The sequence below is a fragment of the Echinicola salinicaeni genome (assembly GCF_014280965.1).
In the GTDB taxonomy this organism is placed as follows: Bacteria; Bacteroidota; Bacteroidia; order Cytophagales; family Cyclobacteriaceae; genus Echinicola; species Echinicola salinicaeni.
The window spans coordinates 288,358-403,700 of record NZ_JACODZ010000001.1; the positions used below are offsets into that span (position 1 = coordinate 288,358).

At 39.7% G+C, this 115,343-nt stretch carries 81 protein-coding genes and 4 tRNA genes (2 of these 85 only partly in view); 47 read left to right on the forward strand and 38 right to left on the reverse strand.

The window, feature by feature from the left end; all coding sequences use genetic code 11:
• From H7U17_RS01205 to rocD, 4 genes are all read right to left on the reverse strand, one after another.
• Positions 1-948 carry the 5' portion of a porin gene (locus tag H7U17_RS01205; RefSeq protein WP_186753959.1) on the reverse strand. 237 nt of this gene lie to the left of the window's left edge, so only the first 948 of its 1,185 coding nucleotides appear in the window; the start codon lies at positions 946-948; its stop codon lies beyond the left edge, outside the window.
• Between the two features lie 124 nt (positions 949-1,072).
• Positions 1,073-2,383, reverse strand: coding sequence for an ammonium transporter (locus tag H7U17_RS01210; RefSeq protein ID WP_186753961.1), 1,311 nt, complete (start codon positions 2,381-2,383; stop codon positions 1,073-1,075).
• A 521-nt stretch (positions 2,384-2,904) separates the two neighbouring features.
• On the reverse strand, positions 2,905-3,873 hold the full coding sequence (gene hemB / locus H7U17_RS01215) for a porphobilinogen synthase (protein WP_186753962.1): 969 nt from the start codon (positions 3,871-3,873) through the stop codon (positions 2,905-2,907).
• Between the two features lie 153 nt (positions 3,874-4,026).
• Positions 4,027-5,268 carry an ornithine--oxo-acid transaminase gene (gene rocD / locus H7U17_RS01220; RefSeq protein WP_186753964.1) on the reverse strand — a complete coding sequence of 414 codons (1,242 nt, stop codon included), beginning with the start codon at positions 5,266-5,268 and terminating at the stop codon, positions 4,027-4,029.
• Positions 5,269-5,527: 259 nt separating this feature from the next.
• Here rocD and rpmB point away from each other — a divergent pair, with 259 nt between their 5' ends.
• The 12 genes from rpmB (at position 5,528) to H7U17_RS01280 (ending at position 17,618) form a co-directional block, all read left to right on the forward strand.
• Positions 5,528-5,770 (forward strand): 50S ribosomal protein L28, encoded by a 243-nt coding sequence (rpmB, locus tag H7U17_RS01225; RefSeq protein ID WP_186753966.1) that lies wholly within the window; start codon positions 5,528-5,530, stop codon positions 5,768-5,770.
• 30 nt (positions 5,771-5,800) lie between these two features.
• Complete coding sequence (gene rpmG, locus H7U17_RS01230) at positions 5,801-5,983, forward strand: 50S ribosomal protein L33 (protein WP_141613234.1); 183 nt, start codon at positions 5,801-5,803, stop codon at positions 5,981-5,983.
• A gap of 49 nt (positions 5,984-6,032) precedes the next feature.
• Positions 6,033-6,185 carry a DUF4295 domain-containing protein gene (locus tag H7U17_RS01235; RefSeq protein ID WP_186753968.1) on the forward strand — a complete coding sequence of 51 codons (153 nt, stop codon included), beginning with the start codon at positions 6,033-6,035 and terminating at the stop codon, positions 6,183-6,185.
• A gap of 99 nt (positions 6,186-6,284) precedes the next feature.
• Positions 6,285-7,250 carry a signal recognition particle-docking protein FtsY gene (gene ftsY, locus H7U17_RS01240; RefSeq protein ID WP_186754882.1) on the forward strand — a complete coding sequence of 322 codons (966 nt, stop codon included), beginning with the start codon at positions 6,285-6,287 and terminating at the stop codon, positions 7,248-7,250.
• Positions 7,251-7,477: 227 nt separating this feature from the next.
• Positions 7,478-8,536, forward strand: a complete 1,059-nt coding sequence (locus tag H7U17_RS01245; protein ID WP_186753970.1) for a hypothetical protein — start codon at positions 7,478-7,480, stop codon at positions 8,534-8,536.
• Positions 8,533-9,711, forward strand: coding sequence for an NHL repeat-containing protein (locus tag H7U17_RS01250; protein WP_186753973.1), 1,179 nt, complete (start codon positions 8,533-8,535; stop codon positions 9,709-9,711). Before H7U17_RS01245 ends, H7U17_RS01250 begins: the two co-directional genes overlap by 4 nt.
• A gap of 11 nt (positions 9,712-9,722) precedes the next feature.
• Positions 9,723-10,856 carry a hypothetical protein gene (locus tag H7U17_RS01255; protein WP_186753975.1) on the forward strand — a complete coding sequence of 378 codons (1,134 nt, stop codon included), beginning with the start codon at positions 9,723-9,725 and terminating at the stop codon, positions 10,854-10,856.
• Positions 10,857-11,509: 653 nt separating this feature from the next.
• Complete coding sequence (locus H7U17_RS01260) at positions 11,510-12,976, forward strand: Gfo/Idh/MocA family protein (RefSeq protein WP_186753976.1); 1,467 nt, start codon at positions 11,510-11,512, stop codon at positions 12,974-12,976.
• Positions 12,977-13,551: 575 nt separating this feature from the next.
• Positions 13,552-14,865, forward strand: a complete 1,314-nt coding sequence (gene rimO / locus H7U17_RS01265; RefSeq protein ID WP_186753978.1) for a 30S ribosomal protein S12 methylthiotransferase RimO — start codon at positions 13,552-13,554, stop codon at positions 14,863-14,865.
• 216 nt (positions 14,866-15,081) lie between these two features.
• Entirely contained in the window at positions 15,082-15,330 is a 249-nt protein-coding gene (locus H7U17_RS01270) for a hypothetical protein (RefSeq protein ID WP_186753980.1), read from the forward strand.
• Between the two features lie 87 nt (positions 15,331-15,417).
• Positions 15,418-16,581 (forward strand): hypothetical protein, encoded by a 1,164-nt coding sequence (locus H7U17_RS01275; protein WP_186753982.1) that lies wholly within the window; start codon positions 15,418-15,420, stop codon positions 16,579-16,581.
• Positions 16,582-16,613: 32 nt separating this feature from the next.
• A complete protein-coding gene (locus H7U17_RS01280) occupies positions 16,614-17,618 on the forward strand; it encodes an adenosine kinase (RefSeq protein WP_186753984.1) in 1,005 nt (334 codons plus the stop codon).
• A 35-nt stretch (positions 17,619-17,653) separates the two neighbouring features.
• Here the strand turns inward: H7U17_RS01280 and H7U17_RS01285 are convergent, their stop codons facing one another.
• Positions 17,654-18,322, reverse strand: coding sequence for a response regulator transcription factor (locus H7U17_RS01285; protein ID WP_186753986.1), 669 nt, complete (start codon positions 18,320-18,322; stop codon positions 17,654-17,656).
• 197 nt (positions 18,323-18,519) lie between these two features.
• Here H7U17_RS01285 and H7U17_RS01290 point away from each other — a divergent pair, with 197 nt between their 5' ends.
• From H7U17_RS01290 to H7U17_RS01330, 9 genes are all read left to right on the forward strand, one after another.
• A complete protein-coding gene (locus tag H7U17_RS01290) occupies positions 18,520-20,298 on the forward strand; it encodes a class I mannose-6-phosphate isomerase (protein ID WP_186753988.1) in 1,779 nt (592 codons plus the stop codon).
• Positions 20,299-20,327: 29 nt separating this feature from the next.
• Positions 20,328-22,733, forward strand: coding sequence for a GH92 family glycosyl hydrolase (locus H7U17_RS01295; RefSeq protein ID WP_186753989.1), 2,406 nt, complete (start codon positions 20,328-20,330; stop codon positions 22,731-22,733).
• A 13-nt stretch (positions 22,734-22,746) separates the two neighbouring features.
• On the forward strand, positions 22,747-24,036 hold the full coding sequence (locus H7U17_RS01300) for a GH36-type glycosyl hydrolase domain-containing protein (RefSeq protein WP_186753991.1): 1,290 nt from the start codon (positions 22,747-22,749) through the stop codon (positions 24,034-24,036).
• Between the two features lie 182 nt (positions 24,037-24,218).
• Positions 24,219-24,956, forward strand: a complete 738-nt coding sequence (locus H7U17_RS01305; protein ID WP_186753993.1) for a GntR family transcriptional regulator — start codon at positions 24,219-24,221, stop codon at positions 24,954-24,956.
• A gap of 43 nt (positions 24,957-24,999) precedes the next feature.
• Entirely contained in the window at positions 25,000-26,166 is a 1,167-nt protein-coding gene (locus tag H7U17_RS01310; protein WP_186753995.1) for an MFS transporter, read from the forward strand.
• A gap of 222 nt (positions 26,167-26,388) precedes the next feature.
• Entirely contained in the window at positions 26,389-26,817 is a 429-nt protein-coding gene (locus tag H7U17_RS01315) for a hypothetical protein (protein WP_186753997.1), read from the forward strand.
• A 162-nt stretch (positions 26,818-26,979) separates the two neighbouring features.
• Positions 26,980-28,065, forward strand: coding sequence for an efflux RND transporter periplasmic adaptor subunit (locus H7U17_RS01320; protein WP_186753999.1), 1,086 nt, complete (start codon positions 26,980-26,982; stop codon positions 28,063-28,065).
• A gap of 25 nt (positions 28,066-28,090) precedes the next feature.
• The gene (locus H7U17_RS01325; RefSeq protein ID WP_186754001.1) at positions 28,091-31,258 is read left to right on the forward strand and encodes an efflux RND transporter permease subunit; all 3,168 of its coding nucleotides are present in this window, start codon (positions 28,091-28,093) and stop codon (positions 31,256-31,258) included.
• Entirely contained in the window at positions 31,251-32,684 is a 1,434-nt protein-coding gene (locus H7U17_RS01330; RefSeq protein ID WP_186754884.1) for a TolC family protein, read from the forward strand. Before H7U17_RS01325 ends, H7U17_RS01330 begins: the two co-directional genes overlap by 8 nt.
• A 164-nt stretch (positions 32,685-32,848) precedes the next feature.
• On the opposite strand, the gene H7U17_RS01335 is transcribed toward H7U17_RS01330, so the two are convergent.
• The 3 genes from H7U17_RS01335 to H7U17_RS01345 form a co-directional block, all read right to left on the reverse strand.
• Positions 32,849-34,693, reverse strand: a complete 1,845-nt coding sequence (locus tag H7U17_RS01335; protein ID WP_186754002.1) for a MutS-related protein — start codon at positions 34,691-34,693, stop codon at positions 32,849-32,851.
• Between the two features lie 119 nt (positions 34,694-34,812).
• Positions 34,813-36,177, reverse strand: a complete 1,365-nt coding sequence (locus H7U17_RS01340) for a sensor histidine kinase (protein ID WP_186754004.1) — start codon at positions 36,175-36,177, stop codon at positions 34,813-34,815.
• Between the two features lie 35 nt (positions 36,178-36,212).
• Complete coding sequence (locus H7U17_RS01345) at positions 36,213-37,583, reverse strand: sigma-54-dependent transcriptional regulator (protein WP_394353709.1); 1,371 nt, start codon at positions 37,581-37,583, stop codon at positions 36,213-36,215.
• Between the two features lie 324 nt (positions 37,584-37,907).
• Between H7U17_RS01345 and H7U17_RS01350 the strand changes: the two genes are divergently transcribed.
• The 15 genes from H7U17_RS01350 (at position 37,908) to H7U17_RS01420 (ending at position 64,773) form a co-directional block, all read left to right on the forward strand.
• Positions 37,908-39,158: an efflux RND transporter periplasmic adaptor subunit gene (locus H7U17_RS01350; RefSeq protein WP_186754007.1), complete on the forward strand. Its 1,251-nt coding sequence runs from the start codon at positions 37,908-37,910 to the stop codon at positions 39,156-39,158.
• Between the two features lie 107 nt (positions 39,159-39,265).
• Entirely contained in the window at positions 39,266-39,541 is a 276-nt protein-coding gene (locus H7U17_RS01355; protein ID WP_222439104.1) for a four helix bundle protein, read from the forward strand.
• A 496-nt stretch (positions 39,542-40,037) separates the two neighbouring features.
• Positions 40,038-40,727, forward strand: coding sequence for an ABC transporter ATP-binding protein (locus H7U17_RS01360; RefSeq protein ID WP_186754009.1), 690 nt, complete (start codon positions 40,038-40,040; stop codon positions 40,725-40,727).
• Complete coding sequence (locus tag H7U17_RS01365; protein WP_186754011.1) at positions 40,724-43,111, forward strand: ABC transporter permease; 2,388 nt, start codon at positions 40,724-40,726, stop codon at positions 43,109-43,111. Before H7U17_RS01360 ends, H7U17_RS01365 begins: the two co-directional genes overlap by 4 nt.
• A gap of 22 nt (positions 43,112-43,133) precedes the next feature.
• Positions 43,134-45,515, forward strand: a complete 2,382-nt coding sequence (locus H7U17_RS01370) for an ABC transporter permease (RefSeq protein WP_186754013.1) — start codon at positions 43,134-43,136, stop codon at positions 45,513-45,515.
• Positions 45,516-45,664: 149 nt separating this feature from the next.
• A complete protein-coding gene (locus H7U17_RS01375) occupies positions 45,665-48,094 on the forward strand; it encodes an ABC transporter permease (protein ID WP_186754015.1) in 2,430 nt (809 codons plus the stop codon).
• A 576-nt stretch (positions 48,095-48,670) separates the two neighbouring features.
• A complete protein-coding gene (locus tag H7U17_RS01380) occupies positions 48,671-49,309 on the forward strand; it encodes an RNA polymerase sigma factor (RefSeq protein WP_186754017.1) in 639 nt (212 codons plus the stop codon).
• Positions 49,310-49,687: 378 nt separating this feature from the next.
• Positions 49,688-50,737, forward strand: a complete 1,050-nt coding sequence (locus tag H7U17_RS01385) for a FecR family protein (RefSeq protein ID WP_186754019.1) — start codon at positions 49,688-49,690, stop codon at positions 50,735-50,737.
• 166 nt (positions 50,738-50,903) lie between these two features.
• The gene (locus H7U17_RS01390) at positions 50,904-54,305 is read left to right on the forward strand and encodes a SusC/RagA family TonB-linked outer membrane protein (RefSeq protein ID WP_186754021.1); all 3,402 of its coding nucleotides are present in this window, start codon (positions 50,904-50,906) and stop codon (positions 54,303-54,305) included.
• A 29-nt stretch (positions 54,306-54,334) separates the two neighbouring features.
• The gene (locus tag H7U17_RS01395; protein WP_186754023.1) at positions 54,335-55,756 is read left to right on the forward strand and encodes a RagB/SusD family nutrient uptake outer membrane protein; all 1,422 of its coding nucleotides are present in this window, start codon (positions 54,335-54,337) and stop codon (positions 55,754-55,756) included.
• 209 nt (positions 55,757-55,965) lie between these two features.
• Positions 55,966-57,330: a sulfatase family protein gene (locus tag H7U17_RS01400; protein ID WP_186754025.1), complete on the forward strand. Its 1,365-nt coding sequence runs from the start codon at positions 55,966-55,968 to the stop codon at positions 57,328-57,330.
• Between the two features lie 224 nt (positions 57,331-57,554).
• Positions 57,555-59,150 carry a sulfatase family protein gene (locus tag H7U17_RS01405; protein ID WP_186754027.1) on the forward strand — a complete coding sequence of 532 codons (1,596 nt, stop codon included), beginning with the start codon at positions 57,555-57,557 and terminating at the stop codon, positions 59,148-59,150.
• 63 nt (positions 59,151-59,213) lie between these two features.
• Positions 59,214-60,656, forward strand: a complete 1,443-nt coding sequence (locus H7U17_RS01410) for an arylsulfatase B (protein ID WP_186754029.1) — start codon at positions 59,214-59,216, stop codon at positions 60,654-60,656.
• A 296-nt stretch (positions 60,657-60,952) separates the two neighbouring features.
• Complete coding sequence (locus H7U17_RS01415; protein ID WP_186754031.1) at positions 60,953-61,948, forward strand: glycoside hydrolase family 43 protein; 996 nt, start codon at positions 60,953-60,955, stop codon at positions 61,946-61,948.
• 305 nt (positions 61,949-62,253) lie between these two features.
• A complete protein-coding gene (locus H7U17_RS01420) occupies positions 62,254-64,773 on the forward strand; it encodes a Kelch repeat-containing protein (RefSeq protein ID WP_186754033.1) in 2,520 nt (839 codons plus the stop codon).
• Positions 64,774-64,792: 19 nt separating this feature from the next.
• Here the strand turns inward: H7U17_RS01420 and H7U17_RS01425 are convergent, their stop codons facing one another.
• From H7U17_RS01425 to H7U17_RS01450, 6 genes are all read right to left on the reverse strand, one after another.
• On the reverse strand, positions 64,793-66,997 hold the full coding sequence (locus H7U17_RS01425; RefSeq protein WP_186754034.1) for a hypothetical protein: 2,205 nt from the start codon (positions 66,995-66,997) through the stop codon (positions 64,793-64,795).
• Positions 66,998-67,101: 104 nt separating this feature from the next.
• Positions 67,102-67,914, reverse strand: a complete 813-nt coding sequence (locus H7U17_RS01430) for a DUF3823 domain-containing protein (protein WP_186754036.1) — start codon at positions 67,912-67,914, stop codon at positions 67,102-67,104.
• A gap of 30 nt (positions 67,915-67,944) precedes the next feature.
• Positions 67,945-70,002: a RagB/SusD family nutrient uptake outer membrane protein gene (locus H7U17_RS01435; protein WP_186754039.1), complete on the reverse strand. Its 2,058-nt coding sequence runs from the start codon at positions 70,000-70,002 to the stop codon at positions 67,945-67,947.
• Positions 70,003-70,044: 42 nt separating this feature from the next.
• Positions 70,045-73,272 (reverse strand): SusC/RagA family TonB-linked outer membrane protein, encoded by a 3,228-nt coding sequence (locus H7U17_RS01440; protein ID WP_186754041.1) that lies wholly within the window; start codon positions 73,270-73,272, stop codon positions 70,045-70,047.
• Positions 73,273-73,368: 96 nt separating this feature from the next.
• Positions 73,369-74,799, reverse strand: a complete 1,431-nt coding sequence (locus H7U17_RS01445; protein ID WP_230981224.1) for a glycoside hydrolase family 76 protein — start codon at positions 74,797-74,799, stop codon at positions 73,369-73,371.
• A 30-nt stretch (positions 74,800-74,829) separates the two neighbouring features.
• On the reverse strand, positions 74,830-76,641 hold the full coding sequence (locus H7U17_RS01450; protein ID WP_186754045.1) for an MSCRAMM family protein: 1,812 nt from the start codon (positions 76,639-76,641) through the stop codon (positions 74,830-74,832).
• A 317-nt stretch (positions 76,642-76,958) separates the two neighbouring features.
• On the opposite strand from H7U17_RS01450, the gene H7U17_RS01455 reads away from it, so the two are divergent.
• Positions 76,959-77,105 (forward strand): hypothetical protein, encoded by a 147-nt coding sequence (locus H7U17_RS01455; RefSeq protein ID WP_186754047.1) that lies wholly within the window; start codon positions 76,959-76,961, stop codon positions 77,103-77,105.
• A 420-nt stretch (positions 77,106-77,525) separates the two neighbouring features.
• Here H7U17_RS01455 and H7U17_RS01460 read toward each other — a convergent pair whose 3' ends face one another.
• The 19 genes from H7U17_RS01460 to H7U17_RS01550 form a co-directional block, all read right to left on the reverse strand.
• On the reverse strand, positions 77,526-78,644 hold the full coding sequence (locus H7U17_RS01460; protein WP_186754049.1) for a DUF3137 domain-containing protein: 1,119 nt from the start codon (positions 78,642-78,644) through the stop codon (positions 77,526-77,528).
• Positions 78,604-79,410, reverse strand: a complete 807-nt coding sequence (locus tag H7U17_RS01465) for a DUF1266 domain-containing protein (RefSeq protein ID WP_186754051.1) — start codon at positions 79,408-79,410, stop codon at positions 78,604-78,606. Before H7U17_RS01465 ends, H7U17_RS01460 begins: the two co-directional genes overlap by 41 nt.
• A gap of 3 nt (positions 79,411-79,413) precedes the next feature.
• Entirely contained in the window at positions 79,414-79,980 is a 567-nt protein-coding gene (locus H7U17_RS01470) for a LemA family protein (protein ID WP_186754053.1), read from the reverse strand.
• Between the two features lie 19 nt (positions 79,981-79,999).
• Entirely contained in the window at positions 80,000-80,725 is a 726-nt protein-coding gene (locus tag H7U17_RS01475; RefSeq protein WP_186754055.1) for a hypothetical protein, read from the reverse strand.
• Positions 80,722-82,593, reverse strand: a complete 1,872-nt coding sequence (locus tag H7U17_RS01480) for a PA3715 family protein (RefSeq protein ID WP_186754057.1) — start codon at positions 82,591-82,593, stop codon at positions 80,722-80,724. The genes H7U17_RS01475 and H7U17_RS01480 overlap by 4 nt, the downstream gene beginning before the upstream one ends.
• A 161-nt stretch (positions 82,594-82,754) precedes the next feature.
• A complete protein-coding gene (locus H7U17_RS01485; RefSeq protein WP_186754059.1) occupies positions 82,755-84,086 on the reverse strand; it encodes a hypothetical protein in 1,332 nt (443 codons plus the stop codon).
• A 10-nt stretch (positions 84,087-84,096) separates the two neighbouring features.
• The gene (locus tag H7U17_RS01490) at positions 84,097-84,438 is read right to left on the reverse strand and encodes a hypothetical protein (RefSeq protein WP_186754061.1); all 342 of its coding nucleotides are present in this window, start codon (positions 84,436-84,438) and stop codon (positions 84,097-84,099) included.
• A gap of 10 nt (positions 84,439-84,448) precedes the next feature.
• The gene (locus H7U17_RS01495) at positions 84,449-85,633 is read right to left on the reverse strand and encodes a hypothetical protein (RefSeq protein ID WP_186754062.1); all 1,185 of its coding nucleotides are present in this window, start codon (positions 85,631-85,633) and stop codon (positions 84,449-84,451) included.
• 11 nt (positions 85,634-85,644) lie between these two features.
• Complete coding sequence (locus tag H7U17_RS01500) at positions 85,645-86,958, reverse strand: hypothetical protein (RefSeq protein ID WP_186754064.1); 1,314 nt, start codon at positions 86,956-86,958, stop codon at positions 85,645-85,647.
• Positions 86,959-87,172: 214 nt separating this feature from the next.
• The gene (locus H7U17_RS01505) at positions 87,173-88,228 is read right to left on the reverse strand and encodes a hypothetical protein (protein WP_186754066.1); all 1,056 of its coding nucleotides are present in this window, start codon (positions 88,226-88,228) and stop codon (positions 87,173-87,175) included.
• On the reverse strand, positions 88,218-89,303 hold the full coding sequence (locus tag H7U17_RS01510; protein ID WP_186754068.1) for a trypsin-like peptidase domain-containing protein: 1,086 nt from the start codon (positions 89,301-89,303) through the stop codon (positions 88,218-88,220). Before H7U17_RS01510 ends, H7U17_RS01505 begins: the two co-directional genes overlap by 11 nt.
• Before the next feature lie 2 nt (positions 89,304-89,305).
• Positions 89,306-90,511 (reverse strand): type III secretion system chaperone family protein, encoded by a 1,206-nt coding sequence (locus H7U17_RS01515; RefSeq protein ID WP_186754070.1) that lies wholly within the window; start codon positions 90,509-90,511, stop codon positions 89,306-89,308.
• A 116-nt stretch (positions 90,512-90,627) separates the two neighbouring features.
• Complete coding sequence (locus H7U17_RS01520) at positions 90,628-91,194, reverse strand: hypothetical protein (RefSeq protein ID WP_186754072.1); 567 nt, start codon at positions 91,192-91,194, stop codon at positions 90,628-90,630.
• Positions 91,195-91,211: 17 nt separating this feature from the next.
• On the reverse strand, positions 91,212-91,433 hold the full coding sequence (locus H7U17_RS01525; RefSeq protein ID WP_186754074.1) for a hypothetical protein: 222 nt from the start codon (positions 91,431-91,433) through the stop codon (positions 91,212-91,214).
• A 212-nt stretch (positions 91,434-91,645) separates the two neighbouring features.
• The gene (locus H7U17_RS01530; protein ID WP_186754076.1) at positions 91,646-92,383 is read right to left on the reverse strand and encodes a LytR/AlgR family response regulator transcription factor; all 738 of its coding nucleotides are present in this window, start codon (positions 92,381-92,383) and stop codon (positions 91,646-91,648) included.
• A complete protein-coding gene (locus tag H7U17_RS01535; RefSeq protein ID WP_222439105.1) occupies positions 92,380-94,368 on the reverse strand; it encodes a tetratricopeptide repeat protein in 1,989 nt (662 codons plus the stop codon). The genes H7U17_RS01530 and H7U17_RS01535 overlap by 4 nt, the downstream gene beginning before the upstream one ends.
• Positions 94,369-95,503: 1,135 nt before the next feature.
• Positions 95,504-95,659, reverse strand: coding sequence for a GIY-YIG nuclease family protein (locus tag H7U17_RS01540; RefSeq protein WP_317172668.1), 156 nt, complete (start codon positions 95,657-95,659; stop codon positions 95,504-95,506).
• Positions 95,660-95,675: 16 nt separating this feature from the next.
• Positions 95,676-95,749: transfer RNA gene (locus tag H7U17_RS01545), tRNA-Asn, on the reverse strand.
• 125 nt (positions 95,750-95,874) lie between these two features.
• Positions 95,875-98,388, reverse strand: coding sequence for a mechanosensitive ion channel family protein (locus H7U17_RS01550; RefSeq protein ID WP_186754081.1), 2,514 nt, complete (start codon positions 98,386-98,388; stop codon positions 95,875-95,877).
• A 234-nt stretch (positions 98,389-98,622) separates the two neighbouring features.
• Between H7U17_RS01550 and H7U17_RS01555 the strand changes: the two genes are divergently transcribed.
• The 4 genes from H7U17_RS01555 to amaB all read left to right on the forward strand — a co-directional run bounded on the left by H7U17_RS01555 (position 98,623) and on the right by amaB (position 104,003).
• Entirely contained in the window at positions 98,623-99,954 is a 1,332-nt protein-coding gene (locus tag H7U17_RS01555) for an alpha-L-fucosidase (protein ID WP_186754083.1), read from the forward strand.
• Positions 99,955-100,205: 251 nt separating this feature from the next.
• Positions 100,206-100,634, forward strand: coding sequence for an Hsp20/alpha crystallin family protein (locus H7U17_RS01560; RefSeq protein WP_186754085.1), 429 nt, complete (start codon positions 100,206-100,208; stop codon positions 100,632-100,634).
• Between the two features lie 222 nt (positions 100,635-100,856).
• Positions 100,857-102,353 carry a Do family serine endopeptidase gene (locus H7U17_RS01565; protein ID WP_186754087.1) on the forward strand — a complete coding sequence of 499 codons (1,497 nt, stop codon included), beginning with the start codon at positions 100,857-100,859 and terminating at the stop codon, positions 102,351-102,353.
• 105 nt (positions 102,354-102,458) lie between these two features.
• Entirely contained in the window at positions 102,459-104,003 is a 1,545-nt protein-coding gene (gene amaB, locus H7U17_RS01570; RefSeq protein WP_186754089.1) for an L-piperidine-6-carboxylate dehydrogenase, read from the forward strand.
• A 123-nt stretch (positions 104,004-104,126) separates the two neighbouring features.
• On the opposite strand, the gene H7U17_RS01575 is transcribed toward amaB, so the two are convergent.
• The 5 genes from H7U17_RS01575 to H7U17_RS01595 all read right to left on the reverse strand — a co-directional run bounded on the left by H7U17_RS01575 (position 104,127) and on the right by H7U17_RS01595 (position 105,140).
• Complete coding sequence (locus H7U17_RS01575; RefSeq protein ID WP_186754091.1) at positions 104,127-104,387, reverse strand: GIY-YIG nuclease family protein; 261 nt, start codon at positions 104,385-104,387, stop codon at positions 104,127-104,129.
• Between the two features lie 88 nt (positions 104,388-104,475).
• Positions 104,476-104,551 (reverse strand) — tRNA-Leu (locus tag H7U17_RS01580).
• A gap of 57 nt (positions 104,552-104,608) precedes the next feature.
• Positions 104,609-104,854: a GIY-YIG nuclease family protein gene (locus H7U17_RS01585; protein WP_186754093.1), complete on the reverse strand. Its 246-nt coding sequence runs from the start codon at positions 104,852-104,854 to the stop codon at positions 104,609-104,611.
• An 86-nt stretch (positions 104,855-104,940) separates the two neighbouring features.
• Positions 104,941-105,015, reverse strand: a tRNA-Val gene (locus H7U17_RS01590).
• Between the two features lie 50 nt (positions 105,016-105,065).
• Positions 105,066-105,140 (reverse strand) — tRNA-Val (locus H7U17_RS01595).
• 275 nt (positions 105,141-105,415) lie between these two features.
• On the opposite strand from H7U17_RS01595, the gene H7U17_RS01600 reads away from it, so the two are divergent.
• From H7U17_RS01600 to H7U17_RS01625, 6 genes are all read left to right on the forward strand, one after another.
• On the forward strand, positions 105,416-107,368 hold the full coding sequence (locus H7U17_RS01600; RefSeq protein WP_186754095.1) for a M1 family metallopeptidase: 1,953 nt from the start codon (positions 105,416-105,418) through the stop codon (positions 107,366-107,368).
• A 613-nt stretch (positions 107,369-107,981) separates the two neighbouring features.
• On the forward strand, positions 107,982-108,965 hold the full coding sequence (locus H7U17_RS01605) for an arabinan endo-1,5-alpha-L-arabinosidase (RefSeq protein ID WP_186754097.1): 984 nt from the start codon (positions 107,982-107,984) through the stop codon (positions 108,963-108,965).
• A gap of 153 nt (positions 108,966-109,118) precedes the next feature.
• Positions 109,119-111,488, forward strand: coding sequence for a glycoside hydrolase family 127 protein (locus H7U17_RS01610; protein WP_186754098.1), 2,370 nt, complete (start codon positions 109,119-109,121; stop codon positions 111,486-111,488).
• 29 nt (positions 111,489-111,517) lie between these two features.
• Positions 111,518-113,452 (forward strand): glycoside hydrolase family 97 protein, encoded by a 1,935-nt coding sequence (locus H7U17_RS01615; protein WP_230981226.1) that lies wholly within the window; start codon positions 111,518-111,520, stop codon positions 113,450-113,452.
• Positions 113,453-113,497: 45 nt separating this feature from the next.
• Positions 113,498-115,045: an alpha-N-arabinofuranosidase gene (locus H7U17_RS01620; protein WP_186754100.1), complete on the forward strand. Its 1,548-nt coding sequence runs from the start codon at positions 113,498-113,500 to the stop codon at positions 115,043-115,045.
• A 60-nt stretch (positions 115,046-115,105) separates the two neighbouring features.
• Positions 115,106-115,343 carry the 5' end (the start) of a ribulokinase gene (locus H7U17_RS01625; protein WP_186754102.1) on the forward strand. The gene runs 1,448 nt beyond the window's last position, so 238 of the gene's 1,686 nt are visible here — the first part of the coding sequence; the start codon lies at positions 115,106-115,108; its stop codon lies beyond the right edge, outside the window.

A 115,343-nucleotide genomic window follows, 5' to 3' on the forward strand; every position in this document is an offset into this window, starting at 1 on the left:
ACCTCTAAGTCCCAAAGAGAATTTTTCAGAAGTAGCTGCTTGTACATAACCTGCAACTCCGTAAAATCCTGCTCCATCGCCATCTACATCAGAAATGCTTGAACCATTGTAAGTTTCACCTGCTGCTGTAGTATTATAAGTGGCATTTAGTCCTAAGTAAATTATGTCAGAAACATCATACCCAGTAGTTAAGTCGACTTGGAAGGTGCTTCCCATTGATGATTGGCCAGCCGTCATCATATTTTTGTCGTCTAGCTTTCCGTCTTGGTCACCATAAAGGAAGTTTAACCAAGTTCCTCCGTTGTCATTTTCATATCCTAATTGTAAACCAGCGGTATAAGTCCCTGCTGGATTGAATTCTGTCATGTCTGTAGGGTTCATCACGGATGCCATTAAAGACCAATTGTCAGAAAGTGCTATATCTGCTTTAAGTCCAGTATGTGAAAATGGTCCGTAAGAGAACATGTAAGAGGTAGAGTAGTTGAAGTTTCCTGTTGGGGAGATCACTTCGTATCCTAGGTAGGTGTTGAAGTTTCCTACGGTTAGGGTAACTGCGTCACTTACAGTCCAGTACATATAAAGTTGGTTAACGATTTGAGAAGATCCTGCTACCCCACCTCCGTAAAGAGGAGAGCCAAAAACCGCATCTTCACCTCTCGGACCAAATACAAGGTCAGCTACAAATCCGACTTTTTCACCTTCATAAGCGGCAATGATATTGGCCATACCAAGAGAAAAGCCTGGAAGGTTGGCAAAAGAGGTTGCTGGGGCTTGGATGCCCATGGATTGTCCTTCTGCATCGGTCATATCTTTATTAGGAGCAGAAAGGTTTGCTCTGTAGTAAGCATCTACTGATCCAGATAAAGAGAATTTTGATTCATCTTGGGCATTTACTACTGTTAATGAACCCAAAAATAGTAATACAATTAGTAGTTGAAGTTTTTTCATTTTACTTTTAATTATTAGTTGATTTGTTAGGATTGGCTGATAATTTAACCCTGCCCAAACTGAAGAGATTGGCGTTTTTTCGAATGGGCAGGGTCTTTTTGGTTGTATAGTGGTTGTGGTTTTTTTATTCGTCGTATACGATGGTATAACCTCTGATTCCATGTTCGTGAGAATCCAGACCAGTTTTTTCGTGTTCTTCGGAAACTCTTATGCCAACAGTTACTTTAAGGAGATAGAAGATGACGAATGCACAAACAAATGCAGTGATTCCGCATATGACTACTCCGGTAAGTTGAGTGATGAATGAATGATCAGGGTTGGTGGAGAAGATGCCAACGGCTAGTGTTCCCCAGATACCGCATGTTAAGTGAACAGATACTGCACCTACTACATCATCAAGCTTTAGGCTATCAAGAAGTACTGCAGAAAGCACAACTAGTATACCGGCAATGAAACCTACGATTATCGCGGGTCCTGGATTGATGACATCAGCGCCAGCTGTAATACCTACTAGTCCTGCAAGGATACCGTTCAATACCATACCTAAGTCTAGTCTTTTGAAAACAAAGTATCCAGCAAGGAAGCCTCCAAGTCCACCGGCACAAGCAGCAAGAGATGTAGTTACCAGTACAAATGATACCAATGCTGGGTCGGCAGAAAGTACAGATCCACCGTTGAAACCGAACCATCCTAACCAAAGTAAGAATACACCGATTACTGCTAAAGGTACACTGGCACCTGGTTTGTCTACGGTTTTACCGTTTACATATTTCCCAATACGAGGACCTACTAAGATGACACCTGCTAAAGCTCCCCATCCACCAACAGAGTGTACTAGTGTGGAACCTGCAAAGTCATAGAATCCCCAATCGTCAAGGACTCCTCCGCCCCATTTCCAACTACCGATGATTGGGTATACAATACCTACATAGATAACAGTAAAAAGTAGGTAAGCCCATAATTTTACCCTTTCGGCGATAGCTCCTGATACAATTGTTGCGGCAGTTGCGGCAAACATGGCTTGGAATAAAAAGTCGGTCCAGTAAGTGTAGCCTGCATCAGCATAGCCCGCAGAAACATCTGCGTTTTCAGGTGCAAACCAGAACATGCTCCATCCTGCTCCGTCAAATCCGAACCATCCTGGTACGTCAAATCCTGGGTACATTAGGAAGAATCCGCAGACTGCGTAGGAAACTATCCCTATGATAGGGGTTACAGTATTCTTAAAAAGAATGTTTACTGTGTTTTTTGCTTGGCCAAAACCTGCTTCTACGCCGGCAAAGCCTAAGTGCATGATAAATACTAGGGCTGTGGAAAGCATCATCCACACATTGTTAGTTGTTAGTAAGTTTTGGGTAATGTCGGCAGATAAATCTGCTCCCTGTGCAAGGGCTTCGCTACTTACTTGAGCGAGCTCGTTAAAACTCCAGTTCATACAGTTGAATGTTTAGATAGACTTATTTTTCGAAATTTTTTATGGGTTAGCGTTTAAATGTTGTGTTAAAGGTAGATATTTTTTGTGTAAAAAAACAAGCCTATAATTAATAAAAATTCATAAAAAGTATATTTCAAGGGTGTTAAAATGGTCTAAAAATGTAAAAAACTTGTTAAAAATGAAATTTGAGGTGTTTTTTAAAACTGAAATGTATTTAAATATTTTCTCTTAAATATTGTTTGTTGGCAGGCTATATGATGTGTATGTATGTTTTTGTCTTATGAAAAATTCTATTTTTTATTGATTTACCAATATTTGTGATTTGACTATTTGAAAATTTTGTTGGTTTACCTTTTAACCTATGGTTTTGTTGGTTTCGGAGGATTTGGATAGTCGGTTTAAAAATGAGCCGTTATTGCAGTTTTTTACAAAAAATATAAAATAATAGGGTTGGGAGGAGTGGTGTTGCAAAAAAAAAGCCGATCAGATTATTTGATCGGCTTTAGTATGGAGACGTTTTTTTATTTTTGAAGCAATGCGAATTCTTTCGCAAAATAGCTTAGGATAATATTGGCTCCTGCCCTTTTGATGCTTAACAGAGATTCCAGCATTACTCTTTCACTGTCTAGCCATCCTTTTTCTCCTGCTGCTTTTATCATGGAGTATTCTCCGCTTACATTATAGGCTGCGATAGGGAGGTGTGTGTTCTCCTTAAGGAGTCGGATGACGTCAAGGTAAGCTAAGGCAGGTTTTACCATCATGAAATCTGCTCCCTCTGCTTCATCGAGCTCTGCTTCTATGAGGGCCTCCTGCAGATTGGCAGGGTCCATTTGATAGGTTTTTTTATCGCCTGCTTTAGGGGCTGAGTCCAAGGCGTCTCTAAATGGGTTGTAAAATCCGCTTGCGTATTTGGCGGTATAGGACATGATGGAGACTTCTTTATGCCCGTTGGTATCCAGTGCATTTCTTAGAAAAGCTACACGTCCATCCATCATATCTGAAGGGCCTATGATATCGGCTCCAGCCTGTGCTTGTGCAACGGCCATTTTGCCTAATATTTCTAAGGTCTGATCATTAAGGATTTTGCCATCTTCGACTATTCCGTCATGTCCATCGCTGCTATAAGGGTCCATGGCTACATCGGTCATGATGCATGCTTCAGGAAAGGTGGATTTGACTTTGTGTATGGCTTGTAAGTAAAATGTTTCTGGCTTGTATGATTCAGTGGCGTATTTGTCCTTTTTGTCCTCAGGGTAGGCAGGGAAAATATCGAATGCCTTAATGCCAAGATTCATGCATTCATCAATTTCCTTTAATAAAAGATCTAAGGAGTATCTATATATCCCAGGCATGGAAGCAACTTCTTCTTTTTTGTTGGTTCCTTCGATTACGAATATGGGGAAGATGAAGTCTTTGACCGAAAGTCTGGTTTCTTCTATCATTCCTCTGATAACAGCGGACTTTCGGTTTCTTCTTGGTCTTTTATTCATTGAAAACATATTTTACAGATTTTGTCCTTGCAAAGGTAAGAAAAACCCTGTGTTATACTGTTTGCTTTGTGGATGGACTTTGGGGGAAATTGAAGTGTTATACACCTTATAATATAAAGGCTCTTTTCTTGTGGAAAAGAGCCTTTATATTGCTTATTGTGGAAATGCAGTGATAGTGCTTTCGATGATATCACAACATTCATGAATTTGTTCTTCTGTGATGACCAAAGGAGGGGCGAACCTAATGATGTTTCCATGTGTGGGTTTGGCCAGAAGCCCGTTTTCTTTTAGTGCCAAACAAATATTCCATGCTGTGTCACTGTCTTCACTGTCGTTGACGACAATGGCGTTTAGGAGGCCTTTTCCTCTAACTAAATTGATCAGGTTTGATTTTTCACATAGCTTTTGCATTCTGTTTCTGAATACTTCGCCCATGTTTTTAGCGTTTTCAGCAAGATTTTCTTCCGTGATAATGTTGAGTGCAGTCATTGCTACTCGAGCTCCCAAGGGGTTTCCTCCAAATGTAGAGCCATGTTGTCCTGGTTTTATTACTTCCATGATATGGTCGTTGGCTAAAACAGCAGATACTGGATAGAAGCCTCCTGAGATGGCTTTGCCTAGGATAAGCATGTCTGGTTTTACCTCTTCATGATCGCATGCCAGTAATTTTCCTGTTCGGCCAATCCCTGTTTGGATTTCATCCGCTATAAATAGGGCATTGTGTTTTTTGCAAAGTTCAGCAGCTTCCTGTAGATATCCTTCTTTTGGTACATAGACTCCTGCTTCACCTTGTATGGGTTCTACTAGGAATCCTATAATATTATTGTGGGATTCCAAGGTTTTTTTCAATGCTTCGGTATCATCGTATGGGATTGAGGTAAATCCTGGGGTATATGGGCCGAAATCTTTTCTTGCGGTTTCATCATTGGAAAAGGAGATGATGGTCGTTGTTCTACCATGAAAATTGTTTTCGGCTACAATAATGGTTCCCTGGTTTTCGGGAATGCCTTTTTGTTCATAGCCCCATTTTCTGGCAATTTTGATGGCGGTTTCCACTCCTTCTGCTCCAGTGTTCATTGGGAGTACCTTATCAAAGCCAAAATATTCGCACACGAATTTCTCAAAGGTTCCTAAAATGTCATTGTGAAAAGCCCTGGAGGTAAGGGTAAGTGTTCCTGCCTGCTCAATCAGAGTCTCTTTGATTCTGGGATGGCAGTGTCCTTGGTTGACGGCTGAATAGGAAGATAAAAAATCAAAATATTTTTTGCCTTCTACGTCCCACATAAAAACACCGTCGCCCTTTGAAAGGACCACTGGCAGGGGGTGGTAGTTATGAGCTCCATATTTTTCTTCTAATTGAATGGCTTGTTGACTTGATGTGATATGTTCCAACATAAGTATTTGATTTTTTTATTTGTATATTTGGGTTCTGTAGTTAAACAAATATAAGAAATGCACTATGTACTATCATAGGTAGTGCAAAAAAGTTGCCATAAAGTGAACGGGAAAGATTTTCTCGGAGGAGAATAACTAAGCCGGATGAATTACAATCATTTAGCTAATTATTTTTGTCTGCTCTTTTGGTTATTCACGAAAACTTCCGATATTTGCAAACTCAATTAGAAAAACGTCTTAAAAATTACGATCATATATCATGGCAAAAGTTTGTGACATCACCGGTAAAAGACCTCGAGTAGGTAATAATGTATCGCACGCGAACAACAAGACCAAGCGTAAGTTTTATCCTAACTTGCACAAGAAAAGCTTCTATGTGCCAGAAGAGGATGCTTGGATCACGTTGAAAGTTTCTACAAAAGCATTGAGAACTATCAATAAAAAAGGTATCAGTGCCGTTTTGAAAGAGGCTCAGGCTGAAGGACACATTATCATTAAATAATCATTTCCAAATCGATAAATAGATAGAGCGATGGCTAAGAAAGGAAACAGAGTTCAAGTGATTTTGGAATGTACAGAGCACAAAAACAGTGGTGTTCCAGGCACTTCAAGATATATCACAACGAAAAACCGTAAGAATACTACTGAGAGATTGGAGCTTAAGAAGTACAACCCAATCCTTAAGAAAGTAACGGTTCATAAAGAAATTAAATAATTTTAAGGAGATGATAGCTCGGGAGAGTTGTCAATAAAACCTAAAAGATATGGCTAAGAAAGTAGTAGCAACCCTGAAGAAAAAGGATGGTGTAACATACGCAAAGGTGATCAAGGCTGTTAGATCTGAGAAAACCGGTGCATACACTTTCAGAGAAGAGATGGTACCTACCACAGAGGTAAAGGATACCCTTGCAAAATAATTGCCTTGCTTTAATCGTAATGCAAAAAGGATAATCCCTCTCGATTGAATTCGGGAGGGATTTTATGATTATATTCAAGTCTAATTTATTAAAGTGACTATGGGAATTTTTGGTTTTTTTTCTAAGGATAAAAAGGAAAGCCTTGATAAGGGCCTTCAGAAATCCAGTGAAAACTTATTTTCTAAACTTGGGAAAGCTGTAATAGGCAAGTCTAAGGTAGATGATGAGGTCTTGGATGAATTGGAAGAAGTGTTGATTACTTCCGATGTAGGAGTGGATACCACTATTAAGGTTATTCAAAGAATCGAAGAACGTGTGGCCAGGGACAAATATGTCAATGCTGCGGAGTTGGATAAGATCCTTAGGGAAGAAATTGTTGGATTGCTCGAAGAGAGCAATGTGGAGGATTTGAGTAATTTTGAATTGCCAAAGGATAAGAAACCTTATGTCATTATGGTCGTGGGGGTGAACGGTGTAGGTAAAACGACTACTATCGGTAAGTTGGCCCACCAATTCAAGTCTGCGGGAAAATCAGTGGTTTTGGGAGCTGCGGATACTTTTAGGGCTGCAGCGGTAGACCAGTTGATCCTATGGGGAGAAAGAGTGGGAGTTCCAGTGATTTCCCATGGTATGAATGCAGACCCTGCTTCAGTAGCTTTTGATACGGTGAAAAAAGCAGTGGATATGGAAGCGGATGTCGTGATTGTAGATACTGCAGGTAGATTGCATACAAAGGTCAACTTGATGAATGAATTGAGTAAGATCAAGCGCGTGATGCAAAAATTCATTGATGATGCTCCGCATGAGATCTTATTGGTATTGGATGGTTCTACTGGTCAAAATGCTTTTATCCAGGCCAAGGAATTTACCAAAGCTACTGAGATTAATGCTTTGGCCATTACAAAATTGGATGGAACAGCCAAAGGAGGGGTGGTAATAGGTATATCTGATCAGTTTAAAATTCCTGTGAAGTACATTGGTGTTGGAGAGAAAATGACCGACCTTCAGGTGTTTAACAGAACGGAATTTGTGGATTCCTTATTTAAGCAAGGCTTAAAGGAATAGACAGCGAATATAACATAATTAGATTTTATGATCCCCAAAGCCAAGATTTGGGGATTTTTTTGTGCCATTTTTTTGATGTTTTTAAGGCTTTTTATAGATTGGTTGTCTCACTAAGTTTTTCGTTTATGCTAGGTAGGTGCTTTCTTTTTGTGTTGTCAATCTTATGTTTCTTTGCTTGTAATAAAAATAACGCTTCGGATTCCGGGCCTGAATTGCACAATTACTCTGTGGAAATATTGGATTCTTTGGTTTTGGACTATATGGGGCAGGTGTATCTTCAGGATATTTCTCCTGATGGCAGCAAATTCTTGGCTTATGATCAGCCTACTAAAACCTTTTTGGTATTTGGCAATAATGGGGAAATAATTAGTGAGTTGACATTGAATGGTGAAGGGCCGGGAAAATATGGAGATTATCATATAAGTAAACCTGTATTTCTCGATGAGGAAAGTTTTTTAGTACTCTCGGACAATGGACACTTTAGATATGATCTAGAAGGTAGGCTGATAAAACATTATGGACCGGATTTTCATGGGGGAAGTCGTTTTATTGTTTCTTCAGGTAGAAATACGGTGAAGATTGAAGGAGAGAAGGTGGTTTCTTGGTTTCAAGGACGGTCTAATGATCTTGGTTTTTCTATTCAGCGGCAAATAGAGTCAAGGCAGTTGGAAATGCTGAATTTAGGTACTGGAGAATATGAGCCCATTGTTCCTTTTCCAAAGGAAAGTATGTTTTCAAGTAAAAGCCACCTTTTTCACGATGTACATACTCGTCCTATTTTAGCGAGTTCAAAGGAAGCGCTCTATGTTTCATTCAGTAGTGAGCCCAAGATATTTACCTATTCAGGAGCTGGTTTTGGAGCGCCCAAAAGTATCGTTTCTCTTCCATTTGAGGTGTTTCATCAAGCGGAAGGAGTAGAGCAGGATATGGGAGATGGAGCATTTGATATTACTGATTTTTATTATGGGCAGATCAGGACCTTGGACTATATTGCTGATAATCGTTTTCTCATTGCTTATGCAGAGGGGCTACCTATTGAGGAAGTGAAAAGTTTACATGAGCAATACAAGGATGATATGAGGAAGTTTTTTGAAGAGATACGGAAAATTAATAAGGAACATTTGAGGGTATGGGATGGGCAGCAGCTGAGCAAAGACCTAGAAGTGCCGGAGTATTTTGGCTTACTGGCCAAGGTAGATGGAGAGGAACTTTGGTATGATTTAGATTATCAGAAAAGGGAGAATGATTATACGGTTTTTTATAAGGTTAAATTGATTCAAGAATGAGGACCAGCTTATTGTTTTTAGGTGTTTTTTTGATCTTGTGTTCCTGTACGAAGAAGAAAGAAATTGAAAGAAAGGACCTGCCTGTTAAAGTATCTGTGACAGACTCTTTAAGTTTCAAAGGGATCATTGCGGTACAGCCATTATTTCAGGCTGTTTCTGAAGATTATGTCTTTTTTCGAGATGTAGGAAGTCCAAGGGTGATGGTGTTTGAGAAGTCTGGGCAATTAATGTATGATTGGGCAAAGAAAGGAGATGATCCAGGTGCATTTATGATAGTGACAGACAATTTGGTTTGTACGCCAATGGGGGAGCTTGTAACCCATGATGCCATGAAGGGTATTAAGTCTTTTAGCCCGAGTGGTGAGTTGGTGTTTTCAAAAAAGTCTATGGTTCCGCCTGATAGCTTTCATGAGTTGGTGAACCTTTTTAGGACAAGTCAGGTGATCAAAAAGGATGGAGAATTATATCTTTTGCACCATAGAGATCATATGATGAGGGATCAAGTTTGGGATCCTGGTTTTTTTAGAAATCGAAAAAATTTACTGATGACCAACCTTGAGAGTGGAGATCAAGTTCAGCTTCTTCCTTTTCCAGAGGAGAGTAAATTTTTAAATGGAAAAGCCTTTGTGTTCGAAGATTTTCGTCCGGTATTCTTTTTTGATGATAAAGAACAATTACTTTATCTGATATTTCAGAATGAGGCTATTTTGTATCAATATGATTTTTCTGGGGAGCAGCCCGAATTGATAAATCGTTTTCCTTTAGACATTCCTGGTTTTGTTGGAAGTGTGGGAGAAGAGTTTGAAAATTTGAGGTATGGAAGGTTGAAAGGGGAAGAATTTGCTGCAAGGGTTTTGGGAATGGAGAAAGTAGGCGATAATATTCTAGTCAGCTATACACGGTCTGCCACTTCGGAGGAACTAAGGGAGTTGGAAGGCGTGGAGGATAGGTCGGAACGGCGAAAAAAGGTTAATGCGCTTCGGGGAAAATTGAATCCTGAAGTGCTTATATTCAGAGGTGGAGAGGTGCTGACCTATCATGTGGATATGCCAGAGATGGCTTTTGATAGTTTTAGGGTTTTTGATGATGAGTTTTGGTTTATGAAACCCGGTACAAAAGAAGAGGAGCAAGAGGATTTTACTGTTTATCGAGGGAAATTGATTTTTGAGGATTAAAAATTATAACTATGAAATTGATTAATGTTTGTACAGTTCTTTTTGGAATGTCGGTAATCTTTTTGTCCTGCGGACCTCGATCTGCTGAACAAGTTGATGAAGGGAGGCAGGAACAATCCTTTCATTTGGAGATCGTGGATTCTATTCGTTTAGATTATTTAGGGATGTTGAGAGTCACGGATGTTCATGATAAAACTGGAGAAATAGTAGGTTTTAATTTTAAGACTAATGAATTAGTCATTTTTGAAAAAAGTGGGAAGATTCATCAATTATACTCCAAGGGAGGGGATCAGCCGCATCCCATAAGCAGTGTAGTTTCTTTGGGATTTTATAAAGAAGATAAGTTGTTGGCTGCAAGTAATTATGGCGATTTGGCAGTGTTTGAGAAAGACGGCAGACATGTGGGAGATATTCCACTGCCCTTTAAAATAGAGTTTTATAATTGGACGCAGAGAAAGAAGATTTATAGCGTTTCTGACGATATGCTTTTGGGACAGATTTCCGGAGGTCGAAGCGAAGCGTATAGGGAGTATTATTTGGATTTTATTGACCTAAAAAATGGGAGTTTAAGTCCTACACTTCCGATTCCTGAGAAAAGCAAGTATAAAAATGGCCAATACTATGGCTCTGTTTATCCGTTTATTACGATGGAGGGAGATTTTATTTATATGTTATTGAGAAATGAGCCTTTATTACATGTATATAAAAGAGAAGGAATGAATATCAGGTATCTTAAATCCATAGACTTTGGAGGGGAGGATTTTACAGAGGTTCTTCCATCAGAGGATCAAGAATCTTTTCAGTGGGAGGAAAATTACGATAAAATGAGACCCGGTGAGGTTAGATCGGTTTTTGATGTAGGGGAAAACCTGATTGTATCTTATAAAAATGGAGTAAATGCTAGCCTGTATTCTGAAGAAATAAAGAGTGATCCTTTGCGCCAAGATGAGGTAGATCCTCTTTATATTGCGGTTTTTGATACGGACCAAAAACTGCTCAGCAGAAGGGTAAGGGTGCCTTCCAAAGTGGACTTTATTCAAGAGGTGATGCCAGATGGAGCGATTTTGGCTTCAAAGAACAAGGAAATGTTTGATAAAGAGGATGACTTTGAGACTTTTTATCTATTGGAATTGGTGGAAGACTGAATTTTAAATATGAATTAGGGGATTTCAAATCCCCTTTTATTTTTAGATCTGGATTGGAAATCCAGATCAGTATGTGGCTAATGTAGATGAAAGAAGGAGAGGTTCGGGCCGGTTATATAAACCGATCCCTTAGCTCAAGACCCAATACTTAGGGCTTATAACTATAAGATTATAAAGACAGCAAATAAAAAGGCACTGATTTTCACCAGCGCCTCTTTGAAAAAGTAAAGCAAGGAGTTGAAAAAATATCGTTTGCTGTACGAGTATCAAAAGTATAGATTTATTTGTCCGCCAAGGAATATGTGTCGTTATGAATAGTTTAAATCCGGATTTTTCTGTTAATGATTATTTAACATAAAGAGAGCTGTTTTCCTGCTTTTGTTTTTTTTGGTTGTGTAGGGAGTTTCAGTTGTACCCGTTTTGTTAGCTTTCGTTTTTGTCGATGAATTTTTTGGGATGATTCTATGGTTGATAGGTGCGGTATTCTTGTAGGCGTTGGATTGTTTTATTTTATGCCAAATGAAATTTTTTGGGTCAAGATATTTCCGAAACTTGATTGAATATTATGTTCAATTAATGGTGCTTGGGAAATAAAAATGCCTAAATTAGGCTGTTAATTCGATTAAGCACATAACCCAACCGTTTTATAACCAATGGAAGAATCAAAAAAAACAACAACCAACAATTCACGCAGAGACTTTATCAAGAATGCGGCTTTGGCTTCTTCAGTACTTATTGTTCCGAGACATGTACTGGGCGGAGTTGGCTATACTGCACCCAGTGACCAGTTGAATATAGCGGCGATTGGAGCAGGAGGTAAAGGCATCAGCGATATCAAGAATGCTTCAGTTAATGGCCGTGAAAGAGTAGTGGCTCTTTGTGATGTGGATTTTTCAGGATCAGCTTCACAATCGGTTAAGAATTTCCCTAATGCCAAATTATATGCGGATTACAGGGAAATGCTGGACAATGAAAAGGATATTGATGCGGTAACTATCTCTACCCCTGATCATGTACATGGTCCTGCAGCGAAATATGCGATGGAAAGGGGAGTACATTGTTATGTTCAAAAGCCCATGACGCATAATATCCGTGAGGCCAGGATGCTTACTCAAATGGCCAGGGATGAAAAAATCGTTACCCAAATGGGGAACCAAGGTGGTTCTAATCCTTATTTACAGATCGTACAAGATTGGATAGATTCAGGAAAGATAGGTTCAGTATCCAAGGTACAGATATGGACTAACCGTCCGGTATGGCCACAAGGTAATGCTTTTCCTGAACCTGCTCCTAGTAAAAAACCAGATGACCTAGCTTGGGATCTTTGGTTAGGCCCCTCTAAGAAGATACCTTATACACCTAATATCCATCCGTTCAACTGGAGAGGTTGGTGGGAATATGGAACAGGTGCCCTTGGGGATGTAGGATGTCACCTGGTGGATATTCCTTTCCGTACATTGGGATTACATTATCCAAAAGACGCTGAGTGTAGTGTGGGGGCGGTTTACAGCCAAATGTGGACGCCGGATTATCATCCTGAAGGTTGTCCTGCTTCGTCTTTCATTACTCTTCACTTTGATGCTACAGAAAAGAGCAAGTCGCCAATTGAGATGACTTGGAGTGATGGCGGTATCCGTCCAGCTCACCCTGATATTATCCCGGCTGATCATGATATCGGAGGGGCTGAAAGTGCAAACGGAGTTCTGATCATAGGAGACAAAGGAATTATTTCTACGAATATCAATGACAGCTCTCCATTAATGCCGAAGCTGTATTATAACGATGGTACTACTGAATTTGGTCCACAGACCGAGGACTTCCCAGAACCGGAATATGGTCATCAACGCAAGTGGGTGGATGCCTGTAAAGCAGGTTTTGGAAGTAAGGAGCACAGAGAACTTACCTCATCATTTGATTATGCCGGCCCAATGACGGAGACGGTATTGATGGGTAACTTGGCTATCCGTAGCTATATGCTGAGAAAAGAAAATGCTAAAGGCAGAACGGAATATTATGGAAGGAAGAAGTTACTTTGGGATGGTGAAAAAATGAGAATCACCAATTTGGAGGAGGCCAACCAGTTTGTAGGTAGAGAATACCGTCAAGGCTGGGAGGTTTAATTAACCATAGTACAAAAACTATAGATAATTAGGTCATGGCTTATTAGTCATGACCTAATTTTTTGGTTCTATATGTAAAGTGTGGCTAAATATTTATAAGGAAAACGGTCTTAGCTAGCCTTTAGCAGGGGACTTCAAGTGTATTTGCTAATCCACCTTACAGATATTGAGCGTCAAGAAATTAAAGAATTGGGCAAGCAAAAAGGCGGGCTTGCTTGACGAAATGCTGGACAAAGAGTTCGCAGGCAGCTATGCAGGAGGAGATTGCCTGCATGAGGGCTGGCTTTAATTTTAGCACAATAGATGTACCGCGGCGGGGTTTCCTCCTTAGGCGGACAGGTTTTGGTTACTTTTTTCACCTGTAGGAAAAAAGTAACAATTGGGTTGAGGTGAAAGTCATTCTGAAATTTGACAAACAAAGTAAAAGTTACCTAGAGTAAATCATATAGAATCAATTCCTTTTAGGAAGTTTATGTGAGGAGCATTTTTGAAATAGCGGCTTCGCATTACTTAAATGGTCAGACATCATGTCTATTGTTTAAGTTTTTGTACTTTTGCAGCAAAGCAGAAAAGATTTGAAGGCGAGAACATTAAAAAAAGATAAGGTGAATATCATCACCATGGGATGCTCCAAAAACTTGGTGGATTCAGAAGTGATGCTTACACAGTTGAAGGGGAATGGGATCGATGTATCTCATGAATCTCAGCAAGAAGATAATAATATTGTTATCATCAATACCTGCGGCTTTATAGATAATGCCAAGCAGGAATCTGTAGATACGATATTGCAATATGTGGATGCCAAGGAGCAGGGATTGGTAGAGAAAGTTTATGTTACTGGATGTCTTTCCCAAAGGTATAAGGATGATTTGGAAAAGGAGATTCCTCAAGTAGATGCCTTCTTTGGTACTAGAGATCTTCCTGCGCTATTAAAAAAGTTCAAGGCAGATTATAAACATGAATTGGTAGGGGAGCGTTTGCTCACCCATCCCTCTCATTATGCTTATATGAAAATTTCTGAAGGTTGTGACAGGCCATGTTCATTCTGCGCGATTCCCTTGATGCGTGGAGGTCATGTTTCTAAACCTATTGAGGAGTTGGTCAAAGAAGCTGAGCATAAGGCTGCAAATGGTACCAGGGAATTACTGTTGATTGCACAAGACTCCACTTATTATGGTCTTGATCTTTATAAAAAACGAAGATTAGCTGATCTGATGACGTCCTTAGCTGATGTCAATGGGATTGATTGGGTAAGATTACACTATGCTTATCCTACTGGTTTCCCAATGGATGTAATTGACGTAATGGCCGAGCATCCTAATATTTGTAATTATTTGGATATTCCTCTCCAGCATGGATCAAGTGATGTGTTGAAGATCATGAGGAGAGGTACCAGTCGTGAGAAACAAGAGGATCTGATTCATTCCATTAGAGAAAAGATTCCAGGAATAGCCATCAGGACCACTTTGATTGCTGGGCACCCTGGTGAAGGCGAAAAGGAATATCAGGAAATGGTGGATTTTGTGGAGAGAATGAAGTTTGAAAGATTAGGTGTGTTTACTTATTCCCACGAGGAGGATACCCACGCTTTTTCTATGGAGGATAATATTCCGGAAGAAGAAAAACAGGCCAGAGCCAATAACCTAATGGAAGTACAGGAACAGATTTCTTTTGACCTGAATCAAGAGAAGGTGGGTAAGACTTTTAAGGTATTGGTAGACAAGAAGGAAAATGGATATTTTGTAGGCCGTACCGAATTTGACTCTGTGGAGGTAGACAATGAGGTGCTTATAGACGCTTCTAAGCATTATTGTAGAATTGGGGATTTTGTAGATGTTAAGGTCAATGATGCTACAGAATTTGATCTTTATGGAGATGTAATTTCCTGATCTTAATACAAAGTATATAGAAATTTATAAAGGGCTGTCCGTTGGGCAGCCCTTTAGTTTTTTAAGGTAAAGCCCACTTTTAAGCATCTTTTTGCCTATATTATATGAGAATAGCGCTTCTTGTGGTGTGTAATATGTTGGATTGGTTGGAAAAGAAGCCTTTTTATACCCAAAATAGTTTTCTCAATTACCTGGGAAATAGTAAAGCCCAAAGCAATGAAGAAGCTAATAACCTATCATATTGTGACACTTCTACCCATGATGTTGGTGATGCAGCTTTATGTATTCAGGTATATCAGTTTTGTGAATTTTTTGGAATGCTTTGTCATCTATTTTGTGGTTTATCGCCCAATCATTGATTATAGAAGGTTAAAATCAAAAGGTCTCGTCAGTCGCAAGGAATTTATAAAAAGTTGGGGGTTTGTCCGATTAAAGTATTACCAGGAATTGATGTTTAAGAAATAATTGTATTAAGCTGAAGCTTGTCAAAGGGCTTCTTTTTCTTTCCCCACAAACTCCCTATTTTTAGGTTTTCAAAAAACAGGGAGAAAGATGAACATACTGGAAGTCACCAGTGCTAAAGATGCAAGAGAATTTCTGGATATGGCAGTGCGCCTTTATAAGAATGAGAAAAACTGGATTCGTCCATTGGATGATGATATAGAAGGTTTGTTTCATCCTGAAACCAACAAGCTGTTCAGAAAGGGAGCAAAAGCAAAAAGATGGTTGTTAAAAGATGATCAGGGAGAAACCATTGGAAGGATTGCGGCCTTTATCAACCCGAAGTGGAAAGATAAGCAGCCAACTGGTGGAGCGGGTTTTTTTGAGTGTGTAAAGGACCAAAAAGCAGCTTTTTTATTGTTTGATACTGCTAAGTCATGGTTGGAAGAACAGGGCATGGAGGCCATGGATGGTCCGGTCAATTTTGGAGAGAGAGATAAGTGGTGGGGGCTTTTGGTGGATGGTTTTAGCCCTGCCAATTATAATATGCCATGGAACTTCCCCTATTATCAGCAGTTCTTTGAAGCATATGGCTTTCAGGTATATTTTAAGCAATATACTTATATGCGCCAGGTTCAAGGTGTAGATTTTGATCCCAAGTTTCATAAGAGGGCGGCCATTACCATAGATGATCCAGATTATAGTTATCGGTACCTGAAAGGTAAGGAGCTTACGGAGAAGTTTCCAGAGTACTTTATTACCGTTTATAATAAGGCATGGGCGAGGCATATGGGCAAAACCATGAATATTAAGGAAGCTCAGATGATGTTGAAGAAATTAAAACCTGTGCTGGACGAGAAGTTGATATTTTTTGGTTTCTATAAAAATGAGCCTATCAGTTTCTTTATCTCCATTCCAGAATTGAATATGATATTCAAACATGTCAATGGAAAGCTGGATTGGAAGGGGAAATTGAAGTTTTTGTATCATAAAATTTTCAACCCACCCAATAAGATGCTGGGCTTGGTCTTTGGCGTAGTTCCTGACCATCAGGGCAAGGGGGTAGAAAGTGCCATGGTTAAGAAATACAATGATATGAGTGACCAGCGATCTTTTCCTTATAAAACTATTGAAATGAACTGGATTGGGGATTTTAGTCCTAAAATGATGCGAGTATGTGAGCAGTTAAATGCCAAAATCTATAAAACGCATCACACCTACAGGTATCTATTTGATAGGGAAAAGCCATTTGAAAGACATAAGATTTTTGAATAAATAAACATAAGGGGCCTTAGAAGCCAGATATAATGAAAAAGAAATATGATGTAGTGGGCATGGGAAATGCCCTAGTGGATATGGAGTTTAAGGTAAGTGATCAATTTCTTGCCGAAAACGGCGTTGAGAAAGGATTGATGACTTTAGTGGATGAGGATCGTCAAAACGAATTGATGAAGGTTATTGATGCTGCTGAAGCTAAAAAGCAGTGTGGCGGATCTGCTGCCAATTCTGTGATTGCGGTGAGCCAATTTGGAGGGAAATCCTATTATAACTGCAGGGTGGCCAATGATACTCTGGGAAAGTTTTTTGTGGAAGATCTCAAAGCTTCTGGAGTCGATCATAACCTGAATATAGATCAGCTGGAGGATGGAATTACTGGGAAGTGTCTGGTCATGGTCACGGATGATGCGGAAAGGACCATGAATACCTTTTTGGGTATTACCCAGGATTTTTCTACTAATGATATTAATGAGTCCATTATCAATGATGGTGAATTTTTATACATTGAAGGTTATCTGATTACCTCTCCTAATGGAAAAGCTGCCATGCAAGCGGCCAAGAAATTAGCTGAGCAAAACGGAACAAAGGTGGCCTTGACCTTTTCGGATCCTGCCATGGTAAAGTATTTTAAGGAGGGTTTTGTAGATGTGATCGGTGCGAGTGTTGATCTGCTTTTCTGTAATGAAGAAGAGGCCTTGCTTTATACTGGTAAAGATGATATCATGGAAGCTCGTGAAGAATTGAAAAAGGTAGCGAAGCATTTTGTGATTACTCAGGGTAAAAATGGAGCGATGATTTTCGATGGGGATACATTTATCGATATCGAACCATATGCCACGGAAGCCATTGACAGTAATGGGGCAGGAGACATGTTTGCAGGAGCTTTTCTTTATGGTATTACCAATGGGCATAGCTATGCTTCTAGTGGTAAGTTGGCCAGTTTGGCATCTTCCAAAATTGTAAGTCAGTTTGGGCCAAGGCTAGCGTGGCATGAAGCCAAGGAGATTTTAGAAAGGTTAAATCCTGAATTATAATTTAAAAGGGCCGATTATCTTAATGGATGATCGGCCTAATATTTAAAACCAAGTTCAAAAGCCATTTTCACCAACTCGCTGGTTTTATTACACTGTAGTTTTTTATAGATATTCTGCTTGTGTTTCTTAACGGTTTCCTCAGATATAAAAAGATCTTGAGCAATTTCGCTAGTTTTTTTGCTTTCCGATATCAGCAAAAAGATCTCCATTTCCCTTTTAGTCAGGTTTTCGAGTAATAACATTGGAGCTGTTTGAGTAGGGTGATGATCCTTTTCAGGAACTAGTAAGGATATGGCATTAAGAGGTTTTCCATCAACCGATCTGGTTACGGTTTTAGTAGTCCCAATCATGATGTCCCAGTTTCCATCAGCATTTTTTAATTTGTAAGTTAAGTCCAGAAATTCCTCTTGGTCTTCATTAAAGAAAGTGAGTGATTTGAAAAGGGTAGGATAATAACTTGGATGAATAGTCTTGATATAATAGATATAGTCCATCCCCTTTAGAAAGTTGTTTTTAAAGCCATAGAACTCCTTGCAAGCATCATTGATATGAATTGGGCGATAATTGGCTATATCATGAAGGGTGATCATTGCTGGGACCTCTTTGGTCATCTCATCGTAAGTTCTAAGGTCAATTTTATCCTGATGAAGGATTTTTTTTTCTTTTAGTTCTTCTACTAAAAGGTCAAGCTTTTTACGAATCATAGTGGTTAAATATGGTCAAAAATACTTTAAAGTAGTTTAAAAACTAAAATTTTACAGTTCTATTTAGGCTAAAAGTCCCATTAAGAGCAACCATTTGTGTATATAATGTCCCATTGTAGATAAAAATGATAATATGTTTAAACATACTGTTAAGAGATTTGTATATTTGTTAAGTACTAAAGTGGCTAGGATGGAAAATGAAAAGGGCAACTGATCAATATTTAATTCCTGAGACAAAGGCAGGAGAGCATTCTTCTTATGATATTTATCCTTCGTTCCCATTAATTGATGGGGAGATATATGCGGGATATGAAGCTCTAGTGGAAATGATTCTTACTCATAAAACGGTGATTTTAGATGGTTATGTGGGGGTGGACTGGAATGAAATAAGTGTAGAAATACAGAAACGAGCTGACAGGAAATCATTGAATATTTTATTGTTCCCCGTAAAGAATTGTTATAAAGGAGAAAAGCAGATAGAGGAGTTGGTGGCTCCATTTTTAGGGGGGGCAGATCCCATTTTTGGACGAAAGGGCAATATAGACCTTATTGATTTTTTTGATCAAGAGAAATTAACACAATTAAAGAAGAAGGATTTAAATACCACAACCATTATTTATGGCTGTGGTGCTCAGCTAACTGGAATTGAGGGGTATTTGGTGTATTTTGATTTGCCTAAAAATGAGCTCCAGTTTAGGATGAGAGCAGGGGCGATTACCAATCTTGGGCTTAATAGGCCAAAAAGTAATAAGCAGGCATACAAACATTTTTATTTTGTCGATTGGGAAGTGCTGAATAAGGCCAAAAAAGAAATTTTGCCCCAGGTGGATCTTTTTGTGGACCAGCAAAGACCTGGTTTGCCAGTTTTTGCTTCAGGACAAGCTATCAGGAGCTCTTTGGATGCAATGTCCCGAAGTTATTTTAGGGTAAGGCCATGGTTCGAGCCGGGGGTTTGGGGAGGGCAATGGATTAAGGAGCAGATAAAAGGGTTAAATCCAAATGTCCCGAATTATGCATGGTCCTTTGAGATGATTGTACCAGAAAATGGACTATTGTTTGAGCAGGGAGGGAGGTTAATGGAAGTTTCTTTTGATATGTTGATGTATCAGTCTTCCAAGAATGTATTGGGCAAGGCAGCCAAAAGATTTGGGGATGAATTCCCTATAAGGTTTGATTTTTTGGATACCTACAGTGGAGGAAATCTTTCCGTTCAGTGCCATCCAAAACTCGAATATATAAAAGAACATTTTGGTGAGCATTTTACCCAAGATGAAACCTATTATATTTTGGATGCAGAAGAGGATGCTGAGGTTTATTTAGGTTTTCAGGAAAATATTGAGGCTGAAAAATTTAGACAGGCATTGCAGGAAAGTTTTGAGACCAAGGAGAAATTGGATGTAGAAAAGTACGTTCAGAAATTTCCGTCCAAAAAGCATGATTTGTTTTTGATTCCTAATGGAACTGTCCATTGTTCAGGAATCAATAACCTCGTTTTGGAGATCAGCGCAACACCCTATATCTATACTTTTAAAATGTATGATTGGCAACGACTAGATCTGGATGGAAATCCAAGGCCATTGAATATAGATAGAGCAATGGAGAATTTAGATTTTTCCAGAAAGGGTGAGGAAGTAAAGAGAAGCCTGATTTCTCAGCCAGAAGTGCTGGCCAAAGCAGCCGATTGGAAGAAAGTACACTTGCCAACTCATGAGGCACATTTCTATGATGTCTTCCGTTATGAATTTGATAATGAGGTAATTATTCATACTGATGGGCAGTGTCATTTATTGATGTTGGTGGAAGGGAGTAGTATCCAATTGGAAATTGAAAACGGAAAGACTGTTACTTTCCAATTTGCAGAAACCTTTGCCATTCCTGCAGCTAGTAGGCAATATAAATTAATACATCAGGGAGAAAAAAGAGCTAAGGTGGTTGTTTCCTTTGTCAAAGAGGAAGCTTGTAATGTGGAGGAATAAATTGATATAAAAGATCAAAACAGATTATTATGCAGAGTAAATATCCCGTGTTGTCTTGGTTATTGTGGACGCTTCTATTGCCATTGATCACCTTTTGTCAACCAAAAGATAATGACAAGAATGCTATTGTAGATGATTTCACAGCATTTGTGGACCCCCAAATTGGATCGGTGCATGGCCGCTGGTTTTTTTATACACCTGCAGCCCTGCCCTTTGGGATGGCCAAACTAGCTCCACATACCAATGCCTATAATAGTGCTGGAGGATGGGGGCCAACAGGCTATGATGACCGTCATAGCTCCATAGAAGGTTTTGGACATTTTCATGAATTTCAGATCGGAGGGTTGGTCTTTATGCCGACAGTAGGTGAAATAAAGACGGTGCCTGGAACTTTGGAAAATCCTGAAATGGGGTATCGATCAGGATTTGATAAATCCTCGGAAAATGCAAGCCCGGGATATTATGAGGTGCATCTGGAGGATTATGGGATTCATGCTGAGCTTACTGCTACTGAGCGAGTAGGTTATCACCGTTATACTTTTCCAAAGACTGAACAAGCAAACTTGATTATAGATATTGGACATAAACAGGGAGAAAGCGGTGATGTTACTGCTGCAGAGGCAAAATTGGTTGATGAGGATGAAATAGCAGGTTTTGTAGAAACCTATCCTGAATATGCTAAATTTTGCGATCCTGGAAAAAGGGTTCGTATGTACTTTGTTGCCAAGTTGAGTAAGTCTCCAAAAAGCTTTGGGAGCTTTATAAATGAAAAGCAAGTCAATGGGGAAAGAGTTACTTCTGGAATCGATAATGGACTATTCCTAAGCTTTGATATGGAGGAAAATGAAATCCTCGAAATCCAAACAGGACTCAGCTATACCTCTATCGATAATGCCAGACTCAATTTAGAAACGGAAAGCACAGGGCAGAGCTTCGATGATGTCAGAAAGAATGCCAAAATCAAATGGAATGAGCAACTGAGTAAAATCAAAGTGAAAGGTGGTGAGCAGGAGGATATACTAAAATTTTATACGGGCTTGTACCATGTTCTTCTAGGTCGAGGTATTTCAAATGATGTCAACGGTCAGTATCCTAAGGTAGATAATCAAATAGGACAAATTCCCCTTGACCAAGAAGGGAATCCAAAATACCATCATATCAATACGGATGGTATGTGGGGAGGTTTTTGGAACCTAAGCCAGGTTTGGGCACTGGCCTACCCTGGGTATTTCAGCGAATATGTGCAGTCTAATATTGATTTCTACAAGGAGCGAGGTTGGTTGCATGACGGTGAAGCCAATGGGGTTTATACCAATGGTGTTCAAACCAATTTCCAAGGCCTATTATTGGCCTCTGCCTATCATTCAGGAATTAGAGATTTTGATGTTGAAACTGGATATGAGGCAGCATTGAAAAATGAATTGGAATATCATGGAAGGGATCTGGGAAATGGAAAATATGATTTAAGTTATTTTGTTAAAGACCACTATGTTCCTTATAAGGATACTACCATTTCCAATGGTTGGGTATTCAATTTTGGAGGTTCGCATACAATGGAGTATAGCTATAGCTCTTTTGCTGTCGCCCAGATGAGCAAGGCCCTTAATGATCAGGAAAATTATGAAAAGCTCATGGAGCAGGCTGCTTACTATAAAAACCTCTATGATAAGGAAACCAATTTTATCAGGCCAAAATTAGAAACTGGAGAGTTTATTGAAGACTTTGATGCTTACCGTGGATGGGATGGGTTTCAGGAAGGAAATGCATTCCAATACACTTGGTATATTCCCCATGATCCTGCAGGTTTGATCGCATTGATGGGAAAAGACCTATTTAATCAGCGTTTGGAGAATATGTTCGAAGATGCCAAGAAGGGGGAATTTGGAGGGGCAAGTGAGGAAATAGATAGCTTTTCAGGCATTGAACAAGGATATAATCATGGGAACCAGCCTTCTCTTCATAATGCTTGGTTGTTCAATTATTCTGGTCAACCTTGGAGGACCCAAAAATGGGTACGAGAGATATGCAATGGGTTTTATGGTACTACGCCATTACATGGGTATGGTGTGGGGCAAGATGAGGACCAAGGTCAATTAGGCGCTTGGTATGTATTGGCATCTATGGGCTTGTTTGATGTTCAGGGACATACAGCCTTGGAGCCAACTTTCCAATTGGCCAGTCCTCTTTTTGAAAGTATTATAGTGGAGTTGGATCCTGAATACTATGCTGGAGATCAGCTGAAAATAGAAGTTAATGGGCAAGGAGTCAAAAACCAATATATTCAGTCAGCGTCCTGGAATGGGCAAGGAGTGGAAAATAATTGGGTAAAGAGAAGTGAATTGATGAAAGGGGGGATCCTAGAATTTAATTTAGGACCAGAACCAAACAAAGAATGGGGAGTTAAATCCTTGCCGCCTTCCATGTCAGATAAATAAAACCAACAATAAAATGCGAAAATTATTAGCAATAGGAATAATCCTAGCGGTTTTTTCCTGTAATTCTAAATCGGGTTCCCAAAATGAACTGGCAGAGGAAATCCTTCATAACAAGGATTTCGATATTGTAATGGACAAAGCATTAGCCATCGTAAATACTGGCTTTAATGCAGGTGATGGTTACAGAGAAGTTTGGATAAGGGATTACAATACTTTTATTGAGCTTTCGGCTGAAGTTTTTCCAGCAAGTGAGTTAAAAGAAAATTTATTGGTGTTTTTCCGTATGCAGGGGGAAGATGGGAATATCATAGATGGATTTACCCCGGCAGAGCAGATAGGGGAAGGAGAGACTGACTTTAGTTATTCAGATCTGGAACCTAGGTATGCGGGGCACAAAAACACGGTTGAAACCGATCAGGAAACATCCCTGGTGCAGACGGTTTATAAGTATATAAAGGTGACTGGTGATCGGTCTATTTTAGAAGAAGAAATAGGAGGCATGAAGCTGTCTGAACGGTTGGAATGGGCAATGGATTTTTTGATGGAAAACCGTTATTCTAATGAGTATGGTTTGATTTGGGGAGCGACAACGGCCGATTGGGGGGATGTACAGCCCGAACATGGGTGGGGAGTAGATCTAGATGAAAATACCCATAGGGCAATTGACGTATATGATAATGCCATGTTGCTGATTGCATTGGATAATATGATGGAGATGATGCCTGATACCAAAAGCAAATGGGGAACAATCAGGGAGCAAATAGCAAGAAATACCAGAAAGCACCTTTGGGATGAAGAAAACAAAAAGTTTATTCCCCATATCTATTTGGAGGGATCACCGTTTCCTGAGGAATTTAATGAAAATGAAATCTATTATTTTGGGGGGACAGCAATTGCCATTGAAGCGGGTTTACTATCCAAGGAAGAGGTGAAAATTTCCATTGATGAAATGGTCTCGAGGGTAAAAGAAGCAGGAGCACCTTCCATTGGTCTAACCTTATATCCTCCCTATCCAGAGGGGTACTTTGAAAACCAAATAATGAATCCAGAATATAGTTATCAAAACGGCGGGGATTGGACCTGGTTTGGAGGAAGAATGATTGTACAATTGGTGAAATATGGATTAGTTGAAGAAGCCTATGAGCAGATTTTGCCAATGACTTCAAGGGTGGTAGAAAATGATGGTTTCTATGAATGGTATACGATAGATAATAGACCAGAAGGTTCTGGTACATTTAGAGGTTCTGCAGGAGTGCTCTTTTTGGCCATCAATGAGTTGAGAAATTGGGCTAATAGTCAATAAGAAGCAATGAATTATATTTTCTAAATAAGGTTTTCGCTATATTGGACTTTTATTGATCAATATTTAACTGTATTATATACAATTGATGGGTTGTGCAGATAATAGTGGATTGAACCTATTACTTTTGTCGTAAATGAACAGGGGATTAGAAATCTTTGGAGGAAAAATACACAAGTAGAAATATGGATTTTAAGTTGGATCATGACAGTCCTGTGCCTTTTCATGCGCAGATAGAGAAATACCTTAGAGATTTGATTCAGAGGGAGGAGTATATTAACGGTGATCAGTTTTTGCCAAAGGAGACTGCTATGTCCAAAAGCTTGGGAGTGTCCAGGAATACCATTAGACAAGCCATCAATAAACTGGTGAATGAGGGGATAGTGGAAAGAAAAAAAGGGGTTGGCTCAAAGGTGGTCCAAAAGAAAATTTCTACCCGGTTGGATAACTGGATCAGCTTTACCAAGGAGATGAAAAATAAAGGCATCGAGGTGGTGGATTATATGATGAAGGTCTCATTTGAAAAAGTTGACCAGGAAGTGGCCAAGGCACTAGGGCTGGAGGAAGGAAGAGAAGTTTGGGTGTTGGAGAAAGTTAGAGGTGATAAGGATGCTAAATATCTCTATTCGATTTCCTATTTTCATCCAAGAGTTGGGATTACGGGGAAGGAAAACTTCAAAAGGCTATTATATGAATTACTGGAGGAGGAGCATGATGTGGTGGTAGCTGTTTCTAAGGAAAAGCTGAAGGCAATCCTGCCTGATAAGAAAATAGCCGATTTGCTGGACTTGGAAGAAAACTTTCCTGTATTGAAAAGGGAGAGGTTGGTTTGTGATCTAGGAGATAGGCCAGTAGAGTATAATATGGTCTATTATCATACCGGCTACTTCTCTTATGATATTGATATAAAGCGAGAACTTTAAGACGAAAAGTTAAGCCTTACAGCAGCCCAAATATCCAAGTTTTATGCTTACATCACAGCTGAGCAAGATCTCGCCCGTATTATTTACTTTTATCATTATGGGCTTTGTAGATGTGGTAGGGGTATCTACAGGGTTTGTGAAACAGGATTTTGGCCTTTCGGATACGCTGGCCCAGTTTTTGCCTTCCATGGTATTTATTTGGTTTTTTGTTTTTTCAATTCCATTTGGGGTATGGCAAGATAAAATTGGCAAGAAAAATATGATGAGTTTGGGTATCCTGGTAACCTTTGTGGGATTATTGGTACCCTTTGTTCTTTATTCCTATTTTTCCATCGTTATTGCATTCATTCTTTTGGGTATAGGCAATACCATTATTCAGGTGGCAGCTAATCCCTTACTTCAAGAGGTAAGTTCCAGTCAAAGATTGCCCAGTTATTTGAGCTTTGCCCAATTTATAAAATCCATCACTGCTTTATTTGGTCCAATCATAGCGACAGGTATGGCCATGTATTTTGGAGACTGGAAGCTGGTGTTTTTGGTGTATGCAGTGGGCGCTTATCTATCTTTAATCTGGCTTAGAAACACAGAAATCATCGAGAGCAAATCAGATTCAGTGGTGGCCACATTTAGTTCCTGTTTCGACTTACTGAGTAGCCCTTTTATTATGCTGGTAGTATTGGCTATTTTTTTGATAGTGGGAGCGGATGTGGGTATGTATTCCAATATTCAGGTTTTTTTGATCAAATTACATCAGGTCAGTCTTGAAAATGCCTCCTATGGGATCAGTGTTTATTTTACTGCCCAAATGATCGGTAGGTTATCTGGTGCTGTCTTACTAAGTTTTATCAAAACTTATTCATTCTTGATCTTGGCGACTCTTTTTTCAGCCTTGGGGGTGATCGTACTGTATTTTTCGAGCACTGTCTTTATGGCCTACCTTTCCATTTTTTTTATTGGTCTTGGGGCTGCGAACCTTTTTCCTTTGGTATTTTCCATTGCCATTAATGCCCTTCCAGAACGCTCAAATGAAATATCCGGGCTTTTGGTTATGGCTATCGTCGGTGGGGCTGTAGTTCCTCCTTTTATAGGATTTGTCACTGCCATTTGGACAGTCTCAGTAAGTATATTGGCATTGCTGGGGGTGTTTGTCGGAATATTGGTTGCTTCATTGTTTTTGTTGAAAATCAAAAAAATACGTTTCATTAAATAGGTTTTTAGCTAAATAAATGATTTAAGTCGGTAGGGAATAAAAAACAAAAATAGGTACTGAATGGCCTTGAGGAAGGTTTTATTTTTCTTTTTTAGAATATGGTATCTCTTAATATTAAGCTTCTTTTTTGCGGAAAGTCCTGATAATAATAGCTTTTTGTTAAGAATATTTAATAATAATCTTCTTGACTGAATAAAAATCTTTGTATAGGTTTGCGGTCCGATGATAAAGTTTTTTGTAAGAATTCTTTTATCCTTATGTGTTGTCCTTTCTAGTGGATACAGTCAACTGTATGCCCATAAGCATCTGGAAGTAAACACCTATGCCCCCTCCAGTATACTTGAGGTATCTGGACAAGTTAACCATGGTATAAGAAATTCTCATGACTTTTTCCTAAAGTCTTTATCATCAATTTCCGAAAGAGATGGATTCCAACTCGATACCTCTGATTTTGAAGAAGAGGATGATGAAATAAGATCATTTAAGAAGTATGTGGAAAATAGCAATTATTTTGCTGCGCTGTTTTTTGCAGAGGTTTTTAAGGAACTGTTTCGTTATATTAATCCTGATCCAGGCTTACACTATGGTAAGCACTATATCAATACCTTATCCAATTGCCTATACCTTAAAATAGAGGTATTCAGGATATGATACTTTTTTAGTTGGGCTATATCTCATAGTTCCCGCTTATTAATGCCTTTTAATTATCACCTATTCTAAGCACTGTGTGCTTAGAGAACAGTGTCGGAGTGTTTGGTTAATCACTCTCGAAAATTTCATCATTTATTCCATTATCCAAAAAAGAAAATTATCATGAAGAGAATTCTCATGCTTATGAGCTTGGGTGCCCTTTTGTGGCATACAAGCTGTACCACCCAGGGAGAAGAAAAACACGAGGAGGAAGTAGAGTTCCTGGTTACCAGTCCAGCTAGAATGGACACAACCATCACTGAAGAGTACGTTTGTCAAATTCATTCCATTAACCACATTGAGCTTCGAGCACAGGAAAGGGGGTACTTGGAAAAAATATTTGTGGATGAGGGACAATATGTGAGAAAGGGACAGCTTTTGTTCCAGATCATGCCAAAGCTCTATGAGGCGGAACTTCAAAAAGCCAAAGCTGAAGTGAGCTTTGCTGAAATAGAATATCAAAACACCAAGTCCTTAGCTGACAGGGATGTGGTAGCTCCTAATGAGCTTGCCATGGCCAAGGCAAAACTGGATAAGGCCAAAGCGGAAGAAGCACTGGCAGAAGTGCACTTGCAGTTTACCGAAATCAGAGCTCCTTTTGATGGAATCATCGACCGATTTCATGTGAGGTTAGGGAGTCTTGTAGAGGAAGGCGAATTGCTATCCAATCTTTCCGACAATAGTAAAATGTGGGTTTATTATAACGTTCCAGAGGCAGAGTACCTGGATTATAAATCCAATGTTCAAAGGGACAGCCTGATGAAGGTTGGTTTATTAATGGCCAACAATAAAATGTTTGAATTCCCTGGAGTGGTAGAGACCATCGAGGCAGACTTTAACCACGAGACAGGAAATATCCCATTCAGAGCTACTTTTCCAAACCCTAAAGGACTTTTGAGACATGGAGAGACCGGCAATATCATTATGGGAGTACCATTGGATAATGCCCTGATCATACCTCAAAAAGCCACTTTTGAGGTATTGGACAAAAAGTATGTTTATGTGCTAGGAGAGGACAATATCATTAGATCAAAACCTATTACCATAGCTGCTGAATTACCACATATCTATGCCGTCCAGGAGGGTATTGATGTAAATGATAAAATTCTGCTTGAAGGATTGCGCTTAGTTAGAGAGAATGAAGAGATCAAAAGCAAGTTCGTAGAGCCCGCAAAGGCTTTGTCTGAGCTGGATCTGTACGCGGAATAATTGAGTGACCTAAAAAGCGAAAACAATGTTTCAAAAATTTATACACAGGCCCGTATTTGCGATAGTCATTTCGGTCCTAATCGTTTTTGTGGGATCCTTGTCGATAAAGCAGCTGCCTATATCCCAGTTCCCGCAAATTGCGCCAACCTCGGTTAATATCTTTATAGCCTATCCAGGGTCCAGTGCCGATGTTTTGGTGAAGTCTACTTTGATTACCCTGGAAAACTCCATCAATGGTGTTCAGGGGATGCGTTATATGGCCACTGATGCCACCAGTGCTGGTGAGGCCACTTTAAGGGTGATATTTGAACCAGGAACTGACCCCAATCAGGCCGTGATCAGGGTGAAGACCAGGGTGGATCAGGTCATGCCTTTGCTGCCCGAGTTGGTGCAGCGGGAAGGGGTAGTTATTACGCCTATTCAGCCGAGTATGTTGATGTATGTCAACCTCTATTCCAAGGATAAAAGTTTGGATGAGAAATTCCTATACAATTATGCCAATGTGAAAATGATCCCGGAGATCAACAGGATCAAGGGGGTTGCAAAGGCGCAAATTTTGGGTAGCCGGAGATACGCCATGCGTGTTTGGTTAAATCCGGACCGTATGCGTGCATATGATATTTCAGTTGATGAAGTGATGGAAGCTTTGCAGGAGCAGAGTATCGTTGGGCGGCCAGGTAGGCTGGGTAGAAGTTCGGGTATGAAAGCCCAGTCCCTAGAGTATGTATTGACTTATAAGGGCCGGTATAATGAGCCCGAGCAATATGAAAATGTCATCATCAGGGCCAATACTGAAGGTGAAAGTATCCACTTAAAGGATATCGGTAAGGTAGAGCTAGGTAGTGAGTTCTTCGATATTTACTCCAATTTGGATGGGAAACCATCAGCAGCCATCGTCCTGAAACAAAACTATGGTAGTAATGCCAGTGATGTGATCGAGGAAGTGAAAAATAAGGTGGAAGAGATGAAAGCCTCTTTCCCTCCTGGAATGGATTATAATATCAGTTATGATGTATCCAAATTCCTGGATGCTTCTATTGAACAGGTGATCCATACCTTGCGGGATGCCTTTATCCTAGTGGCTTTGGTTGTATTTATCTTCCTTGGCGATTGGAGATCGACCTTGATTCCAATTCTGGCTGTACCGGTATCCTTGATTGGGGCATTCTTTGTGATTCAGTTCTTTGGACTTTCGATTAACCTGGTGACTCTCTTTGCATTGGTTCTGGCCATTGGTATCGTGGTTGATGATGCCATTGTGGTAGTGGAGGCTGTTCATGCCAAAATGGAGGAAATGCCTCAGCTGACTCCTTACCAGGCGGTGAAAAGGGTGCTCGGGGAAATCTCAGGTGCAATTATTGCGATTACCATGGTGATGGTTTCCGTGTTCCTGCCAATTTCATTTATGTCAGGTCCGGTAGGTACCTTCTACAGGCAGTTCTCTATTACCATGGCCAGTGCCATTGTGATTTCAGCCTTGATTGCCCTGACCCTTACTCCTGTGCTATGTGCCATGTTGCTCAAAAACCATCATGGACATGAGAAAAAGGGGAATTTCCTTACCAAGGCCTTGGACAGTTTTAACAGTGGATTTGATAAATTGACTGGAAGGTATGTGGCCTTGTTGAAAAGGATTGTTAACAGGAGGTGGTTGACTTTCGCTATTCTATTGGCCTTTGGTGCAGGTATAGTTTACGAAAACCATATTCTCCCATCAGGATTTATCCCAAGTGAAGATCAAGGAACCATTTATGCCATTATCCAGACACCTCCAGGTGCAACACTTGAAAGAACCAACCAAGTAGCCCATAGGCTGATGGAAGTTTGTGAGGAAATCGATGGCGTGGAGTCCGTGTCTTCCTTGGCAGGTTATGAGATCATGACAGAAGGTAGAGGATCCAATGCAGGTACCTGTTTGATCAACCTTAAACCGTGGTCCGAAAGAGAACATTCGGTGAAAGAGATCATGGAAAAACTGGAGGAGGAGTCCAAAGGTCTTGGGGCCATCGTGGAATTCTTTGAACCACCGGCTATTCCAGGTTTCGGTTCCTCTGGTGGTTTCTCCATGCGATTGTTGGATCAGACCACGGAGACCGATTATCAGGAATTTGATAAGATCAATAAGCAGTTTATGGATGATCTAGGTAAGCGTCCAGAATTGACCGGTTTGTTTACCTTCTTTGCTGCTAACTATCCTCAGTATGAACTGGAAATTGATAATGAGCTGGCCATGCAAAAGGGCGTTTCCATTGGTGATGCCATGGAAAACCTGAATATACTGATTGGTAGTACCTATGAACAGGGTTTCATTAAGTTTGGTCGATTCTTCAAGGTTTATGTGCAGTCTGATCCAAAGTTTAGAAGATTACCATCGGATGTACTTAACCTATATGTCAAAAATGATCATGGTGAAATGGTGCCTTACTCTGCCTTTATGAAGTTGAAGAAGACTCAAGGGCCTAACGAGGTTACCCGTTTTAACATGTATAATTCAGCAGCTATTAGAGGGCTTCCTGCTAAGGGCTATACCACTGCTGACGCCATTCAGGCTATTCGGGAAGTGGCAGAACAAACCTTGCCCAAGGATTATGACATTGCTTGGGAAGGACTTTCCTATGATGAGTCCAACAGGGGCAATGAGGCCTTGTATGTGTTTCTTGTGGTATTGGTCTTTGTTTATTTTGTATTGGCGGCACAATATGAGAGTTTCATCATACCGCTGGCGGTGGTTACCTCCTTGCCAGTTGGGGTATTTGGTTCCTTCCTGCTGCTGAAGCTGATGGGGCTGGACAATGATATTTATGCCCAGATTGGTTTGATCATGTTGATTGGACTTTTGGGCAAAAATGCCGTGCTGATCGTAGAATTTGCTGTGCAGAAAAGACAGGAAGGTGCTACCATACTAAATTCCGCCATCGAAGGGGCCAAGGTACGTTTCCGCCCGATTTTAATGACTTCTTTCGCGTTTATTGCAGGTTTGATTCCATTGATACTTGCTACCGGAGCTGGTGCCATAGGTAACCGAACTATTGGTGCTTCAGCCATGGGGGGAATGTTGTTTGGGACCGTTTTTGGGGTAATTATTGTCCCCGGTCTGTACTATATTTTTGCCAAGCTTGCCGATGGCAGACAGCTGATCCAAGATGAAGACGAAGTTCCATTAACAGAAGAATATGATCATGAAAATGTTTGATAGAATCATAAAAATAAGCCTGGGAGTGGTTTGCTTGGTACTGATGGTGTCAGCATGTAAGACCCCTTCTCTTGTCGAAAGAAAAGTCAATAAAAATATTCCTGTGAGCTTTAATGACTCGCAGGATACCACCAATACTGCTGAAATAAGCTGGGAGGACTATTTTACAGATCCTTATCTGAATGCCCTAATAGATACTGCACTGAAAAACAATCAGGAGTTAAATATCATCTTACAGGAGATAGAGGTGGCCAAGAATGAAGTTAAGGCCAGAAAAGGGGAATATTTGCCTTTTGTGGATATCAAAGCAGGGGCCGGGACTGAAAAAGTAGGGAGATATACCAGTCAGGGAGCCAATGATGCCAATACTGAGATCAAGCCTGGAAAGGAAATGCCAGATCCTTTATCTGATTATCTGATAGGGGCTTTTGCAACTTGGGAAGTGGATATTTGGCATAAACTTAGAAATGCCAAGAAGTCTGCCTTATCAAGGTATTTGGCCACTGTGGAAGGAAGAAACTTCATGGTAACTAACCTGATTTCAGAACTGGCCAATTCCTATTATGAATTATTGGCCTTGGATAAGCAGTTGGAAATTGTCAATCAGAATATTGAGATCCAAAGCAATGCATTGGAGATCGTAAGGTTGCAAAAAACAGCAGCAAAGGTAACAGAATTGGCTGTCCGTAAATTTGAGGCAGAGGTTTACCATACTAGAAGCTTGAAATTTGACATTCAGCAAAAGATTATCGAAACGGAGAATGAAATCAATTTCTTGGTGGGTAGATATCCTCAGCCAGTAAAAAGAAGCAGTAAAGAGTTGGGTACTTTGGTGCCTGATAATGTTTATGCAGGAGTGCCGGCTCAGTTGTTGGAAAATCGACCTGATATCAAACAGGCTGAACTGGAATTAGCTGCAGCTGATTTGGACGTAAAGGTGGCCAAGGCCAGGTTCTATCCTTCCTTGGGGATTTCGGCAGGAGTAGGTTTTCAGGCCTTCAATCCTTCCCATTTGATCACCACGCCAGAATCCCTTATATATTCTATTGTAGGAGATCTATCTTCTCCATTGATCAACAGAAATGCGATCAAGGCAGATTATAAAAGCGCCAACGCAAAACAGATTCAGGCTGTCTTCGAATACGAGCAAACCGTTTTGAAGGCCTATATAGAGGTGGCAAATCAGTTGTCCAAAATAGGCAATCTTGAGAAGAGCTATGGTTTGAAGGCGAAGGAAGTAGAGGCGCTTACGCAATCAATTGATATTTCCAATGATCTCTTCAGGTCAGCAAGAGCTGATTATATGGAGGTGTTATTGACCCAAAGAGATGCTTTGGAGTCCAGATTTGATTTGGTAGAAACACAAATGCAGCAATTGAACGCTTTTGTGAAAATGTACCAAGCCTTAGGTGGTGGCTGGAATTAATTCATTTGATTCCAGCAAATAAAAGAGCAATGTAAAAGGTTAATAATTATAGACTTACTAAATAAGGTGAAATCCTCAAGGCCTTTGGCTTTGAGGATTTTTTTTGATAGGGAAAGGAAAACAAACGACTATGAAATCTATATGAAAGATTTTAAAAATAAGGTCTAAAATTGTTCTATAATTTCAATTCCTGCATTTTTCATTAATTCACTTGCATTAAAATCTTTACATATTCCTTCCTCTAATTTATAAGTAAAAGACAATTCTTCATTGCACAAAGAACTATTAAAACTATAATTACTTATCATATTATGCGAAGAAACCAATTGAGCTAATTCTAAATCATGGGTAGAAATCAATCCAGTTGCCCCAAGCCTTTTAAGTTGCTTAATTAAAGAATAACCGCCTTTGTTGCGGTCCTTGGAATTAGTGCCCTTGAACAATTCATCTAGCAAGAAGAATACGGGCTCATCGGATTTTATTTTATCCAGTAAGGTGGTGATTCTTTGTAATTCAGCATAAAAAGAAGATACTCCTTCTTCTAAGTCATCTTTTATTCTCATACTGGAAAATAGCCTAAATGGATAAATTTCAGCACTGCTTGCGCAGCAGGGGGCACCCATTAGCCCTAATATTAAGTTAGTGCCAATTGCACGAAGGAAGGTACTTTTTCCAGCCATATTAGAACCTGTTATCATGGCGATTTGACCTTCTTCTAAATTAAAATTATTATTAACTCTTTTACTTTCTTTTAATAAAGGGTGTCCCAGATTTTTAAATTTTAAGGTGGTTAGACTTTTGTTGATTATTGGAAAATTAAAATTTGGATTGGCGTACGAAAATCCAGCTAAGCTACTAATTGCCTCTACTTGAGCTATTGACTCTTCCCATTGTTTTATATGGTTTTTGTTTTTCTTCCTCCATGCTTCAATTTGAAGCAGAAAGTATACATCCAAAAAGAAGATGTAGTTGAATAAGATATACATATAATTGGCTCCAATAGATTGGCCTTTTGCACCTCTCAATCTAAACTTCGTTAATAAGTTGATGAGAATCTTTATTTCCTTATTGGCATTATAGTCTTTATCTTTCAAGGAAAGCGTATAAGATTTCATCAGAGAAGATGAAAATGTTTTTTGATTAATGACTGATATAAGCCTATGATAGGAGGCTAACAGATTGACAATTGTAAAACTATGAGAAACATTTTTTTCAGCTGTAGGTCTAAGCCTATTAAGAAATAAAGTATTGATGAATAATATACCTGAAGTCAGCCAAAGGCCTTTTATTTCTCCAAGTGAAACGAGATGATAAAAGAAATATCCCAGGGAAAAAACAGTTATAATTGAAAGAATAAGGGCAAGACCAATTAGGAACATTTTCTTTGAAAGGAGATGATTATCAATGTTTATCCAATCAGTAAGATGTTTCTTTTCCGGAACTTCTTCATTGGGCTCCATCCCCGAAGCGTTTAAAGACTGACGCCAGTCAATTTCAATCAACATTTCTTGTATCAGTTTTTGCCTCTCCTGAATCTCATTGGGTGATGCAGGAGTCAACATCCAATGTATAAGTATTTCTTTTCCTCTCTCAGTTGTGGTTCGGTTCAATAATTTGAATAAGGAATGTGTACCGAATAAGTCCATATCTTGACTGTAATCATGACTTGAAGACACGTTAGTATTTGGTGCTTTTATTTGATTGAGTTTGTTTTCGCATCTTAAAATTTCTTCCTCATTGATCTTAATAAGGTTGGTTTTAAAAGTGCAGTTCTTTTCTTGGTTTTGAAAGTGCTTTAAGGTGAAAATATAAAGAGCCGTAAACACTGCAAGGACAATAACTAATGAGATAATCATTCTTTCATTAGCAAGATACAGTGAAGAAATAAGTCCCATTATAAACACAATTAACCTAATGAGACTTATTCTTTTTAATTGCACTGCTATTTCATTAGAGGCTTGTTTATATATGGATAATTTGTTCTGGAATTCATCTTTTGGAAAAGTCATAAAAAATGTTTGAAGAGTTTGATTTTAACCTTTTTGAAAACTGAAAACAAAATACATTATTCAAGCGATTGGAAAAAATATTGATAAGGGTAGATTTAATAGCCCTTTTAAATTATCGCCTACCCTAATCCCCGCTGGAAATGCAGTGAAAAAACCGTTTTAACCTGTGGTTTGGATTTGATCTCTATATTACCATGATGCAGCTTCATGATATGCTTCGATAGGCTCAGCCCAATACCTGATCCGTCTTTTTTGGTGGTGTAAAAGGGTACAAAGATTTTTTGGAGCATACTTGGGGAAATCCCGGGGCCATTATCAGTGACCCTCAGTGCGACCCGGCCTGACTCATCCTTCTCTCCTGATAATTCAATCTGCCCATTGTCCTGATCAGCCAGTGAATGAATGGCGTTTTTGATCAAGTTGAGCAGGACTAGGCTGATTAACTTTTCATCTGCATAGACCTCTAATTCCTTAGGGGTAATGGCCGTTTTGAAGGAAATCTTCTCTACGCCATCTTCTTGGCTGACCAGTATCCTTACCGTTTCGAATAGTGTTTGAACATTTAGGAGTTTTTTATCAGGCTCAGGGATTTTGGTCAAGGTCCTGTAAGAATTGGTGAATTTAATGAGGTTGTTCCCTTGGTAATTGATGGTGTCCAAAGCTTTAACCGTTTGCTTTACTTTTTCTTGGGTGATTGATGCAGGTTTGACCAATTCACCATTTTTATTGAAATATCGCAAAAGGGTTTCAGATAAAGAGGTGATTGGGGCTACGGAGTTCATGATTTCATGGGTCAAGACCCTGATCAAGCGTTGCCAAGATTCTACTTCCTGGTTGTCCAATTCTTTGTGGATATTCTGAATGACTACGATAAGCATCTTTTTCCCTTTTATGATCAGTTCATTGGCTTTGACGGTTAGGTGGATGCTTTCCCGTTCATTGGGTATTTGGATCAATTTCTGGTCGAAACTTTGTTGCTTTTCAAGGGAATGAAAAAGGTTTTCGCTGATAGGTTGGAGTTGCTGGATATGGCTAAGGTGCTGATGATTCAGCAATTGTTTGGCTTTTCTGTTTGAATCAATGATATGCCCAGTTTCATTCAAAACGAGAATGCCCGTTTCTGCCTCTTCTAGAATGGTTTGATAATATTGCTCCTGTTCTTGGATGTTGATTTTGGCTTCTTGCAGCAGGTTGTTTACCCTGTTTAAGCTGGTGTTAAGCTCCCGGATGGAGGGTGTTTTAATGTTATAAGGAAAGTTGATGGTTGAGTCATTATTTTCCATTGCATCGAAAAAATAAGCTATTTTTCGGTTGGTTTTGTTCAAAAACCGGATCAGCCAAATCGTTTGAAAAAGAATGATGGCAGCAATGTATATGCTCAAGGTATATTCGCCTTTAAGATAAAGATGGGCAAATAAAAGTGAGGAGAATAGGAGTAGGAGCACCCTAAGGCAGATTTGAAAGTAGAGGTGTTTACTGGCCATGATCAGTGTAGCTTGCAGTTTAAATTAATGAAAAATCAAAGACCATAGCGTTTGGTCTTGTTATAGAGGGTCTGTCTGCTGACTCCCAACTGTTCGGCCGCAGCAGTGTAATTCCCTTGGTGTCGGGACAGTGCATTGGCAATCATATCCCGTTCCATCTCTTCCAAGGTCATTTCCAGTTCATTCAGTGCGGGATGTGACCGTTGTTTTAGTAGAATATCTTCCCCCTGGAGGATGTCGCCTTCACATAAAATCACACTTCGTTCGATGGTATGCTGGAGCTCTCGAATATTTCCCGGCCAGCTATATTCCATGAGCTTTTTCTGGGCATTTTTATGTATGCTTAGCTGACCTTTCCCATACTTGGAGCTGTATTTTTGGGTAAAAAAGTCTGCTAATAATAAGATGTCCTCTCCCCGCTCTCGAAGTGGTGGTACTTCGATATGAATGGTATTGATACGGTAAAGTAAATCTTCCCTAAAGTCTCCGGTGTTCACCATTTCGTCCAGATGACTATTGGTAGCACAGATCAAGCGGATATCTATGGGGATAGGCTTATTGCTGCCTACTTTCACGACTTCCCTGTTTTGAAGGGTGCTGAGCAATTTAGATTGTAAGGGGTAGGAAAGATTGCCAATCTCATCCAAAAATAAAGTACCTCTATTGGCCGCCTCGAATTTGCCGGTTCTGTCTTCTTTGGCATCGGTAAAAGATCCTTTTGCATGGCCAAAGAGCTCACTTTCAAAAAGGTTTTCCTGAATAGACCCCATGTCCACACCCACAAATACTTCACTGGCCCTTGGTGAGTTTCTGTGAATTTCTTGGGCAATTAATTCTTTTCCGGTGCCATTTTCACCAGTGATCAGGACATTGGCGGTGGTTTGGGCCACTTTTCTTACGACGGAGAGCATACGCTCCACGGCAGGTGATTTTCCTATAATGCTTTGTTCATTTTTGTTGATCAGGCTTCTTAAGTTGGCCTGATCTTTTTTTAGGTTGTCCACTTCCTTTCGGGATTGTCCCAATTGGCAGGCGGAACGCAAGGTGGCCAGCAGCTTTTGGTTGTCCCAAGGTTTGAGGACAAAATCTACTGCACCTTCTTTTAGTGACTTGATCGCCAGGTCCATGTCTCCATAGGCGGTGATCATGATCACAGGAAGTTCAGGAGCTTTGGCCTTGATTTGTCTCAACCAGAAAAGCCCTTCATTGCCTGTGTTGATTTCTGCAGAAAAGTTCATGTCCAATAAAACCGCATCATAGCTGGGAAGGTCCACCAATCCTGTGATTTTGTTGGGGTTGGATATGGTGGTGATGCTTGCATATTCTCCCTCCAGAAGAAGCTCCAAAGCATTCAATACCGACTTATTATCATCTACGATTAAGATTTTTCCTTCCATGGTATCCATCTATTTAAGCAATATCCAAAACTAGGAATAATGCGCAATCGATAAGATCAGGTGTCAAATATTTTGACACTATTTTGTCAATAAATTTTACATAAAACCAATTTTTGATAAAGGGAAGGCTTGTTAGTTGGTTGATCGTTAGTTGTTTATGTTTTTTGGCATGCCGATGGAATATAGGGCGGTAAGATTTGGTGAGGGCAATGATAATAAAGCATCAACTGACTATTTTTTTGAGTTCATCCAGAAAGCGGTTTTACAGTAGAGTTTGCCGTTTTCTTGGGTGAATATATTTAGAAAAGGAGTTTAATTGGAAACCAATGCATAATGGACAGGAAGATTGAGAAGAAGAAAGGACTAAGGCCCAAGCATATTTTTGTGGGACTGGGTAGTTTGTTGTTTCTGGGCATGCTGCTGATGCTGTTATTTGGCAGTTCCGCATCGACCTATCGCGCCAATAAGGCGAATATGAGCATTGCCACTGTGGTTTCGGGTGATTTTGATGATTATATCAATATTTCCGGTCAGGTGAAGCCTATTAGTACCTATTATTTACATGCATATGAAGGAGGGAGGATTGTAGAAAAATACTTGGAAGAAGGGGCTTTGGTGAAGGAAGGCGATACGATCATGAAATTGGAAAACAGGAATCTTCATATGGAAATTCTCAATGTGGAGGCTGATTTTGTTTCCAAGCAAAATGATTTAAGGCAAACTAAATTTAATTTTGAATCTGATATGGTCATCAGTGAGACCAATAAAATAGAGGCGCAATACCATTTGAGAAAGGCGAAGAGGAATTACGAACAAGAGCAATATATGTTTGACCGCAATCTTATTTCAAAGGAAGAGTATATCGAAGCAAAGGAGAATTATGAATTGGCCCTAAAAAAGATGGAGGTGAGCAGAATAAAATCCCAACAAGATTCGCTGGCCAAGCTGAATACTATTAAAGATTTAGATGCTGATTTAGCTCGGATGAAAAGAACCTTGGATATGGTTTACGAACGGTTGGATAACCTTCATGTAAAAGCGCCTGTAGCGGGGCAGTTGGCCATGCTTCAAGGTGAAAATGGACAGCAAGTTGCTGCTGGAAATCCTATTGCGCAAATTCACGATCTTTCTGATTATAAAGTAGAATCATGGATAGATGAACATTATATCGATCGTATCACGGCTTTTTTGAAAGGTCGGATTCGCAAAAATGACAGTACTTATGCATTGCAGATCAAAAAGATCTATCCCGAAGTAAAAGAAGGGAAGTTCAAGGTGGATATGCATTTTTCCGGTGATAAACCTGCTCTTATCAGGAATGGACAAAGTTATTATATCAATTTGGAATTGGGGGATCCCGAAAAGGCATTGCTATTGCCAAAGGGAGCCTTTTTTCAAAGTTCCGGTGGGCAATGGGTCTATGTGCTGGATCCTTCTGGAGAATTCGCCTATAAGAGAAATATTAAAATCGGTAAGCAAAATCCCAAGTACTATGAGGTGTTAGAAGGTTTAGCAATTGGAGAAAAAGTGATTATTTCGGGCTATGAAGCCTTTGGGGACAATGAGCGATTGGTGTTGGAGTGAGGATCAGGGGGAGGGAAGACGGAGGACTGGAGACGGAAGTTTGAAGAAACAGGTTTTAATATCTATAGGGGACTAAACCTTGTTCTTAACTTTTAAAACAGAATAGTATGAAATTCAAGTTTGAAAATCTAATTATTTGGCAGAAAGCCATGGAATTGGGTGAAGAGGTAAACGAGATAAGTTCTAAGTTTCCGAAGAAGGAAATGTTCAATCTTGCATCCCAGCTATTGAGGGCGGTAGATTCCGTGGCTTTGAATATTTCAGAAGGCTCGATTTTACAGTCAAATCCTGAGCAGAAGAAATTTATGGGTTATGCAATTCGATCACTTGCCGAAGTGGTGACCTGCCTCCATAAGGCCAGAAGAAGAGATTATATTACATAAGAGGAATTTGAAGGGTTCTATCAAAAGTCTTTTGATTTGATGAACATGATGATAGCCTTCAGAAACGGGATTAAATGAGGATGAGGGTAAGGGATGGGAGACGGGGAATTAGTGGCTGAGTTTGCCGAAAGAGGCCTTAATAGGAAATAAAGAATGATTAATCTGATTATCCGCTATGATGCCAGTAACCATAAATCCTTTGCTCAAGTGGTCGGAAGGCTGAAGTCTGAAGACCGAAGCAGCTGATACTTTAAACATAAGAGTTGTTTCGATTCGCTTTTAATCTTTACTGGTAAAATTGCGGATATACCTAATAATTAATATCGAATGTAGCATGAAGGGCATTGCAAATGACAAATGTATTTAAGGCCCGCATTACAAAAGCGGATCAGTATAAAGCGAGTCCTGCGGCGCAGCCGACGGGACAACGGGGTGCTTCTGTCTCCCGTCTTCCGTCTCCAAGCAAAATAAAAAAACAGTACAAAACCATAAAACAATGATAAAAGCAAACAACTTATCCAAAGTTTTTAGGACCGAGGAAATTGAGACCACGGCACTGAACAATATTAACCTGCATGTTAAGAAGGGAGAATTCCTTGCCATTATGGGCCCCTCAGGCTGTGGCAAGTCTACCTTGCTCAATATTATCGGGCTTTTGGATAATCCCAGTTCAGGGGTTTATCTATTTGATGGAGAAGAGGTGGGCAGTCTTAAGGAAAACAGCCGGACCAAGCATAGAAAAGGCAATATCGGCTTTGTGTTCCAGAGCTTTAACCTGATCGATGAGCTCAATGTATATGAGAATGTAGAACTGCCTTTGATCTATCTGAAACTGGGAGCAGCAGAGCGGAAAAAACGCATCCATGAGGTACTCAAAAGAATGGAAATGGGCCATCGCATGAAGCATTTTCCCAAGCAGCTTTCTGGTGGTCAGCAGCAAAGGGTGGCAATTGCCCGGGCCTTGGTGGCCAAACCAAAACTGATCCTGGCCGATGAACCTACCGGTAACCTGGATTCCAAAAACGGGCAGGAAGTCATGAACCTTTTGACTGAGCTGAATAAGGAAGGAACGACCATCGTGATGGTGACCCACTCCCATCATGATGCCAGTTTTGCCCATCGGGTGATCAATCTTTTTGATGGTAAAATCGTGACCGAAAACCAACAAACACCAGCCACTGTATGATCCTGCATTATATCAAATATGCTTTTCGTAATTTTAGGAGCAAACTGTCTGTTTCCATAGGTAGTCTTTTGACATTACTGTTAGGGACAGTCTGTATTTCCTTACTTTTTACTTATGTCTATAATGAGTTGTCCATGGATAAATTTCACAGCAGAGGGAAGGATATCTATGCCATGGTCATCCGGACCAATGAAGGAAGTGAATGGCAGCCTATCGATGGCAGTTCATTCTTTGACTTTGATTATCGCGATTATCCCTCTTTGGAAAAAGCCACTGTCATTAGAAAGTATAGGAAGGACGAGATAAAGTTAACCTATGAAGGAAGAACCTACCTGCCCGAAGGCATTGTTTCGGACAGTTTGTTTTTTGATGTTTTTGATTTTGAGGTAAAGCGTGGTAATGGAAAGGAGGCCATGCGTTCGGAGGATGGTATTTTGATTACAGAAAAGTTGGCACAGCAAATATTTGGAAATCAAGACCCAATGGGTGAGGTGATTACAGTAGATGTTCGTGGAGAAATAGCATATACGGTAAAAGGTATCCTAGCCAACCCTCCTTCCAATAGCTCCATCATATTTGACTTTGTATTGCCTGAACACAAGGATCCAAATGTGTTTTCTAGGTCTGGTACAGATTATATTCTTACCAAACCCGGTTTTTATGAAGATTCTTTTAAGGCAAAAATAAAGGATATTGGACATGAACATCCTCAGTTTAAACTAAGTGAGAGCAGTATCAAGCCTTTTTTTGGATTGTATTATTCTACTGAGATTTCCAATAAGAGGATTACAGGCGTGTCCAAAACCGGGGATAAGTCTCAGGTTTATATACTGCTGCTGATGATAGGAGGAATTTTATTGATTTCAGTATTGAATTTTTCCAACCTTCAGGTAATAGCAAGTAATGTATCCATAAAACAATCTGCCATCAACCTGATTTATGGAGCAGCAGGTAGGCATTTGATTTTACAAAAGCTGGCGGGTATTTTGATATTGATTTTCATGGCCTTTGTACTGGCCTTTGGTGCTTATCATTTGCTGCTGCCAATGTTTAATGAGTTGACAGGCGTGGTGCTAATGCCTTCAGTGGGGCAAATTATGTTGATCAACGGAATAGTGCTGCTATTGATGGGTGGATTGGCAATGGTATATCCAACGATCATTCTTTTACAAATGTCCCTTAGTAAAAGCCTAAAGGAGCAATTTGATGGGGAGAGATTATTATTGAGTAAAAGGGTGGTGATCGTCGTACAGTTCTCGCTGACTTTTGTCTTATTGATCTCTTCTTTTATCGTGTCCAAGCAATTGAATTTTATGCTGGACAAGGATTTGGGATTTGAGACTGAAGATATACTTCGGACTAAGCTTTTACATAGCTTGCCTTTAATTAGAAACAAGGAGGAGAGAATTCAAAAATATCAAGAGCTTCAAGATAATTTCCAGTATGCCAAAAATGAAATTGGATCACATGCCTCTGTTGCTACTTTTTCACAAGGAGAGACTATTATTGCGGAGTCGTGGGCGATGGACTGGAAAGTGGAAAAAGAAGGGAGTGAGTTTTCAACGGCAAATATGCTTGTGGTGGGCCCTGGTTACGAAGATGTTTTTGGATTGGAAATATCTGAAGGGCGATTTTTTGAAAAGGAAAAAGATAGGTCACGTTCAAATAAAATAGTGATCAATGAGGCGGCTAAAAAATACTGGCAGATTGATGATATAAAGTCAACAAAGCTTAATAATAAAAGCTGGGGGAGGGAGTATGAGATTCTTGGGGTGGTCGAGGATTTTAATTATCAGCATCTCTCTACGAAGACTAAGCCATTAATCCTCGTCTATTTTGAGGACTTTGAAAGAGATTTTATGATCAAGTTTCATAAGGGCGCTGAGCAGGAAGGGCTGGCTTTTATTAAAGGACTGTATGAAGAATTAAATCCTGGACAAACTTTTCAATACAGTTTTTTGGAGGATGAAGTTCAGGACTTATACCAAAAGGAAAAGCAGTTAAGCACCATTTTCATCCTGTTTACGCTAGTGGCCCTTTTGATTTCAGGAATCGGCCTGTTTGCCATCGCCTTGGACGATACCCAGAAGCGGGTAAAGGAAATCGGCGTGCGCAAAGTCAATGGCGCTACTATAAGGGAAATTATGGTCTTGCTGAATGGGGATTTTGTACGCTGGATTTTGCTGGCCTTTCTTATCTCCTGTCCGGTAGCTTATTATTTTATGAACAAATGGCTGGAAAACTTTGCCTATAAAACCACACTGGACTGGTGGATATTTGGTTTGGCGGGTTTGCTAACATTGACTGTGGCTTTATTGACGGTGAGTGGGCTGAGTTATCGGGCGGCGACACAGAATCCTGTGTTGGCACTGAAAGACGAATAGTAACCTTAGAGACTGACAGAAAATGCTTTTTTATATCAAAACCGCTTACCGGAATTTTATTAACCAGCGCCCCTATAGCTTTATCAACCTGATAGGATTGAGTTTGGGTTTATGGATCGTATTGCTCAGCCTTTTGATGGTCACGCATCATACGGGCTTTGATACTTTTCATAAAAACTATAAAAATATTTATAGGGTATTGACCATTCCTTCAGCTGATAAGCAGCAGGTTAGTGCGATAACCAATCCGTTGGAGATTGAGGAGATGGCAGAGGAGTTTCCGGAAATTAAAGGATACGTAAGACTACAGCCTAGTCAATTAAAGATCAATGATGCTGTGGATTATAATGGCTGTTATTATGCTGATTCATCAGTGGTAGATGTTTTTTCTTTTGAGTTGTTGTTTGGAGCATTTGATCGGTTTAAGAAAGATCCTAACACTGTTATTGTCTCTGAATCCTTTGCCAGTAAGTATTTTGTTAAGGAAAAAGATGTTGTGGGCAAGCAACTGGAAATAAGTTCATTATATGGAGAGCAGGAAGGGAAGAAAATGACGATTGTGGCGGTATTTGAAGATTTACCTATTAAATCAACTTTTCGACCCAATATCTTATTGCCTATTAGCAATTCTGATGATTTTCAGCTCTATAGATCTCCTGAACAAAGAGGGGCTAGGTTTTTAACTTCATATTTGACTTTAAGAGAAGGGAGTGATTGGGAAGGACTGGAGAAAAAGATGAATGAAGGTGAGCAGGAATGGTATAAGTCTACCTATAAACTTCAGCCTTTGGAAAAAGTGCATTTGTACTCAGAAGGTATAGCAGGATCACAGTCCACCAAATCCATAAAAGGAGTTTTGCTTTATTCGGGAATAGGAATGCTGGCTTTGCTGGTCTCTTTGCTCAATTTTATGTTGCTTTATTCTGCGATTTCTGAGCGAAGTATTAAAAACATGGCTTTAAGGAAAGTGATGGGGATGGAAAACAGAGATACTTTGAAGATGATATTTGCAGAGTCGCTTTTAATGTGCTTTATGGCAGCGGCTTTTGGTTTTTTGATTCTTAAATCCACACTTCCTTATTTTAATGGGCATTTACAAGATCAGTTGGTACTTTCCATGAAAGAAAATTGGAGCTTTTTTGTTGGGTCAATTATACTGGTGTTTATGATTGCGGCGCTTAGCAGCCTCTATTTTTACCGATATGTAAGCCGCCATCAAGTGGTTGAGGTATTGGAAAAACAGGCTTCCCAACGGCATAATCTGTTCTTTGGGAATGGGGTGATCTTGGCCCAATTGGTGATAGTTACAGCTATGCTGGTGTTTTCATTTGCCTATTATAAGCAGTTGGGCTTTATGATGAACCAAGGTAAGGGCTTTAATACGGATAATTTATTAACTGTTTATAAGTATAACCAATCTCTCGATGAGGTTCAGAAAGGCCTTTTTAATCTGCCAGAAGTGCTGGCAGTAAGCGCTAGTCAGGTACTGCCTATCCATGGTTCTAGCCAGAAAAGTATCATTAAACTAAAAGATCAGCCTTCCAAAGAGTATGCTTTGGAATATATGAATGTGGATGAATCCTTTATATCCTTATATGATATTGAATTGAAGAAAGGTCGGAATTTTTCTAAGGAATTCTCGACGGATTTAAAAGAGTCTTTAATTATTAATGAGGCAGCTGCCAAGTTTATGGAGTTGGATGATCCCATAGGGGTTGAAACAAACATCGGAAGGGTAATTGGTGTCGTGGATGATTTTAAGTTTGAGACCTTTAAAAAGGAGCTTAGACCATTGTTTTTGAGAATGGAGGATATATCGAAGGCAAATGGTTCCATTACAATAAAGTATAAGGAAGGAAGAAAAACCGTGACTGCAGAACAGGTAAAGCATTATTTGGAGAGCAATCAGATTTTTGTGGCATCAACAATAAGTGACTTTAAAGATCATCCCAAAGGCGTACTTATCAACTCAAACTATGTGAATGATATTATGGAGAGGATGTATGGAGATGAAAAAACGCTTCAGAAAGTGGTAAGCTTTTTTACGCTAATGGCCATACTTATCAGTTTGATGGGAATTGTGGGCATGTTTTTATATAAGACCGAAAGACGCGCCAAGGAAATAGGTATCAGAAAAGTAAATGGGGCTTCGGTCAAGGAAATCCTGCTGATGCTGAATGGGGACTTTGCAAAATGGATTGTTTTGGCTTTTGTGATTGCCTGTCCAGTGGCCTATTATGTGACACAAAAATGGCTGGAAAACTTTGCTTATAAAACCACACTGGACTGGTGGATATTTGGTTTGGCAGGGCTGTTGACACTGATTGTGGCTTTATTGACGGTGAGTGGACTGAGTTATCGCGCAGCGATTACCAATCCGGTGAATGTATTGAAGGATGAGTAATGAGGTTGGAAGACGGAAGATGGAAGATGGAAGACAGAAGACCGAAGGGGAAGACTGGAGACGGAAGGTAACTTGAGTTTAGAAACGGACGTCCCTTTCACATTTTAGTCATTGCTGGGAAAATAGCAGATATACATAATTATTGAAATATGTTTTTTAGAATATTAAAAGAATATATCCGTCGGATGATCAGGTCCTATAAGGTTTACTTGATCACTATTTTGGGCATGAGCATTGCCATCATGGCTTTTTTTCATGCTTATCTGTTTGTGTATAAGGAGCTGAGTGTGGATGCTTTTCACGCTAAGGGAAAGGATATCTATAGGGTGGTAAGAAATGATCCTCATTCGGCCTATAGGAGTACAAGGACTTATGCTCCTTTTGGGGAATTGTTAAAGGACAAACTGCCCGAAGTGGAAGAGGTGGTCCGTCTAGAGAAGACTGGATATCTCATGGAGCGGCATGGGGAGCAAGTGCTGGAAGAGTATTTAATGGTTGATCCTACTTTTTTTACTGTTTTTGACTTTAAGTTGGTGTTGGGCAGTCTGGACAAATTTGCAGATACACCAAATGCGATAGTGCTTTCCGAGAAGATGGCTCAATTATATTTTCCAAATGAAAGCGCATTGGGTAAGGTGATTGAAGCAAAGGAAGATGGAGAAGTGAATACCGAATTTATAGTGGTGGGGGTCATGGAAAATATTCCTGCTGAATCCAGTATACAGACAGATTTTGTGACCAATATAGTATATTCAAGCTTTTTGAGTTCTAAAGATTACGGTTCTGAAAACAAATGGTGGTTGCCGTACAATGATCTATATGTGTATGCGCCGAATGTTACTGATCGGGAGGCCTTATCGACGAAATTGACCACCGAGCTTATTAATAAAATCAAGCCACTTTTTAGTCGTACCAATGGAAGTTTTGATGAAAACCAATACCAACTTGATCTACAAAGCTTAGACGAGATTTACCTGCACTCTGATGATATCAGCCAGTCTAGAAAAGGTTCGCTTAGGTATATACAGGTAATTTCTTTGGTTGGCATCATCACGCTTTTATTGGCACTTACCAACTATATTATCATGAACCTTGGTTTGAATTTAAACCGTGCCAAAGAGTTTGTAACCCGTCGGGTGCTAGGGGCTAGTAAGGGGGATATTCTTTCACTGTTTGTGCTAGAGTCAATGATCAATGCCTTAGTCTGCTTTGGACTGACCATGATCAGTTATCCATTGATAGGTGAGTTGATTGGAGACATCATTGGCTCGGAATACGAATTATCTATCGTTACAGATTATAAAATTATCCTTTCCTTTTTGTGCATTGTGATTGGTCTAGGAGGCATTATTGGGCTAATGGAGTACATTTTGTCCTATAATTCCATATTTGTCAAAGAACATGGAAAAGTCATTTCAGCATCTGTAGGGAGCAAGAAGCTGATGATTGGCTTTCAGCTTTTTCTGTTTATTGGCTTGATGAGCTGTATCCTCATTGTAAGGAAGCAACTGGATTTTGTGCATGAGCTTGATAAGGGTTTCGATATCGAGGCGATAGTAGGAGTGAGAGTTCTAGATGATTCTAACGAGATTAGAAATTTGCTTAGCGCCAATAGTCATGTAGAAAGTATTTCCAGAGGCCAGCGGCTTTTTAGGAACAAGCCATCCAGCTTATGGAACCTTGAGGTACCTGCAACTGATCGAAATATAGAAACTCAATGGATTGATGGTGATGATCAGTATTTGGCGGTGCATGATATTCAGTTGAAAAGTGGACGGAATCTTTCCCCGACCAAGGCTGCGGATTATGAGAAAAGAGGAGGAACACTTCGCCGGAAAGACAGGAAGGGCATTTTTGAAGTGATGGTGAATGAAGAGTTTGTCAGACAGGCAGGATTGGTTGATCCGATCGGTGCTAGAATTACCAAGAAAAACAGTCCTGACATGACCATTGTAGGGGTTTTTGAAAACCTGTATAATTTACCGCTTTATTATCCCATGAAGCCGATGATTTTGGGAACGGATTTTACAGGTTTTCCAATAGGGCTGTTTCAGGTGAGGTGTTCGAAAGGCTTTCATGAAAGCATCTTTGCCGATGTGGCCAATTACCTGGAGAACCTGGGGTATCCTGGACACCTCGCCGATAAACTGGTGCAGACTTTTGATTATGCAGAAGTGTACCATGAAGAATATAGGCTTAAAAAATTGTTGGATGCCTTTACGGCCATTGTGTTGGTGATTTCCATGTTGGGACTGGTCGCTATCTCGCTTTTTGTAACTGGAAGCAAATCCAAGGAAATCGGCATTCGGAAAGTGAATGGGGCAAGTGCTAGAGAAATTCTTTTGCTGCTGAACAAAGATTTCGTGCTGTGGATAGCGATTGCTTTTTTACTGGCCTGTCCAGTAGCTTATTATGCCATGAGTAAGTGGCTGGAGAGCTTTGCCTATAAGACCGCCTTGAGCTGGTGGGTGTTTGGTTTGGCAGGATTGATCGTATTGATCATCGCTTTAGTCACCGTTAGCTGGCAAACCTACAAGGCGGCCATTACCAATCCGGTGAATGTGCTGAAAGACGAGTAGTTTTTTAAACCATTAAGGCATTAAGTTCATTAAGGGTTTATTTATTTTCTTAGAGCTAATATACAGCTTATTACCAACCGGTTGTATGTGTTGATGGACGAGTTGGATTTTTTAAACCATTAAGTTCATGATGGGTTTATTAAATGTTTAAAGCAGAAGGGATGGAATCTGGTATGGGTGATTGGTCCAAGTCAGGTGGTTTGAACTATAATTAGGGCTTTGCAGTGCATTTGACTCGCAAAGTTATAACGGAGTCAGATACTCAAGTTTAGTCGTCTCGCAGCTCAGCTGTCGAAACAGCGGAGAATCATTATCTCCCTTTTACCAATTGATTGGATGTGAAAGCAATTTAATGTGTAGAATTCAATTTTGATATAAGGTGTTTGCTTAAACCATTGATTAATTGATACACTATTTATAAGGGTGTTTGCCAAATAATATATCGAATTGATTATTTTCTAATAAGCTAGATTAAGGCTTTGCTAAATCTTTTTAGTATGCAATTAAAGTTTGTTTATTTTTGAAATTTGGATTAAAATTATTTACTTTAAAATTGCAAAAGCCCGAAATAATATCATGATAGCTAAAAATTATAAGGTAGAGTATGTTGAAGGTAGCCGTGTAGGAAAACCAAATGATGGAGAGCATACTGATATTGATTTGTGGAAAGCCTTTAAAAAGGGCAGTAATTCCGCTTTCTTGAAAATTTATGAAAATTATTTCGATAGTTTATATAGGTTTGGTTCAAGGATCACTACCAGGGAAGAATTGGTTAAGGATGCCATCCATGATGTGTTTTTGGATTTAAGGAAGTATAGTGAGACCATAGGTGATACCCATCATATCAAGTTTTATCTGTTTAAGTGTTTAAAAAGAAGAATCATTAAGGAATTGAACAAATGGTCTAGCCGTCAATCTAATTTGAATGAGCATACGCCCTTTGAAGTTACCATCTCCCATGAACAATTCTTGATAAATTCTCAGCTAGATCAAGAACAATTTAATAATATTCAATCTGCTCTGGATGGTTTATCACCAAGAAAGAGAGAAGCAATTTATTATTTGTTTTATGAAGGGATGAGTTATGAGGAAATCAGTGAAATGATGTCATTGTCCAATCCTAAATCAGCCCGTGATTTGGTCTATAAAGCCTTGCGTTCCCTAAGGAATTCCCTTGGTTTTATTCCATTATTTTTTCAATTAACTAATGCTTGATTGAAATATGGCTTAGCCTGATACTAGGTTTTAGTTTTTTCAATTTAACTTCAGACAGTTATAAAATTAGTTTAACCCGGATTATGCATTAGCAATCGTAGTGAGGGCTGACAATGCAAGAAAATCAGGCTGTTTGGAGACTGAGCCATAGCACCGCTATGGTGAACCTGTCTACCACCAGGTAGAGTCGAAAACAGCAGCAAAGCGTCTGATTTTAAAGCATTTTCAGTCCGTAATAGATAAGCTAATGCATATTTCGGGTTTAATAAGGGAGAAAAAGGCCTTTTCTAATTTTTTTGAAAAAAAAATCGAAACAGAAGGCGTTGTTTGGGAATTGTACTGCTATACCATAAAAGAGCAGCAATAAAACCCAAAAACATGCCGCAAATTAAAGATCTTTTAGAAGACGTAGAATTTATCCGATGGGTAAAGCAGCCCGATGCTGACCTCAATCGGTATTGGCAGCACTGGTTGGAGGCCAATCCCGATAGGTTTGCTGATGTCAAGCTTGCCAAGGAAATACTTTTAAATCTAAATTTCCCGTCCAAACCTTCCAATGAGGAAGCCAAAAAGGAGGTGTTGAACCGCTTACTTTCTAATAAGCGTATCGCTACATCCGAAAAAACTAAATCTATAACACCTTATTCATATCATCCTGTTTTTTGGGACAGGATGAGCCAATGGGCAAAGGTGGCAGCCATACTTGTTTTTTCTCTTCTGATTTCTTTCTTTTCTACAAGGTTTTTGGATAGTGATGTAGAAGGTGAGCAAGTAGCTGGGCTAGAGTGGATCACGAAATCTACAGCTATGGGAGAGAAGTTGAGTTTTAGGCTTTCAGATGGATCAGTGGTTTGGCTTAATGCAGGTAGTAGCCTACAGTATCCTGTTAGCTTTGATTCAACAGTACGTTTGGTGAAATTGTCTGGAGAGGGTTTCTTTGAGGTGGCCAAGGACAGCATTAAACCGTTTAAAGTGCTTTCCGGTAATCTAACGACTACAGCCTTGGGAACCTCCTTTAATATTCGCAGCCAAGCCACAAAAGACGTTAAGGTTTCTCTGGTTACAGGCAAGGTAATGATTGATGAAGCTTTTTCCGGTAATGCATATTTTTTAAGCCCCGGACAGGAATTGGATTTTGATCTTGGGAAGGAGAAAATAGATATTCATCCATTTGATGATGAATTGGTTCAAAGCTGGCGGAATGGCGTTTTGATCTTTAAGAAAGCACAGTTTAAGCAGGTAAAAGAAAAGCTGGAAAGCTGGTATGGGGTTTCCATTGAAGTGAAAGGTGTGATTCCAAAGACATGGCGCTTTTCTGGAAAATTTGAGCAACAAATGTTGGAAACGATTCTTAACAGTATGTCTAATATTGAAAACTTCGATTATAAAATCAACGGAAAGAAAGTAAATATATCATTTAAACAATAACCCAAAAAACATGAAAACGAAGCACTATAACAGTTCATAAAAAAGGCCAACTGGCATTTAGTCAGTTGGCTCCTTAAGGGTGGTTTCAGGAAAGTCAAAACATTGGGGAATGTGGATACTCCTGAGAACCAGGTCTAATGAATTAATCAGTAAACCAAACAAAATTATGAAATTAAATCTACAAAAGACAATTTATATGTTGTCCAAGTATTTCCTATACGGGTTTATAGTACAAATGTTGGTGTTCAACTTTGTATTGGCCACTAATGTCAAGGGGCAGTATAAATCCATTGATGAAGTTCAAGTAAGGATAGATAAGAAAACGGATTCCCTAATCGAATTTTTTAGGGCAGTGGAAGCCCAAACTTCATTTAATTTTTTATACGACCACGATGAGGTGAATGAAAGGGCCCGTATTAAGCTGAGTGAAAGGACAGGAAGTGTGGAAAGCTATCTCAGAGAGCTTTCTGAACAGACAGACCTTAGATTCAGGCAGGTCAATAACGGGATAGATGTGAAGAGAAAAGAGGTTTTCCAAGAAACTAATATGATCCTTCAAGAAAGGGTTGTCAGCGGGCTTGTAGTTGACAAGTCTGGAGAAAGCTTGCCTGGAGTGAATATTATTATCAAGGGGAGTACCAAAGGGACGATTACAGATCTGGATGGTAAATTTAGTATCGAGGTTTCCAATGATGATATACTCGTATTTTCCTTTTTGGGTTTTACCTCAAAAGAAGTGCAGGTAGGCAATCAGGATTTCCTAAATATCACCTTGGAAGAGGATCTTTCCGATCTGGATGAAGTGGTCGTGGTAGGTTATGGTACCGTCAAGAAAAGTGACCTTACGGGTGCGGTGGCTTCTGTCAAGCCTGACGAGCTGAATTTGGGCTCACTTCAAAATATTGACCAGATGCTGACTGGTAGGATGCCAGGTGTTCAAATCAACCAGAACAGTGCTGAGCCGGGAGGATCTGTGAATGTAAGAATCAGAGGGGTAGGGTCTATCAATGCTGGTAATGAACCACTTTACGTGATAGATGGAATGCCCATAGATAATAGCCCTTCCATTTCAGGCTCCGGCTCAGGAATCAGCGATAATAGGAATCCGAAAAATCCACTTAATCTAATCAATCCCAATGATATTGCATCCATTGAGGTGCTAAAAGATGCTTCGGCTACGGCAATTTATGGTTCAAGAGGAGCCAATGGGGTGATCATGATCACTACTAAAAGAGGAAGTAATAAGGGTACTCAGGTAACTTATGATTTTTCAGGAAGTCTCCAGCGCATGGCCAATAAAGTAGACTTGTTGAGTTCAACTGAATTTGCGCAGGTGGTTAATGATATTCAGGAAGACAGCGGACTAGATCCATTGTATGATTTATCCCAAGTCTCAGAACAATCTGATTGGTTGGATGAGATTACCAGAACAGGGTATATACAAAATCATAACTTGGCCGTCAGTGGCGGGAATGACAAGAGCTCCTTTTATTCTTCAGTAAGCTATTATGACCAAGAAGGCATCGTGGTAAGTTCTGGTATGGAGCGTCTCTCAGCCAGGTTAAATGCCGAATTTAAAGCCAGTGATAAATTTCGCTATGGGGTCAACTTGACCAATTCCTATGTCAAGAATGATAATGTACCTTTTGGAACCGGTTTCAATGCCAGTGCAGGGGTGGTCAATTCGGCCATGGAAATCGATCCTACTATAGACAAGTTCAACCCTGACGGGACCCCGTATCAGGATTTTAGTATCGATATGGACAATCCTTTGATCATTGCGGATGTCTTTACAGAAGAGGAGAATACCAGGCTTTTGGGAAATGTCTTTGGAGAGTATACCATTATCCCAGACCTAAATGCCAAGCTGACCTTGGGATTTGACAGGCTGAATGCTAGAAAAGATACCTATGTGCAGTCCACCACCAAGACAGGGATTGCCAATGGCAGTGGTATAGGTACGATCATCACGGGGGATAAATCCAATAAAATGCTCGAGGCCACGGTCAACTATAAGAAGAATTGGTCTGTCCATAATTTCAACTTTTTGGCTGGTTATACCTATCAGGACTTTATCAATAAAGGTTTTAGCGGCACCATTGATGGATTTCCTTCCGATGCGCTGTTGACCAATAATTTTGGATTGGGAAATACAGAAAGAGATGAAGTAAACAGCTATAAAAACTCCAATAAGCTGATCTCTTATCTTTCTAGGGTCAATTATGACTATAAAAGTAAATACTATGTTACTTTTTCCATGAGAGCTGATGGTTCATCCAAGTTTGGGGAAAATAATAAGTTTGGTTACTTCCCAAGTATGGCACTGTCATGGAGGGTTTCACAAGAATCTTTTCTTTCCAATTCAGAAGTGGTTACCAATCTGAAATTAAGAACCAGCTGGGGGAAAACAGGTAACCAAAGCATCGGGAATTTCATGTCCCTTTCCACTTTAGGAGCTGGGGGATTGGCTTTGATCAATGGACTACAGCAACAAGGAATTACGGCAACGAGGATTCCTAATCCGAATTTGAAATGGGAAACGACCACACAGTTTGATATAGGAGTGGACTTGGAACTTTGGGCAGGACGTTTAAATTTCGTTGCAGATTATTTTATCCGAAATACGGATGATCTATTGCTCAATCTTCCCCTACCAAAATCCTCTGGTTTTAATTCCATCTTGGACAATGTGGGGTCTGTGGAAAACAAGGGATTTGAGTTGGCCATTGAATCTTATAATATAGACAGACAAAAGTTTGCTTGGACAACAAGCTTTAACCTTACCAAGGTGAATAATACTGTGACTGATTTGGCCGGAAGTGACCAGATTCTTCAAGGAGGTCTGCCATTTACTTCTGACATTACGATAGTAACCGAAGGCCAGCCGTTGAATAGTTACTATGGACATATTGTAGATGGTATATGGCAAGAAGGTGAAGATATCGCCAATTCGGCACAGCCTAATGCCCAGCCAGGTTATCCGAAATTTAGGGATATCAGCGGACCTGAAGGGGTGCCTGATGGAGCGATCAGTGATGCTGATAAAACGGTTATTGGAAGTCCGTTCCCTGATTTCTCTTTGGGATTACGTAATAATTTCCAATATGGCAGGTTGAATTTGGATGTGTTCTTTGCAGGAGATTTTGGCCAAAGTCTACTTAACCAAAACTTGCTGAACTCCCTTTATCCAATTGATCCAGGAAGAAACCGTTTGGCGGAGCCCTTGTTAAACAGATGGACACCTCAAAATCCAAGCAATAAATGGCCATCCGGTGTAAACCCAACCTCTTACGGCGGAAGTACGGTGAACAGCCTTTCTGTGGAAGATGCCACTTTCATCCGTTTAAGAAACTTGAGGCTGAGCTATGACTTCAATGTGGCCAATCATAAATTCCTAAGAGGGGTGAACTTTTACCTTCAGGGAAGTAATCTATTGTTGATCACTGACTATATGGGCTTTGATCCCGAAGTCAATTCCCTTAACAATGGAGCGAATTCAGCTAGGGCTGACTATAACGCCTATCCCAATGCAAGGACTTATAGCCTGGGATGTAGACTTTCCTTCTAATTGACTCTGTGAATTAAAATTGAAAACAAATGAAAAAATATAGTTTATATATCGCTGGATTGTTGCTGATGACCACCTTTACCGCTTGTGAAGAGCAGCTGGTAGAAGAACCTTATGACCAGCTTAGCCCCAGCAATATCCTGAATAATGAGGTGGGATTGGAATCTTTGTTAACATCTGCCTATGGGTTTATGCAAGTCCATCGATTTGGACTTATCCAATGGCACTATCTAGAAGAAGGTCCTTCTGATCTGTTTTTCGAATCAGGAGGAGGGCAAGCACGGGATGCAGCTTTTATACAGGATTTTACCTTTAATTCTGAGCATCCCTGGATAGGTGGTGTTTATAATGGCAGATGGAATGCCATTAGGGATGTCAATTTGTTTTTGGACAATGTGGAAGCGGTGAATTATACCCAAGCAGATAAAAACGAAAGAATTGCAGAAGCCCGGTTTATACGTGCCTTTAGTTATTACTTATTGACCAAGTGGTTTGGGGAAGTGCCATTGACACTGAGCAGCACGCCAGAGCTTTATCCGGCAAAGACTCCTGCAAGTGAGATGAACCAGTTTATTGAGTCCGAGCTAAGGGCTGCAGCTGATGGACTACCTACTGTACAAGTAGAAGCTAACAGGATCACAAAGGGAGCAGCTTTGGGCTTATTGACCAAGTTTTTCCTCAACACCAAACAATGGCAAAAATGTGTGGATACTGCAGATGAATTGATGGACTTAGGTGTTTATGATTTATATCCTGATTATGAAGCCATGTTTGCACCAGAGAATGAGGTCAATTCAGAATTTATCTTTGTGATGCCTCAGACCCGTGATGCTGGTGGTATGGGGACAGAATGGTTGTCACTTTCCCTTCCTCCTGCCTACCCAATTGATGGGCCAAACTTTGCCGCTCAATTCAGGTATTACGATGCCTTTGTCAATTCCTTTGCCCCTGAGGATACAAGACAGAACCTTATACTGACCAGTTATGTGAGAAATGACGGACAGCCGGTGCAACTATTGGGTAATGACAATTCCAGAAGTTTCAAGTTTTTGGACCCTAATCGAATAGGGGTAGATCAGGAAAATGATTTTCCTATGGTACGATATGCGGATATTTTACTCGCAAAGGCGGAGGCCCTGAATGAGGTTCAAGGGCCTAACCAGGAAAGCATAGACTTGATTAACCTTGTCAGGGCAAGGGCTGGTGAAGATATGGAAATGCTACAGTTGGCCAACTATGATCAAGGTAGTTTGAGGGATCATATTCTGCAGGAAAGGGCTTGGGAGTTTTATTCCGAGACTAAAAGGAGAAGTGACCTCCTGAGGCATGGGAAGTTCATTGAAAGGGCATTGGAAAGAGGGAAAGATGCGAAGCCTTACAATGTATTGTATCCTATACCCCAAGGTGAAATCAATGCCAATGAAAATCTCGTTCAAAACGATGGATATTGAGGGTTAAGGTCAGTCAGTTAATGCTTTTTGTTTCATTTGGGATAAGGGCATTGACTGATCTTTTTGTTTTATTTTCTGGGTATTATAGGCAAGAACAAAACAAAAGATCATGACTAATTATAAAATAGCTTAGTGAAATTACTTAAGAGATCTCATGCATTATTTAATACATGAGATCTTTATTTTCCAAATATTGAATACACCTATTTATGAAAAGAATTTTTAGCTTATTGTTGCTTGCCCTATTGGCATCATGTGCCAGTAAGGAAAGTATGAATTCAGTCAAGAAACCAAATATTATAGTTATTTATACTGATGATATGGGGATGGGTGATTTATCCTGTTATAATAGCGGATGGGTAAAAACCCCAAATATAGATCAACTTGCAGCCAATGGTATAAAGTTCAATCATTATTATACCGCTTCTCCGGTTTGCTCCCCTTCAAGGGTATCCATTACAACAGGAATGTTTCCTACGGAGTGGGGAATTAATACTTATTTGCATCATCGTAAAGGGAATGCTCAATGTGAACAGTTGGATTATCTTGATGTTTCTGCCCCGTCCATGGCCAGGGTCCTCAAGCAAGTGGGGTACAAGACAAGCCATGTTGGAAAATGGCATATGGGAGGCGGGAGAGATGTAGATGATGCTCCCCAGATTACCGAATATGGTTTTGATGAATATACTACAACTTATGAAGGTCCTGATCCTGATAAGTTGATTACTGCTTCAAACTGGATTTGGAGTGAAAAGGATAGTATTGAAAGGTGGGAAAGAACGGGGTATTTTGTGGACAAGACCCTAGATTTTTTATCCAGAAATGAGGGTGAGCCCTGTTTTGTCAACTTGTGGCCAGATGATATGCATGACCCTTGGGTTCCTAGTGAGGAGTTTTATGGTAAAAGGAAAACTTGGCCTAGTAAACCAAATTTTATCCCTGTTTTGGAAGAGTATGACCGTCAGATTGGGAGGTTAATGGCTGGGCTTGAAGAAATGGGTATCCTAGAGAATACTTTGATCATCTTTACCAGTGATAACGGAGCTTATCCAACTTATGAACAGATCAGAACCAACAGTCAGCGAGGTGCAAAGTGTAGCTTGTATGAGGGAGGAATCCGTATGCCTTTCATTGTAAGTTGGCCAGAAGTGATTACTCCAGGAAAGACTGATAATGAAAGTGTGATTAGTTCTGTGGATATTTTGCCGACTTTATGCGCTATTACCGGTGCAAAGCTTCCTGAAGGATTCGACTTGGCTGGAGAGGATATGAGTGATGCTCTTTTGGGAGAAAAAACTCAGCAGAGACAAAAAGATATCATGTGGGATTTTGGCAGGAATCGATTTTTTGGAAGACCACGTCAGCCTTATCACCAAAGTCCTCATTTAGCTATTAGAAGAGATGATTGGAAATTGCTGGTAAATTCGGACAGCAGTAGATTAGAGCTGTATGATATAAAAAAAGACCCAAACGAAACGACCAATATAGCTGAGCAATACAGGGACTTGGCAGGGGAACTGAGCCATGAAGTGATCAATTGGTATCTCACAAAAAGGGTAGTTAGGGAAGAGTAAGTTAATGTGAGGAATCATGAAGGCTATCTATAATATGACCATGTAAGGTTAGAAACAATGGCCTTCAAATGTTCAAATGGGGCGATTTTAGCGTTTAACTTCAGTTTTGGGAGTATGATGGATCAGTATTGCCGTTCTTTCAGGGAAGGAAATTGCAGTGTTGAATTCGTTGTTCTATTGTTTCGAAGGATTGTTATCTTGGAAAGGTATTTAAAATCAATTGCATGAAACCTATATACTTTTATCTAGTGCTACTATCCTTATCAGTTTGCCTAAGTTGCACAGAAAAAAAACAAGACTTTCAATCCCCCAATATTTTATTTGTGATTAGTGATGATCAGTCATTTTCCCATACGAGTTTTGCCGGAAGCAGTTTTGTTAGTACACCGGCTTTTGATAGGGTAGCCAGGGAAGGAGTTTATTTTGCCAATTGCATTGCGGGATCTCCGGGCTGTGCTCCATCAAGGAGCTCGATAGTGACAGGAAGGTATCCTTGGCAAAATGAGCAGTCGGGCCAACATGCTTCGGCTTGGTTAAAGAAATATGTGCCCTTTATTGATGTGTTGGATGAAAACGGATATGTAACCGGACGAACAGGAAAGGGAGTAGCGCCATTTCGATATGCCAAAAATCCTCAGGATTCACTTTGGAGAAAGACAGATGCCGGAGGCCTTGCTCATTCAGAAATTCACTATACAGAAGATAAATCAGGCATGGAGGGATATGCGAAGGGAGTAAGTGGGCTAGATTATTTTGAGAATTTTAAATATTTCATCGAACATAAAAGGGGGGATCGACCTTTCTTTTTTTGGTTTGGGGCTAAAGAACCCCATAGGGCCTATGAAAAAGGTTCTTGGAAAAGAATGGGAAAGAAACTAGAAGATGTGGAAGTGCCGGCTTTTCTTCCTGATAATGATGAAATACGAGGAGATTTATTGGATTATGCAGTTGAAATTGAGTGGTTTGACAGTCATCTAGGGAAAATGTTAAATTATTTGGAAGACATTGGAGAACTGGAAAATACCATTGTGATTGTCACTTCTGATAATGGAAAGCCCTTCCCTCGGGCCAAGGCCAATACCTATGAGTATGGTATCCATGTGCCCATGGCAGTGCGGTATCCTAAAGCCTTCCAGGGAGGGAGGGTCATTGATGCTCCTTTATCCTTTGTAGACTTAGCGCCAACCATTTTGGAAATCGCAGGCGCATCTCCTGAGGGAATGATGCCTATTACAGGTGAAAGCTTTTTGAAACTTCTTATAGCAGATAAAAATCAAGATTCAAGGAGCTATGCCTTTTCAGGGCGTGAGCGCCATTCTTCTTCAAGGTATAAAAATTGGGGTTATCCACAACGGGCGGTTCGCAGCAAAGATTACCTGTATATTTGGAATATGAGACCAGAAAGATGGCCAGCAGGAGCCCCTCAAAAATATGATACTAATGATAATGCAAGGTTATTGCCGATGAATGGCATTGATGATAATGGAATATATATCCCACAGAGTGCTTATACGGATATCGATGATTGTCCTACTAAGACTTATTTATTGGAGCATAGTGGTGATACAGATATAAAGCCATATCTCGATTTGGCTGTAGCAAAAAGGCCAGCGTTTGAATTGTATGATATTCGTAAAGATCCCGATTGTCTAAATAATTTGGCCGGAAAGGCTGAATTTATGGAGGTGGAGAGAAATTTAAACAAAGTCTTAGAAGAAGAGCTAAAAAAGACCAAAGACCCTAGAGTAGTGGGGCCTAATAAGGAAGTTTTTGATAGTTACAAACGATATTCCCATATGAGGAGCTTTCCAGAACCCTAAATATAGAATACTGATTTTCGGGCTTCAACCTATAAAAATATTTCAATATCAAATAGATTTTAAATGATTGCAAAAAACAAACTATTCCAAAATCCCATGAACATGATGTTTGCAGTGGCATCATTTATAGTGTTGGCTTTATGGCCCGTTGTGGGCTATGGTCAAGAACGTCCTAATATTATCCTGATATTGGTAGATGATTTGGGCTATGGCGATGTAGGGTTTAATGGTGGTGAATTTCCGACCCCCCGAATCAATGATTTGGCCTCAAAGGGCATTATCATGGATAGATATTATGTAGCTCCGGTATGTTCACCTACCAGGGCAGGATTGATGACGGGCAGGTACCCTGATAGGTTTGGATTACGGGAGACGGTGATTCCTCCATGGCGAGATTTTGGAGTGGATACTTCTGAAGTTTTTTTGCCTGAAATTTTGGAGAAAGCAGGATATAAGCATCGTGCAATGATTGGAAAGTGGCACTTGGGACATTCAAGACTAGATTATCATCCCATGAATAGGGGATTTACCCATTTTTATGGACATTATAATGGCGCCATTGACTATTTTTCCCATAAACGTGAAGGAGAACTTGATTGGCACGATGATTTTGCTCCTTCTTATGATAAAGGATATGCCACAGATTTATTGGCAGAAGAAGCGGTGTCCTGTATCAAGGAATACAATGATGATGCAGCTCCTTTCTTTATGTATGTAGCCTTCAATGCACCCCATTGGCCATTGCAGGCAAAAGAAGAAGATTTACTAGCCAGTGGATTTGATAAAAGCTTACCTAGGTTTTCAACCGATAAAGGTTATGGAGAAGAGGGGAGAGGCAATACCAGAAAGCAGACCTATGAGGCTATGGTAAGGGCATTGGATAGGGGGATAGGAGAGATTATAGATGCCTTGGAAGAGGAGGGGATTATGGAAAATACCATTTTGATCTTTCATAGTGATAATGGCCCCGCACCAGGAGAGGGAGGCAGTGCTGGAAATCTCAAAGGTCATAAATTCCAAGAGTGGGAAGGAGGCGTCCGCGTACCCGCTGTAATCTACTGGAAGGATAAATTTGAAGGAGGAGAAAGAATCGATCAGGTGATGGGCTTTGTGGATATGTTTCCCACTTTAGTTGAATTGGCAGGCTACAAGGGGGAAATGAATATTGAATTTGATGGGATAAGTATGGCTCCGGTATTATTTGGAAAGAAAGAAAACATCGAAAGGACTTTTTATCTTGGCTATGGAGCTATGGTCAATCAAAACTGGAAGTTGATGATGAAAAAGGGGAGCAAGCCAAGCATGGATATTAAAGAAGATATATTGTTCAATATGAAAGAGGATCCCTACGAAACTATAAATGTGAAAAAAGCCCATGAAGAAAGCTTTTTGAAAATGAAATCATGGCTCCAAAAGTATGAGGACATTCAGGCGGAAGTAAGTGTGCCTGCCTATCATGTGGGCAGAGAAGGATTTAAAGCACCAAAAGAATGGAAGATTCATTAGTGGGAAGCCATAGTAATAGGATCCTCCCTTGTCTTTGAAAGGGATTGCTTTAAAAATCAATTCACTTGTCATGTATAGGTGGCAAGTGAATTTAGTTTGTCCAATTTTATAATTAATATTCGGTGAGGCTGTATGGATAAATATAATTGTAGGAATAATTCTTTTATCCCTGCTGTTTTTTGCTTTTTTCGTAATCTCCGGGCATGGGAACAAGCCAACTGATAGACGTTTGCTTGGCGGTATACAATTGATAGAAGAAATTCCAGGCCTTCATAAAAAGTAAATTATCTTTGAATATGATAAAGCAAGACATAAGTAATTTTGGCGGAACGCTCAGAAAGCTCATATTGGGCGCATTGTTTTATTTGAAATTATCGGTGCTGCTTGCGCAAGGGGAGAATGGTAAAATCCTTCAAATGGCAGACCCAAGCATTTTTTATCATGAAAGCACTTATTATTTATATGGTACTGGAAGGGCTGATGAAGGCTTTCAAGTTTACACCTCCAAGGATGCCAAGACATGGTCTGGACCAGCAGGAAAGTTAGAAGAGGGTTTTTGTCTCCATGAGGAGGACGTTTATGGCGATCGCGGTTTCTGGGCACCACAAGTATTTTTTGAAAAAGGAAAGTTTTATATGGCCTATACGGCCAATGAACATATTGCTTTGGCAGAAAGTGATAGTCCATTAGGTCCTTTTCGTCAGACTGCAAAGCAGGCTATTGAAGGTAATGGCAAGATGATCGACCCTTTTTTTTACAGGGATAAAAAAGGTAAGGCTTATCTGTACTTTGTAAAAGTAGCCAACGGAGGCAATAGGATATATGTAGCCGAAATGAAGAAAGACTTGAGTGGTATAAAGACCGAAACGGTGAAGCTTTGCATTGAGGCTACTGAGCCTTGGGAGAACAGGGAAAATGCAAACTGGATAGTGACAGAAGGCCCCTCTGTTTTATTTCATAATGGACATTATTATTTGATATACAGTGCAAATGATTTTAGAAGTAAGGACTATGCAGTAGGGGTTGCTGTTAGCAAACAGCCTTTGGGGCCCTGGAAAAAGATGGGTAGGCAACCTGCTCTCAGTCAAGGATTATTGGGTGTGGCCGGAACGGGTCATGGGGACTTTTTCTCAGTTGGCGATGATTGGTATTATGTCTTTCATACCCATCATTCAGCGGATAGGGTTGGACCGAGGAAGACTGCTTTAATTAAAGCCCGTTTTAATGCGTCTGATTTGGGACCTGCCGATTTAATCTTTTTACCCAATAATTGGGATTATCTGTATGAATAAAATTTTTTCGAAAACTGATAGAAATGGATTATAGCATAAGAAAAGCAAGCAATAATTTGAGTTCGTACTAAGACGTTTTTGAATGAATTGGTGTTGACTGTTTTAGTATATTTGTCCGTTTGTATAAATGAGGAGGGGAGATAAATAAAAGTAGAAACATTATTCAGAAAGCATTTGTATCCAGATTTCGAAAATTCTACTTTTGAAAGATAAATGTGACTGCCAAATAATTGCATTGTGCCAAGTAACATTTACACCGATCTTAATATTTTTCCCCCTGTAAGAGTTTGACATAAATATCTCCGATGCTTGCGTTTACTAAAATTCACTTCCTGGTTTCATTGATTTTAGGTTTAAGTGTCTTACAATCTTCCTTTACAGGAGGCTTGAAATTTCATGGAAGCGAAAAAGCTATAGACTTACGAACCTCTTATGATGTTTTTGGGGAGCATGAGGTCACATTTTCTGATCATTTTGATATAGCCTTTAGCTTGTCCCTGGATCCTGTTGAAGAAATAGGCTATATCCTTAGGATCAAAACTGGGGTAAACAAACGGATTTTTAATTTATTCTATGACAGTCAGGGAGATGATCTGGTTTTTAAATTCAATGAAGAGGGAAAGACTAATTTGATTGTTGCCAGAATGGACAGGAATCAACTGTTTAATCGGCAATGGTTTGATATGAAAGTCTCTTTCGACTTGGAGGGAGATTCGATCACACTTGTCATTGATGATCAAGAATTTTCAAGCCAAAATCAGCATCTTGCAGATACCTATCATCCAGCTATTCTTTTTGGAAAAAGTGACCATATCATTGATGTGCCCACTTTTTCGATCAAAAACTTATCCGTCATTGGAAATGAAACTTATAACTTTCCCTTGAATGAAAATGAGGGTAATGTAGTCCATGATAGAGATGGAAATCTTTTCGGCAAGGTGATCAATCCAGATTGGTTGAAGAATTATGCCTATTATTGGAATCATCAAGCTTCCTTTAGCTCAGCTTCAGTGGCTGGGGCGAACTATAATCCCCAAAAAAGAGAAATATATTACTATAACCAAGATTCACTTTGGAGGTATAATGTCCAAACTGATGAATCTCAAATTACTGTGTTCAATAAGAAAAGCCCTGTAGAACTTGTTTTGGGGACCAATTTTTTTGATTCAGTGGAGAATAAATTATATACCTATGAGGTGTATTATGATAGTCAATATGAAGGTCCAACTGTAGCCAGTCTTGACCTTGATAGTAATCAATGGACAGCAGAAAGCTATGATCAACTTCCAACCCAGCTCCACCATCATGGGGCCTATATAAACCAATCCACTTCCAAGTACACAATCTTCGGTGGTTTTGGTAATATGAAATATAGCAAGAACTTCTTTTCTTACGATTTGGAACAAAATAAATGGAAGCTGGAAGAGGGATTTACAGGTGATATAATTACCCCCCGTTATTTTTCCTCAGTAGGCTACCAGCCACACAACAATAGCTTATATATCTTGGGTGGAATGGGCAATGAGTCGGGTGATCAATCCGTCGGAAGGAAATATTATTATGACCTCTATCAGGTTGATATGGGCTCTAGACATATCACCAAACTGTGGGAGATTCCTTGGGAAGATGAAAATGTCGTTCCTGTGCGGGGGATGGTCCTATTGAATGATTCTACTTTATATACGCTTTGTTATCCTGAGCATTTTTCAGCGTCCTTTCTTCATCTTTATCGGTTCTCACTGAAAGATGGTAGTTATGAAATATTAGGGGATTCCATTCCAATTCGTTCTGATAAGATAACCACCAATGCTAATATTTATTTTGACAAAGGGCTGAATAAACTGTATGCAGTGGTACAGGAATTTGAGGATGATATTTCCTCAGACCTGAAAATCTATTCTCTTGCATTTCCAGCTATTACCAAAGAAGAATTGTTTGATTTTCCAACTAAACAAAATGGTCAAGGAAGCCTCATTGCTTTGCTATTGGGGGCTGGAGCTATAGTATTGGGATTCTTTTTGTACAAAAAATTGAAGGCTAAATCACCTGCAGAAGATAAGGAGGATAGGGAAGCGGAGGAATATATTCCGATTCCCAAGAAGGATCAACGTTTACGGCCCAACTCCATTTACCTATTTGGCAATTTTATGGTCCGTGACTCAAAGGGCAGGGATATAACCTATATGTTCAGTGCACAACTGAAGCAGGTTTTTTGTCTTATTTTGCATTATAGCATATCGGAAGGTGGTGTCACCTCACAACATCTCAGCCATTTGCTATGGCCGGATAAGCCTGCGGACAAAGTTAAAAATTCACGCGGGGTTACGATTAACAATCTTCGCAAGACTTTAAATGAGCTGGAGGGGATAGAGCTGGTCCATGAGAAAGGACACTATAAAATTATTCTTAACGAGGAGGTCTATTGCGATTATGTGAGATGTCTGCAGATTATAGGGGGGCAAGAAATGGATCATGCACGGGATGAATTTGCAGGGATCGTTTCTAGAGGTAAATTCCTTTATCTTTCTGATGATCCTTTGTTTGATTTGTTAAAGGAAGAGGAGGAAACCCGGCTTGAACCTGTTTTAATATTGGAGGTGGAAAAAAGCTTTGCCAGCGAAACGTATCCTACTACAATCTCGCTGGCAGAAGCCTTGTTTAATATAGATCCTTTAAGTGAAACAGCATTGGTATATCAAATCAAAGCCATGCTTAAGCTCAATATGATTGAGGAATCCAAAATAGCTTATAGAGCTTTTGTGATAGAGTACAAAAGGGTCTTCGACAAGGATTTTCATCGTCCATATTCAGCGATCAGTTCTTAAAGAATTGCGTCTATATAGCTTACCAGTCAAGTTTTATATGAACACCTTTTGGCTTATTTTCAAAGCTTAGGAAACAAGTTTTGCTGTTTTCGTCCCAACTACTCTCAAACTGCATATCCGTTCCGGTGGAATCCATGATTTCAATGCTTTCAGGTTTTTTAGGCAAAAGAATCCTCATTACATTAGTCGTATTCAGTGGACTTTTGGCGACCAATGAATACATGTCTTTGGCTACTTTTTCCTCATAAACCCTAGCGGCTGTTGCCAGCACCTGAGGACTGTTTGGGTTTTTGACACTTTCGATATTGTATAAAAATGCTTGTTCACCAGGATGAACTTGTTTTTCGTTCAGCACTGGAATCTCAGGATCAAATAAATCAATAAGTTTCCCCTTAAGGGTATAAGGAGTCTGATCCTCATTTTCATTGACAACAGAAATTATTTCATAAGGACCTCTGCTCAGAGAAAAGTGGTTTTTGAATTCCAACTTACCAGAAATTTGATCTGTATCGTAAAGCTTTTTGATGGCATTCACGAAATTCATGTCATTGTTTTTCTCCAAAACAAACTCCTTAGGATCTTGGCGTAGAATGACTACTTTTCCCTTGCCAAAACTGAACTCTCCGCTCTCAAACGGTGCTTTTAAACCAAGCTTCTGGAACAGGTCTTCAGATGGCGCTTTAAACTTGTTGCCATCCATATTCCACCACTCTTGAACTCCTTGAAAGACATCTTCATCTCTGCCGCAGTATACCAAGACTCCACCGTTTTTGACCCAGTCTGCAATATGTCCATGAGCTTCTTCTTTCATGGGCTTCATATTAGCATAGGACATGATAAGTATTTTTAAGTTGTCCCAAGTTTTGGGGAAAGTGACATTTTCTATATGGACAGTTTTGACTGGAATCCCTCGCTTGAGCAGTGGCAATGCCTGTCCGTAAAAGTTGGACAACTGTGGGTCATCATAGCCCTGATGAGTAGGGAAACGCTGGAACATTAGGGAATTGGACATTAATACCCCAATGCCTTGTGAGCCACTGACTTTATTGTCGGATAAAGGCATGTCATTCAAGGTATTGATCATTACCTGCATTTGAGTTGAGTAAAAACGAGGGATTTTCGCTTTCTCTTCGCTGTCTGCACTGGTTCTGTAGAGTCCTTCATAAATTCGATCAGGCCAAGGCATCACCTCGTAATTGGCTACCATGGGATACAGCAGTTGGGCCGCAAAAGTAGCTTGGTAGTTTTTCTTATAATCAGCCCAATCTCTTGGCCAATCTTCTATAGGATCAGTTAGAAAGTACATTTTCCTACCTGTGGGAGCGGTCATGGATTCCATAGAACCATATTCCAGAAAAGCAGTTTCAAATACTCTTTCCTTTGCTTGGCCATTATAGTAGTTGGGTTCGCGGGAAGTCCCTGTCCATACCTGGGCAATATAACCATCCACACTTGGTAGAGATGCCAGGCTAGCCTCAGGGCTCACGATCATCCACTGGGAGTAATTCACAAGTGAATGAGTAGGGACATAACAGCGGACATCCATTCCTTTTGTTTTGCCGTATTCCTTGGCAAAGGAAAAACATTCCTCTACAGCTCGGTAGTAAAGGTGATATTTTAGCTTATTGGACAAATAGGTGTTTTCAGCAGATTCATGCTGCGGTCTCCAGTCAAAGCCATAATATTCCTTCCATTCTCTCTTGAAGGCTTCACTATAGCCTGACCTGGCCCAGAACTCAGGCTCTTCAAGATAGATGGCGTCGATTCCGGCATCAATAACCCTCTTGATTACTTTTTCTTTCATGTATTGAATAAAATTCATAGAGGGTACGATATAGGGGACCATATGTCCGTGCCAAAGGGTATCACCTTTTTGGGTGACCTGGCCTTCATCCAAGTGCCATTCTCCATCCCATTCACCTGTGAAATAGTCCTGGTATTCTCCCCAGGCAATTCCGCTCATAAAGTGGGTGGTGTAGCCTTTGTCTCTCCAAGTTTGGACCCGCTCTTCAAAAGTCATATCGGCCTTTCCATGATGATCCTTCACACTATAGACAATTGCTACATCAGCCCTCACGTCTGTTACTGGCTTCCAAGGATTGGATGTTTGAAAAGCCGTTTTTTCACTCTTGGTACTTTTTGCGTTTTCTTCTTGTCTGCCAGGTTGTGAGCAGGCATGAATCAATAGAATTGGAATAAGATATAATAAAGCAGTTTTTCGCATGCGTATAAAAATTATTTGGAATTAATGAAATGTGGTAGTTCTCCATTTAAAATTCAAATAAAAAGCCATCCGTCTAGACGGATGGCTTTTTATTATTTATCAAATCAATATATCAAGACTTGACGTGGCTCATTATAGTTCCAACGTCTGGTGCCACTACCTCTAGGCGTATCAAAATTTATTCTGGCCGCAGCCCGGACAAAGACCATTCTACCTTCAGGGATCGTTCCGTTGGATTCAATGGTGATGGTCTCGCCCAGCATGTCATTAAAGGAAGAACCTGAAAACTCCAATTGGCTGGACCAGCGCTCATCCCTAGCGCGGTAGCCCACGGTAGAAGAATAACTGACGAAGAACTGGATGTCTGTTATATTCTGAAAACTGTCACTATATCCTCCCATAGGTTCGATTTTGGAACGGAATTCCTCTTCGGATACACCTCGGGTTACTCTGATTTGTGCCCTGACTTTGCCGTTGATTACTTCTGGATCTTTGACCCATTCGACCTTTAAAAAAGGTTGTACTTCAAAAGTTAGCTCGGTAACTCCCTTGATATCTACAGTCTGGGTGTCATCAGCAAGCGGAACTCCACGATCATCCTCACGAATTAGAGGGATAAAAGGTCCATCTAAACGTACGTTGTAAGTTCCCCCAAATAGTTTGGTATTTTGGAAAGTACCGTCAGGCATGCAGAAGAAGTCAGGATTTGGGGTGACATTGTCTCCCCAGCTTAATTCTGTCAAGCGAACGCGTATGCCTTCGCTTCCTTGATCAGTAAGTATGGGCTCACCGGTTTCTTTGTCAACGACCTGTCCCTTGAGCGTTTCCGCAGGCAGATCATAATTGTCCAATTCAAACAAATTACATGAACTGAACGCTATCAATGCAGATAAAACGAGGTATGTTATATTCTTCATTTTTTTAATTTCTAGGTTATTGATCTTGCCTTATCGATTGGGTTGTTGATCGATTACAGGGCTCTTGGATACTTCTCCACCAGGTATGGCGAAATAGTAATCGATGATATTGTATTCAAAGGTTTTCAAGCTTACCCATTGAAAACGGGCATCGAAGAAATACTGACCACTCTCCGTAGACAAAAATGGATAGAGTCCTCTGAAACGATAGCGTGAGTTCATGCTATAGTCTTCTTTGTCCCTGGTTTCACCCCAAAATCCATCTCTAGCTTCATAGTGCTGCACTCTCCATCTGCGCAGGTCCCACTTGGATTTATGCTCCAATGCAAGCTCTTTTCTACGCTCCTTACGGACGATATTACGGCTTTCAATATCAGATGTAAGCATTCCGGAAAGCAAGGTCGCTCCAGCGCGTTCACGGATATCATTGATGCCTGAAGTGGCAACTTGAAGCATATCAGAACCATCAGGAGATGTCACTCCAGCAAGAGATAGTTCTATTGCTGCTTCTGCAGCATTAAGCAGAACATCAGCATATCTCATCAAAACAAAATGTTGTGCAGATTTACCTTCACCTGCTTCAAAAGAAGGATCAGGATTCAACCATTTACGGCCGTAAAGTCCTGTAAGGGTGCTTTCTGCATTATTATAGAATGGGCCATTGGCACCAGCTGCTGTGATTTGCTCTCCCTGGAAGGCAACCAATTCTTGGCTTCCGCCATCTCTGGCACTAAGAAACAGTTCTTTTGGAGATTGAGTATAAATCGGCAATTGTTGATAGCGGGTATCAGCGGTTGCATAAGAATAATCATTAAACAGAGGCTGGATAGGTTCCGCACCGGTATAAACCCCAGCACGTATTTCGATTTCTTGGCCTTTGAAAATATCTCCTGGGAATATCACATAAGCACGAAGACGTGGTTCGGCATCTTTGAAGAAATCCATTGGCGTATCATACATCAGGTAATCTCCTTCGGTATTGTTTGACCCTGTAGTCACTTTGATGGTTCCGTCAGGATACCGGTCAAATCCTTCAAACAGTTCCATGAAATCCAAGGTTGGGCAGGTACCGGAGGCCAAAGGTGCCTTGAAAATAAAGGGAGCGCTATAGGCATCATATCCATGTGTAGCCACAGGAAAATCGTATTCTTTTACATAGATATTCTCTGGGCTATTAGCATCACTGAACATGTCTACCATGTTCTGATATTGGGCTTGAGGGTTATCTGCTGCCCATTTCTTTTTGTAAAGGGAGTATTGACCGCTCTTAATGACTTCATTGGCAGCAGTGTATGCTTCTTTAAAATACCTTTTTGAGGCTGCTTGAGCGGTTTCTTCAGAAAAACCGATCACCCTTACACCTGTCTTTAGTCCAGTGCCTGTAAGTCTTCCGGGAACCGTTTCATTGTATTTCGCAACACTACCCGCATAAAGCATGTCTTGAGCCTTGAAAGAAAGTGCAACATATTTATTGGAGTACCCTGACTTAGGACTGGTAGGTTGAAGTAAGTTTATGGCGCGATCATAGTCAGCCAATATTTGGTCCCAGGTTTCCTCTTCAGAGGAACGAGGGATTTCCAGACTGCCCTCTTTAGATGGATAACTTAGTACACTGGTCACCAAAGGTATTCCACCAAAACGTTTGGCCATGGCAGAAAATACAAAGGCCCGAACAAAATAAGCTTCTCCCAAATAGTGGTTATAGGTTATCTCAGGGAATGAACTGGCGTGTTCTGGTAGGTTTTCCAAGAGGTAATTTGCTTCTCTCAATAGGCGAAAGGCCCTTCCCCAATAAGGGGTTCTTTCTCCAGTAAATGCGGAGGTGATTCCATCCCGGTTCACTGCTTCTCCGGTGCCCTCAATTCCAAGGGAACCAAGCCAAGAATTGTATTCCACCCCCCATCGGGCCATGTATTTGAAGTCCTCAAAGGGCATTTTGCTGTACATGCCTGCGATATATACGTCCATGCCTGATTCACTGGTCATGAGTGTCTCGTCACCGATTACATTGGGAGGAGGCACATCCAGATTTGTACAACTGGAAATATACAATAAGCTGAATATCAATAATATGATTTTTGTTTTCATAATTTCGTTCAATTTAATTTTCCAAGGTCTCTCTAGCTTCCATTAAAATGAGGCCGTAACACCCAGGGTGTAGGTTTTTGTCAACGGATACATTCTTCCCAATTCATCACCAGGATGTTCTGGGTCCACAAATTTCACCCCTGTAAATGTCAGGAGGTTATAGGCATTGGCAAAGACCCTGATGTTGGTAGAGGGACTATTTCTTGGTTTCAGGCTGTAGCCCACTTCAATACTTTTCAGACGTAGATAATCTGTACTAACCCGGTTGAATTCAGAATTGCCAAAAGGATAATGGCCTGTATAGCCATAGTATCCACTGATCCATTCTGTTTCTGGGTCATAAGGATCAGCCAAAGGGTCAACTGGATGCCAGCGGTCAAGGTATTGCTCCAATGCACCACCGCCATTGCTGCCCCAAATGGAATATAGTGGCTCCTGGTATTGCATAGAACCCAAAGCAGAACCTTGGAATAAGATACTTGCATCAAAATTTTTGTATTCGGCATCAAGAGCCATACTGAAGTTTAACCATGGAGTTTGGTCATAGGCAAATGGATGTTGGTCTAGACCATTGATCTCTCCGTCACCATTCCAATCTTCATATTTATAATCTCCTGGTAATATGCCCCTGTCTTTATAGATGTCATAAGACCAGATATCCTCCCAGTCTGTATATCTTCCTGCGGACACATAGCCAAATTGGACTCCCTGATAACGATTTGTCAGGTTGTCATTTCGCCAGCGATCGTAGGAATTGCCATAGGGTCCCTTTTCAGCTGCGATAAGATGCTTTCTACGGGTAATGGTAGCTATTCCTTTCACTCCATAAGAAAGCTCACCAATCCGGTTTCTGTGGGAAAGTTCAAGGTCTATACCGAACTGTCTGTCGCTGTTGGTATTTTCCCTAGGTGCCCCGGTTCCTACCACAGTAGGCACATCGCCTGAACGAGTAGAGAACAGTCCTTCTCTACGTCTGTCAAAATAATCTAGAGAGAAACCAAATTTGCCCATCCAAGCTTCGAAGTCAACCCCTATATTGAATGTTTTTGCTGTCCACCAAGAAAGGTTTTCGTTGGGTATGACGAGCGAAGCTCCATAAACGAATTCACCATTTAGCATATATCCAGGAGCATATTGATTGTAATAACCATTTTGGGCATTACCACTGGTAGCAGGATAGATGTAGCCAGGGTACCAATCGTAAGCCAATGATCCATCATCTGCAGTCATCCCATAACTGGCCCTAAATTTCAGTTGGTCCACAAAATTAAGTGCTGAGACTGACTGGAAAAAAGGTTCTTCAGATAGACGCCAACCAATGGATCCTGAAGGGAACCAACCCCAACGGTTTGTTTTAACAAATTTGGAGGAGCCATCGTATCGGAACTGCACTTCGGCAATGTACCGCTCACCGAAAGCATAATTTACCCTTCCAAACATGGCGGAGTTAGCGATTTCATAAAGGTCTCCTGAGCCTCCTTGCATGCCACCTTGTTGGTCTTCATTCATACCACCTACAAGGTATTTCATTGCAAAGGCCAAGTTCCGCTGTGCATAAAAATTGTCTCCTTTGCGATTTTGGGTTTCAAATCCCAAAAGACCAGAGACATCATGATTCTCACCAAAGGTACGCTTATAGTTGATCAGGAACTGTCCTAAAAACTGCTGTTTGTTGAATAACTCTCTTCTGATTTGATTAGGCGAGCTATTGTTGTATAGTTTTGATAGATAGGTATCTGTAACAGGGTCATACATGTACTGGTAATATTCCCTTCGGTAGATATCATTATCATCTCCTCGAAAGTCATAGCTGACCAAGCCCTTTACGGATAGTCCTTCTAAGGCTTCAGATAAAGTCCCGAAGTCATAGTCTAAAGATGCCGAAGACTGAAAATACTTTTGCTTGTACTTTCTGTGTCCTGAAACATCTGCTCTCATCATCGCAATGGTGTTTTGTTCCAAGTCCAAGCCTTCATAGTTCAGCATGGTGTTTTCTGGATCGGCATACGCAGGAAATAAAACCCCTTGTCTCCAATAATTGCGGATGATCTCCACGGCACTGGAATAAGGAGAATTCCTTTGATCAGCCACACCACTAAGGTTGAGGTTAAACTTCAGACCCTGAGTTATTTGGGTTGTTATATTGGATCTCAGGTTAATTTTGCTGTAGTTCATGTCCCCTGATTTAAACATCCCTTCCTGATACATATATCCTCCGGCTATATAATATTGAGTTTTTTCTGTCCCACCAGTGATGCTAATATCATGTTGGCTTTGAGGAGCGTAATCACTGATCAGCAATGAATTCCAGTCTGTGGTCCGACGGCGTCCCGTACGGAAGGCTTCAAAATCATCATCCTGATAAATCAGATTTCCCCCGTTAATATTGTTCATGGCCCTTTCATTATAGAGTGTCATGGTTTCATAAGGATCAGCAAGTTGAGGAAAACCGGATGGGCTCTGCAGGGTGTAAGAACCATTGTAAGTAACTACTGCCTTACCTCCTTCAGACCCTCTTTTGGTGGTGATCAGTACAACACCATTGGCGGCACGTGCACCGTAGATGGCTGCTGATGCATCCTTTAGGACAGACAATTCTTCGATATCTGTGGGGTTCAGACGCTGAAAATCAGCCATGGTTCGCTGGATACCATCGATCACGATCAAAGGTGATCCCAAACCACGGATATCAAAGGCTGCATTGAAAGTACCAGGTTCCGCACTTTTTTGCCAAACACGAACCCCTGCAACTCTACCCGTAAGCATATTCTGCGGATTTTCGTTCTTGGTACGTAGCATTTCATCGCCCTTGATATTGGCTACAGAACCGGTCATGGTTACTTTTTCCTGCATCCCATATCCTACGACAACCACTTCTCCCAACTGCTGGGTATCTGGGGTCATGGATACTTGGATGACTGATTGGGATCCCACTTCGATGTCTTGAGTTTTATATCCGATAAATGAAAATGTCAGGACTGTATTGCCTTCCGGAACGGTCAATTTATATTTGCCGTCTATGTCTGTTATAGTACCTGTTAAGGTTCCTTTTAGCAAAACATTTACTCCGGGCATTGGTGTGCCATCTTCGGATAATACTGTACCTGAAATTGTTCTATCAAGTTGCTGTGATATCGGTCTTTCTAAAAGAGGTGCATTGGAGGCTAACGCTGAAGCATGGGCAGGAGCAATAGCAAAGTACGGTAAAATGATCCCGCACAAGGAATATTTTACCAGTCCTCTGGAGAACTGCTTATATATCTTTTGCATATTTTTTTGGCTATTTTGTTTCTTTATTGTCTAATATGGTACTATTGGCCTTTAAAAATTTGGCATCCCCTGAATAAGTGGAGCCAAAAAAATAGATCATTTCGCCAGCTCATATCGTGATAGTACTGCGTATTCTGCTGCAAATGCGAAATTGAACATCCCTTCTGTTCTGTTGTTACTGTCTGTAAGACTCCATCCTACCAGAAGATTGGTGGGAAGAAAACCTTCGTACAAAAAGTTTTCATATCCATAATCTAAATTCTTCTGAAAAGTGTCGATATAATCAGCAGCAGATCCATAGGTTGGATGAACATCTACGTATCCACGCATCAGCACCCCATTGAACCAGTTATTGAAACCGCTGATATCATAAGAATAATATCCGTCATGTGTTTGGTTGAGTTTGGCAAAATACTCAAAGCTGTCATCTGAAAGGCTCTTGGCATCCTGTAAGTAAGCATCTTCATTGGTGGCCCTGTACAAATCTGCGGCTCCTGATAACATGGTTCCAGAGTTGTAAGAAATAGCCGGGCCTACACGATCCTGGCAGTTGATACCTTTGCGGTAAACCGTCCCGTCTATGGTTTCTGTTTGAGGGTTTCCGGGAGAACAGCCTCCTCTCATATCGTCATAAACGCCGTCAGAACGAAGCAATTGATTTTTTTGCCAATCATAAATTTTTTTGGCAAAATCAGCATAATATTCGCTTTTACTTATCTGCATGGATTTTCTGGTCTGCTTATCTTCAGCATCGATATAGCGGTAAGAGATTTCATCGTCCTTACCTTTATAGATTTCATGGAGCCAAACCAAAGGGCTTACCATAGGGCCATTACTGCAGGAATGTTTGCTTACGTATCCCGGTCCCCAGGTTATTCCGCCACGCTCTGTCCCATCTGGTTTTCTGGTACTGTCCCATCCATCCAAAACATAAGCGGTCAGGTATTCTGCTTTTTTCAAATAGGCTGTTTCTCCTGTGATTTTGTAGGATTCAAGCAATTCACGTACGAGCCACATTTGGTCATCATATACATTTTCGATGCCTTCTACTTTGGCTGCTCCCTTGGTATTGCTCCGGTGCACGCCATAGACTGACCATTCCTTGGTTTGGGTATAGGATACCAATTCAAAGGTGCCTTTGTAATAGTCCAGATTGTCATATAGCCTGGCAAGAAGTTCTTTGTATTTGTCAAAGTTTTCATCGTAAAGATTTGCATTACCATGCTCTTTTTGGGCCTGCAAACCGTGTAGGATAGCATTTACAGCTTCTATGGCTGCTGTGTACATCCATACACTGCCAGTTTCATTGGATCGAGCTTCAGTGTAGGGGTTATAATATCTGGCCATGGCCATTCCTGCCCCGGTAAAATGGGCAGAAACGGCACTGTCGGTCAGCTCCATTGCTCTGAGAAGGTTCTGTTCTGAAAGACTTATCTCGACTGGTGAGGTTTTAGGGTCGGTTTCAGACGAGTTTTCGGTGCATGCTGTGGAAAGCAGCAGAAAAAGGCTCAGGATTGTAATCATCATTCTAAATTGTATCATGTTAAGTTTATTGTATTATTTCAGATCAATGCTGTGAATTACCAACTTGTTTTCACCTGAATTGGCTTCAACATTGTACACACCCAAGGCGAGGGTGACATCTTTTCCATTAAACTGGGATAGGTCATAAGCAAAGGAGGCATAACCTTCGGGGTTTCCAGCCCCTCCATCACCATGCTTAAATTTCCAGCAGCCATCTTCTGCAGCGCTGGCTTCATCAGCTGAATGAGATTGTGGATCCAAGTGGGTTACGGTTCCGTTGTCTTCTATAGCAGTAAGTTTAAAGTAGGTGAAATTATCCCCGAAATTGCGTGTGCTGAGTGTCAATTGATTGCTGCCTGCATCAATTGAGAATTTTGAGTATAGATAAGCTTCAGGTACCTTAGTGTCCACATCTGAAGTGTTACGAGTTTTGATCAAGTAGCCTTCAGATGGGAATACTTCCGGATCTTTCTTAAGAGGAGTGAAGAACCAGTTTGCTGCAATATGGTCTACATTTCTCCAAGCACGATAGGCGTCCACATAGTTATCACGGTTTCCGCTTACAGGGCTTATTCCTGTAAAATATGTTTTGGTGTGTGGCATGGTAGAGCGAATGGTTTCCTGAGTTAACTTCCAGCCTTCAATTACCTCAGTGCCAGGTAGCCAATCCCAATTTTCTACTTTTTGATCTGCAAATCGAATCGCCCGAAGCACCAATTGTTTCCAATAGTCACCTGTAGACTGCCTGTAAATACCAATAGCTACAATGACCTCTTTGCCTACGTATTCACTTAGATCAAACTCTACATCACCATAGCTTCCAGAGGCATAAGTTCTGTTTTCACCAATTTTCACAGCAGTTGGCTGAGTTTCGGAAAGATCTACCACCTGAACGCCAAAATAGGCCGGGTTGGCTTCATCTGCGTTGTGCGTACTGACTCTCAAGGATAAGATTTTGTTGTCTTCAGTAATGATTTTACTTCCATAGACATAGGAGTCAAATACATTCAAGTCAGCAGGATTACTTCTATCATCTTCATTGTTTCTGATCTGAAGCGTAGTTCCTTCATTTTGCTCTTGCCATGCACCTTGGAAATCTAGGGAAGACATATAATTACATGCCCAATCCCATCTTGGGTAGACGTCTGCATTTCGCCCACCACGGTATTCGTTATAATACCATTTGTCAGCTGTCAATAGATCAGAATATGTCAAGCCACGAAGAATTTCGCTACTGCCCATGGTAATCTCCAAGGTGGCGATACCATCAACAAAATCCGCTTCAGTCACTGTTTTGGTAATGGGTTCGTAATTAGCTTTGCTGAATGTAACGGTGTACTCATCCACGATCAGATTTTCCAGGGTGAAAATCCCATCGCTTCCAGAGTTTGTTGTACCGGCAACTCCTACCGATACATTTACATCTTCAAGTGGTGCATTTCCATTTTTTCCGTCTTTGATCGTTCCGGTAATTTTGGCGGAAGCAAACACTAAGGAAATATTTGCTGTAGCGATTTTCTCACTGTTGAATTTTTCAGGGTTTACGGTCAAGCTAACAGCTAGCCAACCAGCTTTGGAAAACTTTACAGCATGCGTCTTTAAAGGGACATCCTCAAAAATATACTTTCCATCACTTCCTGTGGTGATGGCAATTTCTTCTTCCCCTATTCCAGATAGGGAAACATTTACATCTGAAATGGGTTGACCTTCGCCATCTGTAACTGTACCAGTAATGCTTCCTCGAGGATCTGAAATGGAATCATCTTCGTTGATACATGAGATTGCGGAAGCTAAAAATGCTCCCACCAAGGCGATGTAAACGATCGCTCGTAATTTTTTACTCATTTGTTAGGCATTTATGGGTTATAAATTAATTAACTAGATTGAGTTGCTTGAAATAAATAATCGATTTAGCAACCCCATTATGGGTGAAATATAAAAGAGGAGCGGTTAATTTTTCGGTTAAATTTGGGTTAATGGGCAGGGTTAATTTGCTAATCTGACGGCAATATTTGGAAAAATGAGTGGGATTGGTCTTTCTCTTAGGGTTTGATTTTACTTTGTAAGCTATCCCAATTGCTGATCATAAAATTCAACTTGAATGCTTTTATTTCATCAGGGAGATTGCTAGGGAGTTGGTTGTTTGACAAGCAAAATAAGCTATGTTGGAGCTTTGGTATGATGGGGGAGGTCTTGAAAATATACCTGTCAAATTCTTGGTGAATATTAAGCAAAAATCAAAAGAGAGAATTTCGCTTAAGGCTGGTTGTGGTTGGTTTAGTTTTGTTCAGTCTTCAGGAGCCGATTAAGTATCAAACCGAAAAGTTAGGGAACAGTAACATTGGAGTTACTATCTTAGCTTGGAGACAGATTTAAAAAAAATAGAGATTAAAAATTTGAAGTATCTTGTCCGATTTTATCTCATATGAAATTTGGTCCAAGTGTCATTTTTTGGGTTTAAGGATTAAATTAAATTTGGGATCATTTTCAATCTTAGCCATCAGGCTAAAAAGTTACTTTGTCGTTGACCAAATGGTATTTGTTCAAATCAGTTTGTGGAGGATTTGGGAATAATTATGAAAATGTCTGATGAAATTAATATCAAGAATAGTTATTTATGATCCCGTCAGCTGGAGTTGGTGGTACAGAAGTCGAACCATTTTGAGGAAGATTTGGAGACTTTGTGCAAGTTGTTCAGGTTTATGAATGTTTAAGATGAACGTTGTCTTTTAGTACAGTTTCAAGTCATTTTTGACTTCCAAAGCAGTCTCTATCTCTTTCGTCAATTCTTCAATCACTTGGATGTTTTCAAGGTTTCTTGATTGAAAAGCAAAAAGCCCGTTTTCATTTTTTACTGTCAGATACAGTTGCTTGTCTTGGAAAGAAAGGAAAATAGGACGGTCAAATTTCTCTTTTAACTCCAGGATTCTCTCCATAAGTGAAGTAGATAAAACATATCGAGCTTCCACCTGGTCTGTGCCAAAAACAATAAAATTGTCGGTGAATCTGGGATCTTCCAAATAGATTTCCTGTTCCTCTCGGAAATTGAAACTGGACCAACGATCTAATTTGATACCTTGATTTCTTGAAAATACCACCGTATGTCCATTGAGTTTTTTTTGAAATTTTAGCCAACAGAACATCCCCCGAAATGAGTAGGGTATGTTTTCTTGAGGCTTGTTTGAAAACAGGTTTTTGATCACATATTGATACATTACCACAGCCAAATTCAGGACTGGAATGCGCATCAAGGTTCCAATTGCTTTGTTGGAAAGATTGTTTTCAATGATTCCAATGTCGGCAAGATTGAATTCCACCTCCCTTGATCTTCTTCGCATTTGACCGAAATTATACACCGGATCTTCGCTTTTGAGCCAAGCAAAAAGTTTACTTTCCTGAATTTCCTTTTTAGGGGCACTTGCTCCTTGTGTAAATTCTAAATCCGGGAATAGTTTCTGAACCATGCCGGCCATGGTTTTCATTTCCTGGGTTTTGAATTGCTGGAATGCCCTGAAGAAAAAGAGGGTCGAGAAATAGATCAATACGATCAATCCAGCTAATGGCAAGACCTGTGCATATGGATTATTGGCCGAAGGCTGACCTTTGGCTAGTATGTCTCCAAATGGTATATCTGTACTCAGCAAATAAGGTGAAGACAGAATGAATAGCATTCCTAACAGATAAATCCCTGTGATTCCCCAAGTGATTTTCTGAAACAAATGTGTCCTCTTTCGCTTTAACTGTATATCTGCCAAGGATTCTTGGACTTCGCTAAATGTTTCCAGGAGTAGGTGCTGATCCATTTTATTAAGGCCAATTAATGGTGTTCCATGGACTGGTTTTATCATTCAAAACTTGCATGTAGATGTGACATACCTCCTGATAATAAGTGTCATAACTTCCTTTCATATCCAGTGCAAATCCCATTACAAAGCTCTTTCCGAAATCCTCCCAAGAACTAAAATTGTCCAATGCCAATTTGGTGGCAAAATCAATGACCTTCCATGCCTCTTCCTCAGAGATGATATTTCCTGTGAAGGCTATTCGGGCCTGGCCCACCAACATAGCTGCATCATATCCTGCCAATCCTAGCTCCATATCAGAATCGAAAGTAAAAATGCCTTTTTGCTTTAGATCCTGTAGGATTTCACCGGAGCTTAATACCTTAAGATATTTCTGGGCCCGATCGTTATTTCCGAATTTTTGCCCCATCAAATCATCCCATTTTTCTTTTGGTTCTGTCGCAATCATTTTAGAGATGTAGTCAAAATACCAGCGTCTTCCATCTTTCATGAAATACTCCGTCAAATTCCAGTATCCGGTTGGGGTATCAATACTCCAGCCTTCCAAATAAGGTTGAATAGTTTTGGAGTCCATAAAAGTCAAAGTATTGGTATTTGCTCCCCACCATTCAGAAATCGGAGTATAAAGGGCTAGGGAGAAAAGCTTGTCCAAACCAAGGTTGCTTTCTGAAGATTTTTTGAATTTTGCTTTTTCAAAATCAGGTTTATCGTATTCCTTTTTGCCAATATTAAAATATTTGTAAGCATAAGAAGCGATGGCTAAGGCGAGGATAACATATCCGTACCAAGGCAGGTTTTCGAACATTTGCATAGTTTATGAATTTAAAAGTTGATTGAGGTTTACTTCTTTTTGATCTGATTTTGGGATCTCCAAAAGCAGTTCTTTTTCATCTTTTCGGATGCCTGCGATTATGTTGGAAGGAAACATCTGGATTTGATTATTGTATTGTACTACTGAGGCATTATAGGCTCGTCTAGCTGCAGAGATTTGATCTTCCATTTCGCTAACTTCATATTGAAGATGAAGGAATTGCTTGTCTGCCTTGAGTTCTGGGTAGTTTTCTACTGTAATGTTTAGGCCGCTAAGAATTTTTGTCAATTCATTTGAGACCTGAATTTTCTCTTTTTGGTCATTCGCTCTTCCTACTTGGGATCTGAGTTCGGTCACTTTCAAAAGAATCTCTTTCTCATGTTCCATGTATTTTTTGACCATTGCTGCCAGATTCGGAAGAAGATCAAATCTCTTTTTTAGATAGATCTCAATACTTCCATAGGCTTGGGCTACTTGATTCTTTTTGCCGATGATTTTGTTATTGATAATGATGGCGAAAATGGCTGTCAAGGCCGAAACCGCTAAAAAGACTAATAAACTTGTGTTCATATCTTAATTAATTTAATGGTCAAATGTGTAGATTCTGAAATAACCATTGAAAGGGCTTTTTCAATGATTTTATGGATTGTAATTGCAATAATTCGAACTTTTTGATTTGCTTGTCAGATGTTTGTTCGTTGGTTTCCTCGTCGCTTTCTGTGCTGATGATGGTCACAGTACCCTTTTGAAAATCGAACTGATAGGACGTTTCATCCCCGGATATTCTTTGAGTAATACTTTCCTCATATTTGATCAATTCGAATGCGTGGTTTTGGTATTTAAACCGATATTCATGAGAGGACCATGACGTACATTCCCGGCATTGCCATATGTAAAAGTTTATCTGAAGTTCACCATTTGGGAGTATCTGACCCCCTTTGAAAGGTTCATCCATTGTGGGGGTGGTTCGGTTAATGATAAACGTATTGGATTGCAGTACTTTTTTAATTTTCCCATTTCCTTTTCCAAAGTATATTCCTAGTATTCTGGGGTTCGTTTGAAGGGTATCGCTTTCATAACCGTCATGGTACTCAACAGTCTCCTGAATAGAGCTTTGAATTGCAAATGCTACATCTTCGATTCCATCTCCGTTTAGATCTCCTCTAGCTTGGGACAATAGTTGCCAACCCAATGGGATGATTTCTTCTATATTCCTTCCTTTGGCAGGCAATTCAGGATAGTCGGAATTGCTTTGGGCATAAAGCCCATGGGCTAGGAGAAACATCCCTAAAATGAGTGTCTTTAGATTAGTCATGGAGTATTTGTCTTTAGAATCAATTGATTTCCTTGATAAACGTAGATGGCATTGGTGACCTGGGTGCTGAATTCTTCACCAGGTTTCAAAACCAATTGATTAGATTTTATCGCGAAAACAAGGCTGTTTCCTATCTCTTGAATATCTACTTTCTCGGTTAGATACTGCCCTTCTTCAGTCCCTTCGATATCCAGGGTTCCTATGTGTTTTATACGCTCTTTTTCAAGAATAAATACCTCTCCACCAAAAGGATATTCAAAAGCTTTCTGGCAAATAATTATGATTTTATTTGAAACCTCGGTTTTATAAAAATGGGGTTCAAAGAGATAGTAGTCGCCATGGCCATGTGATTGAAAAACCACATTATTTGCTGAATCCAGTATCAGCAATCGATCACCCCAATCGGATTGGGATTCATCGCTTGATGTATCATGCTTTCCCTTTTCGGGAATGTAATTGCCGGTAATAATTTTTTGTCCATTTAATTCATAGGCCTGGTCAACCTCGAATTTGTCCAATTGGAAGTTTTCCAGTTTCCGGGGATGGATTTTTGAATAGGATTTGGTCTCAAATCCCTCTTCCACTTCACTGTACTCTGTTCCATCAAACTTTAAAATTGAATTTTTGATCTGATAGGAATTTTCCGTTTGGCAGTCCTCCTCCTCATTTTCATATTCTTTCGTTTCTGCGATTTTATTGTTGACCCAAAGGTCAAAGTAGCCCTTAGTCTTATGGGTGCCTGGAAATACTATTTTTTCCTCGTTGACAAATTCACCGGCACAATTTCCATCCCATTCTCCACTAAAATCTTTGATGGCGTAATTGGAAAGGATTTTTTCAAGTGTATCACCTGATTTGATGAACAGGGACCAGGTTTGATTGGAATAGGGATTTACTCGGGACATTCCTAAAAAATTGACCTTTATTCCATAAGCTTTCATTTCCTCAGAAAGTTGAAACTGTGATGTGTCGATATTTATTTCTCGCAGTTCAATTGCGTCGGAGATCCATTGGTTGGTTTGATTACTTTCAAAATATCGATGTGTGATTTTTCCTTCGCGGTTGTCGGTTATGATGACGTGACTGTTCAATTCAAAATACTGTTCCCCTTCATCGACAATTTCAGGGATGACCAGGAATGTTTCATCCGGATTTTCTGGATAGACCCTTGTCTTGATCATGCTGGTTTTTGTCTGCACCCAATCCAATCCAAGGCTCACTATAGCGGCATCGATCAGTGTAAAATCTTTAAAGGTTTTGTTTAAGCTTTGTGAAGCTACTTTTTCAATTGTACCATCCCATCGGATTTCGAACTCTATTTGCTCGACTTCTTTGCTGTTGCCATAAAATATTCGGTGTAGGGTAAGCCTGTTTTCACTGATCCGCGAGACTACCTGTGACATACCTTCAGCAATTTCATCATAGGATACCAATTCATGATCAATGATTTCCCCCTCAGTATTGTAGTTGATGAGAATGCTTTCCATTTCATGTTCACTTTTTAATAGCGTTACAACGACGGAATGATAGTCATTCCGAATAGGGATTGTGTAGATGTCGATAGCCCTTGCATTTTGATCTTCAAAATTGAGATCAGGATACAATTTGTCTAATTTCAAGGCCTTGAAATCTATTTGGGCAAAGTCATTCTCATCGATGAAACTGTCAAAACTGGTGTTTTCTATTTGAGGTAATGTTTTGGTTTTTGAAGAATTAAGCGTTTCAAGAAAGCTTTTTTCAACACCTGTGGACAAAGGCTCTTTAGCTCCATTAATTATCTCAATGGCTCCGGAAGTGTTTTTGTCTTTTTGGGTGCTGGGACCGCAGGAAAAGATTAATAGAAAAAAAACAAGGCGAAAGGATTTCATTCGGTGAGCTTATTTTTAGGAGAAGTTGTATTTGGTGTCTGATAAATTGAGTTTGGTTTTAGCATGACTCGACTTGTGTTTTTTTGGAAATATTAGCCAGTATGTCCCATGTTAGGTACAACCCTAGAGTAGGGTGGGTGCAAATGGGGAATTTTTGTCATTTATTTTATTAATTTAGTTTTACCCTTTATGATGTGATATTTCGTTTTTTGTAGCATAGTGGCAATGTAATTTTCCTCTACCACCACATTCCCACCACCACCTCCTCCTACATTCATGACGGTAATGTTTATTACCCCTGAATTAGGATCTTTATCAAGTGTCAAATCATTAAAATCATAACTGCTTAATTGAAAGCCATTATTACTTTTTAAAACCAGAATATTATTTTCATAAGAGATATTTTGGGGCATTGCCTTATTTACAGAACCCCATTCTTTTATCAGGAAATCCTTTAAAGCCAGCGTGATTCCTTGAATTTCCGAATCAACGTCTTTGTCAGGGTTGATGTCTAATTCAACTTCGGTCAAATCCGATTTTTGGGAATCGACTAATACGATGAAATCCTCGCTGTATTCAAACCGGTCAGTCTGTGTCCATTCCCAGGATTTTGATTCCCGGATGTTGATTCCGGTAATTTTTGATTGGACAGTAATTGTTTTATTGGATTCATCCTTTTCAATTAGAATCTCTTCAAAAGTGCTTTGGAAGGTTGCCGAATTAGGAATACTTGGGCAGCTTTTTAGCTTATCAATTGCAATGCTGTCCTTTGAAAACCACTTTCTTAGAAAGTTCAATTGGGTATCCGAACACTGATAATCCAAATCAAGAGCAGTTACTATTTGGCAATAGAGGACTTTTGTTCCATCTGAATTATACCCCCATTCACATTCGTTCCCGATATCAAAAGCGATATAGCCCAACGCTGCTCTTTCGACAGGACTGATGTTATGAAGGTAGGATTGGTTGATGACTATGGTGCTTACTATGGCCTTGACTGATTCATCATAGCGGTCCTCACGGGTTAAAAATTGAATGGGTAAGTTTCCCGAACCTATCTTTTTTGCTTTCAGCACCCTTTCCACTACTTTCACAACTTCCTCGTCCCCGGCCATGTGGATGCTGTCCTTTTTCCATTGAATGACAATCAAATCTCCCGGTCTGAAATTGTACTCTTCATTCTCAGTCCATTCCCAGTTGTAGACGAAAGAAAGATTTTTGCCTTTTTTTCTTCCAATTAGATACCAGTAATCAAAGTCATCGTTGTAGTCTATAAATTCAATGGTGTCCGACTGGATTTCGTTATAAAGTCTGGTGTCATGCTGGAGGGTTGTGCTGTCAAGTAGATTTTGTGCTTGTTGGTTTATTAAAGTGTCTGGCTTTTCTTTTACCAATTCTCTTTCAATAGCTTTAGCTTCAGGTGCGGCCTTTTTTTGCCCACTTTGTTGGCAGGCAGAGGTAAAAATTAAAAATAGGATAATCAGGTATTTCATTATTCTTTCGTTAGATGACATCTATTACTTTTTCTAGGATATAATGAGCAATGGCTATCACTACGGTAATTACCAATAATACAGCCATCTGTATAGTTTTTTTATTGGGTTTGTTTTTCAGTTTCTTTCGGAGATAAAATACATCCAGAAGGATAAAACAGGAGGCTATGATCAAGCCGATCCAAAACCCAACATGCAACAGTCCGATTTCAAAAAACAAATGCAAAAGATACCACATGCCATTTTCGGCGACATCGTTGGGTCCCAAAACGAGCCTCATATAACCCATGCCCAAAAGCAGGCATAGCATCGTCCAAATGAAGTAGGTCAATATGAGTTTTAAGAAACGCATCGTTTTTGCCTTAATTTATTTTTTCCTTCGTGCAGAGCATTTCCCTTTGAGCTTCCTTTGGCATCCATTGTAGCTGTTCAACCAAATGCCTGTCCTTTAGGCTTAGTCCTTGCTTTACGTCACATACATAGATAAAAGCATCTTGTTGCTTGCTGCTTTGGGTCCTGTAAACTGTATGGGTCAAGATCCAATCCTGGTCTTTAAATATTATGTGGTGATCGGCCTCTAATATTCCGCCATCAGGAAATACTGTTTTTATTACAAAACCGTCTTCCTCTGGCTGCACATCCATAATTTGGTTTCCACCATCCTCCGAAAAATTGATGGTTTTGAGAGCGAACAGGTACTCATCTCCTTTTTTTATAAAGAGAAAAAGTTCATCACCTTGATAAGGATCCGCGCTCACTATTTTATCCAGTATTTCGTCCTTGTTTATGTCGATATCCCTTATGAAATAATGTTCAGCATTTTCAAAATCAGAAATGTCATAGGCCATTGGTACTTCCTGATCTATAGGGTCTGGATTTTCATTGTCATCATAAAATCCCGATTCGAATAGCGTTTCAAGTATTTCTTTTTTTGCAGGACTGAGGTGGGAGGCAAAATCGGAATCGACCTTTGGATGTGGGCCATCAAATAGGAAAAAAAGGACCGACTTTGCCTTGTTGGACCTTAGATCGTCAATTAGCTCATATCTTTCCCCTACCTTGATGTATTTCAATGTCAAATCCTGAAAGAAATTGACCCCATCTTCTTGCCAGACCCCATTATCTGCTATACCAATTAACTTCGATTCAAATTCTCTGAACTTCTCTTGAGACAGTAAATGAAAGAAGTAATCTATGTAAGCGTAACTTTCCTCGTATAGTTCGTTGGGTTGATTACTTTTATTGTTCCAGCCAAAGTAATCCATGAATTGTTGAAAGTCAGCAGGAAACTGTTTTAAAAACAGTTGGTCATTTTTGTCTTTATAGGCCTCTTTGAGTTGTTCAATTTCAATAGTCTGGACTGAAGAAGGGGGGGAGGGCTGGTCGGATATAGTTTGATTTTTGGAATTCTTCTGATTCTTCGTTTCAGATCCATTCCAGGATGATTCAATGACTCCATTTTCGTTGACATTATCCTCCTTACAGCTTAGTGTAATCAATAAGCAGGCAATCACTGACCAGTATCTTATGTTTTTAAATTTCTTCATAAGTCTATGGTCTAAGGACAGGTGCTGACTGGGTTTCCACAGAGTGATGTAGCATCAACCCATCCTGTTAAACCTTGGTATTCGATTTTAACCCAATTTTGCTCTAAATCGATAATATTTAAATCCGCGTCCATTGGTACAATGCCAATCTGTTTTCCAGTTTTAGGTATGTCAAAGACTGATTTCTCACGATTTGCTCGAATTCCTATTTCGGAGTGGTGTACCCATGTAATACCTTGTGGTTTTGTCAATTCACCCTCATTTATAGACTCAATCTTTAAAACCCTAAACCAACCATTTTCTCCACTAACTATACTGAAGATATAGCCATTACCTTTTGTATTGAGAGTTTGAATAACATTGCCATTAGGCTTGTCTCTCAGTTTGATTCCGTCGGTCTTAGCGTTCCTGACATAAACCTCCAAACTGGAAAATTTGGGGGTCTTTGAAATAGAATATTCAAGCTCGCCTTTTGGGTTAACTTGAATTGTGATTGTTTCCTGGGTCAGCGTATCAATGACCTCTTCGTTGTTTTGATAGACTGATCCCCAGATCACTTTGGTAAAAACAATTGATTTATCTTTGATGATCTCATAATCTATGGTCACGCTTTTGCCGTTGTCAAAATCCATGGCTTTCCCCAAATAAAAGGAGTCAATTGCCTTGAAGTCCTTATTGTGGCTATAGAGATAATATTCTGTAAAGGAATCGGTGCGGTTCACAAGACTTAAAATGTCCTCTTGGTCATTGGTTAAGGCTATTCTTTGCCCATAGAAATTTCCCATTGAATTACACTCATTTGAAAGGATTGGATAATACTTAGCTAATGCTTCTTTATCTAATAATCCATGGAGAGGTAAAGCGGTATCTTGATTTGGCTTTTGTTGTGAATGGTTATTGGTTTCCTTGTCAAGGGAAACAAGGTTTGTAAGACCTTCCACTTTGAAATGTTCACCTTCTCTGAAAAAGTTGATTTCACCACAATACAGAGAGGTGTCAGGAGGACATGGTTCATAGTAAAACTCTGCCAACCTATAATTGATATACATGCCCAGTTCTTCACTTACAAATCCTCCCAAATCCTCTTCGTGGTCTATAAAGTAACCGGTGCCTGCATCACCTAGAAAACCAATGCTCATACCGCCTAATTCATAAAAGTAGATGGCGCTTTCTCCGCTATACGAAAGTGGTTTCCCTGTTTTATGGGCGGTCTTTAGGTGTTCCCTTATTTTTTCTTTGATAGCTTCTTCTACTATTGAAAAGTCCTTATCAGGGTATTTCACCAAATACAGATTTGAATAAACCTCTGACTGGATAAATCGCATGTTTTTAAAAAAGAAGTGATGAATGCCTATTCCTAATCCACCAATCGACACTAAGACAAGAAATACCTGAATGCGTTTTTTACTTTTTAAGGTCCACTTGAACAAATTTATGCCAAGTATAAGCAGAAGAATTACCAGCGTAATTAGTATGACTATAATCAGCATAAACACAAGATTTGTATTTTATATTTTTCAAACAGCATTGGATATCCTATTAATCTATAAAGGTTTTGTTTATATGGATGTTGTATAAGGGAGCCTCTTCAAAATCAGAATTATCATGAATCACCCGGATCAAATATTCGCCCTTTTCCATTGGTTCTAGGAAAGAATCAAATTGAACCATACTCATGTTTAAATATTCTTCCAAAGTGCGAAAAGAATCATTTTTAAAAATTGAAAACTGAAATTTTTGATTTGGATCATTCGACTCAATGTCTATTTCTATTTCACTGTCCTTCTCTAGAGAAATCAGGAAAAATGTAGCATTTGCATAATATCCACCAGAGTAAGATTCAAAGTACTGATTTTCATTAGAATCTACTGCATTCGCAATGAAAATTGGCTCAAAAAAGTTGATGATCTTGAATTCACCTGTATTGTCTTCAACTTGAAAACTATATAGACCACTCCTAAACATGAAGGGTAAATCGGTTCTTTTTTCCTGAAGATCAATTTCAAATACTAATTTGCTGGGAAAGGGAGTGGTGTACCAATTCTCTATGCCTGTAAAACTGTTGTACTCGACTAGCTCTAGGTAAACTTTCTTTTTGCCAATCTCCATTGGATAAACTCCCTCGATGACTTCATATTCTCCTAGATTCTGTTTTTGGATTTCCTTGTTTATTTCCTCTTGAGAATAGCCTTCGAACATAAAAAATTGATTCGTAAATGCTCCGTTTTTTCTAAAAACCAAGTGTTGAATACCAAGGCTGCTTTTCAGACCAAAGTGGATGAATTTTCCTTTTTTAACCCTGTAGACCGGATAGAACTCGCTGAATTGATCTGAGCAATCCAGACATTCTAATTGAAGCAATCTTTCTGGATTACCTGCCAATTTTTTCCAATTCTCTAGGGTGGAAATTTCCTCCTCTTCCAAAAAATCGGAAATGGTGTTAGTTCCATTTCCATTTTTGATTTCAGCAAAAGGATAAGAGATTTGATTGAGGCTCTTAAAAACCTTTGCTTCTTCAACTGTCGGTTTGACAGCATGGCAAGAGCTTGATAAAATCAATGAAATGAGTAATATGTGAGGGAACTTAAGCCTCATGGTGTTTGCTGAATTTTGTCATATTCGCTCCAAAATCACAAATGAACCTATTGTCCAATTCATCGGCTTTTTGAGCCAATTGGGCCAGGTTTTTTATTACCTGATCCTCGTAACTGGAATACAAATCACTTATATGAACCCGGTAAGAAAGAAAAATCTGATTGTCAGAGATGGACAAACGGTGTTCACCCGTATCTGTACGCATGATGTACTCGTAAATCTCTGCTAGATTTTTCCTTGGGAGTTCATTTAATGGAGAAGTAGCAAATAGGTAATTGTTGTCATAGACAAACATCCTAATCTCGGCACTTCCCAGATGGAATTTCCAATATTCACTTCCCGTCCGAGCCAAAACCGGATCAATCTTCAAATTTTGGATGGCCTTTTCCACTTTCTTGCTGAAATCTGAGATAGGACTTTGCTCAAACAAATTTTCTTCGATATCATTTCCACAGTTGTGACAATAAGATACCTTTTCAAAAATCAAGGAATTACAGCTGGGACAGCCTATGGTTAGATCCTCGGAAAGCTGATCAATGATTTCGAGTTCTTCGCGGACTCTTTCTATCGGGATGGCAAAGCCCATGTTGTCAGCGTCAGAAAACTTAGAAGTTACGATACCAAGCAATTCACCTTTTTCATTGATGACAGGCCCTCCGCTATTCCCAGGATTAATAGCAGCATCGGTTTGAATGTAATCATTACCACCTATGACTTGTTGGGGGTTGGAAACTGTCCCCTCAGTGACTGTGAAAGGCATTCCGTATGGGAATCCTATTACCAGTAATTTGTCTCTTGTCGAAACCTTGGTGTCATGGTTTGTAGTGACAGACTGCATAGGAATAGGGAGCTGTTCAGCTTTTAAAAAAGCGATGTCCTTGCCAGGATTTGCATAGATCACTTTTGCCAAAAACCTGTTTTTCTCACCATCTTCTATGCTTACGGATTGACATCCCGAAATAACGTGAAAATTGGTGATAATTACTTGGTTTTGAGAGCTGTAAAACCCTGTGCCATAGCCAAATGCTGTATTTATTTTATAAACTGAATTTTCTAAATTTTGTAAGGTACTCATTTTCAATTAGTCTTAAAGTTTGCCATCATCTGTTGGATTGCAGCCATGGATTCTTGCATTTGAGATCCCATGATTTTGGATAGATCCATGCCGAATTCGTCTCCAAATAAGGAGTCCTCCATGATAGACTCCATGCCATTCATCAGGATTGGAGCAGCAAGATTCCAGTCCATTTGACTTGCCTGTGCCAATGCGTCAGTGATGGGTTTACTGATGGATTCATTCACTAGATTGTAATAGAATAGTCCGTAGAAACAGGACTGCATTAAATTGCAGGCATCTTCAAACTGGTAGTTGGAGATTTTCTCCTGTGCTTCGTTGTAACTGTCCTCCCAGTTTTCTCTGATATTCTCTTTTTTGCCGCTGTATTTATGAGGGACGAAAGTTTCTACTTGATAGAGATCGGATAGGAATTTTTCCTTAGGATAGTTTTTTAGCTTTTCGAGACTTGATTTTCCGTTCAGTAGCCTGGTTTGAAATTGAATTCTTCGATCCTGAATTCCATTCACAGCTTTCTCTAAGAGAGTTCTTAAATATCCCTGAGGTTCGGAGTAGAACTCTAGCTTTTTGAAAGTGATGTTGAGGGTGTACCAAGCATTATTGGCCTGTCGCTTTTCCATGTAATAGTTGAATCGCTCGAGACCTTCTGAAAGAATAGATTGACTATTGCTAAAAGCTTCCTCCTTTAAATTATCCGGGAAAGGGGAGATGCTTGGTTCCTGAAGATGGGCTGCACTGAACTTCTCGATTAATTCATCATCATAGCTGTCGGCATACAAACAGATTTCACGTAAAACTCCATAAATTTTATAGGGCTCACAGAGCTGAAGAGGACAGGAGAAAGTGAAAAAGACCATCTCTCCCTCCAGTACCAAATTGGCCAGGTTGAGCGGGTACATCCGCATTTCTGCCAACCGCCTCATCAGGGGCACTTTCTTGGAATCTTCTATAGTTAAAAAGGGGCATTTGATGATCAGGTCTGTCTCCGATTGGGAAATGAATATCAACACAGATCCATGCGCAATTTCATAGGTGTTTCCCTTTTTCTTGGTTCTCAGATTGCTGTCGATATAGTCCAAAAGGGTAGGAACTACCTGTTCAAATTGTCCGTTGTTAAAAAATGCTATTGATTCATCCCACTTTTCATCCTGTTTTGTTGAGGATTTTTTGGGATGGAGGGGAGGGAAGTAGCTTAAATTTTTATTCATGGTATTTGTTTTGGCTAAGGTTCGATTGGACCTCCAGCTTTTTGAAAAATATTGCCACCAATCCAGTGATGATTATTGGAAAGGTTTTCTTGGTTTAGAATTCTTTGGTTTTGGGCTTAATAGTCCATGGAAATGAAATTCCCATTGAGGTCATAGCTATAGGTGAAGGTCGTTCCTCCATTTTCCGGCTGAAGCAGGATTAGGTATTCAATTTTTGACCGCACTCCATCTTTGGGGATTTTCACAATAGCCATCTGAAGGGAAGGGTTTTGGATCTCCTTTTCTTCCTCCAGTTTATCTTTTGATTTTTCTACCAAGTCTCCCAATCTGCCCAGGTCGATTGGATCACCCAATTGGAACATAAAGTCGGAAGCATTCATGCCTTCAGGTACTTCAAGCCTGATGTCAGAAGTTTGTGTCCAACTATCATTGGATTGCGTCCATTGGCCCATTTTTAAAGAAGATGGATCACTGGTGACAGTTACTGAGATGATGTTTCCAATTGATTGACGATGACTGATCGTTAAATCGGTAAAGTAAGCATCCTCACCAAATTGGTCTTTCAGAGCTTCCTCAATGACAAGGAATCCATCCGCATTGGCTTCTTGAATGCTCGCGCCACTACCGCAAGCATTCAAGAATGTCAACAAAAGAAATAGACAAGGGATATTAAAGCTTTTCATTTCTTAAAGGTTCAGGATTATTCCTCTACTTCTTCAGTATCTCTACCATAGATATAGAACAGTGCTCCGCCAATTGCAATTAGTAGAATTCGAATAACCCAGCCCATTCCGGTGCCCCAGATGTCTATCCAAGACAATAGCCTGATGTTGTAATTGAAGATGGAAAGGAGCATAGAAATGATGCCCATTGCAGCAAGCAAAAGTCCGCCTTGCCCAAGTTTTGATTTGATGTCTTCCATTTATATAGGTTTTTATGTTTTTAAAAAAGTGCTCCAAGGGATGTAATATTCCTTGAGTCCCTAGATTCTTAAGGTTAATTTTGGAAACTTTTAGTTTTGAAAAAATAGCCGGTCTATATCCGTCATGCCCAGCTTTATATTTGTAATAAGTCGATGAGTTTTCGTTTTCTTAAAGAATTGAAATGAAGGTGGTTTTGGGTAAAGAAGAAATTCTAGTGCCTGTTGAACGCTAGGAAAGTTGTCAGAAAAGCTTCCTTTTTTCTAAAGGATACGGGAATTTGCTTTCCATTTTTTAAAAAGATGGTACCCGATTTATCATACTTATCAATGAATTTCAAGTTTACCATGAATGATTGATGAGGTCTTGTGAAGTGGACCTTCTCAAGTTGCTCTTCATAGGTTTTGATGGGTTTGGATGCGATGAATTTTTTTCCGTCTGTTAAATGAAAAGTAGTATAACCTTTATCGGACTCGCAATACAATAATTCAGAAAGATCGATTACCTGAAAACTATCACTTAAAGAAAGTACAAGCGTGGAATCATCTTGATACCAAACCTTTTTTGTTCGATTGATCTGTTCTTTCTGTTGCACTGAACTTTTGCTTTGTACTTTTTTCAAAGCAATCTGAAGTTCTTCGGGATCAACGGGTTTCATGAGGTAGTCCACGGCTCCGATTTTCAAAGCTTTCAATGCAAATTCTTCATAGGCAGTGATGAAAATGACTTTGAAATCCAGGTGTTCAGTTTGATCCAAAAAATCAAATCCTGAACCATCAGAGAGGTTGATGTCCAAAAATACGAGATCAGGTTTGCAGGCATTTGTGACTACAACAGCCTCTTTGACTGATTCGCATTCACCTATGATATTGATCTCAGGACTGACTGAGTTAAGTAAATTGATCAGGCCTTTTCTGATGTAGGCCTTATCTTCAATGACTAGCGAATTCATGCTTTTTGGGTTGTTTTATAGGGTATAATTAAGGTTACCATTGTTCCTTTCTCATGGTATTTGGACCTGTCCTCGATCATCATGTCTCCTTTCATTTTAAAATCCTTGGATAATATTGTTAAGCGCTCAGAGGTGATAGTGGTTGCCAGGGATTTCTTGGAGTTTGAACAAATTTCTTGTTGAGAATCGATTCCTATTCCATTGTCGGCGATGGTACAGATGAGCTGTTCTCCTTCATATTTAAGAGAGATTTCAATCTTGTTTTCTTCAACTTGACCTACGAATGCGTGTTCGATTGCATTTTCGACAAATGGCTGAATCAACATTGGGGGAATCAGAATCGATTTTGGGTCAATAGGTTGCTCGACAATTATTGAGAAATTGAATTGATTGTCTTCTAGATTATGGAGGGATAGATAGTTTTCTACCGCTAAAATTTCCTTGGAAAGTAAAACCAATTTATCCCTGGAATTTTCCAATATGATTCGAAGAAGCTTGGAAAATTTGGAAAGGTAGTTCACTGATTTAATTTCCTCTTTGTTTAGGATCATCCCCTGTAAGATCGAGAGTGAATTGAAGATGAAATGAGGTGTCATTTGGGAGCGAAGCAGCTTTTGCTCCACGATAATATTTTTGGTTTTTGTTTTTTCATTTTTAAGTTTTTCTATAAAAATAATTGCTCCTAACATCAGGGAAATCAGTAAGATGCCAATAATGGCCCAAAGGTAATATTGTCTTGTTTTTGCCAAATCCTGAGAGGTGTCCAAGACGGTTTTCGTCAATTTCAACTCTCTGATGTTGGCCGAATCCAGAGCCTGTTTGTATTTGTACTCGTATTCTAATTGTGCTATTTTTTTTACATTCTCTTGATTAAAAAGGCTGTCGTTCAGTAGTTTAAACTGTCGGTGGTTTTCAAGAGCCTTCTTGTAATTGCCCAATGCTTCATAGATTTTGGCTAGGATTTCAGAAGCTTCTTTTTGGTAATTTAAAAAACCGGATGATTTGGATATTTCCTGGGCTTTAAGCGCATGGGACAAAGCCGGTCCATACTCTTTTTGGTTCGATAAGGTTCTCGAAAGACCAATATAAGCTCCGCTTAATGTTTCTTTGCTTTCATTTTCCAAACTGATTATTTCTGACTCTGAGTAGTATTGATTTGCCAGCTTATAATCTTTTAATTTAAGATAGGTACTGCCGATATTGTTAAGGATGTAGGGGATTTCGGAGTTTGATTCTATTTGCTTACTTATCTGTAAGGCCTCTATATAATTGGTCAAAGCACTAGAGTAATCTCCCATTTCTTCATAAATGGTTCCTATTCCATTCAGGGTATTGGAAATCCCTTGCTGGCTGTTGATCCGTTCATAAATCCCCAGGGATCTTACAAAACTTTGCATTGCCTTGTCCAAGTCATTCTGAATATTATAAATAGAGCCTATATTGCCCAGGTTACTGGCCATACTTATACTATCCCCGAGCCTTTCATTGGTGTACAATGATTTTTGAAAATGCTCCTGGGCAAGAGGGTAATTGCCTAGCTGCATGTAAACATTCCCTAAATTGTTCAAACTATAGGAGACACGCTGTTCGTTTTGATTGGCTTCAGCCATGGAAAGCGCCTCTTTTAAATAGGAAATGGCTTCATCAAAATCTCCTAGCTCTTCATAAGCTGTACCTAAATTTAAAAGGCTGGCCGAAAGATTGTCACTTTCTATTACTTCTTCTATGCTGATTGCTTTTTTAAAATTTGCAATTGCATTCCTGGGTTCACCTTTATTTCTATAGGTGATGCCTTTGGCATTGTAACAATTTGCTATCCCCTTTTTAAAACCAATGTTTTCATACAATCCCAGTGCCTCATCATAGAATTGCAAAGCTTGTTTAAAATCAGATTGAATAGCTTCAGTTATCCCCCTTATATAAATACTCCTGGCCAAACCTTTTTTAAAACCAATGGCATTCGACAAGGCTTCTGATTCTGTCAAATATTCAAGGGATTTTGGTATGTCACTACTGAAAAAGGAGAAAGCGAGCTTATTTAGAAGATTCACTCTAACGGTGTCTTTTTCGGAGTGAAGAGCTAATTCGTTTTTTAAGCTATCTATTGTTTGGGTTTGCGCTATTGTAACAGTCCAAATCAGAGAGAGAAATAAAAAAATAGGAATAGGTATAATCGTAAATCGCATGCTTTTCTAAGAATATAAATTAGATACCCCTTAAATTTTGAAGATGAAAACTGACGGCGGACTTGAATCCATTATGGTACTATTTGGATTGTTTCTTGTTCGTTAGAAATCTAATTCTGACCAAAGTAATAGTTTATCTCTCTTTTTTATAAGAATGTTAAAATTTTTTGGGTGAAATTTTTATTACAAAAAATAACCGTCTCTTTTTAGTCAATAACCGCCGGGAAGAAGAATAGATCCGTTATGGTGAATTAATTCACGATTCGTAAATTAGGGGTTAGTGTTTGACATCAGCAAAAGTGGATCTCGCTCATCAACTTCACGAGCTAACTCATTTTTTTATGCTCCATCAACTGTCTCAAAAACGAATGCTCCAAAGGCCAATTAATGGGATTTCGATGGGTATTTCGTTTTTTTAGGGAAAAGGTAGTAATTAGGAGGAGGTGTGGAGGGAATGTCTACTTAGTATCTTCAAAATTTCGTGATTTAATCAATAAAAATGGTTTGACTATCTATAAAAAGGCAGGCAAGCTTTATTTTTTCAGACAGGAGATCGAACAATGGATCAAATCAGGGATCAAGAATGAAAAAATCGAAGGGATTAGCTTCAATCCTAGGGGAAAGTTCAAAGACCAGAGATTAACAAAGGTCTAACCTTATCCTGACTTTACCTTTATTTGGGAGAAAACAGAATAATCTTCGGATCACTCAGGGATCACTTTCGGATCTCCTTCGGATCACATTCGGAAATTACTGAGTAAAATCCGAAGATAATTTGGGAGAGAAGTCTATTTGATCCCTAGGAAAGTAAGTGAAGTCACAGCTCTATCAGAGGGTTATAGCTAAGAAGTCAAAGCGCTGCTGTGTTAAAATCAGGGCTTTCTCATTCTTCGGGCAGGAAAAAAAAGGATGTTAAGGGGAGTACGAAAGGTGATCATAAAGTATTGGTAAATTTATCAGGGTCATTATGAAACTGAAGTCTTTTATCTATGTTTTGAGTTTGGCCAGTGTAGAATTTATCAATTTTTCTGGAGTAGATAATATAGACGTAAAAATTTTCCATAGTATTAAAAAAAGAAAAGCCCTGCATTTCTGCAAGGCTTTTGCTCCTCCTCTTGGGCTCGAACCAAGGACCCTCTGATTAACAGTCAGATGCTCTAACCAACTGAGCTAAGGAGGAATTTTTGTTGTTTTCGCTAACCCGTTTGTTTAACGTGATGCAAACATAGCAGGTTGTTTATTTTTTTCCAAATCCCCAATGAAAAAAAGTTGGAGTAATTTTCTTTCTCTCTCGATTTCAATGGATTAATTTTTCTCTTTTTTTTCGTCTTCATCCGTTAGCTGCTTGTTTTCGGATGAGCCCTGCCATTCTTGAGGAATTGATTTGATATAAAGGTCTCTTTGTGGGAATGGGATTTCGATGTTTTCCTTTGCAAAGGCCTTGTAAATTTCTTTCATGACCTGAGCTCTCATGTCTACCCAAACATCAAAATCATGCACCCAGAAAAGTAAGCGGTATTCAACAGCACTGTCTGCAAAAGTTTGGAGGTAAACATTGGGGGCAGGGGTTTTCAAGATGCCTTCTCGGTTGAGGATTTCTAGCAAAACGGATTCTACCTTGTCTGAATCTGATCCATAAGCTACTCCTATGATCAATTCAATTCTCCTTTGTTTGTTAGATAGTGTCCAGTTGATCAAGTGCTGGGATAGTAAGTCTCCATTGGGCAGTATGATTTCTGAGCCATCGTAAGCTTGTATTTTACTGGCCCGGATTCCTACATCTTTGACAACGCCTGAACGACCTCCCACTTCAATGGCGTCTCCAATTTGGATAGGGCGCTCAAATGCAAGGATGATTCCAGAAACTAGGTTGTTGATGATTGTTTGGAGGCCAAAACCAATGCCAACTGACAAGGCTCCTAGTACGATGGCTATATTGTCCAGAGGAATGCCCGCAGCGGTTACCGCAAAAAGAAAACCAATGGTGAATACAGCTAATTTGATAAGAAGTACCGATGAGCCTAATCTTTGTTTTCTGTTGGTGGCTACTTTTTGGTCTTTTGCTTCAAAATAGTAGGTAAGGTACCTGGCGATGATAGATGAAAACCAAATGACCAAGATGAAAATTAAGACACTGCCATAGGTGAAATTGGTGTTGCCTATCGTTCTTTGGATTGATAAAAATTCAGATATGATATTGTTTAGGTAATTATAGATAATGAGGTTCTTTGCCAAATAGAAAAGCCATATGGCGGCGGCGAAAAAGATAAAGATCTTTTGTACTTTATTCTGTATTTCTTGAAAGTCAAAATAGGCTGTGTATTCCCTTGAACTTTTTTTACTGACTTCTATTTGTAGGTATATTGCTTCCATGATTACCAATACAAAAACATATAGGCCAAGCGCTTGAAGTAGACTGCTGGTGGCAGCTATGCCCAATATTTTTGCTAGGCTGTATCTGCCAAAGACATTGGCGATAAAAGATGCTCCTTGGATAATTAAAAATACCCTGATTAGAAAGATGATTTGCCCAGGATGGGTGAAATTGGAGCCTTTTATGTTTTTAATGATATTATAGGCAAGAGAGACGCTGACTACACTTAGTATTAGCAATACCCATCTTTCTTCATAAGCTTTTTCCGAATAGAGGTTACTAACGCTATAAATAAGGAAAATGACTAAGAAGATCATCCAGTAGGAGTAGGCCTTTTGGTTCACAATTGGTGTGATCAGTACCGTGGTGGCCAATATCATGAGGGTCAGTAAAATGACGTTTAGTACAATCGGAGGGGAATGGTAAAGGAAAGGAGTTATTGGTAATATGATCAAAAGGGATGAAAAAATAGGATTGCGAGGGACGAATTTCGTTCTTTTGAATATAAGGTCTGCAAACTCTTTTTCATCTTTAATACGCCTGATAAGGTTTGTCAGCCAGACCAATATGAGAATTGCTAGTACTGTTGTGATCAAAATAGTAGGGATATTTGCTGCCATATATCCCTCAAAAATGATTTTGTTGATAGTGTAGGACCGGTGAATGATTTTTGTTAGGTCTTTATCTTTGCTATAAGATATGGGGTCCCAAATATAATTGACTTCTTTATCAAAAATTTTGGCTTCAATAGCAGTCTCTAGTTGATTGATTTCATCACTAAAGTCATCGATGTCTATTTGTGCATTCGAAATTCTACTTTGAAAACTGGCGAGGCTCAGTTGCTTGATGAAATATAAACTGTCGACTCTATGTATTCTATGATGAAGCTCTTGTAATTGGTTGCCGATGGAGGGCAATAGGATGCTATCGTAATTTTCAGGATAAATTACAGGGTCACTTTGTATTACCGTAAGGCTGTCGTAGATAGACTGGATTTCTTGGTTTCTGCTATCTATAATTTCTTTCCAAGAGCTTATGTTTTCAGTTTCGTTGTTGATGAAATTTTTGAGTGCGGATAAATACCTGACATTAATGTCTGCTCCTTGGTTTTCTAGTCTATCTCTGATAATGGTTATTCTTTGTTCAATTAAGGGGAGTGAACTTGCAATGACGGTGGTATCTATTTCCCTTTCGAGTGTTTTGCTAAAATGGTTGGTAGCAATGGCGTAATTTTCTAGGGTGGCTATGACCGAGGTTACAGATTGATGACTGCTTGAGTCAGGGCTGTTGAGCTTTCTTTCCTTTGTGCTGTCGCTGCCTAGGTTCAATAGAGAGTCTCCAATATTTAGAAGGTCTCCAGAGGTTTGGGAGCCCAGTGATGGATTTGATATAATGCAAAAGGCTATGGCGATAAAAATGTAGAGGAGTGGCCTTTCAGATCTCATGTCTGTACTTGTGTATTGGTTTGACTAAAAATAATAACAATTCTTATTTTTTTATCATAATTTTTGGCTTTTCGAATCTTTAGTAGATCCGAATCACCTGAGTTAAAGTAAAAATATTGTATATCTATGAGTGATTAAGGAAAATAAATAAGATTATGTAAGAGGTTTATTGATATTTTTATTTTGTTAAATTTGGAAAGGAAAATAAGGAATCAAAAAATAATTGAGATTTAAATGCAAGGTTTAAAAAAGGTTTTTGGATTATTGGTTTGTGTGCTGCTGCTGAGCTCTAGGGTTTTCGCGCAGGGAGAGGATGAATCAAAAATGGATTGGTTTGGTGAGGCTAAGCTAGGTATATTCATTCACTGGGGAATTTATTCTGTGAATGGAATCGATGAATCCTGGTCATTTTTCAATGATTATATTTCTTATGAAGATTATATGAAGCAGTTGGAAGGTTTTACCGCAGCCAATTATGATCCAGAAAGATGGGCAGAATTGATCAAGTCTTCAGGGGCGAAGTATGCTGTGCTTACTGCAAAACACCATGATGGAGTTGCGTTATGGGATAGTAAAGTGAGTGATTTGACTGTAGTGAAGAAGTCGCCTGCGGGTCGTGATCTAGTAGGTCCATTTATGGATGCACTTGAGAAGGAGGGGTTGAAAAAAGGGATTTATTATTCTGTATTGGATTGGTCTCATCCTGATTATGACCGTAAGACAAGAACTGAATACCGCTATAAGAATGACCCGAAGCGTTTTCAAAAATTTGTTGATTTTAATTTCAAGCAATTGGAGGAGCTTTCATTGGGGTATCAGCCTGACTTGTATTGGTTTGATGGCGATTGGGAGCATAAAGCAGAGGAGTGGAAAAGCAAACAGCTGAAAGAGCAATTATTAGCGTGGAATCCTAATTTGATTATTAATTCCAGGATTGGTGGTGGATTAGGTGATTATGATACACCAGAGCAAGGGGTTCCGGTTACCCGTCCTCACAGTAAATACTGGGAGTTATGCCTGACTATGAATAATAGTTGGGGCTATCAGCATAATGATCATGATTATAAAAGCCCTGGTGAATTATTACGGGTGTTTGTGGATTGTCTTCATATGGGAGGTAATCTCTTGTTGGATATGGGGCCAAAGCCTGATGGTTCTATTCCAGAGGAGGCTGAGAATATTCTAAAGGAGTTTGGTAGATGGACTTCTAAGCATGCTTCAGCTATTTATGAAACTCAGGCGGGGATTCCTGCAGGTCATGTTTTTGCTCCCACTACTTTGTCAAAAGATAAGAAGATACTCTATATCTATCTTGACTACAAGGTGAATGAGTCTTTGGTTATCAAGGGACTTAAGAATAAAATTAATAGAATATGGGTAGTAGGAAACGGTACCAAATTGGAGCACAGGGAAGTTGGTAAAATGTATTGGAGCCAAGTTCCGGGATTGAAATATATAGACATACCTGATAATGTTTATGATAAGGATATTACGGTTTTAGCTGTTTTGTTGGATGGTGAAGTGGATCTATACCGGGAAAAAGGTCAGGTGATCGAAAGCAACTAAAAAGAACTGTTTTTAATGTGGAATTAAGGAGCTCAAATGGGCTCCTTTTTTTGTTTTGATCAATAGTGAATGTCTAGCTGGGATGTTTGTGAAGGTTGAGATAAGTCAAAGTGTCATTATTTTTATGGTTTTTAGTTTGAATTAAGTCATAATGACATTGTTTTATGCTTGATTTTTTGTTGGTATGAAAATTACTGTAGTAAGGTCAAGACAATCAAAAAAAACTTTAAAAACTAAAAAATCATAATACTATGAAGCTTGTAAGATATAATAATTTCGAACCAAATTATCCTTCGTCCTTTAGTGGATTATTGGATAAGTTTTTTAACGAATCAGTGAATGCTGAGGCGAACAAATTCACTCCTTCAGTAGATATTTCTGAGGATGAGAATAGCTATGAATTGGAGTTGGCTATTCCAGGAGTGAAGAAGGAGGATTTTAAAATAAATCTAGTAGATGGTAAATTGACCATTTCCGGTGAAAGAAAGCGTAAAGAGAAAAAAGAAGGGAAAAACTATCATTCTGTTCAGAGTCAATACGGAAGCTTTAGCAAATCATTCTTTTTGCCTGAAGATGTCTCTCATGAGAAAATAGAGGCGAAATATGAGGATGGGGTGTTGCAGGTGCTTATTCCGAAGACTGAGAAAAAGGTAGTAAAATCCACTATAGAAGTGAAATAATTTAATAAGTGGGGAAACCCACTTATTTTTTTTGAGTTTAATATATAATACAGGTCCCTTTGCTAAATTGCAATAGATACGGTAAGGTGGCTTTTGTTTTGACTTCTTGTTAAAAGGTGTTAAAAACAGTGTTTCAGCATGGGATTTGTAAAATATTTGGAAACTAAGTTCATTATATACCGTGTATTTGATACATGAAACTAATTAAAAAAGGAGATCAACATGAATAGAAAGCAATTCTTCCTCAGTATTATTTTGGCCTCTGTAATCGGTGGTCTGATAGCAATAGCTGGTGTAAATTTGCTGTCTCCTGCTACCAAGGTGGCTAACTTTGAGGAGAAGCAAAATACCAGTTTTGTGAACTGGTTAAAAGATGATAAATTCAGTATTCCTGACGGAATTAATTTTGTGGCGTCTGCTTCACAGGTTACGCCTGCAGTGGTTCATATCAAGAGTACGGTTACGATGGAAAGCTCTAGAAGAGGAGGTAATCCATTAGAAGAATTTTTTGAGTTTAGGTATCCTGATAATGGTCGTCAGAGTCCTCCAAGGGAGGGACGTAGTTCAGGTTCAGGAGTGATCATATCGGAGGATGGTTATGTGGTGACGAATAATCACGTGATCGAAAATGCCAAGGATATAAGCATTACGCTGCATGATAATACAAATTATGAGGCTAAGGTGATCGGAACAGATCCTACTACGGATTTGGCTTTATTGAAAATTGAAGCCAATAATTTGCCTTTTGTGCCTTTTGGTGACTCTGACCAAACTCAGGTAGGAGAGTGGGTGTTGGCAGTAGGTAATCCATTTGATTTAACTTCGACAGTGACGGCAGGTATTGTGAGTGCAAAGGCGAGGAATATTGGGATTTTAAGAAGTGAAAGTAATAACAATCTTCAAATAGAATCCTTTATTCAGACTGATGCAGTAGTCAATAGAGGGAACTCAGGCGGGGCCTTGGTCAATCTGTCTGGTGAATTAATTGGTATCAATACAGCTATCGCGAGTCAGACTGGCGTTTTCAGTGGTTATGCTTTTGCGGTTCCGAGCAGTATAGTGAAAAAAGTGATGGATGATCTTTTGGAGTATGGTGCTGTTCAAAGAGGATTGTTGGGAGTTTCAATACAGGATGTGAGTCCAGAGTTTGAAGAGTATTTGGGTAAAGACCTTGGTGTTTCGCAAGGGGTTTATGTTGCTGGAGTTAATGAAGGTAGTGGAGGAGAAGAGGCTGGTCTGCAAGAAGGTGATATTATTGTGGGTATTGATGGAACAGAGACCAATACCGTTTCTAAGCTTCAGGAAATGGTGGCTAGAAAGCGTCCGGGTGATGAGGTGGATGTGAAATTCTTAAGAGATGGCAAGGAGCGAGAAGTAACTGCAACATTGAAAAATATTTCAGGCACCACTAAGATAGTTAAGAAAGAAGAGCCAAAAGTTGTAGGATTTGAATCGGTGACTTTCAAAGATCTTGATTTGACATTACAACGAAGGCTGGATGTTGATGGTGGAGCTATGATTGATGATATTGATAATGAAAAATGGGAAGAAGCGGGAGCGCGTGAAGGATTTATCGTTACTCATGTGGGTAGGACTAAGGTTCAGAATGCAGAAGATTTGAAAAGAGAGCTTGGTAAGAATAAAGGAGAGGAAGTGATGGTTTTGGGTATTTATCCAAACGGTCAGAAGTCTTATTTTGAAATCGAGCTTGATAAATAAAATTAGTGTTTAGTTGGTTTATGTATGTGTTTAAAGGTCATCCGTTTTGGCGGATGGCTTTTTTTTTTGTTAGATTTGATTTGACCAAATAGAATCAAAAACCCTATGGAAGAAAAGTTTGAGATAAAGGCTCTGTTGGATGTATTGGGCCTGAAGGAAATAAATAAAGGAACTTGGACTGGAGTGGAGTATGTGGATCTGAAAGGTGAGTGGTTATCGAGTTATTCGCCAGTAGATGGAGTGGAGATTGGTAAGGTGCAAGAGACTTCACGAGAGGCTTATGAGCAGGTTATTGGTAGGGCTGAGAAAGCTTTTAAATCCTGGCGTAAGGTTCCTGCTCCGGAACGTGGGGAGGTAGTTAGGCAGATAGGTAATGCTTTGCGTGAAAATAAGCCTCATTTGGGGAAGTTGGTTTCTTACGAAATGGGAAAATCATATCAAGAGGGTTTGGGAGAGGTGCAGGAAATGATAGATATCTGTGATTTTGCCGTGGGACTGTCCAGGCAGCTTTATGGTTTGAGTATGCATTCTGAACGTCCTGGGCATAGGATGTACGAGCAGTGGCATCCTTTGGGGGTAGTGGGTATTATATCTGCTTTTAATTTTCCTGTGGCTGTGTGGTCATGGAATACGATGATTGCTTGGGTTTGCGGAGATGTTTGTGTGTGGAAGCCGTCGGAGAAGACTCCATTGACCTCATTGGCTTGTCAGCATATTGCGGCGAAAGTGTTTCATGATAATGGATATCCAGAAGGTGTAAGTTCACTTCTTACTGGTAATGCGAAGGTGGGTGCTTTTTTGGCAGAGGATCCTAGGGTGTCCTTGGTTTCTGCTACAGGGTCTGTAAGAATGGGGAAGGCTGTAGGAGAGGCTGTTGGTGCTCGGCTTGGCAAAGTTTTGTTGGAGTTAGGCGGTAACAATGCCATTATTATAACTGAAAATGCAGATTTGGATGTGGCTATTCGTGGGGCGCTGTTTGGTGCTGTTGGTACTGCAGGGCAAAGGTGCACGAGTACTCGTCGTTTGATTATCCATGCCTCTGTCTATGATGAGGTGAAAGATAGGTTGAAGGCTGCTTATAAGAAATTGGTGATAGGCAATCCTTTGGATGAGAGGAATCATGTAGGACCATTGATCGATAAAGGAGCAGTAGAGAATTATCTTTCTGCAATTGAGCGAGTGAAAGCAGAAGGAGGGGTTGAGCTGGTTCCAGGTGGAGTTTTGGAAAGTGAGGGGTATGAGTCTGGCTGTTATGTTAAGCCATGTGTTTATGAGGTTGAAAATCATTTTCAGGTAGTGCAGCAGGAAACCTTTGCACCTGTTCTTTACTTGATTAAATATGATGATTTGGAGGAGGCGATGTCTTTTCAGAATGGTGTGCCTCAGGGTTTGTCTTCAGCGATCATGACTACCAATATGAGGGAGGCTGAATATTTCCTTTCTGTGGAGGGGTCTGATTGTGGTATTGCCAACGTGAATATAGGGACTTCTGGAGCTGAAATTGGCGGTGCCTTTGGTGGAGAAAAGGAAACTGGTGGAGGACGTGAGTCGGGTTCTGATGCTTGGAAAGCCTATATGAGGAGACAGACCAATACGATAAATTATAGTACTGAATTGCCATTGGCTCAAGGTATAAAGTTCGATATTTAATTTCGTAGATATTAATATTGGAAAAAAGGGGCTTTTAAGGCTCCTTTTTTTTGTTTGGTCACAGGGTGTAGGTAGTATTTTTATTGGTAAATCTCATTTTTGGTTTAATTGTTCAATACTAATTTAAACTTCAGATGAAGGGGGCTTGATGAGTTGGATGATTTTCTTTCTGCTTTTCCAGTTTTTGATTTCCCTTTCCCTGCGTAAAGCCTCCTTTTTGTTATTGAATTGTTCTTGATATACTATTATCCAGTCGTTGAATTTTCCAGTAAAGCCTTTATGGTTTGAATTGTGTTTTTTTACCCTTTCTTCAATAGAGGATTCGGTATGTCCAATATAGAATTTATTAGCAGAATTAGAGAAGAGTATATATACGAAGGCCATGGTTGAAAAAAATGCTGTTAAGTTAAAAGTGAGCAGTTCTGTGAAAACAAAAAAAAAGCTAACCCTTGCTGGATTAGCTATTAAGAAGTGGGAATTGAGGGATTCGAACCCCCGACCCTCCCGACTGTTTGTCGGGATGCTCTGAGTCAACTGAGCTAAAATCCAGGTGTGTTTGAGTTTATGATTTGATGTGTTATTGGTGGGTGTTTTTTTCGAAAGTGTTATTGCTTGATGAGTTGGATGATTTTCTTTCTGCTTTTCCAGTTTTTGATTTCCCTTTCCCTGCGTAAAGCCTCCTTTTTGTTATTGAATTGTTCTTGATATACTATTTTCCAGTCGTTGAATTTTCCAGTAAAGCCTTTATGGTTTGAATTGTGTTTTTTTACCCTTTCTTCAATAGAGGATTCGGTATGTCCAATATAGAATTTATTAGCAGAATTAGAGAAGAGTATGTATACGAAGGCCATGGTTGAAAAAAATGCTGTTAAGTTAAAAGTGAGCAGTTCTGTGAAAACAAAAAAAGCTAACCCTTTCTGGATTAGCTATTAAGAAGTGGGAATTGAGGGATTCGAACCCCCGACCCTCTGCTTGTAAGGCAGATGCTCTGAACCAACTGAGCTAAATTCCCAAGAAATTTTTAAACCACTGAAGTCTTTGAACTGCTTTCAAAAACTTTTGTGGGAATTGAGGGATTCGAACCCCCGACCCTCTGCTTGTAAGGCAGATGCTCTGAACCAACTGAGCTAAATTCCCTTTTTGACGATCTTTTATCGTGTAATTGGATTGCAAAGGTAGTTGTAAAATTGATAGCTGCAAACATTATATTTAAAAAAATGTATACTTATTGATTAAGTGGTTGATAATGAATCATAAAAAATGATCATTAATATTGAGGGGAGAAGAGCTCTATTTGTCGAAGTGTTAAAAAGTGTGAAAAATCACATGCGGAATTTACCATTAAAATAAAAGGATTTCCACTTCATCAATCTTTATGTAAATTTGCCAAAATCATATTAATAACACGATTTATGAAATATACTTTAGAGAAATTTTTATTGTTGTTTCTTGCTGTCTTTACCGTGCAGGGACTCCACGCTCAAGAAGTGGAAGAGAATAACCAAGAGGATTTTAATGATTTTATGTACCGTAAAGGTAATATATATCGCTCAGCCTCTGGAAAGCCCGGACCTAATTACTGGCAAAATGAAGCAGATTACAAGATCAACGTTAGCCTAGATGATGAAGAGCATACGATTACAGGCTCAATAAGCATTCATTACACCAATAATAGTCCTGAAGCATTGGATTTTGTTTGGTTGCAATTAGAGCAGAATAGGTTTACTGAGGATTCAAGAGGTACATTGACTACGCCTATTCAAGGAAACCGTTATAACGGTGATGTTGATGGAGGGTATGACCTATCGAATGTGAAGGCTGTTGTGGGTAAAAGAGGTGATGCTTCTGATGAGTATTTGGTGAATGATACCCGTATGCAGGTGTTCTTTGCTGAGCCAATTCCAGCCAAAGGTGGTGAAGCGACCATTTCTATGGACTTTAGCTATAAGATTCCCGTAAAAGGAATGGATAGAATGGGAAGGTTGGATGTAGAAGATGGTACTATTTACGCCCTTGCCCAATGGTATCCTAGACTTTCCGTATTTGATGATGTGAAAGGATGGAATGTAGAGCCTTATTTAGGTGCAGGAGAGTTTTATTTGGAATATGGGGATATAGAATATGCTGTTACCGCTCCTGCTGACCACATTGTGGTAGGTTCAGGTGAGTTATTGAATCCGTCTGAGGTGATGTCCAAAGAGATGATTAATAGAATGGACCAAGCCATGGAAAGCGATACTTCGGTTTATATTTTAAGACCTGAAGAAGTAACTGACATTAATACCCGCTTAAAGCAAGAAGGTACTTTGACTTGGAAGTTCAAGATCGAGAATACCAGAGATGCTGCCTTTGCTTCATCACAAGCATTTATCTGGGATGCCGCCAAAATAGATCTTCCTAGTGGTAAAACTATTGTAGCCCAGTCTGTATATCCTAAGGAAAGTGATGGGCAAGAAGCTTGGGCAAGGTCTACTGAATATAGTAAGGCATCCGTTGAGCATTATTCAAATATGTGGTTTGAATTCCCTTATGCATCTGCTACCAATGTAGCGGCTGATATTGGAGGAATGGAATATCCTGGCTTGAATTTCTGTAGTTTTGAAAGCAAAGGAGAGGGACTTTGGGGAGTGACTGACCATGAATTTGGCCATAATTGGTTCCCGATGATCGTGGGATCAAATGAACGTCTTTACCCATGGATGGATGAAGGTTTTAATACATTTATCAATCATTATAGTTCTTTAGCTTTTAATGATGGTGAATATGGCTCTGACCTGGATCATACCAGAAAATATATCACTTGGTTTAACCGCGAGACAAGAGAGGGGATCGACACTTATCCTGATGTGGTTAATACCAGTAATTTAGGAATGACAGCCTATATGAAACCAGGAATTGGTTTGATCATGTTAAGAGAGTATATCTTAGGGCATGAAAGATTTGATAATGCTTTCAGGTCATATATCAAAACCTGGGCATTTAAGCATCCGCAGCCTTCTGATTTTTTTAATCATATGGAGAATGTAGCGGGAGAAAACCTAAACTGGTTTTGGAAGAGCTGGTTCTATGGTAATGCGAATGTTGATTTGTCTTTGGATGGTGTTTATCCATACTCTGGGAATTATGTGATCGCTCTTTCTAACAGGGGTGGAGTTCCATTGCCAGTAGTGATTGAAGTGACCTTCAAAGATGGTTCAAGCGAGAGGTTTACACTTCCGGTTGAAATCTGGCAACGTGGAGATAAGTGGAATCATCTATATAAGTCAGAAAAAGAGGTGGAAAGCATGGAGATCGATCCAGATAAGGTCTTGCCTGATGTAAATATCTCGAATGATAAATGGCCAGCCAATATCTACGAAGAGTAATTGATATATTATAATTAATTGGATTTTGCCATTATGAAAGGGAGTAGACAGTAATTCTACTCCCTTTTTTTGAATGTTACTTTTTATTTGAAGTCATTGAGATTTGTTTTTTATCAGTGGTGATACTAAAAATAGGGGGTGCCCTTTTCTCCCTGCAAGTGAATTTCCTCTCTTCATACCTATTTTTTAAAAATTGCGACTAGGACCATTCGGTTTTTTGTGATTAACGAATATTTATATATTCCTCTGTTTGGCCTGATATGTAGGTGCTTTTTCATTGATTTAATTTGGTATTGTTAAACAAATGCCCCTTTTGTTTTTAAAATAATACTAGAGAACTGCCCGTGTAAAATGTTAATAGTGTAAAAAAGACAATTAAAATTGCGATGATGTGAATTTTTGATTTATATTCGAATATACATTAGGTGTAAAAAACAAATTTTAATTCAAGAGTTGGTTTTGGTCAAGCTATATTCAGATCAAATTTGATCCAAGTGATTGGTACCTGTTTATAGCAGGTACGTCATTATATGCATTCAATATTAACTATTGACCTTTAGAGATCCGACCGTCCTTTTTGTTGGATGGTCGGATCTCTCATTAAAAAGTTGTTATGATAAAGAAATGTATTTTAGGATTGATTTGCTGTGCTTGGGGGATTTTTAGTGTCCAAGCACAAACGATTTCTGTGCATGATCCAGTGATGATACAGGAAGAAGGAACTTACTACCTTTTTTGCACTGGAAGGGGGATTGCCGTGTGGTCCTCAAAAGATATGGAAAACTGGGAGCGTGAATCCTCCGTTTTTTCTGAAGCTCCTCGCTGGGCCAAAGAAGTAGTGCCTGATTTCAGAAACCATATTTGGGCACCGGACATATCCTATCATAATGGCCAATATTATCTCTATTATTCCGTTTCATCCTTTGCAAAAAATACTTCAGCAATAGGGGTGGCCACCAATACCACCTTGGATACCAATTCTCCAGATTTTGAATGGAAAGATCATGGTATTGTCATAGAAAGTGTGCCGGGCAGGGATATGTGGAATGCTATTGACCCTAATATCATTACTGATGAAAATGGAGAAAATTGGATGAGCTTTGGTTCATTTTGGTCTGGTCTGAAATTGGTAAAATTAAGCGATGACCTTTTGTCGGTCGAAAATGGTCCAGATGATTGGCATACGATTGCAAGACGGGAAAGAAGCTTTGAATTGGATGAACGGAACCCTGGAGATGCGGCTTTAGAAGCCCCTTTTATCTTCAAAAAGGATAATTATTATTACTTATTTGTCTCCTTTGACTTATGCTGTAGAGGTGAAAGATCCACCTATAAAATGGTAGTGGGGAGATCTGAAAAGCTACAAGGGCCTTATCTGGATAAAACAGGAATGAGCATGTACAATGGAGGTGGAACTTTGGTTCTGGAAGGTAATGAAGACTGGTATGGGGTAGGCCATAATGCTGCCTATACTTTTGAAAATAAAGACTATTTGATCTTTCATGGATACGATGCCCAACAAAATGCCCGGCCAAGATTGTTTATCCGTGAGATTAGCTGGGATAAAGAAGGCTGGCCAATGGTTAGTATAGATTAAATGTGCAAGGGGCTGGAAAGATATTTTGGCAACTATTCAGCTATATGTTTCTATAAACAGTGTCCTTGAGCTTGATGTCATCATTGATCTATTCAGGATTAAATAATGAAGGCACTGCCATTTGGGACAAAAAAAGATAAATATTAATATCAGATGAACCATAAAATAACCTATATCATCTTGCTGACTTTTTTGGTCTTTTCAAGCAGGATAGCACTGGCACAAAACACCAGTAGATCATTGAAATTGTTTGATTTGGAGCAAGTTTCATTGCTGCCAAGTCCATTCTTGAATGCCCAAGAGGTAGATAAAGCATATATCCTTGAAATGGATATTGACCGGTTATTGGCTCCTTATATGTTGGAGGCAGGCATAGATTGGTCAGCAAAGCGCTATGGAAACTGGGAGAATACTGGGTTGGACGGACACATTGGCGGGCATTATTTGTCCGCATTGGCCATGATGTATGCCAGCACTGGGGATCAAGAAATAAAAGATAGGATGGATTATATGGTTGGGCAACTTGCCTTGGCTCAGCAAAAGAATGGGAATGGGTATTTGGGAGGTATTCCTGGAGGAAAGGCCATGTGGGAAGAAATAGGAAAAGGAAATATAGATGCTGGAGGCTTTTCTCTTAATCAAAAATGGGTGCCACTGTATAATATACATAAGATCTATGCCGGTTTAAGAGATGCATATCTTATTGGTAAAAACCAACAAGCAAAGGGTATGTTGATCGAATTAAGTGATTGGTTCTATGATTTGACCAAGGATCTCACTGAGGAAGAATTCCAGCAAATGTTGATCAGTGAGCATGGAGGAATGAACGAGGTGTTTGCAGATGTTTCGGCCATTACTGGTGATGAGAAATATTTGGAATTGGCCAAAAAGATGTCCCACCAGTTGTTGCTTGGACCACTGGAAGAAGAAAGGGATGAACTGACAGGCATGCATGCCAATACACAGATTCCAAAAGTAATTGGTTTTCAACGTATTGCTCAAGAATCTGGCTTGGCTGAATGGCAGCAAGCAGCTGATTTCTTTTGGCATACAGTGGTGGAAAATAGGTCAGTAGCCATAGGAGGAAATAGTGTTAGGGAGCATTTTCATCCTGTTGATGATTTTTCTCCTATGGTCTCTTCAGAGCAGGGGCCGGAAACCTGTAATACCTATAATATGCTTAGGCTGAGTGAACAGCTGTACTTGTCCAATCCAGCTGTAGAATATGTTGACTTTTATGAACGCGGTTTATACAATCATATTCTCTCCAGCCAGCATCCCAGCAAGGGAGGTTTTGTTTATTTCACCCCAATGAGACCCGGCCATTACAGGGTGTATTCCCAGCCTCATGAAGGTTTTTGGTGCTGTGTGGGTTCGGGCCTGGAAAATCACGCTAAATACGGTGAGTTTATCTATGCCCATGCGGAGGATGAACTATATATCAATCTGTTTATTCCTTCACAACTCAATTGGAAAGAGCAAGGGATGGAATTAGTACAGTCCACAGATTTTCCAACTTCGGCAAGCAGCCAACTCTCATTAAAACTTAAAAGACCCAAAAGAATGAAAATCATGCTTCGCTATCCTTCTTGGGTAAGTGCTGGCTCAATGAAGATACAGGTTAATGGAAAGCCTGTTCAGGTGAATTCAGGGCCGGGTACTTATGTGGCGCTGGAGAGGAAATGGAAAAACGGAGATGAGATCAAAGCTGAATTCCCAATGGAAATGAAATGGGAGGCTTTGCCGGATGATTCTAACTGGGGAGCATTTGTGTATGGGCCAATTGTTTTGGCAGCAGAAGAAGGAAATGACCAAATGCCCGGTCTATTTGCAAATGATAGTCGAATGGGACATGTGGCATCTGGAAAAATGCGCCCATTGGCTGAAACGCCCTTGTTGATCAGTGAAAGTGACGATCTTACCAATCAAGTTGAACCTATTTCGGAAGCAGGACTAACATTTAGACTAAAGGGCGAAATTGCTCCTCAGCAAAAGGAAACACTTATCCTGAAACCCTTTTATACAATTCATGAGTCCAGGTACCAAATCTATTGGCCAATAGCCAATGAGACAGAAGTAGATAAAGTGAAGGCTTCAATCAATAAAAAGGATGGTATGATGTTGGCCTTGGAGAGACAAACGGTGGATCAGGTGGCCACTGGAGAACAGCAGCCGGAATCAGACCATTTTTTTAAAGGTCAGCAAACATTATCAGGAAATGAGGATGGCTACTTTTGGAGAAGTACTTCATCTTGGTTTAGTTATGAGTTAAAGAATAAAGATTTAAAGGCCAAGAAACTGAGGATTACTTATCCCGCTGAGGTAAAAGGCCAAGCCTTTGCCATTTATATTAATGACCAACTCTTAAAAAAAGAATTGCTAAAAGATGCGGTAGGGGCCAGTCAGTCTTTGGATTATAACTTGTCAGGGGACCTACAAAAAGAAGAAAATCTAGTACTCAAATTCCAAGCTTTAGATGGAAAGCCAAGCGAAAGAATCTATTATATCAGGTTGCTGAAGTGATATTATACCCTAACTAAATACAAATATAAATGATGAATAGCAGAATATTATGGGCAGTTTTAGTTGGATTCTTTTTTTTGGGCTGTCAGCAATCCAAAGATACTAGATTTACTTCTCCGGATGGGACATTGGAATTGGATTTTAAAATTGAAGATGGTAAAGCCTACTATCATTTGGGCAAAAATGGTGAAGAGGTTCTGGAGTGGTCCCAATTAGGGATTCTGATGGATAAGGCGGACTATTTCAATGCCCTTGATTTAAAGTCTATTTCTGATCTTAAACAGATCAAAGATCAGTATACATTAGCCCATGGTAAGAAAAAAGATATTAGCTATTTGGCTAATGAGCGTATTTATTCCCTCGAAAATGCAGATGGCAAGCTCATGAAAATAGCTTTCAGGCTTTCTGATGATGGCATGGGGCTACAGTATCAGCTTGATGGTAAAGGCGATGAAATCTATGTCATTGAAGAGGAAAAAACCAGCTATAATTTTCCCTCTTCAGCCAAAGCCTGGATGCAGCCAATTGCTGAAGTAAACACTGGCTGGGAGTCCAGCAACCCCTCCTATGAGGAAGAATATCAAATGGAGGTACCTGTGGGAACACCATCTCCAATTCCATCTGGTTGGGTGTATCCAGCCTTGTTCCATAGTAATAATCACTGGGTTTTGATTTCTGAAGCTGGACTTGGATATGATTATTGTGGTAGTAGGTTGGCTCCTGAATCTCCAGAAGGAGAATATGCTCTTGTTTTTCCTGGTAAAGAGGAAGTTTTTCCAGGAGGACCTGCCAAGCCAAGCAGTACTTTGCCTTGGAATTCTCCGTGGAGGATTTTGGCAGTAGGAAGCTTGGGGGCTGTAGTGGAATCTACCCTTGGGACGGATCTTGCTAAACCGGCCATTGATATGTCGATGGATTTTGTTGAGCCCGGCCAAGCTGCTTGGAGTTGGGCATTGGGCAAGGACCAGTCCATTACCTATGATATTCAGAAGGAGCATATAGACTTTGCTGCGGATATGCAATATGAGCATTGTCTAATAGATGTAAACTGGGATACCACAATTGGTTATGATAAGGTCAAAGAATTGGTTGATTATGCAGAGGGAAAAGGAGTGAAAATTCACCTTTGGTACAATTCAGCGGGTTCTTGGAATACCACACCATATCATCCAAGAAATATGTTGCTGACCGATGAAGGCAGATTGGAGGAATTTCAACGCATCAAAAATATGGGGGTAGCAGGGGTGAAAATTGATTTTTTTGGAGGCGATGGACAATCCATGATCAATTATTACCATGACATTCTCAATGATGCGGCTAAGGTAGGCCTTTTGGTGAATTTCCATGGAACCACTTTGCCACGAGGATGGCACAGAACGTATCCCCATCTGATGACAATGGAATCTGTAAAGGGGTTTGAGATGATAACTTTTGAACAGGCTTTTGCTGATAGAGTGGCAGCCCATTGTTTGATGTTGCCGTTTACCAGGAATGTTTTTGATCCGATGGATTTCACACCTATGTCCTTGGATGAAATTCCTAATATAGATCGTAAAACGAGTAAAGGCTTTGAATTGGCCCTGTCTGTGATTTATGAATCAGGAATTCAGCATTTGGCAGAATCGCCAGAGGGTATGGCCAAACAGCCAGATGAAATCAAGGAGTTCCTGAGAGAGCTTCCTGGTACTTGGGAAGATATTAAGTTTATTGATGGATATCCTGGAGAATATGTGGTTTTGGCGAGGAAGTCAGTAGGGAAATGGTATTTGGCAGGTATAAATGCAACTGGAGAAACTAAGCAAGTTCTGTTAGACCTGGCCTCATTTAAAGGCGGAAATGGTTGGCAACTTATCGAGGATAATGAAGATAACTCAGGTTTTGAAATCAGTCAAGTCCAAGAAAAAGAAGAGATTATAATTAATTTACCCGCATCTGGTGGATTTGTTCTTTTACAATTAAAATAAAAAATGTAATTTAGACACTTAATAATCAATAAACCTCAAAATATCATGAAAAAGACATTGCTGGGTGGACTGTTTTTAGCAGTGGTGATGCTGTCAGGCCTTAAGGTACAAGCGCAAAATAAGTTGGTCATCAATGCAGACCAGGGGAAAACCCAAATTAGCCGACATATTTATGGGCATTTCAGTGAACACCTTGGACGTTGTATCTATGGTGGCATATGGGTAGGCCCTGATTCAGATATAGAAAATATCAATGGTTATAGAACTGATGTTTTTCAAGCACTCAAGAATCTAGATATTCCTAATTTAAGATGGCCGGGAGGCTGTTTTGCTGACGAATACCATTGGACAGATGGAATAGGTCCTAAAAGTGAAAGACCTAAGATGATCAATACCCACTGGGGTGGAGTTACTGAAGACAATTCCTTTGGAACACATGAGTTTTTTGGATTTGTTGAGCTTTTGGAAACGGAACCTTATATCACTGGTAATGTGGGCAGTGGTTCTGTGGAGGAGATGTCAAAATGGGTGGAGTATATCAATTTTGATGGCGTAAGTCCAATGGCTGACTTGAGAAAGAAAAATGGAAGAGAGGAGCCTTGGCAAATCAAGTACTGGGGTGTAGGTAATGAAAGTTGGGGCTGTGGTGGAAATATGACGCCAGAATATTATGCCAACGAATATAGGAGATACGCCACTTTTGCCAGGGATTATCCTGGAGCGAAATTGTACAAAATAGCTGGTGGTGCCAATTCCACAGATTATAATTGGACAGAGGTATTGATGCAGAAGATTCCTTTGCATATGATGGATGCCATGTCTTTGCATTATTATACTGTTCCTGGAAGTTGGGGAAACAAGGGATCTTCAACAGATTTCTCCAAAGAAGAATACCTGGTAACCTTGCAAAAAGCAGCATTCATGGATGAATTACTGGCTAGACATGAGACTATCATGGACAAATATGATCCACGAAAAAGAGTGAAATTGATCGTGGATGAATGGGGAACTTGGTATGATGTGGAGCCGAATACCAATCCTGGATTCCTTTATCAGCAAAATACCCTTAGGGATGCTTTCGTGGCTGCAATTACACTGAATACTTTCAACAAACATGCTGATAGAGTTCATATGGCCAACTTGGCACAAACGGTAAATGTACTACAGGCCTTGATATTGACTGAAGAAGATAAGATGTTGCTCACGCCTACATATCATGTATTTGATTTATACAAGCCCCATATGGATGCTACTCTTTTGCCAAGTTATGTACAGTCTGATATGGTAGAAGCTGGAAGCACCAAAATGGAAGCATTGAATGTTTCCTCATCACTTTCAGAAGATGGTACGGTCAATATAAGTATTGCCAATATAGATCCTGAAAAAGCAATTGACTTAGAAGTGTTCTTGCACGGGACTGATGCAAAGGATGTAAGTGGTAGGTATTTGACGGCCGAAAATTTAAATTCTCATAATTCGTTTGAGGAAAAAGATGTAGTAAGCATCCAAGAATTTGATGATTTCAAATGGGCTAAGGATGTGTTAAATGTCAAAGTTCCGGCCAAGTCTGTAGTTGTGCTTAGAGTGAAATAAGTCAATAAATGGGGACCTTGGATTTAGTGGTAGATTAACAATAACAAAGCAAAATATACAATGAAGGATAACTTTGTCATCGGCCTTGACTATGGCTCGGATTCAGTTAGGGCAGTAATAGTCAATACAGAAAATGGGGAGGTAAAAGCCAGCCATGTGTTCTGGTATCCTCGGTGGAAAGAGGGGAAATACTGCAAGCCAACTGAAAATCAATTCAGACAGCATCCGTTGGATCATCTGGAAGGATTGGAAGTAACCATAAAGGAAGTGGTAAAGGAGTCTGGGGTTCCCAAAGATC

Excerpts from the sequence above, each read along its gene's own strand:
- H7U17_RS01430 (WP_186754036.1), bottom strand. The coding sequence starts at position 67,914 with ATGAAGAATATAACATACCTCGTTTTATCTGCATTGATAGCGTTCAGT.
- H7U17_RS01375 (WP_186754015.1), top strand. The coding sequence starts at position 45,665 with ATGTTTTTTAGAATATTAAAAGAATATATCCGTCGGATGATCAGGTCC.
- H7U17_RS01295 (WP_186753989.1), top strand. The coding sequence starts at position 20,328 with ATGCAGAGTAAATATCCCGTGTTGTCTTGGTTATTGTGGACGCTTCTA.
- H7U17_RS01210 (WP_186753961.1), bottom strand. The coding sequence starts at position 2,383 with ATGAACTGGAGTTTTAACGAGCTCGCTCAAGTAAGTAGCGAAGCCCTT.
- H7U17_RS01585 (WP_186754093.1), bottom strand. The coding sequence starts at position 104,854 with ATGGCCTTCGTATACATACTCTTCTCTAATTCTGCTAATAAATTCTAT.
- H7U17_RS01440 (WP_186754041.1), bottom strand. The coding sequence starts at position 73,272 with ATGCAAAAGATATATAAGCAGTTCTCCAGAGGACTGGTAAAATATTCC.
- H7U17_RS01615 (WP_230981226.1), top strand. The coding sequence starts at position 111,518 with ATGATGAATAGCAGAATATTATGGGCAGTTTTAGTTGGATTCTTTTTT.
- H7U17_RS01480 (WP_186754057.1), bottom strand. The coding sequence starts at position 82,593 with ATGAAATCCTTTCGCCTTGTTTTTTTTCTATTAATCTTTTCCTGCGGT.
- H7U17_RS01360 (WP_186754009.1), top strand. The coding sequence starts at position 40,038 with ATGATAAAAGCAAACAACTTATCCAAAGTTTTTAGGACCGAGGAAATT.
- H7U17_RS01290 (WP_186753988.1), top strand. The coding sequence starts at position 18,520 with ATGAAAAGGGCAACTGATCAATATTTAATTCCTGAGACAAAGGCAGGA.
- H7U17_RS01495 (WP_186754062.1), bottom strand. The coding sequence starts at position 85,633 with ATGAAGAAATTTAAAAACATAAGATACTGGTCAGTGATTGCCTGCTTA.
- H7U17_RS01450 (WP_186754045.1), bottom strand. The coding sequence starts at position 76,641 with ATGAGTAAAAAATTACGAGCGATCGTTTACATCGCCTTGGTGGGAGCA.
- H7U17_RS01465 (WP_186754051.1), bottom strand. The coding sequence starts at position 79,410 with ATGCAAATGTTCGAAAACCTGCCTTGGTACGGATATGTTATCCTCGCC.
- rpmG (WP_141613234.1), top strand. The coding sequence starts at position 5,801 with ATGGCTAAGAAAGGAAACAGAGTTCAAGTGATTTTGGAATGTACAGAG.
- hemB (WP_186753962.1), bottom strand. The coding sequence starts at position 3,873 with ATGAATAAAAGACCAAGAAGAAACCGAAAGTCCGCTGTTATCAGAGGA.
- H7U17_RS01460 (WP_186754049.1), bottom strand. The coding sequence starts at position 78,644 with ATGATAAAACCAGTCCATGGAACACCATTAATTGGCCTTAATAAAATG.
- H7U17_RS01550 (WP_186754081.1), bottom strand. The coding sequence starts at position 98,388 with ATGAGATCTGAAAGGCCACTCCTCTACATTTTTATCGCCATAGCCTTT.
- H7U17_RS01320 (WP_186753999.1), top strand. The coding sequence starts at position 26,980 with ATGAAGAGAATTCTCATGCTTATGAGCTTGGGTGCCCTTTTGTGGCAT.
- H7U17_RS01355 (WP_222439104.1), top strand. The coding sequence starts at position 39,266 with ATGAAATTCAAGTTTGAAAATCTAATTATTTGGCAGAAAGCCATGGAA.
- H7U17_RS01345 (WP_394353709.1), bottom strand. The coding sequence starts at position 37,583 with ATGGATACCATGGAAGGAAAAATCTTAATCGTAGATGATAATAAGTCG.
- H7U17_RS01280 (WP_186753984.1), top strand. The coding sequence starts at position 16,614 with ATGAAAAAGAAATATGATGTAGTGGGCATGGGAAATGCCCTAGTGGAT.
- H7U17_RS01330 (WP_186754884.1), top strand. The coding sequence starts at position 31,251 with ATGTTTGATAGAATCATAAAAATAAGCCTGGGAGTGGTTTGCTTGGTA.
- H7U17_RS01390 (WP_186754021.1), top strand. The coding sequence starts at position 50,904 with ATGAAATTAAATCTACAAAAGACAATTTATATGTTGTCCAAGTATTTC.
- ftsY (WP_186754882.1), top strand. The coding sequence starts at position 6,285 with ATGGGAATTTTTGGTTTTTTTTCTAAGGATAAAAAGGAAAGCCTTGAT.
- H7U17_RS01490 (WP_186754061.1), bottom strand. The coding sequence starts at position 84,438 with ATGCGTTTCTTAAAACTCATATTGACCTACTTCATTTGGACGATGCTA.
- H7U17_RS01370 (WP_186754013.1), top strand. The coding sequence starts at position 43,134 with ATGCTTTTTTATATCAAAACCGCTTACCGGAATTTTATTAACCAGCGC.
- H7U17_RS01505 (WP_186754066.1), bottom strand. The coding sequence starts at position 88,228 with ATGAGGCTTAAGTTCCCTCACATATTACTCATTTCATTGATTTTATCA.
- H7U17_RS01325 (WP_186754001.1), top strand. The coding sequence starts at position 28,091 with ATGTTTCAAAAATTTATACACAGGCCCGTATTTGCGATAGTCATTTCG.
- H7U17_RS01455 (WP_186754047.1), top strand. The coding sequence starts at position 76,959 with ATGTTGGAGCTTTGGTATGATGGGGGAGGTCTTGAAAATATACCTGTC.
- H7U17_RS01285 (WP_186753986.1), bottom strand. The coding sequence starts at position 18,322 with ATGATTCGTAAAAAGCTTGACCTTTTAGTAGAAGAACTAAAAGAAAAA.
- H7U17_RS01365 (WP_186754011.1), top strand. The coding sequence starts at position 40,724 with ATGATCCTGCATTATATCAAATATGCTTTTCGTAATTTTAGGAGCAAA.
- H7U17_RS01435 (WP_186754039.1), bottom strand. The coding sequence starts at position 70,002 with ATGAAAACAAAAATCATATTATTGATATTCAGCTTATTGTATATTTCC.
- H7U17_RS01575 (WP_186754091.1), bottom strand. The coding sequence starts at position 104,387 with ATGGCCTTCGTATATATACTCTTCTCTAATTCTGCTAATAAATTCTAT.
- H7U17_RS01260 (WP_186753976.1), top strand. The coding sequence starts at position 11,510 with ATGGAAGAATCAAAAAAAACAACAACCAACAATTCACGCAGAGACTTT.
- H7U17_RS01305 (WP_186753993.1), top strand. The coding sequence starts at position 24,219 with ATGGATTTTAAGTTGGATCATGACAGTCCTGTGCCTTTTCATGCGCAG.
- H7U17_RS01520 (WP_186754072.1), bottom strand. The coding sequence starts at position 91,194 with ATGAAAAGCTTTAATATCCCTTGTCTATTTCTTTTGTTGACATTCTTG.
- H7U17_RS01385 (WP_186754019.1), top strand. The coding sequence starts at position 49,688 with ATGCCGCAAATTAAAGATCTTTTAGAAGACGTAGAATTTATCCGATGG.
- H7U17_RS01255 (WP_186753975.1), top strand. The coding sequence starts at position 9,723 with ATGAAATTGATTAATGTTTGTACAGTTCTTTTTGGAATGTCGGTAATC.
- H7U17_RS01445 (WP_230981224.1), bottom strand. The coding sequence starts at position 74,799 with ATGATGATTACAATCCTGAGCCTTTTTCTGCTGCTTTCCACAGCATGC.
- H7U17_RS01510 (WP_186754068.1), bottom strand. The coding sequence starts at position 89,303 with ATGAGTACCTTACAAAATTTAGAAAATTCAGTTTATAAAATAAATACA.
- H7U17_RS01515 (WP_186754070.1), bottom strand. The coding sequence starts at position 90,511 with ATGAATAAAAATTTAAGCTACTTCCCTCCCCTCCATCCCAAAAAATCC.
- H7U17_RS01415 (WP_186754031.1), top strand. The coding sequence starts at position 60,953 with ATGATAAAGCAAGACATAAGTAATTTTGGCGGAACGCTCAGAAAGCTC.
- H7U17_RS01605 (WP_186754097.1), top strand. The coding sequence starts at position 107,982 with ATGATAAAGAAATGTATTTTAGGATTGATTTGCTGTGCTTGGGGGATT.
- H7U17_RS01530 (WP_186754076.1), bottom strand. The coding sequence starts at position 92,383 with ATGAATTCGCTAGTCATTGAAGATAAGGCCTACATCAGAAAAGGCCTG.
- H7U17_RS01485 (WP_186754059.1), bottom strand. The coding sequence starts at position 84,086 with ATGAAATACCTGATTATCCTATTTTTAATTTTTACCTCTGCCTGCCAA.
- H7U17_RS01560 (WP_186754085.1), top strand. The coding sequence starts at position 100,206 with ATGAAGCTTGTAAGATATAATAATTTCGAACCAAATTATCCTTCGTCC.
- H7U17_RS01315 (WP_186753997.1), top strand. The coding sequence starts at position 26,389 with ATGATAAAGTTTTTTGTAAGAATTCTTTTATCCTTATGTGTTGTCCTT.
- H7U17_RS01310 (WP_186753995.1), top strand. The coding sequence starts at position 25,000 with ATGCTTACATCACAGCTGAGCAAGATCTCGCCCGTATTATTTACTTTT.
- H7U17_RS01300 (WP_186753991.1), top strand. The coding sequence starts at position 22,747 with ATGCGAAAATTATTAGCAATAGGAATAATCCTAGCGGTTTTTTCCTGT.
- H7U17_RS01600 (WP_186754095.1), top strand. The coding sequence starts at position 105,416 with ATGAAATATACTTTAGAGAAATTTTTATTGTTGTTTCTTGCTGTCTTT.
- H7U17_RS01275 (WP_186753982.1), top strand. The coding sequence starts at position 15,418 with ATGAACATACTGGAAGTCACCAGTGCTAAAGATGCAAGAGAATTTCTG.
- H7U17_RS01525 (WP_186754074.1), bottom strand. The coding sequence starts at position 91,433 with ATGGAAGACATCAAATCAAAACTTGGGCAAGGCGGACTTTTGCTTGCT.
- H7U17_RS01350 (WP_186754007.1), top strand. The coding sequence starts at position 37,908 with ATGGACAGGAAGATTGAGAAGAAGAAAGGACTAAGGCCCAAGCATATT.
- H7U17_RS01540 (WP_317172668.1), bottom strand. The coding sequence starts at position 95,659 with ATGCAGGGCTTTTCTTTTTTTAATACTATGGAAAATTTTTACGTCTAT.
- H7U17_RS01410 (WP_186754029.1), top strand. The coding sequence starts at position 59,214 with ATGATTGCAAAAAACAAACTATTCCAAAATCCCATGAACATGATGTTT.
- rpmB (WP_186753966.1), top strand. The coding sequence starts at position 5,528 with ATGGCAAAAGTTTGTGACATCACCGGTAAAAGACCTCGAGTAGGTAAT.
- H7U17_RS01420 (WP_186754033.1), top strand. The coding sequence starts at position 62,254 with ATGCTTGCGTTTACTAAAATTCACTTCCTGGTTTCATTGATTTTAGGT.
- H7U17_RS01380 (WP_186754017.1), top strand. The coding sequence starts at position 48,671 with ATGATAGCTAAAAATTATAAGGTAGAGTATGTTGAAGGTAGCCGTGTA.
- H7U17_RS01620 (WP_186754100.1), top strand. The coding sequence starts at position 113,498 with ATGAAAAAGACATTGCTGGGTGGACTGTTTTTAGCAGTGGTGATGCTG.
- H7U17_RS01250 (WP_186753973.1), top strand. The coding sequence starts at position 8,533 with ATGAGGACCAGCTTATTGTTTTTAGGTGTTTTTTTGATCTTGTGTTCC.
- H7U17_RS01340 (WP_186754004.1), bottom strand. The coding sequence starts at position 36,177 with ATGGCCAGTAAACACCTCTACTTTCAAATCTGCCTTAGGGTGCTCCTA.
- amaB (WP_186754089.1), top strand. The coding sequence starts at position 102,459 with ATGGAAGAAAAGTTTGAGATAAAGGCTCTGTTGGATGTATTGGGCCTG.
- H7U17_RS01470 (WP_186754053.1), bottom strand. The coding sequence starts at position 79,980 with ATGAACACAAGTTTATTAGTCTTTTTAGCGGTTTCGGCCTTGACAGCC.
- H7U17_RS01270 (WP_186753980.1), top strand. The coding sequence starts at position 15,082 with ATGAAGAAGCTAATAACCTATCATATTGTGACACTTCTACCCATGATG.
- H7U17_RS01235 (WP_186753968.1), top strand. The coding sequence starts at position 6,033 with ATGGCTAAGAAAGTAGTAGCAACCCTGAAGAAAAAGGATGGTGTAACA.
- H7U17_RS01335 (WP_186754002.1), bottom strand. The coding sequence starts at position 34,693 with ATGACTTTTCCAAAAGATGAATTCCAGAACAAATTATCCATATATAAA.
- H7U17_RS01565 (WP_186754087.1), top strand. The coding sequence starts at position 100,857 with ATGAATAGAAAGCAATTCTTCCTCAGTATTATTTTGGCCTCTGTAATC.
- H7U17_RS01610 (WP_186754098.1), top strand. The coding sequence starts at position 109,119 with ATGAACCATAAAATAACCTATATCATCTTGCTGACTTTTTTGGTCTTT.
- H7U17_RS01400 (WP_186754025.1), top strand. The coding sequence starts at position 55,966 with ATGAAAAGAATTTTTAGCTTATTGTTGCTTGCCCTATTGGCATCATGT.
- H7U17_RS01500 (WP_186754064.1), bottom strand. The coding sequence starts at position 86,958 with ATGCGATTTATCCAGTCAGAGGTTTATTCAAATCTGTATTTGGTGAAA.
- H7U17_RS01425 (WP_186754034.1), bottom strand. The coding sequence starts at position 66,997 with ATGCGAAAAACTGCTTTATTATATCTTATTCCAATTCTATTGATTCAT.
- rocD (WP_186753964.1), bottom strand. The coding sequence starts at position 5,268 with ATGTTGGAACATATCACATCAAGTCAACAAGCCATTCAATTAGAAGAA.
- H7U17_RS01475 (WP_186754055.1), bottom strand. The coding sequence starts at position 80,725 with ATGACTAATCTAAAGACACTCATTTTAGGGATGTTTCTCCTAGCCCAT.
- H7U17_RS01555 (WP_186754083.1), top strand. The coding sequence starts at position 98,623 with ATGCAAGGTTTAAAAAAGGTTTTTGGATTATTGGTTTGTGTGCTGCTG.
- H7U17_RS01405 (WP_186754027.1), top strand. The coding sequence starts at position 57,555 with ATGAAACCTATATACTTTTATCTAGTGCTACTATCCTTATCAGTTTGC.
- H7U17_RS01395 (WP_186754023.1), top strand. The coding sequence starts at position 54,335 with ATGAAAAAATATAGTTTATATATCGCTGGATTGTTGCTGATGACCACC.